The sequence below is a fragment of the Pseudomonas sp. NPDC089395 genome (assembly GCF_044749525.1).
Classification (GTDB): domain Bacteria; phylum Pseudomonadota; class Gammaproteobacteria; order Pseudomonadales; family Pseudomonadaceae; genus Aquipseudomonas.
The window spans coordinates 1-115,343 of the sequence record NZ_JBIVID010000013.1; the positions used below are offsets into that span (position 1 = coordinate 1).

A 115,343-nucleotide genomic window follows, 5' to 3' on the forward strand; every position below is an offset into this window, starting at 1 on the left:
GAGGACCGCGCTGCAGGCCCCATCCTGGGGCCCAGCGCTTGACGGGCATCCATGCCCGTCACCTCCCTCCGCAAGACCTCCGCTCGGCCTCCTGAAGTCGCAATTGGCGGCGCCTGTACTACCGCGCGCTTAGAAGCAAAGGCAAAAGCAAAAGCAAAAGCAAAAGCAAAAGCAACCGGCGTACTATCGAGGTTTCAAGTCCAGCCTGCGCAGATGGCAAGTCACTTCCTCACGGTCGTGATACAGCTGCTTGCAGGCGATCGACACCTTGACCTTGCGCGCCTTGAACGTCGCTTCCATCCGATCTAGCAAACGCCGTACTTCGGCATATCGCTGCTTCATCGGCAACTTGAGGTTGACCACCGCCTCACGACACAGCCCCTCGCCCAGCCAAGTCTCGATCAACGCGGTGGTGCGCGCCGGCTTCTCGACGATGTCGCACACCATCCAGTCTACCGGCTGCTTCGGCTGCCAGGTGAACCCGTCCGCCATCAGATGCTCGACCAGGCCAGTGTCCATCAGGCTTTCCGCCATCGGCCCGTTGTCGATGGCGGTGACCAGCATCCCGCGACGCACCAGCTGGTAAGTCCAACCACCTGGCGAGGCACCCAGGTCGACGCCAGTCATGTCATCGCCCAGGCGCTGCTCCCAGTGTTCCCGCGGGATGAACTGGTGCCAGGCCTCTTCCAGCTTGAGCGTCGAGCGGCTGGGGGCCTCGCGCGGGAACTTCAGGCGCGGAATACCCATCGGCCACAGCGCGCTGTTATTCGCTTCCGCCACACCCACAAACACCCGCCGCCCACTGATGAAGGTCAGCAACAGACGTGGCCGACTGGCGTCATCGACCAGACGCCCAGCCTTTTCCAGCGCCTTGCGCAGCGGCACCTCGAACTTGCGGCAGAAGGTCGACAACTCCTTGCCGTCGTTGCTGTCCAGCACTTCCAGCCACAGGCTGCCAAATACCGGCAGCTCGGCCAGGTGCTCAAGCAGCACGCTGATGCGATCGCTCTCCGGCAGTTCGATGTAGCAGCCGCGCGCCCACTGCCGCGGGAAGATCAGTTGGGCGAAGCGCAGCTGCGCCATCAACCGTTCGGCACCTTCGGCTTCGGCACAGACGAACTCGGCGCAAGCGCTGTGCGCCTTGCCTTTGGCATAGCCAGCAACCCCCAGGCGGGCGGCCTGCTCGCTGATCTCGGCGCAGACCTCACCCTCGAAACCGGGCCGGCAATGCATGAACAGGGTATTCATTTCTCACTCCACTACGGCTGGCGCACCACGGGCGCCGGCAGGGCGGCGATGATAAAGGAAGTTCGGAACCTGCGACACGCCCCGCCGGTCCAGAAAAGGGTCAGGGGTACCAAAGCGGTCTAACCTGACCTTTCAGCCAGGTCCGTGCCGTGCGGGCCGAAACAGAGCGGTGACACCGGCCAACAACACTGGCCGGGCACCGGTGCAGAAGGAGTTGGCAATGCCCTCGCTCGATAGCCTGAACACCCTCAAGACCTTGCAGGTAGCTGGCCACACCTACCATTACTACAGCCTCGCCGAGGCCGCGCAACAGCTTGGCGACCTGCAGCGCCTGCCCATGTCGCTCAAGGTACTGTTGGAAAACCTGTTGCGCTGGGAAGACGGTGAAACCGTCGTCGGCGACGACCTGCGCGCCCTCGCCGGCTGGCTGCAGGAACGCCGTTCCGATCGCGAGATCCAGTACCGCCCGGCGCGTGTACTGATGCAGGACTTCACCGGCGTGCCGGCGGTGGTCGACTTGGCCGCCATGCGTGCCGCCATGGCCAAGGCCGGTGGCGACCCGCAGCGGATCAACCCACTGTCGCCGGTGGACCTGGTGATCGACCACTCGGTGATGGTCGACCGTTATGCCACGCCCCAGGCGTTCAGCGAGAACGTCGACATCGAGATGCAACGCAATGGCGAACGCTACGCCTTCCTGCGCTGGGGCCAGGACGCATTCGACAACTTCCGCGTGGTACCGCCTGGTACCGGCATCTGCCACCAGGTCAACCTGGAATACCTCGGGCGCACGGTCTGGACCCGTGAAGCGGATGGCCGCACCTACGCCTTCCCCGACACCCTGGTCGGCACCGACTCGCACACCACCATGATCAACGGCCTGGGCGTGCTCGGCTGGGGTGTAGGCGGCATCGAGGCGGAAGCCGCGATGCTCGGCCAGCCGGTGTCGATGCTGATCCCGGAGGTGATCGGTTTCAAACTCACCGGCAAGCTGCGCGAAGGCATCACCGCCACCGACCTGGTGCTGACCGTGACGCAGATGCTGCGCAAGAAAGGCGTGGTCGGCAAGTTCGTCGAATTCTACGGTGACGGCTTGGCCGACCTGCCCCTGGCCGACCGTGCCACCCTCGCCAACATGGCGCCCGAGTATGGCGCCACCTGTGGCTTCTTCCCGGTCGATGAGGTCACCCTCGATTACCTGCGCCTGTCGGGCCGGCCGAGCGAGGCGGTGCAACTGGTCGAGCAGTACTGCAAGGCCCAGGGCCTGTGGCGCCTGCCGGGGCAGGAGCCGCTGTTCAGCGACACCCTGGCGCTGGACATGAACGAAGTCGAAGCCAGCCTGGCCGGGCCGAAACGGCCACAGGACCGGGTCGCCCTGGGTCAGGTCCGGCAGGCTTTCGACCACTTCATCGAACTGCAACCCAAGCCACTGGCCAAGGAGGTCGGTCGCCTGGAAAGCGAGGGCGGCGGTGGCGTGGCGGTGGGCAATGCCGACCAGGCCGGCGAGGTCGACTACAGCCACCAGGGCCAGACCTACACCCTGCGCGATGGCGCCGTGGTGATCGCGGCGATCACCTCCTGCACCAATACCTCCAACCCCAGCGTGATGATGGCGGCCGGTCTGGTGGCGAAAAAGGCCCTGGAAAAGGGCCTGCAACGCAAACCCTGGGTGAAGAGCTCTCTGGCACCCGGCTCCAAGGTCGTAACCGACTACTACAACGCCGCTGGGCTCACCCCCTACCTCGACGAGCTCGGCTTCGACCTGGTCGGTTATGGCTGCACCACTTGCATCGGCAACTCGGGGCCACTGGACGAGGCCATCGAGAAGGCCATCGCCAGCGCCGACCTCACGGTTGCCTCGGTGCTTTCGGGTAACCGCAACTTCGAAGGCCGCGTGCATCCGCTGGTCAAGACCAACTGGCTGGCCTCGCCGCCGCTGGTGGTGGCCTATGCCCTGGCTGGCAGCGTACGCATCGACCTGACCTGCGACCCACTGGGCACCGGCAAGGATGGCCAACCGGTCTACCTGCGCGACATCTGGCCCAGCCAGCAGGAAATCGCCGCTGCCGTGGCCCAGGTCGACACCGCGATGTTCCACAAGGAATACGCCGAGGTATTCGCCGGCGACGCCCAATGGCAGGCCATCGAAGTGCCACAAGCGGCCACCTATGTATGGCAGGACGATTCCACCTACATCCAGCATCCACCGTTCTTCGACGAAATCAGCGGCCCGCTGCCTGAGATCAAGGACATCCAGGGCGCACGCATCCTTGCCCTGCTCGGCGACTCGGTGACCACCGATCACATCTCCCCAGCCGGCAACATCAAGGCCGACAGCCCGGCCGGCCGCTACCTGCGCAGCAAGGGCGTGGAGCCGCGCGACTTCAACTCCTACGGTTCACGGCGCGGCAACCATGAGGTGATGATGCGCGGCACCTTCGCCAACATCCGCATCCGCAACGAGATGCTTGCGGGTGAAGAAGGCGGCAATACCCTGCACGTGCCCACGGGCGAGAAGTTGTCTATCTATGACGCCGCCATGCGCTACCAGGCCGAGGGCACTCCACTGGTGGTGATCGCCGGCCAGGAGTATGGCACCGGCTCCAGCCGCGACTGGGCGGCCAAGGGCACCAACCTGCTGGGGGTCAAGGCGGTGCTGGCGGAGAGTTTCGAGCGCATCCACCGCTCCAACCTGGTGGGCATGGGCGTGCTGCCCCTGCAGTTCAAGGCCGGGCACGACCGCAAGCAGTTGGGGCTGACCGGCAAGGAGCAAATCGACGTAGTGGGACTCGCTGGCGCGCCTATCAAACCTGGCATGACCCTGCCCCTGCGCATCACCCGAGAGGATGGACAGCTGCAGCAGATCGAGGTGCTGTGCCGGATCGATACGCTCAATGAAGTGGAGTACTTCAAGGCGGGCGGCATTCTGCACTACGTGCTGCGCCAACTGATCGCGAGCTAGAGCGGTTGGGGCCGCCCTGCGGCCCCTTCCACCCTGCGCCTGGCAAATATTCATTCAATAAAACCGCCGGCCTGCCGATACCCATCGAAAGCCTTGCGGATTACTCGACCCATGCGTAACAACCAGCCGATTACCCAACGGGAACGGACCTTCCCTGCACAACAGCGGTTGATCTCCACCACCAACGCCAAGGGTGTGATCACCTACTGCAACGATGCCTTTATCGAGATCAGCGGTTTCTCCCGCGAGGAGCTGACCGGTGCACCGCACAACCTGGTGCGTCACCCCGATGTACCGTCGGCGGTTTTTGCCCATATGTGGCAAACCCTCAAGCAAGGCTTGCCGTGGATGGGCATCGTCAAGAACCGCTGCAAGTCCGGCGACCATTACTGGGTCAACGCTTACGTCACGCCGATCTTCGACAACAACCAGGTGGTCGGCTTCGAGTCGGTGCGGGTCAAGCCCAGCGCCGAGCAGATCCGCCGCGCCGAAGCGCTGTACCAACGCATCAACCAGGGCAAGACCGCGATCCCGCGCCGTGACACATGGCTACCGGTGCTGCAGGACTGGTTGCCGTTCATCCTGGTCAGCCAGGTCGGTTTCCTGATTGGCAACTGGCTGGGTCACTCCTGGGGCTTTGCGCTGGCCGCTGCCCTGTCGGTGCCACTCGGCCTGCTGGGCCTCGGCTGGCAGCAACGGGGCCTCAAGCGCTTGCTGCGCCTGGCCGAACAGACCACCTCCGACCCGTTGATCGCGCAGATGTTCACCGACAGCCGTGGCGTCCAGGCACGCCTGGAGATGGCCATGCTCAGCCAGGATGCGCGCCTGAAAACCTGCCTGACCCGCCTGCAGGACAGTGCCGAACACCTGAGCGACCAAGCACGTCAGTCCGATGACCTGGCCCACAAGAGTTCGTCGGGGCTGGAGCGCCAGCGGGTGGAGACCGAACAGGTCGCCACCGCCGTCAATCAGATGGCCGCCACCACCCAGGAAGTGGCCAACCATGTGCAGCGCACCGCCGACGCCACCCAGGAAGCCAACCGTTTGACTGCCCAGGGCCGGCAGATTGCCGGGGAAACCCGCGACGCCATCGAGCGCCTGTCGAGCGCGGTGGGCGAAACCGGCGCGACCGTGACTCAGCTGGCCAAGGACAGCGACGAGATAGGCGGCGTGGTGGATGTGATCAAGGGGATCGCCGACCAGACCAACCTGCTGGCATTGAACGCCGCCATCGAGGCAGCCCGTGCCGGCGAAATGGGCCGTGGTTTTGCAGTGGTCGCCGATGAAGTGCGTCAGCTGGCCCAGCGTACCGCCGAGTCCACCGGGCAGATCCACGGCCTGATTGCCAAGCTGCAGCAAACCGCCAACAACGCCGTGCAGACCATGGAAAGCGGCCACCGCCAGGCCCAGGAAGGTGTCGAACGGGTCATGCAGGCCGACCAGGCGCTGGTCGGCATCAGTGAGGCAGTGGCCAACATCACCGACATGGCCACCCAGATTGCTGCGGCTACCGAAGAACAGACCGCCGTGGCGGACGAGATCAGCCGCAACATCAGCACCATCGCCCAGTTGGCCGATCAGACCGCCGAACAGGCGCAGCATTCGGCGTTGCTCAGTGAAGCGCTGAGCACCACGGCAGGTGGACAGTACTCGCTGGTGGAGCGCTTCAACCGCTAAGCTCGCATGGCCCATCGCCGGCTTGCCGGCGATGGGCCATCACAGATTGCAACCGCCTACCAATCCAGCGTCAGGCGGCTTTCAAAGTAACGCTCTTCGCCCGTCAATGGGTCGCTGAAACGCAAGGTGTGCGCCAACAGCTTCAAAGGCCGCTGATAATCGTCATCTACCTTGAGCAGCTCGGGATAGAACGGGTCATTGCAGATGCCCGCTCCCAAGGCCGCCATGTGCACCCGCAACTGGTGAGTCTTGCCGGTCACCGGCGACAGGCCGTAGCGCCACAGCTCACCGTGCTTCTCCAGCACTTCGGCGTGGGTTTCGCTGTTGTCCGCCCCTTCCACCTCATGCATGCGGAAAAACGGCTCGCCATGCACTAGTCGACTTTTGTGGACCAAGGGAAAATCCCGTTGGGGCATGGCTGCGGCGATGGCCTGGTAGCGTTTGTCGATACGCCGCTCCGGGAACAGCCGTTGATAGGCGCTGCGGGTTTGCGGGTTGGCGGAAAACAGCACCAAGCCTGCCGTATGCCGGTCGATCCGGTGCAGCGGCACCAGGTGCGGGTTGTCAAGGCGACGGATCAGGCGCCGCAGCAAGGTCTGCTCGACATACTCACCGGTCGGTGTGACCGGCAGGAAATGCGGTTTGTCGGCCACCACCAGATGCTCGTCCACATGCAGGATGGTTTCCTCCACCGGAATCGGCCGCTCGTTCACCACTTCACGAAAATAATGCAACCGCATGCCGCGGCGGTAAGGCAGATCGGCAGCGACCGCCTGCCCTTCGGCGTCGAGCACACGGCCACGGGCAAAGCGATCGAGCCATTGATCGCGGCCAATGGCCTTGAAGTGGTCGCACAGACAATCGAGCACCGTGGCCCAGTTGCCAGGCGGCAGACACACCGTGCTGGCTTGCTGACGGGCGGGGTCGAAAGGGCTGGACATGGCGGGACTCGAGTCGATCAAAGCCGGGCATTATCCCCCAAGCTCGGCAGCACAACCAGCCTCGCCCCCTTGCTCGCTGCGCTCCTTCAGCCAGCGCAACACCTGCACGGGCTCCCAGCGGCCGGGGTCATAAAGCGCATACAGCAAGCCCTGGTAACCAACCACGTCCAGCCCGCGGTGGTAGCCGGCGCGTTGGAACAGGGCTTCGATCTCGGCGAAGCAGGTATTGAAGTGGACCTTGCCGAACGGCGTTCGGTCATCGGTAACCAGGCCTTCAAGGCGTAATTCCAGCACAGCGTCACACACCCGCTCTACCGACATGCGGTTGACGCTGTACTTGAGTTGCTCGACGTTGAGCATGGATTCACCTCGATACTGTATTTATATACAGCATACGAACATCCCGCTGCCGCCGTCAATGCGGTTCATTGCAGCCCCGGCAGGTAGCCTGTTCCTTTGCGGATGGTCAGCACCTGCCGCCGGGGTGCGGCATGCACTACCGACAGGTGCACCCAATGGTCGTACTCAAGGATCAACTGGTCGAAGGGTATGGCGCTTTCGCTGACCCGGCGCACCACTTCACGCGGGCTCACTTCGAACACCGTGAAGTCAGCCGCCAACCCTTGCACATGTTGGCTCCCCGGCGCGCCGCCAATGCGCTTGTTGACTGCAGCACTGCGATAGCCGCTGCTGACGATGATCTTTGCATCGAACAGCGCGCGCACCTGTTCCAGTGCACCGCACAGCAACTGCAAATTGGCGCGCGCCTCCGGTGGCGGGCTGTTGTCGAGCCCTTCCCTGGCGGCGAGCTGCGAAACGGTCATTTCATCAAGGGTGAAATGCGGGGTGATGAGCATGGCTGAATTCCTGATGGCCCATGAAAGAGGCCGGCGTCAGTGCGCCGGCACTCGATCATTGCCACACAGCATTCATCATGGCGCAGGGATGGAGCTCCCCTGGCGTCATCACTGCGCGAGAAACGCCACCACCTGTTCGGCATCGAAGGGCCAGTGCAGCTCGGCACTCGTGTCGCTACGACGTAGCACCGGGATGATCAGGCCATAGCGCTCGAAAAGCGCCTCGTTATCGGCGATGTCGACCAGCTCGACCAGCAAGCCATGTTCGACAAAGGGCATCAACACGGCTTCGGCCACTTCGCACAAGTGGCAGCCGACGGTGCCGAAGAGTTGGCATTCAGGCAGCATGGAGTAAGGCTCGGTTGGGATTGGAGAGATACCTATTCTAGGTCCGTCCCGCCCCCTGCGCACCTTGCCTGGCTCAATCCTGGCTGGTGGCCCCGATACGGTGCAGCGACAGGTCAGCGCCCTGGAATTCCTGTTCATGGCTCAGGCGCAGCCCCAGCACGCTACGGATCAGGCCATACACGCCAAAGCCGCCAACCAGTGCGACCAGCACCCCAGCCAGGCTGCCGATTAGCTGACTGATCAGGCTGACACCCCCCATGCCACCCAGGACAGACTGCCCAAAGATGCCGCAGGCAATGCCGCCCCACAGCCCGCACAGCCCATGCAGCGGCCAGACACCCAGCACATCGTCGATCTTCCAGCGGTTCTGCGCGGCGGTGAAGCTCCACACGAACAGCACACCCGCCACCAGCCCGGTGGCCAGCGCGCCGATCGGATGCATCAGGTCGGAGCCAGCGCAGATCGCCACCAGCCCGGCCAGCGGTCCATTGTGCAAGAAGCCCGGATCGTTTCGACCGGCCAGCAAGGCCGCCAAGGTGCCGCCGACCATGGCCATCAGCGAGTTGATCGCCACCAGGCCACTGACACCCTGCAGCGTCTGGGCACTCATCACGTTGAAGCCGAACCAGCCGATGATCAGGATCCACGAACCCAGGGCAAGGAACGGAATGCTCGACGGCGCAAACGCCACCAAGCGCCCCTCTCGATAGCGCCCACGCCGCGCACCCAGCAGCGACACTGCCGCCAGCGCCAGCCAGCCGCCCATGGCATGCACCACCACCGAACCGGCAAAGTCATGGAACGGCGCACCGAAGCGCGCCTGCAGCCAACCCTGGATCCCCAGGTTGCCATTCCACACCACGCCTTCGAAGAACGGATAGATGAACGCCACGATCAACGCCGTGGCGCAGAGCTGCGGGAGGAAACGGGCCCGCTCGGCGATGCCACCCGAAATGATCGCCGGGATCGCGGCAGCGAAGGTCAGGAGGAAGAAGCACTTGACCAGGGCATAGCCATGGTCCGCCGCCAGTTGCGCCGCCGGGTGCAAGAAGTTCACCCCGTAGGCGATCCAGTAGCCGATGAAGAAATACACCAATGCCGAGATGGCGAAATCGCTGAGGATCTTCGACAAGGCATTGACCTGGTTCTTGTGGCGTACCGTGCCCACTTCGAGGAACGCGAAACCGGCATGCATGGCCAGCACCAAAATGGCGCCCATGAGGATGAACAGGGTGTTGGAACCGTGGACCAGTGAGTCCATTGCGCTGTGCATGTTTTCCATGAAAGAGGCAGACCTGCTGAAAAAGGCACCAGGACAGTTCAAGAACCTGCATCCCTGCACCGAATCGGTGCCAGCTCCCTGCCCATTTTTTGCCGAACCGGGCGAAGCCTGCGTGGTTTTTTCTTGGGTTTGTCGAGGATTGGGTTAAGGTTTATCGGTATCCGCCGGGCGTGCTTGCCCTGGATCGGCGCACGGCCCGGGACGAAGCCCCAGGTTGTGGCACGTTCCTTTGAGCAAGGCTTAGCAAGGCCCATACCAGCGCTACAGTGAACCTTCCGCGCACCGGCAAACTCGAATGATCTACACACCACACAGGGAGAGCCCCATGGCCAGCAAATCGGCAAAGACTGCACAAGACATACTGATGGCTGACTTCCAGGCCTTGGTCCGTGATACCGAGAAACTGCTGGCCGACACCGCCAACCTGGCAGGCGATCAGGCCGACGAATTGCGCGAGCAGATTCACGAGCGCCTGACCCAAGCCCGCGAAACACTGCAATTGACCCAGGATTCGGTGAGAGAACGCGGCCAAGCGGCACTGGGCAGCGCCGAACAATACGTTCAGGAAAACCCTTGGCAGACCATTGGCATCGCCGCCGGTGTCGGCTTGTTGATCGGCCTGCTGGCCAATCGACGCTGAGGAGCCCCTATGGAGAATGACGCCATTGCCAGCGGCGCTTCAGGCAAGCGCCTGGGCGCAGCACTGCTGGGGCTGCTGCACAGCCACATCGAGCTGTTCGGCATCGAGCTGCAGGAGCAGAAGGCACGCACCCTGAGCTTGCTGCTGTTCGCAGGGCTGGCGCTGGTGTTCGCGCTGCTCTTGCTGACGGCCTTGTCGGGCCTGCTGCTGGTGCTGCTGTGGGACAGCTACCGCTTGGCCGGCATCATCGGCCTGTGCGTGTTCTATGGCATCGCCGCACTGTATTGCGCCCTACGGCTGAAGGCTGCGGTGTTCGACGAGTCGTCGCCCTTCGGCGCCACCCTCGAAGAACTTGCCAAGGACCGGGAGCGCCTGTTGCCATGAGCCTGCCTGAGCTGCCGAACACCCGAAACCCAAGGGAGCTGCGCAAGGCGCTGCTGCGCTTGCGCATGGAGATGCATCGCCAGGAAATCCGCCACGAATCGGGACAGTTGCTGCAACCCCTGCAGCGGCTGCGCGGCATGGGCGGGTCGCTGCACGAAGGGCTGGGCATCAAGCACGCCCCCCTCTGGGGCATTGGCGCAGTCGTGGCGCTGGGTTTTTTGACCGGCAAGGGCGTACGCAGCGGGAACCTGAGCCGCCTGGTACGTTTGGGCAGCAGCCTGCTGCCGCTGATACGCCTCTACCTGCAAGCAGGGCGACGCCCCTGATCGTGGGCACCGCTGCCTCGGTAGCGGTGCCCCCTGCCCCTTGCGCCGCCCTGCCTGACGCAGGATGCTAGGCCCTTCGATCGACAGGAGACCGAGCCTTGGACTGGCATACCCTGCTCACCCGCGAACGTCTGGGCAAAGCCCTGTACAGCCCCGAGGAACTGGGGCGCAGCCCCTTCCACAAGGACCACGACCGGATCATCTTCTCAGGCGCATTTCGCCGCCTGGGGCGCAAGACCCAGGTCCATCCCGTTTCCAGCAACGACCATATCCACACACGCCTGACACACTCCCTGGAGGTCAGTTGCGTAGGCCGTTCTCTGGGGATGCGCGTGGGCGAAACGCTGCGTGACAGCCTGCCTGATTGGTGTGCTCCCAGCGATCTGGGCATGATCGTGCAGTCCGCCTGCCTGGCCCACGACATCGGCAACCCGCCGTTCGGCCACTCCGGTGAAGACGCCATCCGCCACTGGTTCCAGCAGGCCGCTGGACGTGGCTGGCTGGATGACATGAGCGACGACGAACGTGGCGACTTTCTCAATTTCGAAGGCAATGCCCAGGGTTTTCGCGTACTGACCCAGCTTGAATATCACCAGTTCGAGGGTGGCACCCGGCTGACCTACGCCACCCTTGGCACCTACCTGAAGTACCCGTGGACAGCACGGCACGCCGATGCCCTGGGCTACAAGAAGCACAAGTTCGGCTGCTACCAGAGCGAGCTGCCGCTGCTGGAACAGATCACCCGCAAGCTGGGCCTGCCTTTGCTGGAACCGCAGCGTTGGGCACGCCATCCGCTGGTGTACCTGATGGAGGCCGCGGACGATATCTGCTATGCGTTGATCGACCTGGAAGACGGCCTGGAGATGGAGCTGCTGCACTACGCCGAAGTCGAAGCGCTGCTGCTTGACCTGGTTGGCGATGACCTGCCCGAAACCTATCGCCAGCTCGGCCCTTCGGACTCGCGGCGACGCAAACTGGCGATTCTGCGCGGCAAGGCCATCGAGCACCTGACCAACGCCGCCGCGCACGCTTTCGTCGAGCAACAGCAAGCACTGCTTGCCGGGCAGTTGAGCGGCGATCTGGTCGAGCACATGCACGGTCCGGCCAAGCGTTGCGTGCTGCAGGCCAAGGACATGGCGCGCAACAAGATATTCCAGGATAAACGCAAGACGCTGCACGAGATTGGTGCCTACACCACCCTGGAAATCCTGCTCAACACGTTCTGCGCTGCCGCCCTCGAACAGCACGGCGGGCGCACGCCTTCGTTCAAGAGCCGGCGTGTCCTGGACCTGATCGGCAGTAATGCTCCCAGTCCGCATGACTCGCTGTACAGGTCCTTTCTGCGCATGATCGACTTCATCGCCGGGATGACCGACAGCTATGCAAGCGAAATGGCCCGGGAAATGACCGGACGGTCCAGCCCGACCTGAACGTGTGCGATGCCGCCTGGCTAAACCAGCCAGCGGCATCTTTGTAGGACGCTTCCTACAATTGACGTTTAATCATTAAACACGCATGAAGAGAACAACCCAACAGCCCCTAGAACTGCAGTGACAGAGAATCAATTTATTACACTTCGTAGCGTTAGTTGATTTCTCTTGTAGGCAATTTCCCATAAGAACCTATTCGCCTCTCCTCGCACCCCCGGCGACTTGCAACTAGGTTAAGGTGCGCCCTGCCTTCGTCATCTGCCGCAGGGAACTTGAACATGTACACCGTATTCATAGTCGATGACCATCCAGTCATTCGCCTGGCTGTCCGTATGTTGCTCGAGAACCAGAACTACAAGATCGTTGGCGAATCAGACAATGGCGTCGATGCCATGCAGATGATTCGCGAAACCCTCCCAGACCTGGTGATTCTCGACATCAGCATTCCCAGGCTGGACGGTCTGGAGGTGCTTTCGCGCTTTCAGGCCATGGCCCTACCCTCCAAGGTGCTTGTTCTCACTGCGCAATCACCGGCACTGTTCGCCTTACGCTGCATGCACTCGGGAGCCGCAGGGTATGTGTGCAAACAAGAAGATCTGAGTGAACTGCTCAGTGCGATAAAAGCCGTACTTGCCGGATACAACTACTTCCCAAGCCAGGCCGTTCACCACGACCACGAAACAGCGGAAGCCGACCTCAGGCTGTTCCGCCAGGTCAATGATCGCGAACTCATGGTTTTGCAACTTTTTGCCCAAGGAAGAAGCAACAAGGAAATTGCCTCAGGCATGTTCTTGAGCAACAAGACTGTCAGCACCTACAAGCAACAATTTCACATGTACACAAATCATACCCCAAGCTGAGGCCGGGCTGACCTGCACCACTCAAGACAAAATTAGGAGTGACCCCATACGGATCGCTATCACATAATTTCTCACAAAGCAATCAGAAGTGAAGATTTTCCTTGACAGAATGAGAATCATTTGCTATCATATAGATATGGAAGTGAGGAAATGTCTTCTTCGTTTTATTCTTAGCCGAACATCCTAGAACTACATTTCCAAACTCTCCCCAGCAGGACGTAGAATTTCTACGTTTCGTTCAGTTCTTCTAGCAGAATGCCAAAAGCTAGACTCTTCCTCTTGTAATTACAATCGTTATACAGACTTCGGTTGTAATCACATCAAGTCGCAAGGGCGGGAACCCTCCATGCAACGCAGACAGCCGTTGGCGACGAAATGCTGTCACTCTCATTTCATCAAACATTCTGCAGGGGCTTTCCTTCTTAGCCTGATGTCAGCTTTCGCCAGTAGCTGCTGCAACAACTGGCGTTCAAATACTTAGCAGACTGCATCCTCCAACATTCATTCTGCATTCTTAGGCCAGCCCCGTGCTGGTCTCTTTTTAAGCTCAATTCAAAATACTCACATTTCATTTAAGGAGATGCTATGTCCAATTCTCTTCTAGTTCCGTGTGCCTGCTGTGGAAAGCTGGTGATCACAAAGAACAAATCCAAACGTCGTACCTGCTCCCACAAATGCTTCATGCGACTTTGGCGTGCTGACAAAAGAGCAGCATCAATCGACGCTGAACAAGCTTTAGCTTAAATCACTCACTCCCTCCAAACACATCAACAAGGAGAAATCATGATCGTAATATTTTCAATGCTGTCTGCCAGCGTATCGGTGGCTTGCCTCGCTCAAGCAGCAACAACAGTATTAGAAGCTACAAAACAACATATCTATGGAGAACCAAAATGACTACATATGCACCAGAACAAAATCGCAAAGTGCTCAAATCCGAGCAAGCAGAGTATATCGAACAAGCTATTAAGGCTGCCCGCAAAGCCCCCGCCACACTTGAGGGCTCTCTTCACAAAACCGGCCGCACAGAGTTCATTGTTAGAAGCGTGAACGAGGGCATGCAACGTTTTGCCGATTTAGTTAAAGATGGCTGGACCCTCGACACAAGTGTTCTCAACCTTTATGTGGCCCCCAACGTTCCTCTTTCCTTTACCGCCATCTGCCCAGACCACGTATTCGAAACTTATATCCCTACAATCGCACAGCTTGCAGAACAAGCCTATCTGAAATCTGTAGAGAATCACAACAAGGAAGCCAAGAAGCTTCAAGAGCGTCAGGCATTCATTGAGCAAGAGTTTGAACGCCGCGAGGAAGAGCGAAAGGCTCAGCTACGTGCAGAACTGGCAAGAGAATACGACACAAGTCTTAACCTTGCATTTGACCGTGTAGACCGTCCAAGACTCCACGCTCGTTAATAAGAGGGGCGTTTCGCCCCCATCAAAAAGGATAACAAACAATGCCTATGAAGGAGACAATCGCCCAGCTAACAGGCGTATTGAAGTTCGATATTGATAATACGGGCTTCACCCGATTTTCCAACATGATGAAAAATGCCAACAAGCAACTGACAGCCCTTGCAAAAGAGTATGAGCATTTGTCCAAAGCAATGGCCAAAGGGTTGAAATTGAAAGTAGATACCACAGCCGTTGATAAGGCCAAGGCAAAGCTTGATACAGCTTTGAAGCGCCAGCAGCGTGCAGAAGCCGCATTGTCAAACCAACAACGTCAGACGTTCACACAAGAGTTAACACAGCAGAAACTCAAGTATGCTGGAACCAAAGCACAGGCACATCTTAATAATGCGGTGCTCCAGTCTCAAAGGGATGCCGCTGTAGTCGCTGCTAAGGCCGCTGCTGCACAAGCCAAGGCTCAGGGTACAACGAAGGCTCAACTCGCCTCCCAGAACGCCCTGACAGCTTCCTTGACCCGTCAAGCCAAGTTAGAAGCAATCTTACTCAAGACTCGCCAAGCAACACAGAAGGCGAACGATCTTCACCAAGCTTCTATGTCAAAGTTGCAGCGTATTCAACAACAGATGAACCACGCGCAGCAGGTCGCTTACATTCGTGCTCAGAAGCATGCTACCCAAATGGCAGCAGCACAACAGACAGCGGCAAACAAGGCACAGAACGCCAATCAGAGCCAACAACGCTTCCAATGGGCACAGCAACGTCATGCAGCATGGCAGGCACGCCAGAACGCTCCAGCAGGCGGAATGTTTGGCGGCATGGGAATGACGCCTATGCTGGCCTTTGGTGGTGTAGGTGCAGCAATTGCGGGTTTGTCGGTCGCAATGTCAAAGCTTGGCGAACGTATCGAAAATCGTAAGTCGGGCGTAGTGGATGCGGAAAGGTTTGAAGGTGCGTTTGTAGGATTGGGCAAGTCGCCAGAAACCCGAAAACTTTGGAAAGATACATTCCTAAATCTTTCTACTGAATCTGGTGCAGAAATCAGCAATGAAACCGCCGAAGATTTCCGTACATTCGTTGGGATGCAACAAGCCTTTGGCAAGACCACTGATCAAATTGTCAAAGAGTACAAGCTTCGCCAGCAAGCGTTCACAGTAGCAGGATTGACTAAAGACAGTAGCCGCGAAGTTAACAGACAGCTCAATCAGGTTAGTACAGATGGCCTTGGTGACAAGAGTGATTGGAACGTGTTATCTGAACGTATGCCGATGTTAGTACCTTACGTCACACGTGCATTTGGTGAAGAAGAGAAAATCAATGATCCGGTGAAAGCTGTTGCTGCCTTTAATAAGCGAATGAAGAAAGGCGGTGGTGTCAAGCTTGACTGGATCACCAAGGGCATGGAAACGATGGTAGCTGAAAACCAAGCCATCTTTGAAAGCAAGAAGAACAGCGTAGGCTTTGCCAAAACATTGCAGGAAAACCAAGAGTTCCTGAATGCTGTTGGGATTAACAACACGCAAGAGCTAAACGCAGTGATGCGGGATAACGTTCAAGCTCACAAGGAGTTGAATGATGCCTTGCAGCCAGCAGCCAAACTGCTAAGAGATTTTGATGCAGGGTTGACCCAAGCTCAAACTGGCTTGATTCGCTTCACCATTGGTCGCAACGCCGATGGTAGTGAAAAGACCAGTGCAGAGAAGGTAATGGATATGGCTACCCGTGGTTTCAATATTGAAGCACCTTCGATTGATCCCGGCGCTCTAACTGGCAAAACACTACAGTATGACCCAACCCAATCTGCATTAGCTGGCGAGAAAGACCCCGTTAACAGGTTTTGGAACTGGCTCTTCAATAAGAAGACTGACGTTCCACAGGTCGCACCACAAGACAATCTTGGTAGTGCGGATTCATCTTTCACGGCATTAATGCCCGGAATAGTTCCAAAACTGCAACTCAAGATGCCTGACACGCCTAGCGATTCTTTGTCAAATCTCAAGATCGGATTTGGTGCCTTCGCTGATAACATCAATGCTCTACAGTCTGTAATGGCCGATAGCACTAGTAAGGCTCTGCAAGGTGCGTTTACGAGCAATAGTAACAACCAAGTCACTGTTAACGTTGCCGGTGATACCTTCAACTTTGACACTACTGGCCTACCTTCTACCGCAGACCAACAAGCTTGGGCTGATCAGTTCACACAACACAAACGTGACTTGCCCGGCCTCATCAAAGAAGAGGTGCAAGGTCTTTTCCGTGGCGAAGTCGGCAAGATGCGTTCACAGCAAGCAGAGCGCTAACTGTAAGGAGTGCAATGCTCCTTACATTCCATCCATCAACCGCAAGAAATCCCAAATGACCCTATACGACCTTATCAAGGTAGTGCTCCTGACACTGATCTTGATGTTTACAATTTCAACATCGAAAGCACAGCACGACTTGGAGCAGAGAACAGCCTTAGAGTTTGAGCAGGTGCGTAAGTATTCTGACAACAGCTCCAAGGAAACTCAGATTAAAATGCTTTCGCTCATGTCTGAAATCTCCAGCGCAACAACACGCCTTGCCACCCTGCAATGTCCAAAAGACTCTACAGATGGCTTTTGTGACCCAAGGTACAACCCATACATTTCAAGAGGAACCCGAAAATGACAAACATTCAAACCCTGAAAGACGAAGCCTTCGCTCAATACCAGAAGCATGGCCGCTACCACATCATCCTATCCAACTACTTCCCAGATATGTTCGAACGTTACGACGCCCTTGTAGCTCAAGGCTATACCCGTGCAGATGATTCATTCCTGATCGCCGCCAACATGAATCTAGCTGCACAGCAAGTGGTGTACATGATTAAGCCTGCTGATGTGCAACAGGTCGAACTCCAAGCCATTTATGACAAGATTGAAGAGGATGGCGAAGAATGAGAATCCAATACAGCCAAATCAGGAATGCCCCTGACCAGTACGAAGCAGCCTACCACTACCTTGAAAAGAGTTTCGGCCACCACGTGCCGTACATGTTCAGCGATCTAGTGGCCCACCTAGTACGTTGTGTTGACTACAACGTCAGCGAAGCTCAGTTCAAGCGTGACGCCAAAACGATGTTTAACATTTAAGGAGCGACCAGATGAAACAATACTTACACCGCCGCAGCACTCGTGAACTATGCGAGGAAATGGCAAAACTGAACGACACAATCACAATTGCAAAATTCAAGTTGAAAGAGCTTGAGGCTGAATGTGACCGCCGCCTACAACAACAGCTTTCGATTATCCAAGATGCTGAGACTGTGCAATGATGTCAACAATCGAACAAATTACACACAACTACCGTATAAATGACCTACAGCGCATCTACCCAAACTCCGACAGAGCATTTCGTGAAGTCGTGCTGAAGAGAATGGGCAATGTTGACTCGCTTGGATACGCACAAGAGTTTATCCGCTTGCGAGAGCAGCAAAAGCTTTTGAAGGCTTATGCAGAAGCCAATCCAACAATCCAAGATGCACCAGAACAAACAGACGTAGACTTTACAGTGCGAATGCTGCAAGAGAGGTATGGCAAGAAATGATTGAAAACTACGAAGACGAACAGCACACTCCCAAGAACAACACCAAGAGAAATGGGAAACGTCATGACAAACATGACAGCGAACATTCTCGCAAGGAGTCAAAGTGGCGTTAATGGAAAATATTCACAACTATCTTGCCTTATAGTATTGACGTGTAAAGATTTCATGTTACACTTAACATAGGTAGGAAATAGATTTGTTCCGCAGTGACGCAATGTCATCTGTATCATCTTTATCCTGCAACTCCCACATGCCTCTGTAACCTCCTGTGAAGCGCTTTAAGAAGCTTTGACAGCAGGCAGTACATTCCATACCCAACATCTCTAGAAAGCCTGTGAGACGCCTCACAAGAGCTTACAGACGCTATTGTCTATTACATTCTTGCCAACACATCAAATGGAGAAACTATATGAACGCCAAAACCAAACGTGGCGGCATGTTCGTGCAGATCAACACTTGCCAACATTGCTTGAAAGAGTTTGTAGCGAATCGACGCTACACGTTCTGTTCGCCACTTTGTCGCTACACCGCCCTAACACTATCCCAAGCCCAAGAAGGAGCTACAAGCAATGACCAAAGCAACACAACCCAAACCAACCACTAAGACACGCCGCCCGGTATGCAAAACTTGCAAGAAACGATTCACAACCAGCGTAGCCACTGCAAAGTATTGCTCTAACAAATGTGGAGCCACTACCCGCAACAAGAGCAAGAGGATTGACCCGCTGGAGAAAGCCTTGAAATCTGCTTTCTTCTACTACATCGCTGGCGAGTGCCTCCGTGCTCAGACAATCGAAATTCTACGTGGCCATACGCTAGAGTCTCTGTGCGAGCTTCACGAAGTCTATAAGAACAACATGAAGTGGAACGGATACGGCGACACTTCCACTTACGAACTGTCCCACATCGCTCCAGTTAAAGGCAGCTCCCAGCTTGGCCTGCTATACGCTGAAAACCTCGTTTCCGCCCCCAAAACCCTCAACCGTGCCCACGGAGCAAAACACTACGGGTTCGGCAAGTCTGTCAGCCGCTTCTCACTTGATCCTAAGCATTCTGTGAACAAATCTTTCAACTCACCTTCTGCTGTAGTGGAAAAGGTCATCAAGTATCTTGGAAAGGATTTGGTGCAGGAGGTCGTCAAGGCGTGCAAGATCAAGCCTACGCAACGTAGCCAACTCACAGAGTGGATTATCGACAACTACAACCCTTCTGACGAATCCCACCGTGCAGCCCTGCCAGACCTGGAGAAGGTACACGACCTGAAAACTCGGGAACTACAGCACATCAAAGCGGCCTTGCTAGACGAGGAAGCCGGCGACTACGTTTCCTGTCTAGCAGCCCATCCCGCCGACGTAATGACCCATGAGCTTCACAGACTATCTACCTACCGCCCAGAGCTTGGAATCTATGCCTACGCACTTGAAGACGCCCTAGCAACCCAAGGTAGCGACTACAGTCTATTTTCCAAGCATCACGAACAAATGCTGTTCGACGTGCTGCATGGAAAGTCGATTGTCGTAATGGCTGACACGCTTGAAATGGTGATTGGCGAGAACACCGCCTACACCTTCATCACATACGATGATGCTGGCGCTGATGATCTTCCTGCCTACGCTGTTGAATCCTTCCACTTCGTTCATAGCCCAAGAGCAGGTGCAAAACTCCACAGAACGTCTCTGGCAGCTTACAAGGCATCTGCTGGCATCTCTCATGGTGCAGCAGTGGTGCACGCTACATTCGTCCCACAGGCTGCCTCAATAGCCGTATTCGATGGAGCAATGGTTGTGCTCGATCCTTGGGGGAATGAAGTCGAACAACCTCCGTTCTAATCCTTTTGCCCGCCTCCATGGCGGGCATTTCTTCGCCTTGAGGGAAGTGATGACAGCTTGGAGTAGAAGAGGTTTTATTGAGGCCGATTCGCCCACAGCCCTTGCATTCCGTGGCCTTGAGCCACATTTCAAGTGACGGATTTCCACCGTGTCGGTTACGACACACTGCTGCACCACCCTAAGAACGCCAGTTCTTCTTGTTGTTGTCTGCTCTGCTACTCTTCCAAGGCTATCCCTGTGAACGGACGTTCACAATATCCACCAGCATCGTGCGAAAGCACATCGTTCTAATAGAAGGCAGACAATCATGGATGACCGCTCAGCCATCACTGCTGATACGCTCGAACTACTTCTACTAAACCAGCTAGCTCTACGTGCTGGCCTTGAAGAGCTGTCCCTCTGGATCAAGCAGCGAGGATCGACGAACGTGCATGACAACATCCTGAGCATCCTGCACACCCTGGACACCAACGCCAATGGCATAGCAGCAGGGATAGAATCTCTACGCTCTATATAATGCGACGGATTCAGATTCACTGTATAAAATGCCTATGACAGAGATTTAAACTGCAATTAACGCCCGTAGCAGTACAAATCACTGCCAATTTCCTGCCCAATAAACCCTTCAAAACGTGACCAAAACCACGATTCTGGTCATAGTCTCATAGTGCTACCCGGCTCCCAAGCTTCCAACCCAGCACACCCCGATCTGCTCCAACAACTCTTCCAACACCACTCCAACCCACGCCACTCAAGGCTTACAGCCTCCTGTGAACATTTTGTTTTCCAGCTTCGTGACACTTAGCCACCTGACTGCTACGTGCAGATTGCTTAACAAAACGCTTTCTCTCTCGCAACTTTTCAAAATATTTGTAAAAACTTTCAAACAGGCAAGCCGGACTAATTGCAAGATCAGGTGCAAGTCGCCCTGTCAACTCTTTTCTCGCAGCGATTTCAAATGCGAACAAATGCTGTCTGGTGCGAGTTCTCAACTTGGCATTTGTCATTTGGGGAACAGGGATTTTGCATTTGCACTAACGAACGTCTGCCCAATTGACAAATACTCATGGCAGTTGCTAAATTGGCCTCACACACAGACGGGCCATCATCATGACAAACGTTGTTGCTTACATTCGGGTATCCACCAAGAGCCAAGGTGACTCTGGCCTAGGTCTGGAAGCCCAGCGTGATTACATCCAACGTGCGGCCCAAGCGAACGGCTGGAATGTCATTGGTGAATTCGTGGACGTTGTGTCAGGTAAGCTCGCTCTAGAAGATCGTCCAGAAGGTGCAAAAGCTCTGGCAATGTGCAAACAACACAATGCTCAATTGCTGGTGGCCAAGCTGGATCGCCTGTCACGCTCCGTGCTACACATTGCACAGCTCATGGAGCAGGTTGATTTCAAGGTGGCCACGATGCCACAGGCAGACAAGTTTCAACTCCATCTATTCGCTGCCCTTGCCCAGCAGGAACGAGAGTTCATCGCCACTCGTACCAAGGAAGCTCTGGCATCACTCCAGAGGCGTGCAGATGCTGGTGATGCTGTAGCTCAACAGAAGGTGGCCAATCGTGCAGAAGCTCAAGCCAAAGGCCGTGCAGTGGCTGATATCACAGCAGCCAACAACATCCGTATGAGCAAGATCAACACCTACCAAACGAACATCGAGCCTCACCTGAAATCCTGCCTGCATGACAAGATCAGCACGCTTCAATCAGTAGCCGATTGCCTGAATAGGAAGGGGCTGCGTACCCCAAGGGGTAGTGAGTTCAACGCCACTGCTGTACGTCGCCTGATGTTGGCTCTCAACGTTTCTTTCTAAGGGCAGGTAGTAGACGTTCTATTGAGACGTCTTCGCCTGCACCCCGCGTATTCTCTGGCCTAGAGGCACATTAACACTGACGGATTCGTCACATCCGATAGACGGGCGTCATGTTACTTTTGGATTTCAACAGCTTCTGCTTAGACCAGTCGCACAGCGTTAAGCAGCGTTCCCACAAAACCGGCTTTTCCAAACGCACACCAAGCTTATATTTTCCAGCCTGAAATCAAGAACCCGGTCAAGGTGCATGGTCCTCGCGGCGCGGGGGCTGGGAAATCAGTAGGCATTACTACCCATGAGGATTTTGCTATAAAACATTTCTCCAAAAGAAGTGGTATCTATAGTAAACGGCATATTCAAAGTATCTCCACTTCGATTTAGCCTGTACCCAAACTTGAGCAGCCCATAATTTGCCAAGAGCTGAGCTGCTGGTGCATCAACGCCTATCATTCCTTTGAATTGATAGCACTGCTTTAGCTGTTGCTGTAGATATGGGTTCATAGCCTTGATCACGTGGGCATAGATATCGAAGGAATACTTGCTTATCGTGCCGAGAGTCAGGAGTGCGAAGGCACGCCCAAGCATTGCAGCAAGCTTAGGATGATCCAGCTTGTCTAATATCATCAATGCCACTTCGCCTACGTTCTCTATCCCAGCCTCATCAGCACAGTTTTCGTCTAAAAATTCAATGCGCTTTTGGTTAGGGACCTTGTCAATCTCAGTGAGAAAGGCAAGCATATTCTTGGCGAAGAAGTATGCAGACACCTTATTGCCCATTTGGTAGAGACTAACTGCGACATTAAGAATAGGGATATCTTTCAACACACCTTCAATCCCATGCTCTTCTAGGACAGCATCAATGGCCACCTCGCCACCATCTTTGAAGATATCTAGTGCTTGCTCGCTATTCTTAATTGTGGTGAGGAAATTACTTACGGTTCCCATGAATTTCTCCGCTGACAGGTTGTGAGGCATCGGCGCCGGGGCCGGACGTTTTAGCTCTTGTGAGGGGCGTTCTTCTCATTCCCTGACAGCTTGATGTGGTCCTTCATGAGCTGGAATAACCGATTAGCCTCTGCTGTAATCGGCTTCACATCCCAAAGCGTATCGTAATGCGTCCCCACAATCTGCCGAATTACATTCAGATCGTGCCCTTTGCTGTACTCAGCATCTAAGCGTTCACGAAACTCAGCAGGAGACATTTTAAGTTCAGCAGCACCATGAGCCATCGTGAGGATTTTGTATAAAGACTCGGTAAGTGTAGAGTCGAAGTAAACCGAGAACAGTGCAAACGTGCTACCTAGCTCTACAATTAACTCTCTAAATTTAGTGTACAGCGCTGCTGCCTTACCTTTTTCCTCAAGGTGCATATCCCAACTTGCCTTCACCACTTCCTCATTCCCTTTATCATGAGCCATCTGTGCAATCGCAGAATGCATCTCGCTACTGGAAGAGTGCAATTGATAGATATTAATGAGGTCAGTGATTTTTGCCACATCCACTACAGCCTTCTTGAAAGCCTCAACTTTTAGCTTTGTTTCCTCTTGCAACAGCAGATAGTTTTGCTGAGACTTCCATATCTCCGATTTATAGAGTTCGAGCTGCTTCGAGTACTCTGCCTTCACCTGTTCAATCTGATCCGTGATACCAGCTATATCTTCCTTCGTCGCAAGATTCTTCCCTTTCTCTTTTATATATCCGGGGAGATAAAATTTTATGAGCAGTGCAACCACAGGAATTGAAACCAGCCACGCCACATCTGCCGCTAATGCGATATCCATGCTTATCGCCCTCCTTCTATTATCGCAAAAACTTCAATCATACTGTAGGCGCAGATTTTCATAATCATCCTTATCCCACACCACCTCACCCTCAAGCTCTTGGAAAGGTTCGTAGTAAAGCCCATCGTCGTCAGAGCCTTTCATCACCAGTGAAAGCTTGCCATCCTGCATCAGCTTGTATTGGTCTTCCTTTCGATCAACACCAGCGTAGCGGTATACCGTGTCAGACTCAGAGGCGACAAGACGGCCATCAGGGAAAATGGTGATCGTGTAGCCAACGCTACGGAGCATGGCAGATAGGCGCTGAGCATCGTTCCGTTCAAGCTCCCACACCTTACCCTGTTCAATCCAGCTATTGGCAGCAGGATGCACAACCGTAGCTTTAAGCACTGCTAGCTCACGCTCGGTGGCTTCGCGGGCTTCCTGTGTTTGCTGGAGCTGGGCTTGCACCTCTGGAATGAATCCGAGTGTGGTAATGGCCGTAGTCAAATCTTGCATCTGCTTTGAGATTTCAAGGAGCTTGGCCTCAGCAGCGATAATCGCCTTTTCGTTCACACCGCCATGATCCTTAGCAACAACTCTCAGTGCAGCAGGCACAGACGTTTGTCGGTACACAGCATCAATGATTTCCTTGGGAATGACTTTCTTGTTGTCACAACCTTTCAGTTCCTGCCGCTTCCTGCACCTCATGCTCACCTGCACACCTCCGATGGTGCGCATGATGAAGTTGTGACCACAGCAGCCACACTTGATCAATCCAACATAGAAATGCGTGGCGGTCTTGGCCCTTGGGGCTGTCTTACGCTTCTCACCTTCAATTTGTGCAAGCTGGTACAGCGATAGGTCTACGATTGGTTCGTACACATCTGACCCATTCCAGCGCCCTATCACCGCCTCATTCCGTAGCCATCCCTCAACACCTGGGCCAGACGTTTTAGCCAGTGCTGCAACGCCACTCTCACGCATACGCTTAGCAATGACAGCCTTACCAAGCCCTGACGTATAAAGCTCAAATGCCAGTTTGATCTGATCGGCGATTTCTTGAACAACGTCACCCTTTGAAGTGAGCCATGCAGGTGTGTTCCGCTTGGGTGTTGTGCCTTCCTTCGCCAACCTACGGCGGGAATCATAGGAGGCAGCGAGACGACGACTCAGGTTGTCGCTGTACTGCCGTGCTGCCTGAATTTTTGCAACAAGCAGGTGAATCTGGCCGCTCTCGTTCAAACTCTTTTCGCTGTACACCACCCCATCATCCAAAGTGATGATTTCCACCCCAGCAGTGAGGATCGGGTCAATGATCTTTGAGAACATGGTCATCACATGCAGTCGCCCAGTGCGGTCAATCGCCTCAACCAGCACCGCATCCCCCTTCTGAATCTCACCGGCCTCAACAGCGGCTAGTAGTTCAGCGAAACCTCCACCATCTTTGATGTGCTCACCCTTCCAGCCGCTCTTGGCTAAGTCGCGGAAACGCAGCTCGCTGCGTTTGTAGTCCGGGTGCAGGATGAGCCAATCGGCAACCATTTGCTCTTGGCGCTCTAGACTGCTGCCTCTCTGTTGCTTGCCGCTGGAGAATCGTGCGTAGCTGAATGCGGTAGGCATGACTCGCCCTCCCAATGATGCTGGTAGCTAGAATTGTAAACATATGAATTAGCTACAAGAAACGCCTGATGCAGAAATTGCAGGTCGACACCTTGGTCGATCTCATAGAAATGGCCAAACGCAACGCACTGGTCTGAGGTAGCCGATGGCGCGATTCATTGGCGTCCTGTTCGCCTGCCTGGCATTGACTGCTGGCCGAACTCAAGCCTTGGAACAAGAGGCCGCGTCTTACTCCCTGCTGGCCCGCTCTCCAGCTGCAGCGGTACGCCTGCAGCTGACACCGCCGCAACAGCAATGGCTGAAGGGAAGACAACAGCTCACGCTGGGTACATCAGCGCCTGATTACCCACCCTTCGATATCACCAGTGGAGGGCGCGACTACCAAGGCCTGACCGCCGAGTATGCCAACCTGATCGGCAAGGCCTTGCAGCTGCCGATCCAAGTGCTGCGCTACGCCAGCCGGCAAGAGGCAGTGGCTGCGCTCAAACGGGGCGATATCGACCTGCTCGGCAGTTCCAACGGTTATGAAGCCGCGACTGATGGCCTGGCGCTTTCACACCCTTATGCCATCGACCAGCCGGTCTTGGTCACCCGCGAGGATGAACACCGAGCGCTCGGTTCCGACATGAACGGCATGCGCCTGGGCATGCTCTACCATTACCTGCCCATCCAGGACGTGCTTACAGCTTATCCAAAGGCTGAACTGCTGGCCTTCGGCTCCTCGTCCCAGGCCCTGAATGCCGTCGCTTTCGGGCAAGCCGACGTGTTCCTTGGCGATACCCTGTCAACCCACTACCAGCTCAACCGCGGCCACCTGCCACGCTTGCGCATGGCCAGTTTTGGCGAGCACGAAAGCGTTGGTTTCGGCTTCGCCATCCGGGCCCAGGATACGTTGCTCATCGAGTTGGTGAACGCCGCTATCGACCACCAGCCTAGCGCCGTGCGCGCCAGCCTGTTCAAGCGCTGGAGTGCCGGCGGCGAGCAGCTGTTGAGCAGTCGCAAACTGCAGCTTACGGCGGTAGAAGCCCGATGGTTGCAGGAGCACCCGATCATGCAGGTGGCCGTCGACGAGACAGCCGCTCCGCTGTCCTATTTCGACGCCTCGGGCCATTTCCGTGGGATAACCGCCGACTTGCTGGAGCTGATTCGCCTGCGCACTGGACTGCGTTTCGAAGTGCAGCGCGCCAACGGTATTGCCGACATGGTTGCCCGTCTGGAAGACGGGCGCGTGAACATGATTGCCGCCCTGGCTGTCGATGGCATGCGCGAAGAGCGCCTGCACCTCAGCCGACCCTACCTCGAGAGCCCTCACGTACTGGTGACCCGTGAACAAGACACCGAGTACGCGTCGCTCGAGCAACTGCGCGGGCGCCGCATCGCAATTACCCGCTACAGCGCCATGGCCGAACTGCTGGCAAGCCACTATCCGCAAACCGGCTGGATCGAGACCGAAAGCCCCTTTTACTCCATGGCCTTGTTGAGCAGTGGCGCCGTCGATGCCGTAATCACCACGCTGATCGATGCCAACCACGCCCTGGCGGGCAACGCCGACCTGGTCATTCGCCGTACGGTGGGTAGTGAACCGGCGAATTTCGCCATGGCCACCACCGCCCAGGCCACCGCACTCGCCTCGATCCTGGAAAAGGCCTTGCTGAGCATCTCGCCGGAAGAGATGGGGGGCATCAATAACCGCTGGCGAGACTTCAGCCTGCATGACGACAACGATTGGGAAGAGTTTCGCCGCCTGGCCTTGCAAGTGTTGCTGGGCACCAGCGTACTTCTGCTGGTGGCGCTGATCTGGAACGCGCGCTTGCGGCGCCAGATCAAACAGCGCCAACGTGCCGAACGTGCCCTCAGCGATCAGTTGGAGTTCATGGGTGCGCTGCTCAACGGCACGCCCCATCCCATGTATGTGCGAGATCGTGACGGTTGCCTGCAAAGCTGCAACGCCAGCTACCTGGAGGCGGTTCAGGCAAGCCTTGACGAGGTGCTGGGCAAACGCCTGGAAGACAGCCTGTTCGCCCCTGTGGAGCATACCCGGCAGATCCAGGCCGACTACCTGCAAGTCATGGCCGCAGGTGTGCCGTTGGTGGTGGACCGACCGTTGCGGCTCAAGGAGCAGGAGATCACCATCTACCACTGGATCCTGCCTTACCGCGACTCGTTGGGTGAAGTGCAGGGCATCATCGGCGGCTGGATCGACATCAGCGAACGTCGCAAGCTGGTCCAGGACCTTCGCGAGGCCAAGCAGCAGGCCGATGACGCCAACCGGGCCAAGAGCACCTTCCTGGCCACCATCAGCCACGAGATCCGTACCCCGATGAATGCGGTGATCGGCATGCTCGAACTGGCAGTGAAACGTGCCCATCAGGGCCAGGTTGACCTTACTTCGCTGGAGGTCGCCCACCATTCGGCGAAAGACCTGCTGGGGCTGATGGGCGATATCCTGGATATCGTGCGCATTGAGTCCGGCCATCTGAGCCTTTCACCGGAACCGGTCGAAGTGGCGGCACTGGTCGAGTCTGTGGGCCGCATATTCGAAGGCCAGGCGCGGCAGAAAGGCCTGGCGCTGGAGGTCATCATCAGCCCTGGGGCCCGCTGCCATGCCCTGCTCGACCCCCTGCGTTTCAAGCAGATCCTGTCCAATCTGGTCAGCAATGCCATCAAGTTCACCGAGCATGGCCATGTGCGCATCTGCCTGAGCCTGCGCGACGCCAACCCAACGGCCACCGCGAGCCTGGCGCTTGAAGTGCGCGACAGCGGCATCGGCATTCATGACGATGACCTGCAGCGCCTGTTCAACCCCTTCGTCCAGGCCAACCCGCACAGCCAGGGAGCCCGCGCAGGCACAGGGCTGGGCTTGGCCATCTGCCGCAGCCTGTGCGAAATGATGGGCGGCAGGCTGAGCATCAAGAGCCTGCCGGATTTCGGTACCCAGGTTCGTCTGATCCTGCCACTGCAGTGCGTCGGTGCGCCGCCACTGCCGCCACGAATGGAAGACGATGTCGAGGTCCCGGACCCGCAACTGAATGTGCTGGTGATCGATGACCATCCAGCCAACCTGTTGTTGATGGCACAGCAGCTGGCCTACCTGGGCCTGAGCCAGACCACTGCCAGTGACGGCCACGAAGGCCTCGACAAATGGCGTGAAGGGCTGTTCGATGTACTGGTCCTTGATTGCAACATGCCGCACATGAACGGCTATCAGCTCGCCGCCGCAGTTCGCGCCGAAGAGCGCCGCAGCAAGCGCCCACGCTGTGTGATTCTCGGCTACACCGCCAATGCCCAGCCAGAAGTCAGACAGAAATGCTTGAGCGTCGGCATGGACGACTGCCTGCTCAAACCCATAAGCCTGCGCACACTCAGCCAGCGCCTGGCCGCCATTGTCCGACGCGAACAGCCGGCAGTCATACCGCTGCCGTTCGACCTGCGGGGTCTGCACAGCATCGTGGGAGACAACCTGGACGAGCGTGATCGGTTGCTCACAGCCTTGCACCAGAGCCTGCAAGAGGACTTGGCCGAACTGATGGCCCTGAACCCCGACAAAGAGCCCATTGCCCTTCGCGAACAGGCGCACAAAATCCTCAGCGCGGCTCGAATGCTGGAAGCACGGGGCATGATGTCGGCCTGCGAGGCCATTAACGAGGAGAATCTGTCGCTGCCACAGATGAAGCTGCGTCGGCAGGTATTGGCGCGGCAGATGCGCCGCATGGAGAAAGCCCTGGCCAGGGAACTGGCCAGGGCTTGATCGAGCGCCGCCCGTGCGGACGGCCACTCAAGCGTGCATCAGGAAGCCGAGTTGATCGGCTTCTCTGGATACCAGGCGTCCAGCAACGGGCTGACTTCGATCGAAGTCAGTTCGCTACGGCCCTTGAGCCAGGCTTCGACGCTGGCGCGCTGCTCTTCGCTGACCGAACCACGCTTGGCCGAGCAGACCAGGCCGAAGTCATCGCCGCCGACATAATCCAGGCCATTGGCATCCATGGCTTCTGCCAGGAAAGCGTCGAGGAAGGCATCGATGGCTTCGTCAGACAGATCTTCCTTGAAACCCAGGTTCAGTTCGAAACCCAGCTCCTGGAATTCATCCACGCACAGTTTCTTGCGCAGACGACGGGAACGGTTGGTAGCCATGAAACAATCCTCTTGAGTAATTACGCGCGGCACTTTAACAGTTTCCGAGGTGCAACGGCGCTTTTCCGTCGAACGTGGCGCAATGAGCGCTGCGGTTGGGGCATAATGCGCACTATATTTCGTCCTGGGGGCCATCACCTCTTACAGCCCCCATTGTCATTTTCCCTCGTCCGTAGGGTATTAATCTCATATGATCAAAACGCTTCGTCCCCTCGTTCTCGCCGGCCTGCTGCTGCCGTTCGCATTGCCTAGCCAGGCCGCGACCGTCAATACCACCCTGCCACCCAAGGTGCAGCAGGCACTCAAGGCCAACAAGCTGCAGGACACCGCACTGTCCCTGGTCATGCTCCCACTGAACGGCCCCGGCACGGCCACCGTGTTCAACGCTGATGTATCGGTCAACCCCGCTTCGACCATGAAACTGGTCACGACCTACGCCGCCCTCGAACTGCTCGGCCCTACCTTCCAGTGGAAGACCGAGTTCTACACCGACGGTACCCTGAGTAACGGCGTACTCAACGGCAACCTTTACCTCAAAGGGGGTGGCGACCCGAAGCTGAACATGGAGAAACTCTGGCTGCTGATGCGTGACCTGCGCGCCAACGGCGTGCGCACCGTTACCGGCGACCTGGTGCTGGATCGCAGCCATTTCGTGCAACCCAACCTGCCGCAGTTCAACGACGATGGCGGTGACGTCAACAAGCCGTTCCTGGTCAAGCCTGACTCCTTGCTGGTCAATCTCAAGGCCCTGCGCTTCGTCGCCCGCAACGACGGCGGCAAGGTAACCGTTGCCGTCGAGCCACCGATCGCCAGCATTCGCATCGACAACCAGGTCAAGGCCGTTGCCTCCAAGCAATGCAAAGGCGATGTGCGCTACAACCCAGTCGCCCAACCCGACGGCATCAGTGTGGTGGTCAGCGGTCAACTGGGGGACGGCTGCAATTCGCAGACCTACCTTTCGCTGCTCGATCACCCGACCTACGCCGCCGGCGCCGTGCGGGCAATCTGGAACGAACTGGGTGGCAGCATCCAGGGCCGTGACCGGGTCGAGAACGTGCCCAAGAGCGCCCGCCTGCTGGCCCGGGCCTTCTCGCCGGACCTGGTGGAAGTGATCCGCGACATCAACAAGTACAGCAACAACACCATGGCCCAGCAGTTGTTCCTGAGCCTTGGTGCACAGTTCCGTACGGACGCCGATGGCGACGACGCCCGCGCCGCTCAGCGCGTGGTGCGCCAGTGGCTGGCGAAGAAAGGCATCACTGCCCCACACCTGGTGATGGAGAACGGTTCGGGCCTGTCGCGTGCCGAACGGGTCAGTACCCGTGAGATGGCAGCGCTGCTGCAGGCGGCGTGGAACAGCCCGTACTCGGCCGAGTTCATCAGCTCGATGCCGCTGGTGGGCATGGACGGCACCATGCGCAAGCGCCTCAAGCGCACCGCCATGACCGGTGAGGGCCATATCAAGACCGGTACATTGAACACCGTGCGCGCCATTGCCGGCTTCAGCCGTGACAGCAATGGCAATACCTGGGCGGTGGCGGCGATCCTCAACGATCCGAAGCCGTGGGGGGCTTCGCAGGTGCTGGATCAGGTGTTGCTGGACCTTTATCGCCAGCCGCAGGCGGGCAATAGCACGGTCTCTGCAGCACCCTGATTTCTCTGGCGCCCTCATCGCCGGCAAGCCGGCTCCCACAAAAGCGCCGCTGCTGAGTTCAGCGCAGTACCTGTGGGAGCCGGCTTGCCGGCGACGAGGCCGCAACTGACACCCAGTCGCTCAACTCAGCTCAGTTCTCCTTCCACTCGATCCCGCCCGGCCTGCTTGGCGGCATACACCCCTGCATCCGCCCTTAACAACAAGGCATCGGCACCCTCCCCCGGCCGCCACCCCGCCACGCCAAAACTGGCGGTCACCTTGCCCACCCCCTCGACCGGCACACTGCGCACCCCCTGCCACAACTCCATGGCCAGCACCTGCGCCTGCTCGGCATTGCTGCCCGGGCACAGCACCATGAATTCTTCCCCCCCCAACCGACAGAACACATCGGTACGGCGCAACCGCTGGCCGATGCGCTGGCACAAGCTGCGCAGCACATGATCACCCACCGCATGGCCAAACTGGTCGTTGATGCGCTTGAAGTGATCGATGTCGAGCATGATCACCGCCAGGTCCTGATCTTCGCGCTGGGCACGGTCCAGTTCGACCTTGATCCGCTCCTGGAAGTAACGGCGGTTGTGGATGCCGGTGAGCGCATCGGTGACCGACAGGGTGCGCAGATCTTCTTCCACGCCCTTGAGGTCGGAGATGTCACTCAGGTAGCCATGCCATAGCGTGCAACCCTCCTCCCCCACCTCCGGCGTCGCCTCGCCGCGTATCCAGCGCAACCCGGCACGCGGCAAGCAGACACGGTACTCCTCGCGCCACGGCGTCAGGTGCTCGGCCGAATAGCGGACCGAGCGGCGCACACGCTCCAGGTCTTCGGGATGAATACGCTCGAACACCGCCGTGGCGTCTTCTCGCAGCAGTTGCAGGTCGACTTCGTAGATATCGAAGAGCCCTTCACTGGCATACGGGAAACAGGAGTGGCCATCGGCATCCAACCGATATTGATAGATGCCCCCTGGCACTTCCGCACTGAGCTTCTCGAGTAGCCGATCACGCAGTGCCAGCGCTTCATGCACCCGGCGCCGCTCGGTGACATCGATGCAGATCGCCAGGTAACCGACCCACAGCCCCTGCTCGTCGAGCACAGCGGTGACCAGCATGTTGGCCAGCAGTTGGCTACCGTCCTTGCGCACCAGGGTCCATTCGCTGGGCTCGGCGCCCCCCTCCTGCAGGGTATCGGCGAACATGGCCTGGCCACCGGCAATAGGACGACCGTAGCGCAGGCTCAGTGCATGGGCGCGCTGGTTGAGTTCTTCAGGCAACACCAGATTCTCCAGCCGAAGCTGCCCAACCGCCTCGGCGGCCAAATAGCCCAGCATGCGTTCGGCACCGGCATTGAAGGTACTGACCACGCCCTTGAGGCTGGTGGCAATGATGGCCACCTGGGTAGCGGCGTCGAGCACGCTGCGCAACTGGTTGTGGGTTTCGCGCAGCGACTGCTCGCTGACGCGCAGCTCCGAAGTGCGCTGTTCGACCAGCCTCAAGGCCCGCTGCCGTTGACTGAACAGGTTGTAGAGCAAGGCACTGAGCAACAGGCTCAGCAAGCTACCCAGAAACCCCACCGCCAATGCAGCCGAGGAGCGATTGCCCTGCATGAACACCTGGCTCGGGCGGATATCGATCTGATAGTGGTGGTCGGCCAGGTGCAGCAACTGGCTGCTCACCAGCGCCAAGGATGCCGGCGGGTTCTGCGAGTCGAACAACACTTCACGGCCATCGCGCCCGCTGGAGTCGACGATGCGCACCACCAGGTTGTCCTCGCCGGCCGTCGGCAATCCATCGCTGATCAGTTGGCCCAGGTTCAGCAACGCCATGACGTAGCCGACGGCGACGCCTGGTTCCTCGCTATCGGGCTCCTTACCAGGCTCCTTATCAGAGAACACCGGCGCGACCATCAACAGCCCGCGACTGTAGCCCGCTGCGACATTGATCATGTCCAACGGCTCGGACACCGCCATGCTGCCAGGCAGCAAGGCACGCTTGAGGGCCTGCTCGCGTGCCGGCTGGCTGCGCAGATCCAGCCCGTAGGGTTGCCCCTGCTGCTGGATGGCCTGGGTGTAGAGCAGCGGAAAGTAATGGTCGCGAGGCGGCGCCGCCTGCCAGTTGCCCTGGCCATCCTGATCGCGGATCTCGTATGCCTGGCCCAGCCTGGCGCTGGCCTGGCGTTCGAACTCGCGACGCTGGGCATGCTCGACCCGCGGCGCCCAGGAGTAGGCCTGGGTGCGCCGCAACAAGGGTTGGGCGTAACCGTCGAATTCGCGGGGGGTAATTTCGTTGGAGAAACTGAAGAAGCGCCGCAAACCATCGAGGCGCTGCTCCTGGTCGTCGAAGCGTTCGGCGATACGGCTATAGCGTTCGCTGGCCAGCAGCTCGAAGCGCTGGCGCAGTTGCTGCTTGTAGAACGCCTGCGTGGCCAGTGCCAGGCCGGCCGACAGCAAGCCGCCGGCCACCAGCGCCACCAGCGCCACCGCCCAGGCGGCCATCGCCTCTCGGCACAGGCCCAGCACCTTCGCACGCACGCCATACTTCGACATAGATCGATCTCGTCACGTCAGCGTCCTGCGATTGTCTGGCCCTGTGCTGAGTTATAGCTATTGGCCACTAGCTATGCAATATCGCCTGTCGTATCAACGCAATTGCAGGCGCCAGGCCCGGTGAATGCGGCTGTTGCGGGCGAAGTCCGGGTCCAGGGTCTGAGCGCTGATTTCTTCCACCACATACCGCGCAGCCAGGTGCTCGTCGAGCTGGAACTTGCGGAAGTTGTTGGAGAAATACAGCGCGCCACCCGGCGCCAGGCGCGCCATGGCCAGGTCGAGCAGCTGCACGTGGTCGCGCTGTACGTCGAACACGCCTTCCATGCGCTTGGAGTTGGAGAAGGTCGGCGGGTCGATGAAGATCAGGTCATAGCTGTCGCGGTTGCCCTCCAGCCAGGCCATGACATCGCTCTGCTCCAGGCGGTTGCGCTCGGAGAAGCCGTTCAGCGCCAGGTTGCGACGTGCCCAGTCCAGGTAGGTTTTCGACAAGTCGACGCTGGTGGTGCTGCGCGCGCCACCCTTGGCGGCATGCACCGTGGCCGTGGCGGTGTAGCAGAACAGGTTGAGGAAGCGCTTGCCCTCGGCCTCGCGCTGGATGCGCAGGCGCATTGGGCGGTGATCAAGGAACAGCCCGGTGTCGAGGTAGTCGGTGAGGTTCACCAGCAACTTCACGCCGCCTTCCTTGACCTCCATGAAACGTCCCTCGGTGGCCTGGCGCTCGTATTGACGGGTGCCGCTCTGCCGCTCGCGGCGCTTGAGCACCACGCGCTGCGGATCGATGCCCAGTGCCTGGGGAATCGCCGCCAAGGCATCGAGCAGGCGCGCCTGGGCCTTTTCCGGGTCGATCGAACGTGGCGCGGCGTATTCCTGCACGTGCACCCATTCCTGATAGAGATCGACCGCCAGGGCGTACTCGGGCATGTCGGCATCGTACAGGCGGTAGCAGTCGACCTGTTCACGGCGTGCCCACTTGCCCAGCTGCTTGAGGTTCTTCTGCAGACGGTTGGCGAACATCTGCGCACCTTCCGACAAGCGTGCCGGCTCGCTGGCCACCGCCACCGGACGGCCGGATTCGCCGTTGTCGCCCTGGGCCTCGCGGCGCTCGCCGGTGACGAACTGGTCCGGTTGCACCTTGAACAGCAGCAGCTTGCAGGGCAGCGCGCCGTTCCAGAATGCGTATTGCTTGTGGCTGCGCAGGCCCATGCGCTTGCCCAGTTCCGGGGCGCCGGTGAATACCGCCGCTTCCCAGCCCATGCACGCCTGGCGCAGGCGCTCGCCGAGGTTCTGGTAGAGGTACAGCAAGCTGGCCTCGTCGCCCAGGCGCTCGCCATACGGCGGGTTGCTGATGACCAGGCCTTTCTGGTTCTGGTCTGGACGCGGCTCGAAGCTGGCGACTTCGCCCTGATAAATCTTGATCCAGTCACCGAGGCCTGCGCGCTCGACGTTGTTGCGCCCCGGCTGGATCAGCCGCGGGTCGGCTTCGTAGCCGCGAATCCACAGCGGCGGCTTGGCCAGCCCCGCCTGGGCACGGGCCTGCCCTTCCTCATGGACCTTGCGCCAGGTGGCCGGGACATGGCCCAGCCAGGCGCTGAAGCCCCAGCGCTCGCGCTTGAGGTTGGGGGCGATGTCGGCGGCGATCATCGCCGCTTCGACCAGGAAAGTACCCACACCGCACATCGGGTCGGCCAACGCGCCGCCCTCGGCGGCGATGCGTGGCCAGCCGGCGCGGATCAGCACGGCCGCCGCCAGGTTTTCCTTCAGCGGCGCGGCGCCTTGCTGCAGGCGGTAACCACGCTGGTGCAAGCTGTGGCCGGAGAGGTCAAGGGACAGAATCGCCTCGCCCCGGTCCAGGCGCAGGTGTACTCGCACGTCCGGATCAACCTTCTCCACCGAAGGGCGCAGGCCCTCTCGGTTGCGCAATTTGTCGACGATCGCATCCTTGACCTTGAGTGCGCCGAAGTGGGTGTTGTCGATGCCCGAACCATGGCCGCTGAACTCCACCGCCAAGGTGCCGTCGGCTGCCAGGTGATCGGCCCAGTCGACGGCGTTCACGCCGTCGTACAGGTCGTCGGCGTTTTTCATGGAGAAGCGCTTGAGCACCAGCAACACGCGGTTGGCCAAACGCGACCAGAGGCACAGGCGGTAGGCGGTTTCCATGTCGGCGGTGCCGCGAATGGCCGAGGTGTGCTCACGCACTTCGTCCAGGCCGAGGCCCTTGGCCTCTTCGGCAAGCAGGCCTTCCAGGCCTTTGGGGCAGGTGAGATAGAGTTCGAAACGGTCCGACATGAGGATTCCAGCGCCTTGGGCTATTTGACTGACGAGGCGACGCATCGCTTCGCCGATGTTTGCCCGAACGCCCTTCCAGCAAGCGTTCGAGTGGCCTTCTCCGACTGCATCAATGCAGCCGGCTGGCCAGGCCGCCTGATCGATCTGCTGCTCGCCGGCTGGCAAAAACAGCTTAGATCATCAGGCAGTACGAATAATTTCTGTCGATGTGGGGGCCGATGTGACCCTTCGTCGCATTACCAAATATTTCTTTCATCACTGCGCCACGCTGGCGAAATGACGTCAAGGATCAGCAAACGCCGATCACAGCGGGCTCAACGCCAAATAAGGTTGAGTCGCATTTATTTACTTATCCCTTCACCCTAGGAAACGTTACGGGCTTATGACAAATCGATCATTCACACCGTGACCCGCATTCGTTAGAACTGGTCTTAGGCCGCTTCGCAATGAGGCGGCACCTTCAGCCCGCCACGCCGGCAGCGGGCGCACACCGGCAGAAAGACTCTGCCCGGCCTCGGAGAGGCCGACGGGACATTACAGTCAACAAGTGAGGGCAACACCCTATGAGAAGACTTAAGCGTGATCCGTTGGAAAGAGCATATTCACGTGGCTACCAATACGGGGTCACCGGCAAATCCCGCGAACTTTGCCCCTTCAATCTTCCTTCAGTTCGCCAAGCCTGGATTAACGGCTGGCGCGAAGGTCGCGGTGATAACTGGGACGGAATGACTGGCACCGCTGGCATCCATAGACTCAACGAAAATCACGCCGTTGGCTGATCGAGGACACTGAATTCGAGTTACCATGCACGCCCCATCCGGGCGGCGGGCTACGGCCCAGGGGCCCCTAGATGGGGCCCTTTTTTATGCCTGCGTTTTATACCCGCGGCATGGCGGCGATGGCATCCACCGCCTCACGAATCAGCGCCGGCCCTTTGTAGATGAAGCCCGAGTAGATCTGCACCAGGCTCGCCCCTGCAGCGATTTTCTGTGCCGCATGCTGCCCTTCGGTAATGCCACCCGCGGCAATGATCGGCAGTTTGCCGCCCAGCTCACCGGCCAGCACCTTGACGATGTGGGTGCTCTTTTCCAGCACTGGCGCACCCGACAATCCACCCGCTTCACCACCATGCGGCAGGTTTTCGACGCCTTCACGGCCCATCGTGGTGTTAGTGGCGATCACCGCATCCATGCCCGACTCCAGCAGCGTTGCTGCCACCAGCGCGGTTTCTTCATCGCTCATGTCCGGCGCGATCTTGATCGCCAGCGGCACACGCTTGCCATGCTCGCCGGCCAACTGTTCACGGCGCTCGGCCAGCGCATCGAGCAGTTGCTTGAGCGAATCGCCGAACTGAAGGCTGCGCAGGCCCGGGGTATTCGGCGAGCTGATGTTGACGGTGATGTAGCTGGCCTCGGTGTACACCTTGTTCAGGCAGATCAGGTAATCGTCGACCGCGCGCTCGACCGGGGTGTCGAAGTTCTTGCCGATGTTGATGCCCAGCACGCCGTCGTAACGCGCCGCACGCACCCGCTCCAGCAAATGATCGACGCCCAGGTTGTTGAAGCCCATGCGGTTGATGATCGCGGTCGCTTCCGGCAGGCGGAACAAGCGCGGCTTGGGGTTGCCCGGTTGCGGGCGCGGCGTCACGGTGCCGATCTCGACGAAACCGAAGCCCAGCTGGGCAAAGCCATCGATGGCCGCGCCATTCTTGTCCAGGCCCGCAGCCAGGCCCACCGGGTTGGCGAAGTTCAAACCCATCACCGTCACCGGCAACGCCGCTGGCTGCTTGCACAACGCGCCGTTGAGCCCGAGGCGGCCACCGGCGCCGATCAGGTCCAGGGACAGGTCATGGGAGGTTTCCGGGGAAAGCTTGAACAGCAGCTGGCGGGCCAGGGTATACATGGGCGGGCAAGACTCGGGGTGAGTGAGGGGGCGATTATAGCCAGCACGCGCTCGCCATGACAGGGCCTTGGCACATGCGTTGCTACATCGCCTGCACACTGCCTATTCAGTACAGGCGAGGATCTTCGTGAATACATCAGCCCTGGCATGGGTCAACGGCAGCGACACGCCGGAAAAACCCAGCCTCGACATCGGCTTCATGGCCCTGACCGACTGCGCATCGGTGGTGGTGGCCGCCACCCAAGGCTTCGCCCAGCAACACGGCCTGACCTTGAACCTCAAGCGCCAGGGCTCATGGGCTGGCTTGCGCGACAAGCTGGCCAGTGGCGAACTGGATGCCGCCCATTGCCTGTACGGCCTGGTCTACGCGGTGCATCTGGGCATCGGCGGCGTGCCGGCACACGCCATGGCCGTGCTCATGGGCCTGAACCAGAACGCCCAGGCACTCAACCTGTCCCCGGCCCTGCAGCGCAAAGGCGTGACCAGCCCTGAGGCACTGGCGCGCCTGGTGCACCAGCATGGCGCACGCCTGACCTTCGCCCAGACCTTCCCCACCGGCACCCATGCCATGTGGTTGTACTACTGGCTGGCCAGCCAGGGCATTCACCCCTTGCACGATGTCGACAGCGTGGTGGTGCCACCCGCCCAGATGGCAGCGCACATCCAGGCCGGCCGCATCGACGGTTTCTGCGTCGGCGAACCTTGGGCCGCCGCGGCGGTGGCGCAGGGCCAGGGATTCACCCTGGCCACCAGCCAGTCGATCTGGCCCGATCACCCAGAGAAGGTGCTGGCCTGTGCCCGGACATTCGTCGAACAGTACCCCAACAGCGCCCGGGCACTGGTCAAGGCCGTCCTCGCCGCCAGCCGCTTCATCGAGCAGAGCCAGGAGAACCGCCGCAGCACCGCGCAGCTGCTTGGTGGCCGCGCTTACCTGGATACACCCGTGGAAAACATCGAGCCGCGCTTGCTCGGCACCTACCAGGACGGTCTCGGCAACCAGTGGCAGGACACGCACCCCCTGCACCTGTTCGACCAGGGCCGCGCCAACCTGCCCTACCTGTCCGACGGCATGTGGTTCATGACCCAGTTCCGCCGCTGGGGCTTGCTGCGCGACGACCCCGACTACCTCGGCGTGGCCCGCCAGGTCCAGCAACTGGCGCTGTACCGCGACGCCGCCGAAGCGCTCGGCGTGCCCTGCCCAGCCCAGCCCATGCGTAGCAGCCTACTGATCGACGGCAGCCGCTGGGACGGCAGCGACCCGCACGGCTATGCCCGCAGTTTTCGCCTGCATGCCCTGGGCGATGCGGCCTGCACCGGCGTCGGTTTATGAGGGCCATCACCATGCTGCGCATCTTGCTGATCGACGACACCCAGAAGAAGATCGGCCGCCTCAAGGCGGCATTGAGCGAAGCCGGCTTCGAAGTGATCGAAGCGCCAGACCTGACCATCGACCTGCCCGCCTGCGTCGAAACGGTGCGACCGGACGTGGTGCTGATCGATACCGAGTCACCCGACCGCGATGTGATGGAACAAGTGGTGATGGTCAGCCGCGACCAGCCACGGCCCATCGTGCTGTTTACCGACGAGCATGACCCGGCGGTGATGCGCCAGGCGATCCAGGCAGGCGTCAGCGCGTACATCGTCGAAGGCATTCACGCCGCCAGGCTGCAGCCGATCCTCGATGTCGCCATGGCCCGCTTCGAGAGCGACCAGGCCCTCAAGGCCCAGCTACTGGCGCGCGACCAGCAAATGGCCGAGCGCAAGCGCATCGAACAGGCCAAGGGTTTGCTGATGAAAATGAAGGATTGCAACGAAGAACAGGCCTACACCCTGATGCGTCGCCAGGCCATGAGCCGGCAGCAGAAGCTGATCCAGGTGGCCGAGCAGATCATTGCCATGCACGAGATGCTGGGCTAGGGGCTGCAGGCCCTGTCGCCGGCAAGCCGACGCCCACGAGAGTGGGTGCAGATTGATGAGTTGGCCCATCTCTTGCTGAAGATAATCCAACGGTAGCCAACGGCGGTTGCCCCTCGTAATCCCGACAAAGACGTCGCTCTCCCCTCCACGCCAGTGGACCGGGTAGCGGCGTCTTTTTGTTTCCGTTGCATTGCCGAGTGAGGTGTTCGATGAGTACCAGCTTCTGGAAATCCGGGCATGTGCCCACGTTGTTCGCCGCGTTCCTGTATTTCGACCTGAGCTTCATGGTCTGGTACCTGCTTGGCCCCCTGGCGGTGCAGATTGCCACCGACCTGCAACTCAGCACTCAGCAACGCGGCTTGATGGTGGCCACGCCAATTCTCGCGGGTGCCGTGCTGCGCTTTGTCATGGGCCTGCTGGTGGACCGGCTTTCACCCAAGACCGCCGGGCTGATCGGCCAGGTGATCGTCATCGTTGCGCTGGCCGGTGCCTGGTACCTGGGCGTGCACAGTTATGAGCAAGCGCTGCTGCTTGGCGTCTTCCTGGGGGTCGCCGGCGCTTCGTTTGCCGTTTCCCTGCCGCTCGCCTCGCAGTGGTATCCGCCTCAGCACCAAGGCAAAGCCATGGGCATCGCCGGCGCGGGCAACTCCGGCACCGTCTTCGCGGCCCTGCTGGCCCCGGTACTGGCCGCAGCGTTCGGCTGGAACAACGTGTTCGGCATTGCCGTGATCCCGCTGCTGCTGACCCTGGTGCTGTTCGCCCTGCTCGCGCGCAATGCCCCGCAGCGGCCCAAACCCAAAGCCATCGCCGATTACCTCAAGGCCCTGGGAGACCGGGACAGCTGGTGGTTCATGTTCTTCTACAGCGTCACCTTCGGCGGCTTCATCGGCCTGGCCAGCGCCCTGCCCGGCTACTTCAGCGATCAATACGGCCTGAGCCCGATCACAGCCGGCTACTACACCGCCGCCTGCGTCTTCGCCGGCAGCCTGATGCGCCCGCTCGGTGGCGCCCTGGCCGACCGCTTTGGCGGTATCCGCACCCTGCTGGGCATGTACAGCGTAGCGGCCATCTGCATCGCCGCCGTCGGTTTCAACTTGCCGAGCGCCGCCGCTGCCCTGGCCTTGTTCGTCAGCGCCATGCTCGGCCTGGGCGCCGGTAACGGCGCGGTGTTCCAGCTGGTGCCGCAGCGCTTTCGCCAGGAAATCGGGGTGATGACCGGATTGATCGGCATGGCCGGTGGCATCGGTGGTTTCCTGCTCGCGGCGGGCCTTGGCACCATCAAGCAACATACCGGTGACTATCAGATGGGTCTGTGGTTGTTCGCCAGCCTCGGCCTGCTGGCCTGGTTCGGGTTGCACGGGGTCAAGCAGCGCTGGCGCACCACCTGGGGCTCGGCAGCGGTTACCGCGGCACGGGTCTGAGGCACGTCGATGAGCCTGCAGCTGAGTTTCGCCCAAGCCAGTGCCACCGGCCCGCGTGAGGAGAACCAGGACGCCCTGCGTCTGGTGACGCCGGCGCCGGAACTTGCCGCCAGCAAGGGCTATCTGTTCGCCCTCGCCGACGGCGTCAGCCAGTGCGCCGACGGCGGCCTGGCAGCCCGCGCCAGCCTGCAGGCGCTGGCCATGGACTACTACGCCACACCTGCCACCTGGGGCGTGGCGCAAGCCCTGGATCGCCTGTTGCTGGCCCAGAATCGCTGGTTGCGCGCCCAGGGCAGCCAGCCGCTGCTGACCACCCTCAGCGCCCTGGTGCTGCGTGGGCGCCGCTTCACCCTGGCGCATGTCGGTGACTGCCGCGTTTACCGCTGGCACAACGACCGCTTGCAGTGCCTGAGCGAGGACCACGTGTGGGACCAGCCCGGCATGCAGCACGTGCTCAAACGCGCGCTGGGGCTGGACCAGCACCTGCTGGTCGATTACCTGGACGGCGATCTGCAGGCGGGCGAGTGCTACCTGCTGCTCAGCGATGGCGTCTGGGCCAGCCTGGGCGACCCGCATATCCAGGCCGTGCTGCGTGATCAGCCCGACCTGCAGTTGGCTGCCGACACCCTGGTTGCCAGCGCCCACCTCAATGGCAGCCAGGACAATGCCAGCGCCTTGTTGTTGCGGGTCGAGCAATTGGGCCCGGCCAACCTGGGCGACACCTTGGTGCAGCTGCAGCAGTGGCCACTGCCCGGCCCGCTGCGCGATGGCCAGGCGCTGGATGGCTGGCAGGTCGACACGCGCCTGGCACACAGCCGCCAGTCGCTGCTCTACCGGGTCCGCGACAGCCAAGGCCAGCCGTGGCTGCTGAAGACTTTGCCCGCAGAACGTGAGCATGAGCCGGGCGCGGCCCAAGCCTTGTTGCTCGAAGAATGGTTCCTGCGTCGGGTCGCCGGCCGCCACTTCCCTGAGCTGCATGCGGCCAGCCAGCGCCAGCACCTTTACTACGTCATGCGTGAACACAGCGGGCACACCCTTGCAGCCCAGCTCAGCGAACACGGCCCGCTGCCTCTGGCCCAATGGCTGGAGGTGGCGCGCCAACTGCTGCAGGCCGTCGGTGTGCTGCACCGACGCAACCTGCTGCACCGCGACATCAAGCCCGAAAACCTGCACCTGGGCGAAGACGGTCAGTTGCGCCTGCTGGACTTCGGCCTGGCGTACTGCCCGGGGCTGTCCACCGAGACACTGCACACGCTGCCAGGCACTCCATCGTATCTTGCGCCAGAAGCCTTCGAAGGCCAGCCACCAAGCCCCCGACAAGACCTCTATGCGGTGGGTGTAACGCTCTATCAGCTGCTGACCGGGCATTACCCCTACGGTGAAGTCGAAGCATTCCAGCGCCCGCGCTTTGGCCAGCCGGTGAATGCCTCGCGCTACCGTCCCGACCTGCCGGAATGGCTTCAACACAATCTGCAACAAGCCGTGGCAGCCGACCCCGCACAGCGCTTCGAAACCGCCGAGCAATGGTTGCTGTTGCTCGAACGCGGCGACCGCCAGGCGCCCGCCAGCCACCCTCGACCGCTGCTCGAACGTGAACCGCTCAAGGTCTGGCGCACCTTGGCCCTGTTGTCTCTGTTACTCAACCTGATTCTGCTGTTCAGCCTGCTCAAGGGCTGAACAGCGCATGCCGATGAGGAAAAACCTGATGAACGCGAAAGTCTGGCTGGTCGGTGCGGGCCCCGGTGATCCTGAATTGCTGACCCTGAAGGCCGTGCGCGCCTTGCAGCATGCACAGGTGGTGATGATCGACGACCTGGTCAACCCCGCCGTGCTGGAGCACTGCCCCCAAGCCCAGGTGATTGCCGTGGGCAAGCGTGGTGGCTGCCGTTCCACGCCCCAGGCCTTCATCCAGCGCCTGATGCTGCGCCATGCGCGGCAGGGGCGCTGCGTAGTGCGGCTCAAAGGGGGCGACCCCTGCATCTTCGGCCGTGGCGGTGAAGAGGCGACGTGGCTGCAGGGGCACGGCATCGAGGTGGAGGTGGTCAACGGTATCACCGCCGGTCTGGCTGGGGCGACCCAGTGCGGCATCTCGCTGACCTCGCGCGGGGTCAGCCGCGGGGTGACGCTGGTCACCGCGCACACGCAGGATGACAGCGAGCTGAACTGGGCCGCGCTGGCTCAGGGCGGGACCACGTTGGTGGTGTACATGGGGGTGGCGCGGTTGGCGCAGATCCGCCAAGGGCTGCTGGAGGGCGGCATGGCGCCGACGACACCGGTGGCGATGATCGAAAATGCGTCGCTGCCTGGGCAGCGCGAATGCAGGAGCGATGTGCGAACGATGCTGGAGGATGCACGGTCGTTTGCATTGCGTAGCCCGGCGATTCTGGTGATTGGCGAGGTGGTAGCTGGGGAGCGGATGGTGCTTGAGGGGATGGCTGCTGCCGGATAGGGCCCGAGCAGGTGCACTAAATCGCAGGCAAAGAAAAACCCGGCCGAGGCCGGGTTTTTCATTGAAGCTTCAGACCAATTACTTGGACTGGGCTTCTACCTGAGCTTCAACGCGACGGTTGACAGCACGGCCTTCTTCGGTGGCGTTGTCGGCAACCGGACGGGTTTCGCCGTAGCCAACCGAATCAACACGGGTGGATTCCACGCCGTACTGCTGGGTCAGAACCTGCTTGACAGCATTGGCACGACGCTCGGACAGCTTCTGGTTGTAAGCGTCTGGGCCGACGGAGTCAGTGTGACCTTCAACCACGGTGGTGGTTTGTGGGTACTGCTTCATGAAGTCAGCCAGGTTCTTGATGTCGCCGTAGCTGTTAGGCTTGACGACCGACTTGTCGAAGTCGAACTTGACGTCCAGCTCAACGCGAACGACTTCGGCAACAGCCGGGCAGCCATCGGCGTCAACGGTAACGTTGGCCGGGGTGTCTGGGCACTTGTCGACGTTGTCGCACACGCCATCGTTGTCGCTGTCGGAGCAGACTTCAGCAACTGGAGCCGGAGCAGGAGCGACTTTGCCACCGCTGCCACCGAAGTTCAGACCAACACCAACGGACGGGCCCCACTCGGTGTTGCCGTTGTCGATGTTGTACATGGCTTCAACGCCAGCACGGGCGAAGAACATGTCGGTGATGTACCACTTGGCGCCAGCGCCAACGTTGGCGAAGGTGGAGTGGTCACGGCCGCTACGAGTGGCCTGGCCCAGGCTCTCGTGAGCGAAACCAGCGGAGACGTACGGACGCACTGCATCGCCTACGGTACCGAGGTGGTAGGTAGCGTCGAGCTTGGCCTTGGAACCTTTGATGTCTTTGTTGAAGACTTCGCCACGAGCGTTGTGAGTCTCGTTGTAGCCCAGGTCCAGGGAAACGTCGTCAGTCAGGAAGTAACCCAGGCGAACACCAGGATTGGTGCCGTCGTTCTTGAAGTTACGCTCGCTGTCGTAGTACTGCTTGGTAACGTTGCCTTCGATTTCGACAGCGCCTTGGCCTTGAGCCAGAACGCCAAACGAAGTAGCGGCTACGAGCGAGCCAATGGCCAAGCCCAAGGTGTTTTTCAATTTCATCCGTTAAATCCCCATCTGGTGATAGTTAAGCAGTCCCACCAACATCCGGGGGACAACTCGACGGCAAGTCTAGCAGAACTCGCCGGTAGGTTAGAGATATTTACAAGTGACTAAGTTTCATCAAGGCCTGCAAATTTCTCTCTAAGCTTGTCTAGCGCGCGCTTGTAGCGCATTTTCGTAGCGCTCAAGCCCATGTGCATGATATCGGCGATTTCCTGAAATTCCAGCTCTGCGACAAATCGAAGCACCAGAATTTCACGGTCAATCGGGTTCACATGCACCAGCCACTTGTCCAACCCGCCCTTTTCCTCCGGTTTCGGTGCCTTGTCTTCAGACGCCTCTTCAACAGGGTCAAGACTCAGGGCATCCATCAACCGGCGTTTACGACGCTCCTTGCGGTATTGGGTAATGCACTCGTTGTAGGTGATGCTGTAGAGCCAGGTCTTGAACTTGGACTTACCCTCGAAGTTCTTCAGCCCGTACAGCACCTTCAGCATCACTTCCTGACAGACATCGTCAGCATCCCGGTCGTTCCCCAAGTAACGCGCACAGACGTTGAACAGGGTCCGCTGGTAGCGCCGCATGAGTTCCTCATAGGCGCGGGTAACGTGATACAGCTCCTCATGCGAACGCGACACCAACTCCTCGTCGGTGAGCTCGCGGGGGTCATAACGCATAGGCGGCGAATGAACTTTATTCAAAACGGATCTGGCCGACAGTCAGGTCAATGTCGCCGCAGGGCCCCGTGGACCCATTTTCGCGGCGGCATACATTAACAGCTTTTGTGCGGTTAGCGGCTATTGACACGCTGCTCAAGCAACACACGGTTGGCAAGAGACACCAATTCGCCATCATCGGTCAACAGCGTCGTCTTCACCGTACCGATTTCCTCGATTTGCCCTTCGACCTCTCCAATCCGCACCTGCTGGCCGACCTGGTAAAGTTCGCGAACGTAGATCCCGGCCAGAATCTGCCCGGCAATTTCCCGGCTGCCGAGGCCCATCGCCAGGGCAACGGCCAGACCAACGGTAATCAATCCAATGACGATTACGTGGTTCAAAAGGTCGGTCTTGACCTCAAGCTGGCTGATGGCCACCGAGATGCTGATGATGATCACCAGGCCTTGGGTAATGCGCCCAAGACCTGCCGAGTATTCAAGGCCGATGCCTTCGGCGGCGCCGCGCACCAGGCCGTTGGCAACCTGCGCCAGCAGTACGCCGGCCAGCAGCACCAACGCGGCACCAAATACCTTGGGCAGGTACAGGGCAAGCATGTCGAGGGTCGCCGAGACCCGCTCCAGGCCAAGCGATTCCGCGGCCGAGACCAGGAAAATCAGCAACACGAACCAGTAGACGATCTTGCCGATCAGGGTCGAGATCGGCACCTGGATGCCGGCGCGGGCCAGCATCTTGGTCAACCCGGTACCGGCCATCAGGCGGTCCAGGCCGAACTTGGCGAGCAATTTCGACAGCAGCGTATCGAGCAGCTTGGCCACCACGAAACCGAGCAGCACCACCACCAGCGCGCCGAACAGGTTGGGGATGAAGTTCGCTACCTTGGTCCATAGTGCGGTCATCGCAGTGACCAGGCTCTGGGTCCAGAGATCGAGTTCCATATTCAATCGGCCTTATCAGCTTTGCTGCCAGCGGCAGCGTTACGACGTACAGGCGCAACATGCGCCGAGCCATTGTTCACGGCGATCAGCAGTGCCTGGCTCCAGCGGCCAAGCAGGCTGAACAGATCACCTGCGCCAACCTGGCGGTTGGCGGTCTTGAGCACGCGACCCAGGCACGCGGCATCGTCACGGTCTTCACCGGAGGGCGACGCCTTGAGCAGGTCACGCAGGGATTCTTCAAACGGATCGTGCATGGGCACCTCGCGCAGTATCAGTCAGAGACGAGAGCGCCGGGCGATGGGTCACACATCGCATGGACCTCATCGCCGGCAAGCCGGCTCCCGCGGGGACACCACAAGCCTTGAGAGGTGTGGGATACCTGTGGGAGCCGGCTTGCCGGCGATGAGGCCCCTGCAAAACTAGACCCACCGCAAGCGTCGGAACAGCCACCACTGCCCCACCGCCAATCCGAGCACGACGACGCAGGCAAACAGGAAGCCATAGGGATTCTCGGCCCCCGGAATGCCGCCCACATTGATCCCCAGCAACCCGGTGATAAAACTCATGGGCAAGAAGATGCACGTGATGATGCCGAAGCGGTACATGGTCCGGTTCATCCGCTCGCTGCGCCGGCGATCCTCGCTCTCCAGCACCAGCGCGGCTCGCTCACGGGTCAGTTCGAGCTCTTCGAGGTAGCGAATCAAGCTGTTGTTCAATTCGTTCCAGTAGTCGGCGTCGGCCTCGGCGAACCAGCTCCACTTGCTGCGCGAGAGCTGCGCATAGATCTCCCGCTGCGGCGCCAGGAAACGCCGCAGACCGGCAGCGCGTCGACGGATCTGCTGCAGGCTGCCTTGCTCGGGGGTGTACCGTTCGTCGGACTCGACCTTTTCCTCTTCCAGGTCGACCAGCTCGGACAAGTCGCTGACCAGTCCCTGGACTTTCTCGGTGAGCAATTCGCCCATCAACAGCAACAGCTCCGACGCCGATTTCGGCCCCCTGCCCTCGTCCAGTTGCTGGAGCACTTCGTCACTGGCCCGCAACGGCCTCAGGCGCAGCGAAATGACCCGCTGCGCCTCGGCGAAGATGCGTACCGACACCATGTCTTCGGGCTCGGCGCCCGGGTTGAGGTTGACCCCGCGCAAGAACACTAGCAACTGCTCGGCCGCCAACGGCAGCAGGCGTGGCCGGGTGTTTTCTTCGAGCAGCAGGTCGCAGGCGAACTCGCTCAGGCCACTGTCATGCAGCAGCCAGGTACGGGTCTGTGGATGGCTGCGATCCCAGTGCAGCCACAGGCTCTCCTGTGGCTGCAGGTGCAGGTCGTCCAGCTCGGTCCGAGCGATCGAGCGCGCGCCGCCTTTACCATCGAGCACCAGGGCATGCACCAGCCCCCACTGCGCGTTGTCTTCCTCGAACATCAAAGCTCCATCAGCGCGCGGGGCGCATCACTCCGGCATTTTCAGCGGGCTTGGCGAGACGATCACGCCGTTGTTGTCGGCATACACGTATTCGCCCGGGCGGAAGGTCACGCCCGCGAAGGTTACGGCCACGTTGAGGTCGCCGATGCCACGCTTGTCGGTCTTCATCGGGTGACTGGCCAAGGCCTGCACGCCCACGTCGGTCTGGATCAGTACATCCACATCACGTACGCAGCCGTAGATCACCAAACCTTCCCAACCGCTCTTGGCAGCCTTTTCGGCGAGCATGTCACCGAGCAGGGCACGGCGGAGCGAACCACCGCCGTCGACCACCAGGACCTTGCCCTTGCCGTCGAGTTCGACCTGCTCCTTGACCAGCGAGTTGTCTTCGAAGCACTTGATGGTGACGATCTGGCCGCCGAACGAATCGCGGCCACCGAAATTGCTGAACATCGGTTCCAGCACCTGGACCAGGTCTGGGTAGGCGTCACACAGGTCGGGCGTTACGTAATGCTGCATGGGAAGCTCCTGTCAGTCACAACGAAAGCGGGTGTAGGCCAAGGCTACACCGGCGAGGCTGTTGCAGTCATCCGGTTGTAGGCGCGGCCTTGTGTCGCGAAAGGGCCGTGAAGCGACCCCCGAGCCCGGTTGCGTTGCAGAGAGTGCTGGGGCTGCTACGCAGCCCTTTCGCGACACAAGGCCGCGCCTACACCGGCTGCGGTTCCCCAAGCGCCGTTGACGCATGCACTGGCACCAGAGGGCCACGCAACCAGCGCTCCACCAACGGCCATACCTGTGCTTGCGCCGCCTTGCTCACCAGCATGTCGACATGCCCGAAAGCGTCGAAGCCCTCCTCGCGCCCCAACCTGAGGAACTGCTTGCGCTCGCCACCGATTTGATCGAACAGCTTGCGACAGGCCCAGACCGGATCCTGGAAATCGCCTGCTCCGGCCACTGCCAGTACCGGCACATCCACATCGGCCAGCCCGGCCCACCAGTCATTGTCCTTGTCACCGAAACGACCGAACAGGCCATGCCAGCGCATGCTCTCCAGGGCCAGGCCGATAGGTTCATCCTCAGGTCCGCGCTTGAAGCGTGGCCCGGAAATCTGCCCCCAGCGCTTGAGCACCAGCTTCGCGCCCCAGGTCAACGGCGGCACTTTCAGCGGCCAATAGACCCGACTGATCTGAGTGCCGAAAAACGCAGCGCTGGCGACCTGTTCGGCGCGCAGGAAACCGCCACCGAGCGCCGCCGCCAAGGTAATGCCACCCAACGAGTGGCCAACCCAGTGCGGCGCCAGTCCGGCTTGCTCCTGAACGAAGGCCGCGATCAGCGGCAGGTCGTCACGGGCATAGTCGGCCACCCGATTGTGCTTCCAGTTGCGGTTGCGCGGCGACAAACCATGGCCACGCATCTCCGGGATCCACACATCGAATCCGGCTCGTGCCAGGTGGGCGCCCAGGCCAATGCCCTTGGGCGAATACCAGAAACGCCGGTTGGAAAAACTGCCATGCAGGAGAATGACCGGTACGCCCTGGGCACGGCCCTGGTCGGCCAGGCCCAGACGGGTCACCGCGATTTCGACGCTGGGGTCAGGGCTGTTGCCGGCCTTGATCCGGTACACGTCTTCGCTGAGGTCGCCGCGACGCTCGGCACTGAGCAAGGCGACGGGAAATAGAGTGCTGCTGCTTTGCATAGGTTGCTTGGTGCACAAAAAAGGGCGGGATCCATCGCTGGAACTCGCCCTGGATAAACCAGGCGGGGGCACGCCCCCGCATTTCACCGCATCAGGCTGCGCCCTGACCCTCGGCCAGGAAGAACCAGGTCTCGAGCACCGAGTCCGGGTTCAGCGACACGCTTTCGATGCCCTGTTCCATCAGCCACTTGGCCAGGTCCGGGTGGTCCGATGGGCCCTGGCCGCAGATGCCGATGTACTTGCCGGCCTTGTTGCACGCGGCAATGGCGTTGGCCAGCAGCTTCTTCACGGCCGGGTTACGCTCGTCAAACAGGTGGGCGATGATCCCCGAATCGCGGTCCAGGCCCAGGGTCAGCTGGGTCAGGTCGTTGGAGCCGATGGAGAAACCATCGAAGTACTCGAGGAACTCTTCGGCCAGGATCGCGTTGGACGGCAGCTCGCACATCATGATCACGCGCAGGCCGTTGTCGCCACGGGCCAGGCCGTTTTCAGCGAGCAGGTCGATGACCTGGCTGGCTTCGCCCAAGGTGCGCACGAACGGCACCATGATCTCGACGTTGGTCAGGCCCATTTCGTTGCGCACGCGCTTGAGTGCGCGGCACTCGAGCTCGAAGCAGTCACGGAACGATTCGCTGATGTAACGCGAGGCGCCGCGGAAGCCCAGCATCGGGTTTTCTTCTTCCGGCTCGTACAGCTTGCCGCCGATCAGGTTGGCGTATTCGTTGGACTTGAAGTCCGACAGGCGCACGATGACCTTTTTCGGGTAGAAGGCCGCAGCCAGGGTGCTGATCCCTTCGACCAGCTTCTCGACGTAGAAACCGACCGGGTCGTTGTAGCCGGCGATGCGCTTGTCGACGCTTTCTTTCAGGTCGGCAGGCAGGCCGGCGTAGTTCAACAGCGCCTTGGGGTGCACACCGATCATGCGGTTGATGATGAACTCCAGGCGCGCCAGGCCGACACCGGCGTTGGGCAACTGGGCGAAGTCGAAGGCGCGGTCCGGGTTGCCGACGTTCATCATGATCTTGAACGGCAGATCCGGCATGGCATCGACCGAGTTCTGCTTGACGTCGAAGCCCAGCTCGCCTTCGAAGATGAAACCGGTGTCGCCTTCGGCGCAGGACACGGTGACGCCCTGACCGTCCTTGAGGATCTGGGTGGCATTGCCGCAACCGACCACGGCCGGAATACCCAGCTCACGGGCGATGATCGCCGCGTGGCAAGTACGACCGCCACGGTTGGTGACGATGGCGCTGGCGCGTTTCATCACCGGCTCCCAGTCAGGGTCGGTCATGTCGGAAACCAGCACGTCGCCCGGCTGCACCTTGTCCATCTCGGACACGTCGTTGATCACGCGAACCTTGCCGGCGCCGATGCGCTGGCCGATGGCACGGCCTTCGACCAGCACGGTGCCCTTCTCTTTGAGCAGGTAGCGTTCCATGACGTTGGCGCTGGAACGGCTCTTTACCGTCTCAGGGCGAGCCTGAACGATGTACAGCTTGCCGTCGTCACCGTCCTTGGCCCACTCGATGTCCATCGGGCGCTGGTAGTGCTGCTCGATGATCATGGCCTGCTTGGCCAGTTCGTTGACTTCGTCGTCGCTCAGGCAGAAACGCGCGCGCTCGGCACGGTCGACTTCGACGGTCTTGACCGAACGGCCGGCCTTGGCTTCGTCGCCATAGACCATCTTGATCGCCTTGCTGCCCAGGTTGCGGCGCAGGATGGCCGGACGGCCGCCCTGCAGGGTCTGCTTGTGGACATAGAATTCGTCAGGGTTGACCGCACCCTGCACCACGGTTTCGCCCAGGCCATAGGCGCCGGTGATGAACACCACGTCGCGGAAGCCCGACTCGGTGTCGAGGGTGAACATCACGCCGGCGGTGCCGGTTTCCGAACGGACCATGCGCTGCACGCCAGCCGACAGGGCCACCAGCTTGTGGTCGAAGCCCTGGTGCACGCGGTAGGCGATGGCACGGTCGTTGAACAGCGAGGCGAAGACTTCCTTGGCCGCGCGGATCACGTTGTCGACGCCACGGATGTTGAGGAAGGTTTCCTGCTGGCCGGCGAACGAGGCGTCCGGCAGGTCTTCGGCGGTGGCCGAGGAACGCACGGCCACGGCCATGTTGTCGTTGCCGGCGGCCATTTCGGCGAAGGCCGTGCGGATCTCTGCATCCAGACGAGCCGGGAATTCGGCCTCCATGACCCACTGACGGATCTGCGCGCCGGTCTTGGTCAGGGCGTTGATGTCGTCCACGTCCAGCGCATCGAGCGCGGCGTGGATGCGATCGTTCAGGCCACTCTGTTCGAGGAAGTCGCGGTACGCCTGAGCCGTAGTGGCAAAGCCGCCCGGCACCGAAACGCCAGCACCTGCGAGGTTGCTGATCATCTCGCCCAGGGATGCGTTCTTGCCCCCCACATGCTCTACATCGTGGACGCCGAGCTTATCGAGGGAAACTACGTACTCTACCAAGGTGATCTCTCCACTAACTGTATTGGAAAAGCTCAAGGGCGCCCGCCTGTCTTCGTTGACTTGGCCGGGACGCTTGTGGCCTGTACCTGGAAAATAAGTGAGAATGCCGACAGCCGCGTTCGGCAAACCGAACTTATCATATCCAAGAATCGTCATCAGCTTAAGGCCCAGATCGCAAATGAAACGAACCGCGTTCTTCATCTCCGATGGCACCGGCATCACCGCCGAAACCCTGGGCCAAAGCCTGCTTGCGCAATTTGAAAGCATTCCGTTCAACAAATTCACGCGTCCGTACATCGATACACCGGACAAGGCGCGGACCATGGTGCAACAAATCAACGCGGCTGCCGAGCGCGATGGCATGCGCCCGATCATCTTCGACACCATCGTCAACCAGGACATCCGCGAGATCCTGGCCACGTCGAACGGCTTCATGATCGACATCTTTTCGACGTTTTTATCCCCGCTTGAGCAGGAATTGACTGCCCATTCGTCGTATTCCGTCGGCAAATCGCACTCGATCGGCGGTAATTCCAACTACATGGAGCGTATCGAGGCGGTGAATTTCGCCCTCGACAACGACGATGGTGCGCGCACCCACTACTACGACAAGGCCGATTTGATCCTGGTGGGTGTGTCGCGCTGCGGCAAGACCCCCACTTGCCTGTACATGGCCATGCAGTTCGGTATCCGCGCCGCCAACTACCCGCTGACCGAAGACGACATGGAGCGCTTGCAGTTGCCGCCCGTGCTCAGGAAACACCAGAACAAGCTGTTCGGCCTGACCATCGACCCGGACCGCCTGACTGCCATCCGCCACGAGCGCAAGCCCAACAGCCGCTATTCGAGCTTTGCCCAGTGCGAGTTCGAGGTGCGCGAAGTGGAGAACCTGTTCCGTCGGGAGAACATTCCCAACATCAACTCCACGCATTTTTCGGTGGAGGAGATTTCGGCGAAGATTCTCGTGGAGAAAGGCGTGGAGCGCAGGTTCAAGTAGGTCTGCACCGGCGAGAGGGCCGGAACAGACAAAAAAAGCCCCGGCATCGCTGCCGGGGCTTTTTCATTTCAGCTGACCACTCAGGACGGCACCACCGCCGCCTGCCCGCTCATCGCCAGGTCGACCAGCTCGCGGTTGGCCACCGCGTACATCGCATAGTCGGTACCGGTCGCATTACGCAGGTCGTCGAGCATGGCGCGCCAGCGCTCGACCATCACCCGGTGCTGCTCGGCCCACAGCGCCACGCGGGCGTCCATGTCCTGCGGCGCATCCGCCATTTGCAGCACGGAGATGGTGATGGCCCGCTGCTGCAGGTCGATGTCGTCGCGGAACGACTCGCGGGCCAGGGCCTGCCAGTTGTTCTCCACCGACAAGTTACTGATTTCCTGCAGGTACCAGGTCAGGTCCAGGGCACTGCCCACAGCGAAGAACGCCTTGGCCACCTGGGCCGGCTCATGCCCAGTGACATCGGCCGCCTCGATGATCGGCAGCAGCGTGTACAGATGGCTGGTACCGGCGACCATGCGCGCCAGCAATTCCGGCACACCGGCATCGACGAAGCCCTGGTAGCGCACCATCCAGCGTTCGCGGGTCGGGCCTTCCAGCAGTTCGTCGAGCTTGAGCCCAAGCTGGGCGATTTTCGGCCCGAAGTGCGCGGTGTCGCGCCCGGCATCCTGCTCGTTGCGCCGGCTGCGCAGGAACCAGCGGGTGGCACGACGGCCCAGGCGCATCAGCTCATCCATCAGGGTCAGCTGGATTTCTGCTGGCACCTGGTAGTCCAGCGCCTCGATCTGGCGGAACCAGTGCGGCAGGTGGAAGATGTCGCGCACGATCACATAGGCACCGGCGACGTTGGCCGGGCTCATGCCGGTCGACTCCTTCAGGCGCTGCACGAAGGTGATGCCCATGTTGTTGACCAGGTCGTTGGCGATCTGGGTGCTGACGATTTCGCGCTTCAGGCGGTGGCGGCGCATGGCCTCGGCGAACTTGCTGACCAGCGACGGCGGGAAGGCGGTTTCCATGTCGCGGGTCAGGTAGTCGTCGTCCGGCACCAGCGACTTGAGCAATTGCTCCTTGAGGTCGATCTTGCTGTACGAAATCAGTACCGACAGCTCGGCACGGGTCAGGCCGTGACCTGCGGCCATACGCTCGGCCAGCTGTTCCTCGGACGGCAGGAACTCGATGGGCCGGTCCAGCTTGCCGCGACCTTCAAGGTCGGCCATCAGGCGCTTGTACTCGGCGATCCGCTCGCGGGCGCGGCGCGCCGCCAGCGACAGGGCCTGGGTCTGCTTGTAGTTGTTGCCCAGCACCAGGCCGGCCACTTCATCGGTCATGCTGCCCAGCAGCTGGTTGCGCTGCTTCTCGGTCATGTCGCCGCCCTGCACCACTTCATTGAGCAGGATCTTGATGTTGACCTCGTGGTCGGAGCAGTCCACGCCGCCGGCGTTGTCGATGAAGTCGGTGTTGGTGGCGCCGCCGTTCAGGCCGAACTCGACACGGCCCAGCTGGGTCATGCCGAGGTTGCCGCCCTCGCCCACCACCTTGCAGCGCAGCTCGTTGCCGTTGACCCGCAGCGCGTCGTTGGCCTTGTCGCCGACATCGGCGTGGCTTTCGCTGCTGGCTTTCACGTAGGTGCCGATGCCGCCGTTCCACAGCAGGTCCACCGGTGCCTTGAGCAATGCGTGCAGCAGCTCGGTCGGGGTCAGGCGATCGGCCTCGATGGCGAAGCGTTCCTTCATCTGCGGGCTGATGGCAATGCTCTTGGCACTGCGCGGGAAGATCCCGCCGCCTTCGGACATGATGCTGGTGTCGTAGTCGCTCCAGGCCGAACGCGGCAGGTCGAACAGGCGCTTGCGCTCGACGAAGCTGGTGGCAGGGTCCGGGTTGGGGTCGATGAAGATGTGCAGGTGGTTGAACGCCGCCACCAACTGCAGTTTTTCCGACATCAGCAAGCCGTTGCCGAACACGTCGCCGGCCATGTCGCCGACACCGATCACGGTGATCGGGTCCTGCTGCACGTTGATGCCACGCTCGCGGAAGTGGCGTTGTACGCCAACCCAGGCCCCACGGGCGGTGATACCCATCTTCTTGTGGTCATAACCGGCCGATCCGCCCGAAGCGAACGCATCGCCGAGCCAGAAGCCGTAGTCGATGGCGATGCCGTTGGCGATATCGGAGAAGGTCGCGGTGCCTTTGTCGGCCGCCACCACCAGGTACGGGTCATCGTCGTCGTGACGCACCACGTTGGCCGGCGGTACCACGCCACCTTCCTTGAGGTTGTCGGTGATATCGAGCAGGCCCGAGATGAAGATGCGGTAGCAGGCCACGCCTTCGGCGGCGATTTCGTCACGCGTGCCGCCCAACGGCAGGCGCCGCGGCAGGAAGCCGCCCTTGGCGCCGACCGGCACGATCACCGAGTTCTTCACCTGCTGGGCTTTCACCAGGCCCAGCACTTCGGTACGGAAGTCCTCTTCGCGGTCCGACCAGCGCAGGCCGCCACGGGCAACGTTGCCAAAGCGCAGGTGCACGCCCTCGACCCGCGGCGAGTAGACGAAGATCTCGAACTTCGGCACCGGCTTGGGCAGCTCGGGAATCAGCTTGGGGTTGAACTTGAAACTGAAGTACGACTTGTTGTGGCCGTTGGCATCAGGCTGGTAGAAGTTGGTGCGCAGGGTGGCCTTGATCAGGTCCAGGTAGCGACGCAGGATGCGGTCCTCGTTGAGCACCTGGACATCGTCCAGGGCGGTGAGGATCGCCTGCTCCAGGCGCAGCTGCTTGTCGTCCAGGTCTTCATTGGTGAGCTTGCGCGCCAGGTAGAAGCGGGTCTTGAACAACCGGGTCAGCTCGCGGGCGATGTCGGTGTGGTTGTTCAGGGTGCTGGCGATGTAGCCCAGGTCGAAGCCCAGGCGGATCTGCTTGAGGTAGCGGGCATAGGCACGCAGCAGCGCCACGTCACGCCACGGCAGCCCGGCGGTGAGCACCAGGCGGTTGAAGGCGTCGTTCTCGGCGTCGCCCTGGACGATGTGGATGAAGGCGTCCTGAAGAATGTCGTTGAGCTGCTGGATGTCCAGGCTCAGGCCTTCGCTGTAGGTGAACGCGAAGTCGTGGATCCAGTACTCGCGACCGCTGGCGTGGCGCAGGCGGTAGGGGAACTCGCCGAGCACACGCAGGCCAAGGTTTTCGAGGATTGGCAGCACGTCCGACAGCGCCAGCGGAGTATCGGCGTGGTACAGCTTGCAGTGCAGCAGGCGTTCGCCCACGCGCGTCAGCGGCTGGTAGAAGCTCATCGCCAGCGGCTTGCTCTCGGACAGTGCCAGCACGTGCTGCAGGTCGACGACCGCCGAATGCGCGGCAAAGCGCTCGCGGTAGCCGGCCGGGAAGCCTTTGGGGAAGTCGCCGAGGATGTTGGTGCCCTGGGCCTCGCCGAAGTTTTCGATCACCAGCGCCGAATAGTCGTCATGCCACGAGCGGCACGCCTGGATCACTTCGTTTTCCAGCTGCTGCGGATCGATGTCGATGCGGTTCTTCGGATCGACCCGCAAGATCAGCTGCACGCGCGCCAGCACCGACTCGGAGAAGAAGGTCCAGAACTCGCAGTCACTGGCCTTCAGGCGCTCCATCAGCACCTGCTGGATCTTCTGGCGCACCTCGGTGGAGTAGATTTCCCGCGGCACATAGGCCAGGCAGTAGCAGAAGCGCCCGTAGGGGTCCTTGCGCAGGAACACGCGGATCTTGTTGCGTTCCTGGATCTGCACGATCGACATCACGGTGCTGAACAGCTCGTCGATCGGGGTCTGGAACAGGTCGTCGCGCGGCAGCACTTCGAGTACCTGGGCCAGCTCCTTGCCCAGGTGGGCTTTCGGGTCGAAGCCCGAACGGCGCTCGACTTCGGCGACCTTGACGCGGATGTAAGGGATGGAATGCACGCTCTCGCCGTACACCGAGGAGGTGTACAGGCCCATGAAGCGGTGCTCCTTGACGACCTTGCCGTCGGCGTCCAGCTGGCGGATCGACACATAGTCCGGGTAGGCCGGGCGGTGCACGCGGCTGGGCAATGCGGCCTTGGCGAACGACAGCAGCAGCGGCTCGGCCAGATAGGCCACGGCGTAGTCTTCGATTCGCAGTTCTTCGGGCGTCAGGCCTACGCGCAGGCGACGCGGCAGCCCCAGGAAGGAGTGCTCGTCGTAGAGCATCTGACCACCGGCAGAACCGGCCTGCACGGTGAATTCTTCATAGCCGAGGAAGGTGAAATGGTTGTCCAGCAACCATTCGAGGAACGCCTTTACCTCGCCCTTTTCATGTTGAACCGGGGCAAACGGGGTTTGCTCCACCAACGCCACGATTTCACGCAGCTTGGCTTTCATCGGCTCGAAATCGGCCACAGCCACGCGCACTTCGGCCAGCACCTGTTCGATCTCGCGGGTCAGCACGTTCAGTTCGGCGGCGTTGGCGCAGCGGTCGATCTCCAGGTACATCAGCGACTCGTGGCGCACACCCTCGCCCTGCGTGCCCTTGGGCAGCAGTTCGAGCAGCTCGCCCTTGGCCCCGCGGCGCACGCTCAGTACGGTGGTCTGCAGGGTGTGGATGCTGTAGCCACGGCGGTTGAGCTCGGTGCGTACCGAGTCGACCAGAAATGGCAGGTCATGGTGCAGTACCTCGACCACGGTATGGGTCGATTGCCAACCGTTGCGCTCGTAGTCGGGGTTGTACACCCGCACCTGCGGCTGCTCGGGGTCGAAGCGCTCGATGATGCTCCAGGCAGACAAGGTGCAGCCGGCAAGGTCCGACAGCCTGCGCTGGGTGAGTTCGTCCAGAGAGATGATGCCGAAGAACTGCTCGGCGAACAGCGCCACTTGTGGCAGTGACTGTTCGCTGATGTGCTGCGCCAGGGCCGCCTGCAGTTGATGCTGGAAGTCGGCTTTGCTGGCTGCGGTGAAGAACGCCATCTGTGGTACTCCGCTTGGGCTTTGTAATAGTTGAAGCGTCGCGTGCGTCCGACGATTACGGATCAACGATAGCCAACCCGTGGCAAGCCGGACGTAAAGTTCAGGGCTCGCCGAAGCTTAACGACTGATCGGTCATTGCCGCTTGCAGCGCTGCGACAATTTCGGTCAAGGGGGGGTAACTTTACGTTTATGGATGCCGACAACACTGTCAGAATTCCCTTTCATTTCCTTGATCCGAGCCCGCCATGCAAATCAATACCGCCCTGCTCTTCGCCACCCCCTGCGACGACGAGGAAGACAACATGGCGACCTTGTGCTGCCACAGCGACAAGGGCCAGATGTTCCTGCTGACGCGTTATCCGGACGAGGACACCGTCGACCTGACCCTGGACGACGAGCCTTCGACACTGGACGGCTTGAAGGTGACCTTGAGTGCCCAGCGGTTGCTGATCGAGGTGGCGGCTGGGGATCGCGATGCGCTGAAGGGCGATGAAGCGCTGGAGATCGTGCTGACGTCGGCGGGGACTGACCTGGAAGAGGTTGAGCTGACCTTGCAGAACATTTTGAAAGGCACCGGCACCTTCGTTAGCGAGCTCTGAGCTTCGAGCACTCGCAAACGCGTGTAGGAGCGGCCTTGTGTCGCGAAAGGGTCGCGAAGCGGCCCTCTGGATTTAGCAGTGCGGCAAAGATCCTGGGTCTGCTTCGCAGCCCTTTCGCGACACAAGGCCGCTCCTACAAACATTGACAGTCCACACCCATAACAGGCATTGTCTGACAACCTGACTACTAGGCAACCGCTTCCATGCTAGAGCTCCAGCGCCCCGACACCCTGGTCGAACGGGTTGTCAACGCCATCCGCGCCGAGATCGATTCCGGCCGCCTGGCCGCCGAATCGCGCCTGCCCACCGAACAGCAACTGGCCGAACAGCTCAATGTCAGCCGTTCGGTGGTGCGCGAGGCCGTGGCACAGCTCAAGGCAGATGGCGTGCTGATTGCCCGTCGCGGGCTCGGTTCCTACATCTCGCAAACGCCCAACGGCACCGTATTCCGCTTCCCCGCCAGCCAAGGGCGCAAGCCGGACCTGGTGCAGATGTTCGAAATGCGCCTGTGGATCGAAACCCAGGCCGCCGCCATCGCCGCGCGCCGCCGCGACCCGCATGACCTGGCGAACATGGCCGAGGCCCTGCAGGCCATGCGCGACAAACGCAGCGACTTCGCCACCGCCTCGGCCGCAGACGTGGCCTTCCACCGGGCCATTGCCGAAGCCAGCAAGAACGATTACTTCGTGGCCTTCCACGACTTCCTCGGCGGCCAGCTGGCCAGCGCGCGACGCACTGCCTGGGAAAATTCCGCCCACTCGGCAGGCGGTTCGGCGGATGCCAGCCATGAGCACCAGGCGCTGTACCAGGCCATTGCCGACGGTGATCGCCAGGCGGCAGCGGCTTGCGCCGAAGCCCACCTGCGCGCCTCGGCCAAACGTCTGAAGATCGACCTTCCCGCCCTCGACTGACCCGGAGAGTCCTTCGCGGCCTGGCGAGGCCTTGCGCACGCACCACTTAGTCTGACAACCTGATAAGCAGTCAACCGATAAAAACTTTAAGGTACTCCTGCATGACTTACGACTACTGCATCATCGGCGGCGGCATCGTCGGCCTCGCCACTGCGATGGCCCTGCTGCAACAGCGCCCCGGCGCGTCCTTGCTGATCCTGGAAAAGGAAACCAGCCTCGGCCGCCACCAGACCGGCCACAACAGCGGCGTAATCCATGCAGGCATCTACTACGCCCCGGGCAGCCTCAAGGCCGAGCTGTGCAAGCGCGGCGCCCAGGCCACCAAGGATTTCTGCCGCGAGCATGACATCGCCTTCGACGTCTGCGGCAAGCTGCTGGTGGCCTCCAACCCGCTGGAAATGCAGCGCATGCAGGCGTTGTACGAACGCTCGCAGCAGAACGGCCTGAAGGTCGAGCGCCTCGACGCCGCCGAGCTCGCCCGACGCGAACCGAACATCGCCGGCCTCGGTGCGCTGTTCGTCGACGCCACCGGCATCGTCGACTACAAGCAGGTGTGCTACGCCATGGCCAAGGTCATCGAGCAGGCCGGTGGCGAAGTGCGCCTGGGCACCACCGTGCAGGCCATCCGCGAGCTGGGCGAGCATGTCGAAATCCGCGACCAGAACCAGACCTGGCACGCCCGCCAGCTGGTCGCCTGTGCCGGCCTGCAATCCGACCGCCTGGCGCGCCTGGCCGGGGTCAAGATCGACCACCAGATCATCCCGTTCCGCGGCGAGTACTACCGCCTGCCGGCCAGCAAGAACCAGATCGTCAACCACCTGATCTACCCGATCCCCGACCCGGAGCTGCCGTTCCTCGGCGTGCACCTGACACGCATGATCGACGGCAGCGTCACCGTCGGCCCCAACGCCGTGCTGGGCTTTGGCCGGGAAAACTACCGCAAGTTCGGGGTGAACTGGCGCGATGTGGCCGAGTACGCGCGCTTCCCGGGGTTCTGGAAAACCATCTGGAACAACCTCGGCTCGGGCACCACCGAGATGAAGAACTCGCTGTTCAAGGGTGGCTACCTGGAGCAATGCCGCAAATATTGCCCGTCGTTGCAAGTCGAGGACCTGCTGCCCTATGAAGCCGGCATTCGCGCCCAGGCGGTGATGCGCGACGGTACCCTGGTCCACGACTTCCTGTTCGCCGAGACCCCGCGCATGGTGCATGTCTGCAACGCCCCGTCGCCGGCTGCCACGTCGGCCATTCCGATCGGCGAGATGATCGCCGAGAAGATCCTCAAGCAGGACACCCCAGCAAAGACCCAGGCGCGCAAGCACTCGACCTCGAAAAACTGAGGCGCTGCGGCGCTGGCGGCGCCTTCGCGGGTGCGAAGTCGCCGACAGCGCCAATAATCACTGATCAGCCGGGCGGATTGTCATGCACCACCCTGCCCCCCGTGGCGGGTCGGTCTATGTACAGCATGTCCAGCGCACTGTTGCGTAACCCCTTGAAGGCATTCCAGTGCGCCGACGTGTGCACGTATTTGCTGCGCAGCAAGGCGTGCTCAGCGGGCGTGAGCTGCGGTTGAAGGCAACGCCCAAGGGCAAAGTCATGCAGCTTGCGGCTGATCACCTGCAGTTCCTCAGGCAGCCGATGCGCCTCGTCCTCGCCCAACGCTACGAACGGCACGCCACCCCTCACCGCCAGTTCACGCATGACGCTCAGGTACACCCGCGAGAGATGCCCGCTCACTTCACGCTCCCGGTACACCGCGGCGTACACCTGTTTTTCGGGGTCCTCCCGCCTGCCCCGGTGCGCATCTAAAGGCTCCTCCCACACCTGTATGACGGGTCGAGGCTCATCCAGCCCCGCGAACGCCGAGGCCAGCAAGGCATCGACGGCAATGTACGCCTGAGTGCTCTCGGCCGGGGTAGTCGCCAGCACCCGGCTCGATTGCGGCTTGCTCAACAGCACCTGTTCGCGCAGGGAAAGCGGATAACCACCGCCGATGTTCGAGTGGACGCCTGGCACGACAATATCGTTGCCGCTGCGTATCAGCGGGAAGTTGTGGCGCCGCTCATCGCCGGCCACCAGTTGCACCACCTGCCGCGCAATGCCTTGGCCAAGCCCTAGCTGCAGGCCATCGTAATCATCATTGGCCGGGTCGAAGTTGCCCCGTAACGGCGCAACGATCGCCGCCACGGTGTCGAACAGCCCGACGAATTCGATCACCCTGTCACCTTGCAGCTCGCTCGGCAGGCTTTGCCCGCCCTTGCCCAATCTGTTGGCCAGATGCCTGGCCGCTGCCGCGCCACGGCTGAAACCGAACAAGTCGAACGCAATGTATCCGGGCAGCACCTGGGGAGCGCTCGCCAGGCAATGGCGTACCTGCTCCGCCACGTCGAGCAGTGCCGTATCCACGCGCGCCTGGACACCGGTACACCCTCTGCCGGTTAGCCCGTCATAGGCTGAGTCGGGCGCCCCTTGCACAGTACCGACGCCCTCCACGTACAGCTTGAGGAAGCACTGATCGCCCATGCGGCCACTGGGGTAAAGCGCGTGCAGCAGGGCGATGTTGCTCGGGGCATTGGCGTAACTGCCCGCTTCGCCGCCGTCAGGGTCCATGGCATTGGCTTGATTGTTGCCGGTGCCATCGAAGAAGATGCCCACCCGTAGCATGGCTGAGCCAGTTTGCTTGTCCATCGTAACGCTCCTTGATGAAATGGAGCGAACAAGCAAGCGTCGGTTGGCGCCGGCAGAAAATCAGCGATTGCCACAAACATCGAGCGCAGATTTCGACGCGGCACTGCGGATGCATTAAAGTATCCCCCCTTGCCAGGTCAGTTGCCTTCCGCGCTCGCCCTGGCCCTATTCCAGGAACCGTCATCGATGGAACACCGTGAAGCGCTGATCGCGCTGCGCACCTTTCTCTCCTCGCAGATTCTCGGCCAGGAAAAGCTTGTCGAACGTCTGTTGATCGTGCTGCTGGCCGACGGCCACATGCTGGTCGAAGGTGCGCCTGGCCTGGCCAAGACCAAGGCCATCAAGGAGTTGGCCGAGGGCATCGAGGCGCAGTTCCATCGCATCCAGTTCACCCCCGACCTGCTGCCGGCCGACATCACCGGCACCGAAATCTATCGCCCGGAAACCGGCAGCTTCGTGTTCCAGCAGGGGCCGATCTTCCACAACCTGGTGCTGGCCGACGAAATCAACCGCGCCCCGGCCAAGGTCCAGTCGGCCTTGCTCGAAGCCATGGGCGAGCGCCAGGTCAGCGTCGGGCGCAGCACGTATGACCTGTCGCCGCTGTTCCTGGTCATGGCCACGCAGAACCCGATCGAGCAGGAAGGCACCTACCCGCTGCCCGAAGCGCAGCTTGACCGTTTCCTGATGCACGTGAAAATCGGCTTCCCCGACGCCGCCGTGGAGCGGCGCATTCTCGCCCAGGCCCGCGGCGAAGCCCTGGGCGGCGAAGTGAAGCCTGAGCGACGGGTCAGTCAGCTGGCGATCTTCGCCGCGCGCAAGGAAATCCTCGGCCTGTACATGGCCGACGCGGTAGAGGAGTACCTGGTGCAGCTGATCATGGCCACCCGCACCCCAGGCAAGTTCGATACCGAAATGGCCGACTGGATCGCCTACGGCGCCAGCCCGCGCGGCTCCATCGCCCTGGACCGCTGCGCGCGTGCCCACGCCTGGCTGGCGGGGCGTGACTTCGTCAGCCCCGAAGATATCCAGGCCGTGTTGTTCGACGTGCTGCGCCACCGCATCATCCTGTCGTTCGAAGCCGAAGCCGCGGGGATCGACCAGGACCGCGTGGTCCAGCGCATCCTCGACGTCGTCGCCGTTGCCTGAGCCCATGCCCCGCGCGCAGCAATCCGAACCCGGAATCCGCATCGGCCTCGCCGAGCTGATCGACATGCGCCACCGCGTGCGCGAGATCCAGCTGTTTTCCCGCCCTGGCCAGCGCAGCCCGCTGGTCGGCCTGCACCACTCCAAACTGCGCGGACGTGGCGTGGACTTCGACCAGGTGCGTGTCTACCAGGTCGGAGACGACGTGCGCAACATCGACTGGCGCGTCACCGCCCGGACCCAGGAGCCGCATACCAAACTGTTTCACGAGGAACGTGAACGGCCCATCTTCATCCTTGTGGAGCAAAGCCAGCGGTTGTTCTTCGGTTCGGGCCTGATGTTCAAGTCGGTGCTGGCAGCCGAGGCTGCCGCGCTGTTCGGCTGGGCTGCCCTGGGCCATAACGACCGCATCGGCGGCCTGGTGTTCGGCGACAACGAGCACCACGAAATCAAACCACGGCGCAGCAAGCAAAGCCTGCTGCAACTGCTCAACCGCCTGGCCAAGGTCAACCAGGCGCTGCACACCGAGGCCGTGCCCCAGGCCGACAGCCTCGGCCTGGCCCTGCGCCGCGCCCGGGAAGTGCTGCGCCCCGGCAGCCTGGCCATCGTGATTTGCGACGAGCGCTCGCTCAGCCCCCAGGCCGAGCAACACCTGGCCATGCTCTCGCGTCACTGCGATTTGCTGCTGATGCCCGTTTCCGACCCGCTCGACCACGCCCTGCCCGCCGCCGGCCTGCTGCGCTTTGCCCAGCGCAGCGCGCAGCTGGAGCTCGACACCCTGGACGCCAACCTGCGCCAGGCTTACCGTCAACAGGCAGAAGCACGCATCGACCGCTGGGAGTTGATGGCGCAGAAGCTGCGTGTGGTGCTGATGCCGCTGAGCACCCAGAGCGAAATGATCGAGCAATTGCGTGAATACCTGAACGCCCAGCGCCCAGGGAGCGGTCAATGAATCCGCTGGATCAACTGCAACCGTTGATTGCGCCGCCGGCGATCGGGCTGTGGCCACCGGCGCCAGGCTGGTGGCTGCTGCTCGCGCTGCTGCCCGCCCTGGCCTGGGGACTGTGGCGGCTGCGCCACTGGCGCCCGGGCAAGCGCCGCGTGGTACGGGCCGAACAACCGCTGGACCCGGTGCGCGAGGAAGCCCTGGCCGAGCTCGCCCGCTTGCCACGCCCCTACGACGGCGCGCCGGCGGGCGCCTGGCTGCAGCAGATCAACGCGTTGCTCAAGCGCTTGTGCCGCAACCACTACCCCGGCGCCAACAGCCATACCCTCAATGGCCGCCAGTGGCTGGCCTTTCTCGATAACCGCTGCCCGGCCGCCGGCCTGACGCGCTGGATGGTGCTGGTCGAAGGCGCCTACAAGCCCGAGTGCAAGCTCGACGACAAGGCCATCGCCGGGCTCAGCCAGGCCGTCGAAACCTGGATCCGCAAACATGTTTGAACTGGCCTGGCCGTGGATCTTCCTGCTGCTGCCGCTGCCCTGGCTGGCGCGCCTGGTGCTGCCCGCTGCCGACAGTGGCGAGCCGGTACTCAAGGTCGGCTTCCTCCATGAGCTGGAACGCCTGGCCGGACGCCGGGCGCGACTGAACCTGCCGACTTGGCGGCAGCAGGCACCGTTCGTGCTGATCTGGTTGCTGCTGCTACTGGCCGCCGCCCGCCCGCAATGGCTCGGCGAACCGGTACCGGTCGCCGCCAGTGGTCGCGACCTGCTGGTGGCCGTGGATGTGTCCGGTTCCATGGACTTCCCCGACATGCAGTGGAAGGACGAGGAGATCAGCCGCCTGGAACTGGTCAAGGCACTGCTTGGCGACTTTCTCCAGGACCGCGAAGGCGACCGTGTCGGCCTGATCCTGTTCGGCAGCCAGGCCTACCTGCAGGCGCCGCTGACCTTCGACCGGCGCACCGTGCGCACCTTCCTCGACGAAGCGCAGATCGGCATCGCCGGCAAGAACACCGCCATCGGTGACGCCATTGGCCTTGCGGTCAAGCGTCTGCGCCAGCGCCCGGCACAAAGCCGGGTGCTGGTGCTGATCACCGACGGTGCCAACAACGGCGGGCAGATCCACCCGCTGACCGCCGCCCGCCTGGCCGCCCAGGAAGGCGTGCGCGTCTACACCATCGGCATCGGCGCCAACCCCGAAGCCAGCGGCACCCCCGGCCTGCTTGGTCTGAACCCGAGCCTGGACCTGGACGAAGCCTCGCTCAAGGAGATCGCCGATCTGACCCATGGCGCCTACTTCCGCGCCCACGACGGCGCCGAACTGGACGCCATCGGCGATACCCTCGATCAATTGGAACCGGTGGCGCAACAGCCGACCCAGGCGCGCACTGCAACAGCCCTGTACGCCTGGCCATTGGCCCTGGCCCTGCTGCTCAGCGTATTGCTGGTGGTGGCCGTGCAATGGCCGGACAACCTGCTCCAGCGTGCGCTGCGCAGGCCGCGTTTCCTGCAGCCCCACCCGGAATGGCGTGAGCGCCTCAAACGGCTACGCCTGAGGAAGCGGCGATGATCGATCTCTGGCCGCAATGGCTTCGCCCCGTCTGGCTGCTTGTCGTGCCGCTGCTCGCCTGGCTGCTGTTCAAGCTCTGGCACCGGCGCAAACGTGCCGGGCGCTGGCAGATGATCTTGCCGCCGGCGTTCCACCCCGTGCTGCTCGGCGGTGGCAAGGGCAGCAACAGCAAGCTGCCTTGGGTCGCCCTGGGCCTGGCCTGGTTGCTGGTGGTACTGGCCCTGCTCGGGCCAAGCTGGCAGCGCCTGGAAGAATCCCGCCAGCGCCCGGCCGACCCGCTGGTGATCCTGCTCGAACTGACCCCGCAGATGCTCGCCGAGGACACGGCCCCCAACCGCCTGGAACAGGCCCGGCGCAAGATCCTCGACCTGCTCGAACACCGCCGCGACAGCCAGACCGCGCTGATCGTCTATGCCGGCAGTGCACATACCCTGGTGCCGCTGTCCGACGACCTGGGCACCACGCGCAACCTGCTCGAGGCCATCGACCCGTCGATCATGCCGCAACCCGGCCAGCGCGCCGACCTCGCCGTGCAGAAAGGCCTGGCACTGTTGGCCCAGAGTGGCCTGGGCCAGGGCCGCCTGCTGCTGATCGGCTCGGCGCTGAGCGCGTCTGAGCGCCAGGGCATCGTCCAGGCCCTGGGCCGCCAGGGCCCGAGCCTGTCGATGCTGGGCATCGGCAGTGCCGAGGGTGCCCCGGTGCGCCAGGCCAATGGCGAATTCCTCAAGGATGAGCAAGGCGGTATCCTCGTGCCGCGCCTGGACAGCCCGGGCCTCAAGGCGTTCATCAGCGGCACCGGCGGACGCTACCGCCATGCCCGCATCGATGACCTCGACCTGCGCGGCCTCGGCCTGTTCGACAACCCGCGCAGCCTGCGCAACGACGGCCACAACGTGCAACTCGACAGTTGGGCCGACCAAGGCTACTGGCTGCTGCTGCCCCTGTTGCTGCTGGCCGCCTGCGCCGGGCGCCGGGGCTGGCTGTTCTGCCTGCCGCTGCTGCTGGCCTTGCCGCAACCGAGCCAGGCGTTCGAACTCGATGACCTGTGGCTGCGCCCCGACCAGCAGGGCCAACGCCTGCTCGAAGACAACCGCCCCGCCGAGGCCGCGCGCCACTTCCTGGACCCACAGTGGCGCGGCATGGCCCTGTACCAGGCCGGCGACTACGACGCAGCCGCCAAGGCCTTCGCCCAGGGCAACAACGCCGCGGCACACTACAATCGTGGCAATGCCCTGGCCCGTGGCGGTGAATTCGAAGCGGCGCTGGATGCCTACGATCAGGCCTTGGAACGCCAGCCCGATCTGCAGCCGGCCCTGGCCAACCAGGCACTGGTCCAGCAACTGCTGCAGCAACGCCAGGCGCAGGCCGAGGAACAACCGGCCACCAGCGATGCCCAAGACACGCCCGGCAGCGAAACCGAGGGCAACAGCAGCTCGGCCAGCAGCCAGGCCCAAGGCACACCTGGCCAGGAGCAACCCGCCAGCACCGAACAAGCCGGCGATAGCAACAGCAACAGCCAGGCAACCCCCGGTAACCAGGCAGGCGATGACGACGGCGTGACCCAGCCACCCCAGCGGCCGATCTCGACCAGCCTCGATGCCGAGCAGCGCCAGGCGCTGGAACAATGGCTGCGGGAGATCCCCGACAACCCGGCGGAGCTGCTGCGGCGCAAATTCTGGTATGAACAGCAATTGCATCAGGAAACCCCACGATGAGTCGCCTCGGCGTCTTTCTTCTCAGCCTGTTGTGGGCCCTCCTCGCCCAGGCCGAACCGACCCTGCAGGCCAGCGTCGACCGCGCCCGCCTGGAAGCGGGCGAAACCCTGGAGCTGACCCTGGAAAGCCAGGACGTCACCCAGTTCGGCAAGCCCGACCTGCGCGCACTGGAGGGCGACTTCGAAGTGCGTGGCACACGCCAGTTGAACAGCCTGCACACCCTCGACGGCGAGACACGCGCCAGCACGCGCTGGATCATCACCCTGCTGCCACGGCGCAGCGGCAGCCTGCGCATCCCCGAGTTGCAACTGGGCCAGTCGCAAAGCCAGCCCATCGAGCTGCAGGTGCTGCAAGCCGACGCCAACCGCCAGGGCAGTGCGTCCCAGGTATTCGTTGAAGCCACCCTCGACAGCGATCAGGTGTACGTCCAGGCCCAGGCCGTGCTGACCTTGCGCATCTACCATTCGGTGTCGCTGTACGACGACAGCAGCCTGAGTCCGCTGCAGCTGGAAAACGCCAAGGTCGAACCACTGGGCGAGTCACGCACCTACGAGAAGGAAATCAACGGCGTGCGCCACGGCGTGATCGAAACGCGCTATGCGGTCTATCCGCAGCAAAGCGGCGCTTTGGAGATCCCACCGCTGACCTTTACCGCCACCGCCGCCGACAATGCGCCAGCGTCCAACGGCACGGCGCGGGCAGGCCGCCAGGTCCAGGTCAGTTCATTGCCACTGCACCTGGCGGTTCGCCCTGTTCCAGCTGACTGGCCGGCCGACACGCCCTGGCTGCCGGCCCGCAGCCTGAGCCTGGAAGAGCACTGGAACCCGGACCCAAGCAGTCAGCAGACGCAGATTGGCGACTCCCTGACCCGCAGCATCACCCTGCGCGCCGAGGGTCTGTCGAGCACTCAGCTGCCGCAATTGCCCGCCACCGAGATCGTCGGCCTGCGCCGCTACCCGGACCAGCCGCTGCTGCGCAACGAGATCAGCGAACGCGGCATGACCGCCAACCGCGAGGAACGCGAGGCGCTGGTGCCGACCCACAGCGGTGAACTGGCCCTGCCGGCGCTGGAGGTCACCTGGTGGAACACCCGTGAAGACCACCTGGAACACAGCAGCCTGCCCGCGCGCACCCTGGACGTGCAGGACAACCCGGCCTTGAGCGCCGACACCCCGGCCAGTGATGCCAGCGGCAGCAGCGCGCTGCTGTGGCCCTGGCAGCTCGCCACGCTGGTGCTCGCCCTGACCACGGTGCTCGGCTTCGCCCTGTGGTGGCGCGCCCGTTCGCAACCGGCCGTGCTGCGCGCCGCCCAAAACGGCCCGAGCCCTCGCACCCTGCTCGACGACCTCAAGCGCGCGTGCCAGGCCAACGACCCGCAGGCCACCCGCCAGGCGCTGGATGCCTGGGCCCGGCAGCATCCGGAAACCCTGGCGGAGATGGCGGCGCGGTTCGTGCCGTTGTCCGATGCGCTGGATGGGTTGAACGGGGCGTTGTATAGCGAGAGTGGGCAGTATTGGCAGGGTGAAGACCTGTGGCGGGCGATTGGCACCATTCCGACGGCGGAGCAGGTGTTGTTGCCGACGGGTGAGAGTGGCAGCTTGCCGCCGCTTTATCCGAAATGAATGTTTGGGTTGGAGGTGCTTTTCATCGCATCTCTGGCGATCTTGAGATCGAGCGCCGCCCGCGCGGCGCATCGCGGATAAATCCGCTCCTACATTTGTTGCAACGTACCTATGCCTGATAGGCCATGGTTGCTCGCCTTGTTGGTACGACACGATATCTCGGCGGGCGCTAAAAAGCGGACAACCATGACCTGACAGGCTGTGGCACGTTGCAACAAATGTAGGAGCGGATTTATCCGCGATGCGCCGCGCGGGCGGCGCTCGATCTACTAGGCGCTAAAAATGGTACGCCGTGCATTCGCAGCGCCCTGCTGCAACACCAAATTCAGTTGAGCCGCTGCCCTTCGAACGGGTTCCAGCCCTGGTTGCCCTTGTTCTGCTTCAGGTAATAGGCATAGTTGGTCAAGACCGCATACAAGAACGCGAAAGCGGTACTGAGGCCCTGATCCACCGCCCGAGGCACCACATTGCCGGTCACTGCCTCATAAACGCCTTCCAGCAGCCCAATTGCCATGATGATCCCCAGCATGACCAGGTTCTTCTTCCACATGCCCAGCACAAACCAATAGATAGGGCCAAAGAAGAACGCGATGACGTTGCAGTTGATCAGCAGCTTCTTGCGAAACGGCAGGACACGAAACGCTGCCTTGAAGGTCTCGGTGCGCGGGCCGCCGTGCTGGTCGAAGAAGGCGAAGCGCTCTTGCCATTTTGGCTTGAGGTTGCTGGTGCGGACTTCGGTTTGCGGGGTGCTTTCCATGGTGACTCCTGTCTGTTTCTTCCGTGGAGATGACTGGCCTCGCGGTGGCCAGCGGGGCGGAGGTTAAATGAGAGACCGGCCTGGAACAAGCCAAGGGGCAGGCTGAGTGGGAACGGGTTCACAGTTTGTATGCTCCAGCTGGCGCCAGTAGAGTATGAGAAACGCTATTTTCTGAGCTTGGAGAGTGTCTAGGAAACCAGGGGCGATTCATCATTCACAGCGTAAAGCGGAATAACGAATCATATGCACACAACTAAAACCAGGCTGAAAAATCAAAAATTATCAAACTCAGCCCAAGCATCATATTTATAGTGCTCGTCAACCCGCTCAAATTGAATTCCCTTCAAGTAGCTAGCAGCAACTTTAAACTTCTCGCTGCAAAACAGCTCCAGAGTTTCTTGACATCTAAAAATATCGCTCTCTATCGCCGCCGAAACCACAAAGTTTACAACACTATCTATGCTCACAGAACCTGGATAAAGAAGATTCTCAATTTCGACCCCCGCCTCCAAGTCTTTGGATACTAGATACTCTGATTTAGACTTATCTAGCGCGGCCAAGCTTTCCCCAGGCAGGAATATAAAAAAATCATCTTTCCGAGACTTGCCTTTATGAACAATCTCCAAAGGAATAGCCTTATATTTTGCCCCTAACTCATCGCATATCGCTAAAAATTTTTTTGAAACATAAGTGTCGCCCACTTGGTAGAAGTCAAAATTCAAATCATCTAGATCCATCTCCAAGCCAGACAGTTTCAGAGTGTAACTTTTTTTTACTTCAATTTCCGAAGGGTTCGATTCAAGCGGATCCCACTCAAACTCATCACAATTAAAAAAGCCTGACAAAACAATTGGACAACCTCTATCTTCCGCAGAGTACCGCATAACATAGTAAGTTTTTTCAACGCCATTCATAAGAGCCTCCCAGTAACAGCATCCACTACAAACTTATTATTCATAAGCCCTTCTCTTGCGAAATCCTGAACCCTTCCAATACCTAATACCAATTGCGTATCAGAGATCCTACCAACTTTAAATGCATCATTCAGGGCTGAAAGCTTAGTTTCCACGGCTTTAGTATACTGAGCATGATTCGACCAATGCCCTGGAAGATCTATGTTTTGCGTTAAGTTTTTGCTTCCAGGTAAAAATATACCATTTGAAGCGCCATCGCCGTCAAAACCCATAGACTGCAACTTTTGAAACATTTTCGCATACCGCGGCTTATTCATCAGCTCTTCGGGAATTAGGTGATGATTTGCCATCCCATCACCATTTCTAGCCCCCATGTTTTGCCCCAACTTCGTGGAGCACCAGCCTAACGGGTCGACCTCTTGAAGGGGGTTAGTGACATATGAATAAATATTAATGCCGCCAGCCAGCCCTATTGGGTCTTGCGATAGAAATCTTCCGATTTCAGAATCATAGTATCTATACGTGTTGTAATGCAGCCCCGTTTCGCTGTCAAAGTACTGCCCCTGAAACCGGAGATTTTGCTCGACCTCATTGACGGCCAGATGCTCGATCGAACCCCATGACCGATACGTCGCCTGCCAGACGATCTCACCTTCGCTATTTGTCAGCTCCAGCGGTGTACCGATCTGGTCAGTATGGAAAAAGTAGACCTTCTGCGCTTCACCTTCAGCTTGATCGACTCGGGCCAACGGCGCATAGCTTCCCGGTTCATACAGGTAGACGATGCTTTGCCCTGGCGTTTCCTCACGGAGCATCCGCAGTCCTTGCCACAGGAATCGCTTCTGCTCTATCTCGCCATTGATCTCAGCGTGCTTGGCCACCCGACGCCCAAGGCTGTCATAGCGATATGCGCCCGTACTTTCGAGCTTGCTATTGACCAGCGTCTCCGCCCGCACCAGCCGGTTTTCACAGTCATAGCTAAAGCTCTGCAACTTGCTATGCCCCGAGCGCTTCTCGATCAGGTTGCCCCATGGGTCATAGCGGTACTCCTGATCCCGCCACTGCTTGATGCGGTTGTCCTTGACCTGGTCAAACTGCCGCGCATTGAAGTCCAGCCGGTTGGCCGCCGCGTCATAACGAAACTCTTCGCTGCCCACCAGTGAACCGGTATCCCGGCTGCGCAACTGCCCGTTGGCTTCGTACTCGTACTTGATCTCACCGCGCAGCTTGTCCAGCGTGCGTACCAGTTCGCCTGCCGGGTCGTACTGGTAGCGGCGATGAATCGGGTTATAGGCATGCTCCACCAGCAGCGAGGTATGGATGCCAGCGTTATGCACCTGGGAAAGTTTGTCGGCGGGTAACGTTGAAGCGAACTGCCACGCCTTGCGCCCCATCGCGTCATAGCCAATGCAACTGGTGAGCTTGCCCTGCGTCCGATACACCTCGCGGTGCAGGTCATCGCGCTCCATGTCGCTGATCACCTTCCCATCCAGGTTCAACTGGTGCAGGTGGCCACTACCGTAGTACAGGTGATTGACCTTGCGCCCGTCTGGCAGGGTCAGTGTGGTCAAGTTGCTAAGTGGGTCGTACTCATAATCCAGTGCGCCACTTGGCGTCAGCTCCTGAGTGAGCCGGCCCAGCAGGTCATAGCTGTAACCCAGTTTCTCTTCGGTAATGCCAAGCTGTTTGCCCGCACTGGTCGGCTGACGCTGGATGCTCAGCAGCCGGTCGACATCGTCGTACTCGAAGTCTTGCCGCGCATCGCGGTTGACCTTGGCGATCAGACGGCCAATGGCGTCACGCTCGAGCAACGTGTCGCGTTCAGGGCGCTCGCCGTTTTCGCCATAGCCAATCTCATTCAACCGAATCAGGTGGCCGCCATCGTTGTAGCTGAAGCGCCGCGTCAGGTTATCCACCCGCACTTCTTCAATCAGCCGATCCGACGCATCGTAGGCGAAGCTGTACGTCGCGCTGTTCTCGTTGACCAACGCGGTCAGGCGCAGCGCCTTGTCGTACTCGTAGCGAATCCACTGCCCTTTGGCATCCTGACGGCTGCTGGGCAGGCCGCGGGAGGTGCGCTGCAAACTCGTGGTCTGGCCTTTGCCGTCAGTGTGCGTCAGCACCTGGCCAAGGGTGTTGTAGGTGAAGCTTTCCGCCGTGCCATCCGGGTGCTGGATACGCAGCACTTCCCCATCGGGTTTGCGCTCCAGCGAGGTGGTGTGGTTCAGCGCATCGGTGACGGCCACCAGATGCTGGCGTTCGTCATAGCGGTAGTACGTACTCTTGCCCGAGCAGTCTTCGAAGCGCTCGACCTGGGCGTAGGCGTTCCACCACAGGTACTTGGACTTGAAGTTGGCATCGATGATCGTGTGCGGCAGGCCGTCCTCACCGTTGAGGTACTCGGTCTTGTGGCCTAACGGGTCGATCTCGGCGACCAGGTTGCCTTTGCTGTCGTAGCGGGACTTCCACACGCTGCCATCCGGGAAGCGGGTTTCGGTGACCAGCGGCGTGGCGAAGTGGTGCTTGTAGCTGATCGTGCGGCCCAGCGGGTCGGCTTCCTCCACCAGCCTGCCGAAGTCGTCGTACTTGAGCGCGAGGTGATTACCGTCAGGCAAGGTGAAGCCGATGATGTTGCCGGACGCATCGAAGTCCATCCCATAGCGCTCACCGCCAAAGTCGCGGCTGGCAATGACGCGGTGGTCTTCGTTGTACTGGATCTCCAGCTCCCGGCCCAATACATCTGTGGCCCAGCTGGTGCGGTTGGCGAAGTCGTAACGGAAGTGATAGTGCTCGCCGTCGCTGGTCCAGTGCTCGACTACCCGTGGTTTGTCGCCCTGGGTTTCCCAGCGGTATTCGCAAATCAGCCCCAGCGCGTTGGTGTGCCGGGTCATGACGTTTTCGGCGTAGTCGAAGTGACGTACCGAATCGCCGTTGCGGTTGATCACCTCTTTCAGTTGGCCGTTATCGTCGTAGCGATAGCGCACCAACGTTTCCACGGCTTGCTTGTCTACGATGCGCTTGACATCGGTCAACCGTCCAAGCGGATGGTCATAGTGCAGGTGAACCCGCACGCCGCCCGGCGCACTGATATCAGTCAGGCGGTCATCGCTGTCACGGGTGAAATGCAGATAATGGCCCAGCGCGTTTTCAAGGCGCTGCAATGGCACGGCGCAATTGGTATCCGGTACTTCACCGAAATAGAAGAACACGTTGTCCAACGTCTGGAGCAGGTAGTGCCCACCTTCGGTGCGGACCAGATGAACCTTTTCATTTGGGTTGAAGATGCTTTCGCCCGGCTCCAGGTCAATGAACGGAACACGGCGCCCCTGATTATCGGTGAGGTAAACGAATCCGCCGCTACGGCGTAGGCTTTGCTCCCAGGGCAGCACCCAGCCCTGCCCCATGACGCTGTCGACAGTCAGGTCGCTGGCGTAAAACCGCGACCATTCGATGGGCATCATCCCAGGGAGCACAAAATCGGTTTCATTGGCCAAGAGCTTGCGGCCGTTGGTCATGTCCACAGGATTACCGGCGAAACCGCCAATCGCTCGCTCAATGGCTGGGCCGACGATGAAGCGCCCTGCCAGGTAGCTACCGGCGATCGTGGCGCCCGTGCGAAGTGCGCAGGGGCCTGCAGCCTTCAGGCCGGCTTGCAATCCCAGACGGCCAACCGCGAGCACCGACCGGCCCATGGAAGCGACGATCATCAGCACGTCGACCGTGACACGCAACCACTCCGGAACTTCCTCGTCCACCGGTAGATAACGCTCAGTACCCCCCCCGATGAAGACGTTGTTCGATCCACCAGAGATCTTTGCACCACAAGTAAGCTTGTCGCCTTTGCGTGAAGCAGCTACGCCATTGATGAAGACATTCGAAGACCCTTCCGCTACCAGTACAGGCGGTGGGTGCTTGTCGCACTTTGCAGTGCTGAGCTCTGCGTGGGCAGCATTGCGTTTGTTGATGAACACGTTGGTCGAGCACCCGGCAAGCTCGATCTGCCCTGCCGGCGAACTGAACATCGACCCGAACTTCTCGCCTAGCATGGGGAGCAAGCCAGCGCCTAAACCAATTGCGGCGCCCAACAGAAATCCGCCAAGACCAGCGGTGCAAATGGTAAAGGCCGCTGCCGTCGCGATCGCAAGCCCAATCACCGCCCCGGCGAGAAACCCGGCCAGGGCGCCGGTGTGCTCGATCTCATCACCCCAACGCGCTGCTTCGAACATGAGCTCAATCCTGAGTGGCGTTGTCGGACGAAGCAGCGGCATCCTGCCGCGGCTGGAAACTGTTCAAAAGCTGTAACCAGCTCTCGTTCTGCTTGCCACTGAAGTCTTTCTGGCTAGTGGTGGAGAACACCAGAATGCGCCCGGGCGCGACCTCGAACGCTGCCTGGCGCTGATAAACAGGCCGACCTTCGTTCAGGTAGTACCCCTCGACCTGCATTCCGGCCACCGGCTGGCTGGAAGATAACTGCGCAGGTTTTTTGCTCAGCACGGTGTAACCGCGAAGCTTGCTCGCGATCAGTTTCAGCTGGCGGTCGATGTAGGCCTTGAGGTCTTCGGCGGGTAGCAGGTTGTCACGCGACAGCGTGATATTCAGTGGCGCGGGAATGTTGCTGCCCAGGATGAACATATTCACCGTTCGGTCCTGAAAGCCTTCCGGCAACGTGATAGATCCTTCCTGAAGTTGATAGTCCATTGACTTGATAATCCATTAAAACGAGAAATAGGAGTTCTTAATGTGCCGTCATGCCCGCAAGCATCGCATCGAACTTGATCAGCCAGTCGGCCAGGCCAGCCTGGCTCGGGTCTATTTGAGTAGAGACTTCGAGCCACTGCCGTGATTGGCCCTCATCGCTGGTGATCATCGCGCATACAGTGCGTCCGTGACGGCGCGCTCGGCCGTCAGGAAACAGGTAATCGAGCGCCATCGCCGGATGCCCTGCCAGCAAACATTCGGCCTGACGTACGAGGGTCATTTCGGCATGGACATCACGCAGATTCTTCACATACAGATCAACTGCCTTTGGCAGGTCCAGTCCATCGGGTGCAATTCTGCGACGCGCACTGAACGTTACTTCGCATCCGGCGAACTCCAGGGTGGTCTGGATATCGCGAAAATTGAAACCTGTCGGCATGAGCATGTTGAGCCCTGCAACCCTTAATGCATTCTGCTCAATATCCAGAGGCAGTACGGGTACAGGTTCCGGCATTTTGCTCAAGGCTTCGGCGGCTGCGCGCTCCTGCTCGGCTTGTTGTTGGGCGAGCGCTTCGGCGGCTTCGCGCTTCTGGGAAATTCTGTCGTAGATGCTGGGTTTGTACATCAGCGTGCACCTTACTCGTTGATATCAACGCGATCACCTTTGACAAAGGTGTTCTTACCGAGGATGTCGATCTTGTCGGCCTCGATGGTGATACCTTCAGGTGTGATAGCGATCTTGCTGCCGCCCACCTGAAGCAGAATGCGTTCCTTGGCACTCACCTGGATGAACTTGTTGTCTACCTGGAGGGTGTAACTGCCCTCCTGGACATTCACCACGGTATCTTTCTTGATGACCTCGGCGTGCGTACCGCCGACCTTGATCGACCGGTTGTTCCCCACTTGATGGGTCTCATCCAGCTCGATCTCGGTATCCATGTTGCGCTCGGCATGCATGATGATCTGCTCGGCACCGGCCTTGTCCTCGAAGCGGAAGAAGTTGGCGGTACCGCCGTCGCCCTTCATCGACCGGGTCAGGAAGCCACTCTGGGTCTTGTTCGCCGGCAACGCCCAGGGCGGGGTGTTGGCGCTGTTGTACAGGCTGCCCATGATCAGCGGGCGGTCGGGGTTGCCGTCGAGGAATACCACCACCACTTCATCGCCGACGCGGGGGATCTGGATACTGCCAAAGCCACCGCTGGCACCGGACTGCGCCACACGTACCCAGCACGAGCTGCTGTCGTTGAACTGGCCCTGGCGGTCCCAATGGAACTGCACTTTCACCCGGCCCAGTTCGTCGGTGAAGATTTCCTCGCCGGGCGGGCCGACGACGATGGCCGTCTGCGGGCCGGTAATGATCGGTCTGGGCGTATTCAGTTGGGGGCGGAACGCGATTTTCTTGCGCACGCAGGTGAAGGCATTGAAATAGCGGGCCTGCTGGCCGCCGAGGTAGTTGTTGTAGCCTTCGCAGCTCACCTGCATCAGCAGGAACTCGCGCTGGTCCACAGGGCCATCCTGGTGCTTTGGGTGCTGCAGCAGTTCGAAACTGTACCCAGGGCGCATCGCCCGGCAATTGCTGGCGCCCTCGAACCGCTTGCCGGCCAGCTCCAGGCCCTCGACACGCAAGCGCAGCAACGCTTCGCCTTCGTCCGGGGTGCTGTGGGTGTATTGCCCGGGATCGTACACTTCGAAGCGCGGCACCGCGCCCTGCTGATTGAGGCTGTGCAGCGCCACCGGCAGGCGATTGCGCGGCTGGCGGTAGTCGAAGGTCTGCGCGGCCATCCGGCCGGGCTGCATCTGGCGGCAAGCGCGCCATTGGGTGATCGAATCGGCGGTCTCGGTGACGGCAGCACTGTGGAAGCGGATCTGCCCTTGCTCCGGGAGTACATCGAGCTCGGTGGAGTCATCGCAGATGATCAGCGTGTGGCCTTCGGCGCTGTGCTCGAAGTAGTAGAAAAGCCCCGCCTCCTCCAGCAGGCGCTGGACGAAGTTGAGGTCGGTTTCGCGGTACTGGGTGAGGTAAGTGTGGCGCTTCTGCGGGTGGTTCAGGCGCAGGGCATAGGTGGCATACCCCGGGTACTGGGCGAAGACTTCGGCGAGCACCTCATCGACCGAGCGGTTCTGGAAGATGCGGGTATCGGTTCGCTGCGCGAGCAGTGTCAGCCAGGGGTTCAAGGTCGCGCGGTAGCGCTCCAGCGCGCCGTCGCTGCCCAGGCTGGCGAAATGCGTGAGGTAGCCGTTGATGAAGCGCGGGGCGGTATCGACCAGTTCGATCTCGATGCTGACCTGCTGACCCAGCATCGACTTGAGCGGCATCTGCGGCGTGTCGCAGATCAGTTGCAGTTCGTAGGTGAACGGCTGGGACAGCCCGTCGGCACCTGTAAAGCTTTCCAGCAGCAGCGGCTGGTCGGGGTCGTTTAGGTGGTGGAACTTGAACAGTCGACGATGCTGCGACGACAGCCGCTCGACCAGGTCAATGATCATTGCGCTCTCTCCTTGTCGGCACGATTGGCATGCTTGTGCGTTTAAGGGGCGCAGGTTAGGTCGATGGGAAATGGCAGCCAATGAACCTGGTGTTCAGAACACAACGGCTATTTGTAGGATGAGGCCTACATGAAATTTCATCGTTTCTGAGAGCATCGTTCAGCCCGCTGAGGGCGTGCTTGCGGTGAAACGGATTGCAAGTCAGCAATGGCGCAGGTTTCAGGCATGGCGCGGACTGGCAAGGGCAAGCCCTTGATCGCGGGCAAGCCCGCTCCTACAGGGGATTGGCTGAATCGGCTAGTTACAAAAATGTTGAAGAAGGGCATCACCCCCCTGGGTTGGGTTACCATACGCGCCTTCGCGAAGCCCATCCTTCAAGCCAAGCCCTGCGCTTGCCTGACTCGACACCAACAGGTCATCCATGCGTCTGTTTCACACCTCCGACTGGCACCTGGGCCAAAGCCTGCACGGCCAGGAACGCGACTTCGAACACGCCTGCTTCCTCGACTGGCTGCTCGGCCAGCTGCACCTGCGCCAGCCGGATGCGCTGCTGATCGCGGGCGATATCTTCGACACGGTCAACCCGCCGGTCAAAGCCCAGGAGCGGCTTTACGACTTCATCGTCCAGGCCCATGAGCAGCAGCCGAAACTGGACATCGTGATGATCGCCGGCAACCACGACTCCGGCTCGCGCATCGAGCTGCCCGCCGCACTCATGCGCCGCCTGCGCACCCATGCGCTGGGCCGGGTGCACTGGCTCGACGAAGGCCAGCTGGATGCCGAGCGCCTGCTGATCCCGCTGACCAATGGCCGCGGCAAGGTCGCCGCCTGGTGCCTGGCCCTGCCCTTCCTGCGCCCGGCCGAAGTCACCGGCCCGCAGTTGGGCGACGACTACCTGCAAGGCATCACCCAGGTGCACCAGCAACTGATCGCCGCCGCCCAGAAGAAGCGCAAGAAGGATCAGGCGCTGATCGCCATCAGCCATGCGCACATGGCCGGGGGCGCAGTGTCCGAGGACTCCGAGCGCAGCCTGATCATCGGCAACGCCGAAGCCTTGCCGGCCAAGTTGTTCGACAAGGACATCAGCTACGTTGCCCTGGGCCACTTGCACAAGCCGCAGAAGGTCAACCGCGAAGCCCGTATCCGCTACAGCGGCTCGCCGATCCCGCTGTCGTTCGCCGAAATCAACTACCCGCACCAGGTGCTGGAAGTCGAACTGCAGGGCAGCGAACTGCTCAGCGTCGAGCCACGCCCTGTGCCACGTGCCGTGGCCCTGCAGCGCCTGGGACCTGCGCCGTTGGGCGAGCTGCTCACCGCACTTGCCGAGCTGCCGGTCATTGACCTGCTGGAAGACCCCAACCGGCAACCTTGGCTGGAAGTGCGCGTGCAACTGGACGAGCCGCAACCGGACCTGCGCCAGCAGATCGAGGGTGCCCTGCACGGCAAGGCGGTGCGGCTGGTGCGCATCAGTGCCGAATATGCCGGCAGTGGCGGTCAGGACGACGATGACCTGGCCTTCGTCGAGCTGTCACAGATGACCCCGCAGGATCTGTTCAGCCGCGCCTGGGAGCAGGCCTATGGCAACCCCGTCGACGAGCAGGCCCTGGCCGACTTCGCCCTGCTGCTGCAGGACGTCCAGCTGGAAGAGGAACAGCCATGAAGATTCTCGCCATCCGCCTGAAGAACCTGGCATCGCTGGCCGGCCCGGTAGACATCGACTTCACTGCCGAACCCCTGGCCAGTGCCGGCCTGTTCGCCATCACCGGGCCCACCGGGGCCGGCAAGAGCACCTTGCTCGACGCCCTGTGCCTGGCCCTGTTCGGTACCGTGCCGCGGCTCAATGACATCGGCCGTGAAGCCAAGGTGCCCGACGCCGATGGCGACATCCCCACCTCCGACCCCCGCAACCTGCTGCGCCGTGGCACCGGCAGCGGCTTTGCCGAAGTCGACTTCGTCGGCATCGACGGCCACCGCTACCGTGCGCGCTGGGAAGCCAATCGCGCCCGTGACAAGGCCAGCGGCAAGCTGCAGAACAGCCGCCAGAGCCTCTACGACCTGGACAGCGAACAGCTGCTGGGCAGCGGCAAGAACGAATACAAGCAATTGATCGAAGCCCGCCTGGGCCTGAACTTCGAGCAGTTCACCCGCGCGGTGATGCTGGCGCAAAGCGAATTCGGCGCCTTCCTCAAGGCCGACGACAAAGAGCGCAGCGAGCTGCTGGAAAAGCTCACCAACACCGCCATCTACACCCGTCTCGGCCAGCGTGCCTTCAGCAAGGCACGGGAAACCGCCGAGGCGCACAAAACGCTCAATGACCGTGCCAGCCACCTGCTGCCGATGGCCGCCGAAGCCCGCGCGGAACTCGACCAGCGCCTGGAACAGGCGCAGCAGCAGTTCAAGGCCGACCAGGCTGGCGAGCGCCAGCTGGAACAGCAACGCAAATGGCTCGATGAACAGCGCCAGCTGCAGGCCCAACACGCCGAAGCCGGCACGGCCCTGCAGGCTGCCGAGCACAACTGGCAGCAACTGGCCGAACAGCGCCTCGACCTGCAACGCCTGGAGCGCCTGGCGCCACAGCGCCACCAGTTCCACCGCCAGCAGATGCTCAATGCGCAGTTGGCCCCCCTGGCCGCGACCCTCACCGAACAGCAACGCCAGCAAGCCGAACTGCACGTGCGCACCTGCGAGCTGGAGCAGGCGCTGGATGCGGCACGCCAGGCCCTGGCACAACACCAGGCACAGCACAGCGAGGATGCACCGCGCCTGCGCCAGGCCTTTGCCGGCCAGGACAGCCTGGCTCGCCTGGAGCAAGAGCAGGTGGCTCAACGCAGCGCCAGCGAGCAGGCCGACCAAGCGCTCGCCGAAGGCCAGCAGCACCTGCAGCAACTGGAAGAACACCAGCAGCGCAGCCTGCAGCAACTGGGGCAGATCGACACCGCGCTGGCCGACAGCCAGCACCTGGAAGGTCTGGCCAATGCCTGGCAGGCCTACTTGCCGCAACTCAAGCAGGTAATGCTCACCGGCGGGCGCCTGGCCAAGGGGCGCGAAGAGCTGCCCGGGCTGCAAGCCCGGGTCAGCCAGGCCAACGCCCAGCTGCAGGCCGAGCGCGACGCCTTCGACCTGTTGTTCCAGGAAGCCGGGGCAGAACCCCAGGCGCTGGCAGAGCAGATCGACCTGCTCGGCGGCATGCTGCAGGACAACCGTAAACAGCATCGCGCCGTCGAGGAGCTGTCGCGGTTGCATGGCCGCGAACTGGAACTGCGCCAGCAGCTCGATGCGCTGCGCGAGCGCCAGCAGCAGGCCATGCAGCAACGTCAGCAGTTGATCGGCGAAGGCACGGCGGCCAAGGCGGAACTGGAAGCGGCCGAGCAGGCGCTCACCCTCACCCGCCAATTGCTGGCGCGCCAGCGCCTGGCACGCAACACCAGCGTCGAGGAACTGCGCGGCCAGCTGCGAGACGGCGAGCCGTGCCCGGTCTGCGGCAGCGCCGAGCATCCGTTCCACCAGCCTGAAGCGCTGCTGCAGAGCCTGGGCCGCCACGACCAGGCCGAAGAGGAAGCCGCGCAGAAGCAGGTCGATGCCCTCAACGACAAGCTGGTGGACTTGCGCACCCGACTGGGCGTGGTCAATGCCCAGCTCAAGGACTACCAACAGCAACAGGCTCAACTGGGCGAGCTGTTGCAGCCGCTGCAGGCCCAGGTCCAGGCCCACAGCCTGTGGCCAGCCCTTGCGCCCCAGGATGACAAGGCCCGCAGCGCCTGGCTCGACAGCCAGCTGCGCCGGCTCAACGATGAAATCAACCAGGACGAGAAGCGCCAAAGCGCCCTGCTCACCCTGCAAAAGGAATCCGCCCGCCTCAACCAGCAGCTGCAGGCGGCGCAGCACGCCCAGCAGCAGGCGCAGCACCAGCTGGATCACCAGCACCAGGCCCTGGCCAACGATGAACAGCAACTGCAGCAAGGGCTGGACGACCTTGCCAGCGTCCTGCCTCAGGAGGTGCTCAAGGCCCTGAGCGACGACCCGGCCCACGCCTTCCTCGCCCTCGACCAGCAGATCGCCCAGCGCTTGCAGCACCTGGAACAGCGCAAGGACGAGCAGCACGAGCAGCAAGCGCGCCAAGTGCAACTGGACAAACTGCGCGACCAGCAGCAGGTGCGGCTGCAGTCGCAACAGCAACTGCAGCACAAGCTCGCCGCGCTGGACGAACAACGTCAGCAGGCCCGGGCGTCCCTCGACCAACTGCTCGGTCAACACGCCAGCGCCGAAGCCTGGCAGCAGCATATGGACGCGCAGCTGGAACAGGCCCGCGTGCTCGACGCCGACACCGCCCAGCGTCTGCAGGACCTGCGCACCCAAGGCGTGCAACTGGCCAGCGAACTCAAGGCCAATACCCAGCAGCAGCAGGCGCTGGACAGTGAATGCCAGCAGTTGCAGGGCGACATCGCCCAGTGGCGCGCGGCGCACCCGGAACTGGACGATGCCGGCCTGGACCGCCTGCTGGCCGTGGACGATGCCCAGCTCAACGAACTGCGCCAGCGTCTGCAAGGTGCCGAACGGGCTATCGAGCAAGGCCGTGTGCTGCTGCAGGAGCGCGAGCAGCGCCTGCAGCAGCACAGCGCACAGATGACCGTGGAAACCTCGGTCCAAGCCCTGGAACAGGCGCTGGGCGAATTGCGCGAGCGCCTGTCCGGTCACGAACAGCAATGCGCCGAACTACGCGCCCAGCAGGCTGACGACCAGCGCCGGCAACAGGCGCACCAGGCCCTTGCAGGCGAGATCGAGCAGGCGTACCAGCAATGGCAGCGCTGGGCACGCCTCAACGCCCTGATCGGCTCGGCCTCCGGCGATGTATTCCGCAAGATCGCCCAGGGCTACAACCTCGACCTGCTGCTGCACCACGCCAACGCCCAGTTGCGCCAGCTGGCACGCCGCTACCGCCTCAAGCGCGGCGGCAGTGCCCTGGGCCTGCTGGTAATGGACACCGAAATGGGTGACGAACTGCGTTCGGTGCATTCGTTGTCCGGTGGCGAGACCTTCCTGGTTTCGCTGGCCCTGGCCCTGGGCCTGGCGTCGATGGCATCGAGCACGCTGCGGATCGAATCGCTGTTTATCGACGAAGGTTTCGGCAGCCTCGACCCCGAGTCGCTGCAACTGGCCATGGATGCCTTGGACGGCCTGCAGGCGCAGGGCCGCAAGGTAGCGGTGATTTCCCACGTGCAGGAGATGCATGAGCGCATTCCGGTGCAGATCCAGGTGCGCCGCCAGGGCAATGGCTTGAGTGACGTGGAGGTGTGCGGGTGATTCTCTACTCGTTCCGCCGCTGCCCGTGGGCCATGCGCGCGCGTCTGGCCCTGCGCTATGCCGGCTGTGAACTGGAGATCCGCGAGGTGGCGATGAAGCACAAGCCGGCCGAGTTGCTGGCCTTGTCGCCCAAAGGTACGGTGCCGGTGCTCGACACCGGTCACGGGGTGCTGGAAGAGAGCCTGGACATCATGCGCTGGGCGCTTGAACAGAACGACCCGCAGGACTGGCGCCTGCAGGCCGACCCCGCCGCCGCGCAGCAGGCCGACGCACTGATTGCCCGCAACGACAGCGTGTTCAAGGCACAGGTGAATCTGTACAAGTATGCCGAGCGCTACCCTGCGCATTCACGGGAACATTATCGCCAGCAGGCCGAGCCTTGGCTGGCGACCCTGGAACAACTGCTCGAAGGCCGGTCGTACCTGCTGGCCGAGCATCCGAGCCTGGCCGATGCCGCCTTGCTGCCCCTGATGCGCCAGTTTGCCGGGGTCGAACCGCAGTGGTTCGCCGAGGCGGCTTATCCGCGCGTGCGGAGCTGGCTGGAGGGGTGGTTGGCGTCCGAGCTGTTCAAGGCCGTGATGGCCCGATAGCGATCGGTGTTGCACGGTCCCACAGGTTCAGTGTTCACGCAGGCTCAATGGTTGTGCTTGCCACTCAACGCCGCATGGTAATGGGCACTCTGGCGCAGGTACTGCTCGGTGTAGCTGTGGGTACTGGACGCCTTGGGGCTGTTGTCGGCATGGGCGTGGGCTGGCAGCACCACGGATGCGGAAATGGCGGATGCGGCGATGACCGGGAAGAGATTGAAGTTCATCTGGGCTGACCTCGACTGCGGTGGTTTGACGGTAGCCCGTGTGGGCCTTGAGCCAAACTTACGCCGCTGAGGTCGCCTGCAGAAATTCATTGCGCTGGTAGGGATTATCACGCGTATCGATAGTCACTCGATAAACTTCAGGTCCGATGGCGCCTCCTGCGGCATCGTCTGTACTGTCTCCCCAAGCTTGCCGCTACGCGGATCGCGGCGCATGACCACGATCTGGTTGCTCTTCTGGTTGGCCACCAGCAGGAAATTGTCACTCGGGTCCAGGGCAAATTCACGGGGATGATCGCCCTCCACCGAGCGGCGCTGCAGGAACGCCAGCCGGCCATCGTCCTTGCCCACGCCGAACACCACGATCTCGTTGGCCGTACCGCGATTGCTGACGTACAGGAAGCGCCCATCCGCCGAGAGGTGCAGCCCGCCGGCCGCCTTGGCCGCAGCTTCCTGCTGATCGGTCAGGGGCAAGCGCTGGCGTTCGAGCAAGGCATCGTCCTGGACGTCGAACATGACCACTTCGGCGCTCATTTCCAGGGTCAGGTAGGCGTGCCGCCCCTTGGCATCGAACAGCAGATGGCGCGGGCCGCTGCCGGGCGGCAGGTCTACCGCAGCCGGAATCGCCGGGGTGAGCGGATCTTTCGGGCTGGCACCGTCGTAACGGTAGATGAAGACCTTGTCGGCCCCCAGGTCGCAGGCATACACGTGCAAGCCATCGGGCGACAGCACCAGCGAATGCACATGGGCACCGGCCTGGCGCTCGGGGTTCACACCACTGGGCTTGTGCCGCACTTGCTGCACCACGTCCTTGAGCTTGCCGTCCTTGGCCACCGGGATCACCACCAGGCTGCCCCCAGGATCCGGGGCGACAGCGTAATTGGCGACGAACAGGTAGCGCTGGTCGCGGCTGAGGCTGGCGTAGGTTGGTTCGTCGCCGCGCGTGGCCACCTGGTTGAGCGGCTTGATCTCACCTTTGCTGCTGACGCTGAAACTGCTGGCGTGGCCTTGCACCGTTTCGTTGACCGTGAACAGCTGTCGCTGATCGGCCGAGAGCACCAGCCACGACGGGCTGACGCTCTTCACCACTTGCAACGGCGTGGGGGTGATCTGCCCGCGCTTGCTGTCGAACGCGTAGCGGTAGATGCCCTGGCTGGCGCCATCAGTGTAGCTGCCGACCAACAGCGTGGCGGCAGGGGCGTTGAGGGTCAGGCTCATCAGGCTAGCGGTCAGCAGGCTCGTCCAGATCCGGTTCATCGTTCTCTTCATCCGGGGCGCGAAAGGCACTCATACAGACTAGACGATGCTCGCCTTGGGCATCGTTGACGACCCACTCGTCACCGGCGCCGACAGCGGTAGCGAGCTGCTCGGTGGTGAAGGTCCAGCGGCGGTGCTGGCGGCCGTCCATGCATTCGACCATGAGGCCGGATTCGTCGAAGGTGAAGTCGAAGGCGTGCAGGCCGTCGATCAGGAGCATGTCGCAGGATGCGAGGGCGGTAGGGAGGGACATGGAGGTACCGAAGGTGAAGTGAGCCGGCATTATACAGTCCTATGTGGGAGCGGGCTTGCCCCGCGAACAAGGGCGGAGCCCTTGCCAGACTCCGCGGTGCCTTGTTCGCGGGACAAGCCCGCTCCCACAACGGCCTTACCACTCAGTGAGCGAAAATCGAGCCTCCCTCCTTGCCCACCATCTTCTCCGGCTTGATCAGGAACCGCGCCAATGCCGGCAGCAGCCACAGCGCACCGAACATGTTCCACAGCAACATGAAGGTCAGCATCAGCCCCATGTCGGCCTGGAACTTGATCGCCGAGAAGATCCAGGTGCACACGCCAATCGCCAGGCACAGGCCGGTGAACAGCACGGCCTTGCCGGTCGAGCGCAGGGTTTCGTAGTACGCCTCCTGCAACGGCAGGCCAGCCCGCAGGAAGCTTTCCAGGCGGCTGTAGATGTAGATGCCGTAGTCCACGCCGATGCCCACACCCAGCGCCACCACCGGCAGGGTGGCAACCTTCACGCCGATGCCCATGAACGCCATCAGCGCATTGCCCAGTACCGAGGTCAGCACCAGCGGCAGCACGATGCACAAGGTGGCGGCGAAGGAGCGGAAGGTAATCAGGCACATCACCGCCACGCAGATGTACACCAGCACCAGGATGGTCAGCTCGGCCGACTTGATCACCTCGTTGGTGGCCGCCTCGATCCCGGCATTACCGGCCGCCAGCAGGAACTGCAGGCCTTCCTTGTTGTGGCTGTCGGCGAACGCCTTGGCCACCTGGGTGACGCGCTCCAGGGTCTCGGCCTTGTGGTCGTTGAGGAACACCAGCACCGGCGCCAGCGAGCAATCGGCGTTATACAGGCCGTCGGCACGGGCGATGGAGTTGTTGAGGATGTCCGGGTTGCGCGACAGGGTTTCCCATTTCAGGCTGCCCTCGTTCATGCCCTTGATCACTTGCTTGGATACGGTGACCAGGGAAATCGCCGACTGCACGCCCGGGGTGTTCTCCATGGTCCACATCAGCTCGTCGATAGGCGCCATGGTCGAGTGGATCGAACAGCTCTCCGCCGGCGTCTTGACCATGATCACCAGCACGTCCGAACTGGTCGAGTAGTTACTGATGATGAAATTGTTGTCCTGGTTGTAGCGCGAGTCGGGGCGCAGTTCAGGCGCGCCCTGGTCGAGGTCGCCGATCTTCAGGTTCTGGCTGTACCACAGGCCACCTGCGAAGGCCACCAGGGCCAGGGCGATGGACACCGGCGCCACCTTGGCACTGGCAAAGTTCGACAGCAGGCGCCAGAACGGGTGCTCGCGGGTGGCGTCCTTCTTGCTGCGCTCGACGGCCTTCTTGCTGATGCCGACGTAGGAGATCGCCACCGGCAACAGTATCAGGTTGGTGAAGACGATGACGGCCACGCCGATCGAGGCGCCGATGGCCAGTTCACGGATCACGCCGATGTCGATGATCAGCAAGGTGATGAAGCCCACCGCGTCGGCGAGAATGGCGATCATCCCCGGCAGGAAAAGCTGGCGGAAGGTGCGACGGGCAGCGGTCAGGGCGTTGTCGGCGCCGCTCGATTGCAAGGCGATGCCGTTGATCTTCTGCACCCCGTGGGAGATGCCGATGGCGAAGATCAGGAACGGCACCAGCATCGAATACGGATCCAGGCCGAAGCCCACCGCATGCATCAGACCCAGCTGCCAGACCACCGCCACAAGCGTGGTGATGAGCACGGCGATGGTGCTGCGGATGCACCAGGTGAACCAGTACAGCAGGATCCAGGTGATGACCAGGGCCACACCGAAGAACATCGCCACCATCACCAGGCCGTCGATCAGGTCGCCAACCTTCTTGGCGAAGCCGACGATGTGGATCTTCACGTTGGGGTTCTGCGCCTGGAACTTGTCGCGGATCTGCGCTTCGAGCTGGTGGGAGAACTTCTGGTAGTCGAGCTTGACCTGCTTGCCCGGGTCCTGAGGGTCGGGGAAGCTTTCCAGCAAGGGGATATCGACGATGCTGGATTTGAAGTTGTTGCCCACCAGGCGCCCGACCTGGCCGGACTTGAGCACGTTGTCGCGCAGGGTGTCGAGGCTTTCGGCCGAGCCATTGTAGGTATTGGGGATCACCTCGCCACCGGAGAAGCCCTCCTCGGTGACCTCGCTCCAGCGCACGCTGGGGCTCCACAGCGACTTGAGGCCGGCGCGGTCGACACCCGGGATGTAGAACACCTCGTCATGGATTTGTCGCAGGGTCTCCATGTAGTCCTTGTCGAAGATATCGCCGTTGACGGCCTCGACCGAGATGCGCACGGTGTTGCCCAGGTTGGCCAGGTCGTTGCGGTGCTCCATCATCTGTTCGATGAAGGGGTGCTGCAGCGGGATCATCTTCTCGAAACTGGTCGAGGGCCGGATCTGCGTGGCCTGCCAGAACAGGAAGATGCTGACCAGCAGACACAGGGCGATGACCACAGGACGGTTGTTGAAGATCAAGCGCTCAAGCAGCGTGGCCTTGTCCTGGTGGTGCGGGTGCATGGTGATGCTCTCCCTGCTGGTCATGGACGCGGCTCCTTGTCGGTTTGGTCGGCACCTTCAGCGGTGGCCAGATGCACACCCCCCTGCCCCACCAGCAGCAGGCCACCATTGGCCAGGCCACTGGCACCGGCCAAGGCGATACGGTCGGCGCGGTTGTAGACGCTGAAGGTCTGCCCGTCGTCCTGGCTGCGCAGCACGCTGCCGCCATTGCCGACCAATACCAGGCTGCCATCATCGAGAAGCGTAGCGCTTGCCAGGCCGAATTCGAGGGTGCCGCGCGCGGCCTTGAGCGCGATCGGCTGCCAGCTGTCGCCAAAGTCGGTGGAACGGAACAGGTTGCCGCGCAGGCCGTAGGCCAGCAGCGTGTGGGCATGGGCGGTACCGATCACACCGAACAGCGAGCCCTCGTAGGGGCCTTCGAGCTTGGTCCAGGTCTGGCCGTTGTCGCTGGAGCGGTACATGCTGCCTTGCTCGCCAACGATGAACAGCCCGGCGTCCTTGACCACGGCAATGCCATTGAGGTGGAGCTGGTCAGGGTTGTCCAGGCGCTCGCCGACCTCCTGCCAGTGCTGGCCGCCATCGTCGGTTTCCAGCAAGGCACCATAGGCGCCGACGGCAAAACCGTGCTGGGCGTCGAGGAAGGTGATATCGAGCAACGGCGCTTCGCGGGAGAGGTCTTCGAACTGTCTGGTCCAGGTCGCGCCGCCATCGGTGCTGACGAGGATCTGCGCATCATGGCCGACTGCCCAGCCGCGCTTGTCGTCGAGGAAGAACACGGCGGTGAGCAGTTGACGGGTGGGCACTCGGGCTTGGGTCCAGGTCTTGCCCTGATCGTCGGAGAACAGGATGTGACCGCGATCACCGACCACCACCAGGCGTTGCCCAGCATGGGCGGCATCGATCAGCAGGCTCTGGCTGGCCTTGGCCGATTCGCTTGAGTACTCGTCGGCAGTGGCCGCTTGCGCGCTCTCTGCCCATATGCCCATCGCCAGCGCCAGCATCGCGCCGGCCGCCAATGGCCAGGCGCTGCGCCTGGCCTGCGTCATTACCCGCTCACTCATGACCGCCCCCAATTTGTTCTTGTTAGTGGGTCTGTGCTTTGCAGGTACTGCGAAAAGCTTGTGGTAGAGGCCTGCAAGCGCTTGGGGTCATCGTATCGGGGGAGGTTGAAACATTACAACGCACGGTGCGTTATGTTTTGTTAACCGCCAAAAAGCTGGGGCCGCTGTGCGGCCCTTTCGCGACACAAGGCCGCTCCTACAGAGAGAACGCGATCCCCTGTAGGAGCGGCCTTGTGTCGCGAAAGGGCTGCGCAGCAGCCCCATTGCCATCAAGCCAGGCTTTTGCTCACCACTTCATACACATCACTGGACAGCGCACCGGAGGCCAGAATCCGCTCCAGCTCACCTTTCATCAGCGCCTGACGCGCATCGTCATACTTGCGCCAGCGGGTCAGCGGTGCCAGTTGACGCGAAGCGATCTGCGGGTTCAGCGCATTCAGTTCGATCACCAGGTCCGCCAGGAAGCGATACCCCGAACCATCGGCAGCATGGAAGTTGACCAGGTTCTGCCCGGCAAAGGCACCGATCAATGCCCGCACCTTGTTCGGGTTCTTCAAGGTGAACGCGGGGTGCTGCATCAGCGCCTTGACCCGCGCCAGTCCGCCCGGCAAGGCACTGGCGGCCTGCACGCTGAACCACTGGTCCATGACCAGCGGGTTGTCCTTGAAGTGCTCGGCGAAGCTTTCCAGCGCCTTGGCCCGCTCGGCCTCGAACGGCGAGTTGACCAGCACAGCCAGCGCCGTCAGGCGTTCGGTCATGTTGTCGCACTGGTCGAACTGCTCCAGGGTCGCTTCCAGCACCTGCGGTTTGCCGCTCTGCATCAGGTACGACAGGGCGATGTTCTGCAGGCTGCGGCGGGCAAAGTGCTCGGCTGCGGCAACATAAGCGGTGTTGCGCGACACCTCGCGGTTGGCCTGGTAGCGCGCCCACAGGGCATCGAACAGTTGCGCGGCGATCTGCTGGCGGGCGAACTCGCGAGCCGCGTGGATGGCATCGACGTCAGCCACCTGGCTGATCTCGGTGAGGTACGCTTCGCCCGGCAGCGAGAGCATCTCGGCAACCATGGCAGCGTCCAGCGACGCGTTGGCCAGCACGGTGCCCAGGGCGGTGATCAGGCGCTGGTCGAGCTTCAGTGCTTCGCCGCGCTGGTGTTGGCCGATCAGTTCCTGCAGGACTTGCACCGACAGTTGTTGGCCGGCTTCCCAACGGTTGAAACCGTCGCTGTCGTGCTGCATGAGGAACATCAGCTGGTCACGATCGTACGGGAAGCTCAACTTCACCGGCGCACTGAAACCGCGCAGCAACGATGGCAGCGGCTTGGCCGAAATGCCCTCGAAGGTGAAGGTTTGCTCGGCCTCGGTCACCGACAGCACGCGGCGGGTACCGGCGGCAGCCGACTCACCCACCAGGCGCAGCGGCAAATCGTTACCCTGGGCATCCAGCAGGCCCAGCTCCACCGGGATCACGAACGGCTGTTTTTCGGCCTTGTCCGGGGTGGCCGGGCAGCTCTGGCGGAACGTCAGGCTATAGGTTTGCGCGGCGCTATCATAGCCCTCGCTGACCTCAAGGCGCGGCGTACCGGCCTGGCTGTACCAGCGCTTGAACTGGGTCAGGTCGACGCCGTTGGCGTCTTCCATCGCCTTGATGAAATCGTCGGTGGTCACCGCCTGACCATCGTGGCGCTCGAAGTACAGGTCGCTGCCCTTGCGGAAGCCTTCGGTCCCCAGCAGGGTACGGACCATGCGCACCACTTCGGCGCCCTTTTCATAAACGGTCAGGGTGTAGAAGTTGGAGATCTCGATGAAGCTGTCCGGGCGCACCGGGTGCGCCATGGGGCCGGCGTCCTCGGCGAACTGGTGGGTGCGCAGGTAGGCCACGTCCTCGATACGCTTGACCGTGCGCGAATTCATGTCGGCGCTGAACTCGGCGTCACGGAACACCGTGAAGCCTTCCTTGAGCGAGAGCTGGAACCAGTCACGGCAGGTCACGCGATTGCCCGACCAGTTGTGGAAGTACTCGTGGGCGACCACACCTTCGACCCGTTGGTGGGCAGCATCGGTGGCGGTTTCGGCACGGGCCAGCACACAGCTGGAGTTGAAGATGTTCAGGCCCTTGTTTTCCATGGCGCCCATGTTGAAGTCGTTGACCGCGACGATCATGAAGATGTCCAGGTCGTATTCACGGCCGTAGACTTCCTCGTCCCAACGCATGGACTTCTTCAGGCTGACCATGGCGTGGTCGCACTTGTCGATGTTCTCGGGCTCGACGTAGATACGCAAGGTGACGTCGCGGCCGGACTGGCGCACGAACTTGTCTTCCACGCACCACAGGTCACCGGCCACCAGGGCGAACAGGTAGGCCGGTTTCATGAACGGGTCTTCCCAGGTCGCCCAGTGGCGGCCGTCTTCGGCCGGCCCACTGCCAATCGGGTTGCCGTTCGACAACAGCACCGGGTAGCGATGCTGCTCGGCGATCACCGTGGTGGTGAAGGTGCTCATCACGTCGGGGCGGTCGAGGTAATAGGTGATCTTGCGGAAGCCCTCGGCTTCGCACTGGGTGCAGAACATCTTGCCGGACTTGTACAGGCCTTCCAGCGCGGTGTTGCTCTCCGGGTGGATCTTCACGCTGGTGTCGAGGGTGAAGCGCTCGGTCTTGGGCTGCACGGTCAGGCTGTCGGCTTCAAGCTGATACTCGCCAGCTGCCAGGGCCTGGTCATCCAGCTGCACGCTCTGCAATTCCAGCTGCTGGCCGTCGAGCACCAGTGGCGGCAGGCCAGCACCGCGTGCCGGGTTGCGGCGCATGACCAGTTGCGCATGGACCAGGGTGTGGTCCTCGAACAGCTCGAAGGTCAGGTGCGTCTCGTCGATCAGGTACTCGGGCGCCTGATAGTCCTTGAGGTAGATCACTCGCGGTTGTTCGGTACGCATGTGCAGGTCCTTTTTACTGGAGCACGGCCAACTGGTAGGCCGTGTACTTGCGAATGTTGATCACGCCGGTGTCGAAGATCAGGTACTGGCCCTTGATGCCCAGCAGCGTGCCCTCCACCACCGGGTCCTTGTCGAGGTTGAAGCTGACGATCTTTTTCGGGTAGGCCTCGACTGGGTATTTCATCTCGACCACCTCGGCGTCGGGCAATGCCTGGATCGCCTGCAGGCCAAAGCGCCCTTGCAGCTCGCGCAGGCCATCGGCGCAGGCATCGAATATCTGTTCGCGAACGGCCACCAGGTCGAGCACTTCGGCGTCGCCCTTGAGCAGGGTTCGCCAGTTGGTGCGGTCCGGCACCTGACTGCGCAGCACGTCTTCGACCAGGCCTGACTGCTGGCGGGTGGCCACGCGCATGATCGGCAACGCCTGGCTGGCGCCCTGGTCGAGCCAACGGGTGGGCAACTGGGTGGCGCGGGTAATGCCGACCTTGATCCCCGACGAGTTGGCCAGGTAGACCACATGGTCGGTCATGCAGAACTGTTCGCCCCAGGACGGCTCACGGCAGGTGCCGGCGTCGTAGTGGCATCTTTCCGGGGCCATGATGCAAACGTCGCACTGGGCCAGCTTGGTCATGCACGGGTAGCAGTAACCCTGGCTGAAGCTGGTCTTGGTGCGCTTGCCGCAATGGGTGCAGTGGATGGCACCGAGGTATTCAAGGCGCAGGCGCTGGCCGATCAACGGATTGACCGGTACCTGCGTGTCATCCAGGCGGAAGCTGTACTGCACCAGCGGTGCTTCCAGGCGTACTGCCATCTTGCTCAAAGAGCCACGAGCGAGTTCGATCAATGTACCGAGTCCGACTTGAACAGAATGTTGGCGATCGGTGCGGATTTCGACGCGCACTCCTGCGGGCCCATGTAACCGGTGCGCTGCTCTTCGGGCAGGTTTTTCATCTCCCAGGCGATCACGGCCTGCAGCGACAGCTCTTTCTGCTCGGGGGTGAGCTTGCGGCCATCGGACCATTTGCCGATTTCCACCGCCGTTTTCAGGCTTTGGTAGATTTCCGGGGTGATGTTTTCGATCATTTGCGTGAACGTGGACATAGCGTCTCCTAAATCAAGCGGACAGTTTACGCCGGGCCAGCGCCCCACCCAAGAGGCCCGTCAGGCATCCGATGAGCAACCCGCCGACGTGGGCGGCGTTGGCGATCTGACCGAAGCCGAGCTGGCCGACCACACCGGTCAGGCAGATGACCAGCCAGACGAGCATCATCACCAGCACGCCCTTGGGCAGGCTGAAGAAGCGGTTAGGCGCCAGCCACTGGTACAGCCAGACATGGCCGAGCAGGCCGTACAGCACACCGGACAGGCCGCCGAACAGGCTCGGGCCACTGGTGTAATGCTGGGCAAGGTTCGACACCAGGCTGAACAGCAGGGTCAGGCCCAGCAGCAGCCAGGGGCCTTGGCGCAGTTCGATGCGCTTGCCCAACTCCCAGTACCACAGGCCGTTCATGGCCAGGTGCAGCACGCCGAAGTGCAGCAGCATCGGCGACACCAGGCGCCACCATTGGCCTTCGGCCAGGCCCTGGGCCAGCGGGGTGAAGTGCAGGTATTCGCCCTGCACGCGGAAGTCGAGGAAGGTGAACCAGCTGATGGTGACGAGGTTGTCACCCAGGCCGGTGAGGCCGGCGACCACCAGGCAGAGGAACAGGGTGAAGGTGGTGACCTTGCAGGCTTTCGCCTGCTCGCTCAGCGTTGGCCCTTTCGCCGGCAAGCCGGCGCCCACAGGGGGCGTAGCGACTTCGATGTCGGCGTTGCCATCGGGGTAGCGCTGGTAGAGCTGGAGAACGTCCGCGGCAATCGTGTCCGGGGCCCAGAGCACCTGGACTTCACCCTCTTCGCTGACCCGATGCGGCACCTGCAGGCGCTGCAGCAGATGGACGAAGCCGCTGAGGTCGACCGACAACGGCAGGCGCATCACTTCGACGATATTCATTGGTTGGCCTGCGGTCGGTCGACGTCGACCCACACGAACTTGTGCGGGTCGATCCGGGTTTCATCATCCAGCCGATAGGCCGCCAGCTTGCCGTACAGCACCGCACTGTAGTCGAGGCAGGCCAGGTTGCCGCGGATCGGTGCCGGGCGGCCGCTGCGCCAGTAATGGCCGACGAACAGCATCGGCTCGTCCTCGGCATAGCGTAGCAAGGCGTTCTTCTCGGTGTGGCTCAGGGGCGTGCGGGCCACATCGTCGGGCAGCGCATCGGGCTGGAAGACGATGTCGCCGTAGGTTTGCGGGTCTTCTTCCCAGAACTTGGTGCGGAAGAAGGCGCGGGTCAGGCCGTCGCCGCCGGTCAGCGTCAGACCGTCCGGCAGGCGCATGTCGGTGCCGCGCAGCAGGCGGTTGCACACGGTGGCGGCGAAGCTGCCGGACACTGCCGACGCCTGGATGAAATGTTCGTCGATGCGCCCATCGGGGTATTGCTGGCGCAACGGTTCGATCAGCCGAGGGTCCCAGCAGGCATGCACCAGGCGGAAGCGTCCGGCGTCGACGAACAGCGGCAGGTCGTAGAACCACTGGATGAAGTCGTGCCAGTCGCCGGGGTGCTGGGCGAACTGGGTCAGGGTCTCGTCGATCAGGCGGGCATGGCGTGGCGTGTGCTCGCGCACGAAGGCCTTGCCGCTGCCGGGCAGTGCCGGGGTGACCCAGCCCAGGGCGTTGTATTCGTGGTTGCCCATGATGCAGAACGCCTGGCCGGCTTCGACCATGTCGTGGACGATGTGCAACGCCTCGCGGATGCGCGGGCCGCGGTCGACGATGTCGCCGAGGAACAGCGCCTGGCGTCGCGGATGGCGCCACACGCCGCTGACGCGCTTGTAGCCGAGGGCATCGAGCAACCGTTCGAGGGTCAGTGCACAGCCGTGCACGTCACCGATGATGTCGAAACTGCGCGCCGGATCGAGCATCAGTCGTCCCTGCTTCCGAGGCGGCTGCCCCAGCCGAGCTTGGTGCGGCAAACCTCATAGTAGTTGTGGTCGAGCGGGTGGATCAGGCGCAGCTTCTGCGGTTTCTTGCTCACCGTGATGGTGTCGCCGGGGGCGCAGGTGAAGTGGTTCTGGCCGTCACAGGACACCTGCGGATAGATCTGCAGGTCCTTGGACACGACGATCTTCAGCTCGCTGTTGCCATCCACCACGATCGGCCGGCCCGACAGGGTGTGCGGGTACATCGGCACGATGACGATGGCGTCGAGCTTGGGGTGCATGATCGGGCCACCGGCCGACAACGCGTAGGCGGTCGAGCCGGTCGGGGTAGCGACGATCAGGCCGTCAGCCTTCTGGCTGCAGACGAACTGGCCGTCGATATAGATCTCGAACTCGATCATCCGCGTCGACTTGCCCGGGTGCAGGACCACGTCGTTGAGCGCATCGCCCTGGCCGATCGCCTCGTGATGGCGGCGCACCTCGGCCTGCAGCAGGAAGCGGTTTTCCACCAGGTAGTGGCCGTCGAGCACCTCGGCGACCTTTTCTTCCAGCTCATCGGGGCGGATATCGGTGAGGAAACCCAGGTTGCCGCGGTTGATGCCCAGTACCGGGATATTGTGCCGGGCCAGGGCGCGTGCTGCGCCGAGCAGGCTGCCGTCGCCGCCGACCACGATGACCAGGTCGCAGACCTCTCCCAGCAGTTTGCGTGTCGACGTCTGCAGGCCATGGCCTGGCAGGACTTCGGCGATGGTGTCCTCGAGAATCACGTGCAGGTGGCGCTCGAGGAGGAATTTTTTCAGTCGGCGAATGGTGTCGAGCACCTGGGAGCTGCCAAGGCGGCCGATGATACCGATATTGCGAAATTGCTCCATGGGGCTCCTGCGAGGCTCTGCGGCGGGGTGACGATGCCGGGATTATGGGCGAAACGACCGGCCAGCGGCAAACCGGCTATGCTCGCAGCATGATGCCTTTCGCCGAGCTGCACGCACTGCCCCGTCAATTGCGCCGCCCTGCCGTGCGCGACCTGGCCTGGGCCCTGCTGTCGCCACCGCTGCTGAGCGCCACGCCCTGCCCCCAGCGCCATCCGCTGGCGGGCAGCGCCTGGGCGGCTGATCCGCAGCGCCTGAAGGATTGGTTGCAGGCGCTGGACGCCGACGACCAGCCCCTGCGCGCGTGGCTGGCGAAACTCACCAGCCGGCGCCTGGGCCTGTACTACGAATGTCTGTGGCAATTTGCCCTGGGCCAGGCGCCGGGCATCGCGTTGCTGGCCGCCAACCTGGCGATCCGCGACCACAGCCGAACATTGGGCGAGCTGGACATCCTGCTGCGCGACAGCGACGGCACCCATCACCTGGAACTGGCCATCAAGCTCTACCTGGGGCCTGCCGACGGCGATGGCCGTGACTCGGCGCAGTGGCTGGGGCCCGGCTGCCATGACCGGCTGGGCAACAAGTTGGCGCATCTGGCTGGCCATCAGTTGCCGATGTCGGGTCAAGCACACAGCCGTGAGGCGCTGGCCGAGCTTGGCGTGGAGCAGGTGCAGGCGCATCTGTGGCTTGCGGGTTATCTGTTCTACCCGTGGCCTGGGCATGCTGAACCGCCCGAAGGGGCCAACCCGGAGCACCTGCGTGGGCGCTGGGTACGGCGCCGGGATTGGCCGATGAGCGCGAGCGAACGCTGGCAGCCGCTGCCCCGCCAAGCCTGGCTGGCGCCGGCACGGGTCGAAGCGAATGAGTGCTGGGCGCCCCTGCAGTTCGCCGCTTGGCTGGCGGAATTGGACCCGCAGGCACCGGCGCAGATGCTGGTCAGGCTGGCGCCAGGCTCAGAGGGTGTGTGGCATGAGGTCGAGCGGCTGTTCCTGGTGTCCGATAGCTGGCCGCAATTGCCCGTTTTTAGATGACCTTTACCGGCGATAGGGCCAGTACAGGCAACATAGCTTTCAGAGACCCAGCGCAAAGCTTTATTCCATCCAGGCAGTTACAGTTGATAGCGAGCGCCGCCAAGAGCGCCACCTTTGACCATTGACCTGATGACGAGGACCGCCCATGGTTTCATCCACCCCCGCGAGCCATTATTCGCGCCTGTCCATCGCCCTGCACTGGCTGATGCTGGTGCTGCTGGCCGCCGTCTATGCCTTCATCGAGTTCCGCGGCCTGTTCCCCAAGGACAGCGCCGAACGCAATCTGATGAAAGACCTGCACTTCATGCTTGGCCTGAGCGTGTTCGTGCTGGTCTGGCTACGCCTGGCCATGCGCCTGGTGCGCCCTGCCCCACCCATCGTGCCCAAGCCACCGGCCTGGCAGACTGGCCTGGCGCACTTGATGCATCTGGCGCTGTACCTGCTGATGATCGGTTTGCCCCTGGCCGGCTGGCTGATTCTCAGCGCCGCCGACAAGCCGGTGCCTTTCTATGGCCTGGAACTGCCGCACTTGATCGGACCAGACCCGGACCAGGCCAAGTTCATCAAGGGCTGGCATGAACGTGTGGCCACCTGGGGTTACTGGCTGATCGGTCTGCATGCGCTGGCCGGGCTGTACCACCACTACGTGCAACGCGACAACACACTGCTGCGCATGCTGCCCTACAAGTAACCACGCCTGCCCTGCAGGCCACCTGTGTGCAGGAAGATCAGGCGAGTGCCGGGCGCGAACCGTCCGGCCTCGATCTGCTCGCGCAGAGCCAGCAGGGCCTTTGCCGTGTAGAGGGCTTCCAGTGGAACGCCTGTGCGGCCTTCGGTTTCGTCGATGAATGCCAGCAGCTCATCATCGATTCTGGCGAAACCGCCACGGCAGGCCGCGTGCAGCTGATAACCGCGATTACCCGCCAACGCCGCCACCGCCTCGGGCACACCGTGATCCCACGGCACTGCCAGGGCGCCATGCACCTCATGCGCGCCCGCCTCGGCCAATACCAGGCCCGCCAGGGTGGTACCCGTGCCGGCTGCCAGCCACCAGGCGTGGTAGTCCGGCCAGCCCAGGCCGGCCAGTTGCGCCCGGACCTGCTCGACGATCAATGCGCACCCCTGCGCCCCAGCCAGCCCGCCACCGCCTTCGGGAATGCAGTGCCAATCGGGATAGCGCGCCTGCCAGGGCGCCCAGAACCCGGCCTCGTGGCGGGCTCGGTAGCCGCCGTAGCCAAGCCAGTGCAGTTCCATGCCGAGCGCCTGCAGGTCACGCACCGTGGGGGTGTCCTGGGGGTGGCCACGCAGCAGGCCAACGGTCGCGAAGCCGAACCGCTTGCCTGCGGCGGCCAGGGCGTGAAGGTGGTTGGAGTAGTTGCCGCCGAGGCTGATGAGACCAGGGGAGCCTGCTTCATGGGCTTGCAGCAGGTGGTGACGCAGCTTGAACCATTTGTTGCCGCTGATCAGCGGGTCGATCAGGTCCAGGCGCAGGATGGCGGCTTCGACCTGGGCGGTTTCCAGCCAGGGTAGGTGCAAGGGCTGCAAGGGGGCTTGGGGAAGGTCGAAAAAGCGGGGAGACATGATTGGGTGCCTGACGCGGGGGCATCAGTCTATCAATGAAAACCGGGGACCGCGCAGCGGTCCCCAACCCCTACCTCAAAGTTCGGCAGCCAACCGCGACCCTTGGTTGATCGCTCGCTTGGCATCCAGCTCGGCCGCCACATCCGCGCCACCAATCAGGTGCACCGACTGCCCCGCCGCCAGCAGCCCTTCCTGCAGCTCCCGCAACGGCTCCTGCCCGGCGCAGATCACCACATTGTCCACCGCCAACACCTGCGGCTCGCCCTCGCCGACACGAATGTGCAGGCCGGCATCATCGATCCCCAGGTACTCGACGCTGTTGAGCATCTGCACCTGCTTGTTCTTCAGCCCGGCGCGATGGATCCAGCCGGTGGTCTTGCCCAGACCATCACCGACCTTGGACTTCTTGCGCTGTAGCAAATACACCTGACGGGCCGGCGCATGAGGCTGGGCCTTTACCCCTGCCACGCCACCACGCGCCTCCAGCTGGGTGTCGATCCCCCACTCCTTCCAGAAGGCGTCGCGGTCCTGGCTGCTTGCCATGCCCTGGTGCACCAGATACTCGGAAACATCGAAGCCAATACCACCGGCACCGATCACCGCGACCGCCTCGCCGACCGGCTTGCGTTCGAGCAGCACGTCAAGGTAGCTGAGCACCTTCGCATGCTCGACCCCCGGAATGGCCGGGGTACGCGGGGCAATGCCGGTGGCCAGGATGACTTCGTCATAACCACCGTCAACCAGAGACTGCACATCGACCCGGGTGTTCAGGCGAAGCTCGACGCCGGTGCTGTCCACCTTGTTGCGGAAGTAGCGCAAGGTCTCGAAGAACTCCTCCTTGCCGGGCACTCGCTTGGCGACGTTGAACTGGCCGCCGATTTCGCTGGCTGCGTCGAACAGTGTCACCGCGTGTCCACGCTCGGCAGCCACGGTAGCCGCCGCCAGGCCGGCAGGTCCGGCGCCGACCACGGCGATTCGCTTGACGGTGCGCACGGGCAGGTAGTTGAGTTCCGTTTCATGGCAGGCGCGCGGGTTGACCAGGCAACTGGTCAGCTTGCCGCCAAAGGTGTGGTCCAAACAGGCCTGGTTGCAGCCGATGCAGGTGTTGATCGCATCGCTGCGCCCCGCAGCGGCCTTGTTGACGAAGTCTGGGTCGGCCAGGAATGGCCGAGCCATCGAAACCATGTCGGCATCGCCCTCTGCCAGCACCGCCTCGGCCACTTCAGGGGTGTTGATGCGGTTGGTGGTGATCAGCGGGATCTTCACCACCCCGCGCAGCTTGGCGGTGACCTTGCTGAAGGCTGCGCGCGGCACCTTGGTGGCGATGGTCGGAATACGCGCTTCGTGCCAGCCGATGCCGGTGTTGATCAGCGTCGCGCCTGCCTGCTCGATAGCCTTGGCCAGCTGTTCGATTTCGTCCCAGGTACTGCCGCCCTCGACCAGGTCGAGCATCGACAAACGGAAAATGATGATGAAGTTCGGCCCGACTGCATCGCGCACCCGGCTGACGATCTCCACCGCCAGGCGCATGCGGTTTTCAAAACTGCCACCCCAGCGGTCGGTACGGTGATTGGTATGGGCGGCGAGGAACTGGTTGATGAAGTAGCCTTCCGAACCCATGACCTCGACACCGTCATAACCAGCGCGCTGCGCCAGCACGGCGCAATTGACGAAGTCGGCGATCTGTTTCTCGATACCGGCCTCGTCCAGCGCCTTGGGCTTGAACGGGTTGATCGGTGCCTGGATCGCGCTCGGCGCGACCTGCCGCGGGCTGTAGGCGTAGCGCCCGGCATGCAGGATCTGCAGGCAGATCTTGCCACCGGCCGCATGCACTGCTTCGGTGACAATGCGGTGATTGTCGGCCTCTTCCTCGGTGCTCAGCTTGGCCGCGCCGGAGTACACCCCACCCTCGTCGTTGGGCGCGATACCGCCGGTGACCATCAGGCCGACACCACCGCGGGCACGTTCGGCAAAATACGCCGCCATACGCTCGAAGCCGCCCGGGCGCTCTTCGAGGCCGGTGTGCATCGAGCCCATCAAGGTGCGGTTGCGCAAGGTGGTGAAGCCCAGGTCGAGCGGGGCCAGCAAGTGCGGATAGCGGTCGGCAGCCATGGAACGGTTCCCCATGTGGCGTGATCACGGAATGCGGGTGCCTCGGCGGGCCCCGTCGTTTATGCCAACGACATTAAACAGCCGTTTGAATGCGCTCAATGATCGAAACTGACAACTTATTGATCCTGCTGCACAGCAGGACTACCCTAGGAAACCTTTGTTCTTATAAGCGCTTTACCGCCGCATGCGAAAACTCCTGGTAGGCGCCTTGGCGCTGGTAATGATCACCGCTCTGTGCGGCTACGGTTTCTGGACCCAACAGCGCCCGGAAGGCCATTATTTGTCCGACTTGCGCATCGAGCTGGCGCTCAACCATGGCGTACCCGGTGAGCGTGGCAATCTGCTGGGCGTCGAACCCCTGCTCTACCCCAGCGACTACCAGAACCTGCAGCGCTTGCACCGCAAGCTCGCGGCCTACCTGGAGCAGGCCCGTGCCCAGGGCCTGATCGGCCCGCGCACGGTCGTGGTGCTGCCGGAACACATCGGCACCTGGCTGTGGGCCCGCGGCGAGAAGAACGAGCTGTATCAGGTGACCCACGACCGCGAGGCGCAGCAGTGGCTGGAGCTGAGCAACCCGTTGCGCTACGGGCTGGCCATGTTGCGCGCCAAAGGGGATGACCGCCGCGCCGATGCGCACTTGCGCATGAAGGCCAAACAGATGGCCAGCGACTACCAGCAACTGTTTGGCGGCCTGGCCCGGGAGTTCGGCGTAACCCTGGTGGCCGGCTCGATCGTGTTGCCCGCGCCCTATGTCGAACACGGCGTATTGCATGTCGGCAGCGGCCCGCTGTTCAACAGCAGCCTGGTGTTCGCAGCCGATGGTTCATTGCTGGGCCAGCCTCAGCGGCAGCAATACCCCGACAGCGAAGTGCGGCGTTACATCCACCATGGTCGGCATTTCCCGCTGCAAGTACTGCAAACGCCAGCTGGGCGCCTGGGTGTGTTGATCGGCAGTGACAGCTGGTACCCAGAGAACCAACACCAGCTGGAGCAACAACAGGTACAACTGGTTGCCAACCCGGTCTTTCTCAGCGGCAAGGGCAGTTGGGACGCGCCCTGGCGTGGCAACCGCCACCAGGACGCGGCCGCCGAACTGGCCCTGCAACGTGGCGCAGTCAGCGAGCAAGCGGCCTGGCAGCAGCTCACCCAAGGCGCAGGCAGCCAGGTGAGCAGCATGAGCGTGTTCATGCGTGGGCAGTTCTGGGAACAGGGCAGCGACGGCCAGGGCTTTGCCCACCACGCCGGCGAGCTGTTGGCGGGCCCGCCCAGCCACGGCGCGCGCCTGTTGAACGTCTGGTTGTAGGGCGATGGCCCGCCCCCGCGTGCGCCTAGGCGACCTGTCGGTAGGCTTCGTCCAGCCACTGGCCGAAGCGTTGCGTGCCCTGGGCCACGACCCGGCCCCCCTGCTATGCCGTTACGGGCTCGACGCCACCCGCCTGGCCGAAGCCGGCGCGCGCTTGTCGATCCCTCGCTACATGCACCTTGGGCATGCCGCCATCGCACTGAGCGGGCAGCCGGCGCTGGGCTTGCACATGGGGCGCCTGAGCCGGCTGGCCCAGGCCGGCCTGGCAGGCGTCACGGCGGCCCAGGCGCCTACCCTGGGCGAAGCCGCACGTACCCTGCTGCGCTTCGAACCGCTATATGCCGCCAATTACCGAGGCCATTCCCGTTTTCTCGAAGACCCCCAGGGGGCATGGCTGCGCTTCTATTCGATCAGCCCCTACAACAACTACAACCGTTTCGTGGTCGATTCACTGCTGGCCGGCTGGCTGGCCCAACTGGGCGCACTGGCGGGCGTTGCATTGCAGGCCGAGCGGTTGGAGATGGAATTCGAGGCGCCCGACTACGCCAGCGATTACCAGCCGCTGTGCAGCACTACCGTGCAGTTTGGCACCAGTGACAACCAACTGCGCCTGAGCCGCGCCACGCTGGACCTGCCCAACCCGCAACACTGCCCAAGCACCTGGCAGCACCTGCTGCAATTGTGTGAAGCGGAAATGCTCCAGCGCACCCGGGTGCGCAGCCTGGGCGAACGCATCACCCATCTGCTCGGCCCGCTGCTCAACGGCGGCCGTGAACCCGACCTGGAAGAAGTGGCGTTGCACCTGCAACTGCCCACCTGGACCTTGCGGCGCAAACTGGCCGAAGAAGGCACGTGCTTTCGCAGCCTGCTCAACGACACGCGGCGCGACCTGGCCGAGACCTACATCCGCGACACGGAACTGGCCTTTGGCGAGATCGCCTACCTGTTGGGGTTTGCATCGGCCGAAGCCTTCCAGCGCGCATTCAAGCGCTGGACGGGCGTTACGCCAGGGGAATTTCGCCGCAGCCAGCGGCGAGTGGGTTAAAGCTCGGTCGCGTCGTCGGCCGGCTCCGGGGTATCCCGTTCATAGTCATGGTATTCGAGCAGCTCTTCCTGGTAGTCATCCATCGCCGGCTTCCTTTTCACGTTCTGTCTTCGTTGGTCATGCCTTCACGCTAGGCGAGTGGGATGAAAGCATGATGACAAGCTGATGCTCCGGTACTTGGCAATCGTTGATTCTCTGCGCCATTTTCAGCGTAGACGCTTCTCAGCAGGTGCTGAACGCAGCAGCTTCAGCCCGAACACAATCCATGCAGACACGTGGCGGCTTGATAGTGGGTGTCCGGTGTGTTGGGCGAAAATTATTTCATCAAACCGCCACTGCGTTGATTGATCCGATCATTAAAATAGGCCGACTGATAAAAATAATGATTGGAATACAATCCCGTGAAAATCCAGCCACTTCCGCCTCTCAACAGCCTTCATGCGTTTGAGTCTGCGGCGCGTCACCTGAGCTTTACCCTTGCTGCCAAGGAACTGAATGTCACCCAGGGTGCAATTAGCCGTCAGGTTCGCCTTCTTGAGGACTACCTGGGCAAGGCACTGTTCACCCGCACCACCCGCACCATGACCCTTACACCGACGGGTGCGCAATACTACGAAACCGTGCGTGAGTGCATGCTGCACCTGGCGCGCACCACCGGCGAGATTCGCCAGTGGCAAGGCAACCAGCAAGTCACCGTGGCCACGAGTACCGCCATGGCCTCACTGTGGTTGCTGCCCAAGGTGTCGGAATTCCAGGCTGCCCATGAAAACATCGATCTGCGGATCATCGCCCACGACCACGTGAAAGATTACGCCAGGCTCGACAGCGACCTGGCACTCTACTACTGCAACCCACCGCCCAAAGACATGGCGGTTACACCGCTGTTTTCGGAAGAAATCTTCCTGGTGTGCAGCCCGGGCTATCTGGCCAGGCACCCGCAGCTGAGCCACATCGAAGGGTTGTCATCGTGCACCTGGCTGTGGCTCGAAGCCTCCCAGCGCGACTGGGTCGGCTGGCCCGAGTGGTTCAAGCGCCTGGGGTACGGGCCCATGACCCCCAAGCATCGCGTCAACATCAATAGCTACAGCATGTTGATCCAGTCGGCGATCAGCGGGCAGGGCGTGGCGCTGGCCTGGGGCAACCTGGTGGACGATGCGTTGAGCACCGGCGCGCTGGTCAAGCCCAACGATGTGGTGCTGCAGACTGATGCCAAGTTCTGCCTGCTGGAATCGCCCACCGAACGCGGCCCGCGTGAAAGCGTGCGACTGTTCCGGGACTGGTTGATGGCCCTGCCTTCAATACAACAATAGCGCACTGAAACGCAGAACCGACAGCTGATGGCTGTCGGTTCTGGTCCTTGCGAGCCGGGTTGTGGTCAGCCGGCTTTCTTCGCCGTCAGCCCCATCTCCAGCCCCCCGCCTGCCAGCGTTGCCCCCACCGGCGTGATGGTCTGCACAAGGGCGTCCGGGATGGGCAGGCGCCCACCCGGCGGCACATCGTGCAGGCCATCAGCCATTTCCTGGCGCAAACTGCGCATCAGCGTGTAGCTGATCAGCAGGATGAACCCCGCAATCGGCAAGCCCGCCGCGATGCTCGCCATCTGGATCGCCTTGAGCCCCCCCGCCATCAGCAGGGCCGTGGCAATGGCGCCCTCCAGGAGGCACCAGAGCAGCCGGATGCTTTGTGGCGGGTTGGCACTGCCCATGGCGTTCAACGTACACAGCACCTGGGTGCCGGAGTCGGCCGAAGTGATGAAGTAGGTTGCCAGCAGGATGCAGACCAGTACGCTCAGAACCTTGCCCAACGTGCCCGGGTCGATCTTGTGCAGCAGGGTGAACATGGCAGCGGTGGTTTCCTGCTTGGTCGCCAGCAATACCGTGCCACCTTCGAACTTGGCCTTGTCGCCCTGCAGTTCACCCTTGGCGACCCACTCAGCGTGCTGCTGACGATCGACCTGCTCGGCCTTGAGCGCGGCCCCCCCGAACACCGACATCCAGATGATGGTCACCAGGGTCGGAACCAGAAGTGCACCGGCGATCAATTCACGAATGGTGCGGCCTTTGGAAATTCGCGCGATGAACAGACCGACAAACGGGCCCCAGGTCATCCACCACGGCCAATAGAACGCGGTCCACCAGTTTTGCCAGCCGCTGTCTTTCTGGGCATCGCTCCAGAAGCTCAGGCCGACTACATGGCTGGCATAGTCACCGGTGCTTTCAAGGATCAGGTTGAGGATGTAACGGGTTGGCCCCAGCAGCAGGATCAGCACCACCAGCACCACCGACAGCAGCATGTTCCATTCCGAGAGGCGCTTCATGCCACGCGACACACCGGCCATCACCGACACGGTGGTGACCAGGGTAATGAGCACGATCAAGGTGATCTGCACCCCCAGGCTGATGGGCAGGTCGAATACCTGACTCAGGCCGGTGTTCATTTGCACCACGCCCAGGCCCAGCGACTGAGAGACGCCGAACGCGGTGATCACCACGGCAAGGATGTCCACCACATGCCCCACAGGCCCATAGATGCGCTCGCCGATAAGCGGGTAAAGGATCGAGCGCATGGACAGCGGCAAACCCTTGCGATAGGCAAAGTAGGCAAGGCCCAGGCCGACGATGGTAAAGATGGCCCAGGGATGCAGGCCCCAGTGGAACAGGGTGATGCGCATGGCCGTGGTGGCGGCTTCGTCGGTGAGGCCGGTGGCGAACGGGTTGCCCGCGTAATGCCACATGGGTTCTGCAACCGACCAGAAGATCAGCCCGATACCCATGCCGCCACTGAACAACATGGCGATCCAGGAGCCGAAGCTGAACTCGGGCTTGTCGTCATCACGTCCCAGCTTGATGTGCCCGAACTTGCTGCACATCAGATAGAACAACAGCCCCAGCACGCCGGTGACGGAGATCAGATAGAACCATTTGAAGTTCAGCAGGATGAAGTCGGAGGCAGTTTGAAAAGCCACTGCTGCATGTTGGGCAAACAGGGCGCAAAAGAGTACGAAAACGACAACGGCCAGTAACGACCAGAGCGTCACGGTGGGATTGAGGCCTTTGAGCAGGCCAGATTCGGCACGCATTGGTTATCCCCTATTGTTTTTGTTCAAGGGTTTGATGTCACGGTTGTATAGCGCCGCTGCCACAGGCAGGTGCCGGATCCTTGGCGGCGGGCTTCACATAATCCCAAGGCGCTGCACGCTCCCTTGGGCCCTATCAAAATGAGAGAACTACACGCCTTTCGACAAACCATTTCTAATCATCAATTGATTACCAAAAATCATTAATATGAAAATCTCAAGACGGACCATTCCTCCGTCATACCCCAGCTGGTCGCAAAACCAACAAATAAATCATTAATGATAAAAACTGATAAATCGCACTGAAATAAATCGTTTGTCGAGCCCTCTTCCTCTTGCTGAAACTGACAGCAGGCATCAAGGCATTGCCTGCCGTGCATCTAACAAGAGAAAACAAAAATGACCGTATCGACTGATTCCCGCCTTATCCCCGTCCATGCCCTGGAAACCGTTCTGGCGCCTATCCATGAAGCCCATGGCCTGACCAACGAGTTCTACACCGACCAACGTTATTTCGAACTCGAGCGCGACCAAGTGCTGGGACGCAACTGGGCCTGCATCGGTTTTGCCAGCGACCTGCCAACCAACAGCTACGTCAAACCAGTCGACTTCATGGGCCTGCCGCTGTTGATGATGCGCAACCGCGAAGGCCTGGTGCAGGTATTTCACAACGTCTGCAGCCACCGCGGCGTGAAACTGGTGCAACAGCCGGGTGAAGTGCAGGGTGTGATCCGTTGCCCCTACCACTCCTGGACCTATGACCTGAACGGCGGCCTCAAAGGCACACCGCACGTCGGCGGGATCAATCAGCACAAAGACGAGCGTTTCGCCTGCGAGAAGCATGGCTTGAAAGCGCTACGCACCACGATCTGGATGGACATGGTGTTCATCAACCTGTCAGGGGACGCCCCAGCCCTTGAAACGCAACTGCAGCCACTGACCGAGCGCTGGAACCCGTTCCTGGGCACTGACGGCATGGGCCTGCTACGCCGTGAAGCGAACAGCGGTGCCATGAGCATCGAGGTCAACTGCAACTGGAAGCTGGCGGTCGAGAACTACTGCGAGGCCTACCACCTGCCGTGGGTACACCCGAGCCTGAACAGCTACTCGCGCCTGGAAGACCACTACAACATCATGTTCGAGGCATTTGCCGGCCAGGGCAGCCACGCCTACAACCTCTCGGCCGTTGCCGGCACCCATTTGCCGGCCTTCCCGTCCTGGCCACAAGACCGCCTGCGCACTGCCGAATACGTAGCGTTCTTCCCCAACGTGCTGCTGGGCATCCAGGCCGACCATGCGTTCGCCATGATGCTGGAACCTGTGGCACCGGGTAAAACCATCGAGCACCTGCGCTTGTTCTACGTGGGTGACGAAGCACTCGACAGCCGTTTCGACGCCTCGCGCAAGGCGGTCATGGAATCCTGGCGCGTCGTGTTTGCCGAAGACATCGCCTCGGTCGAAGGCATGCAGAAGGGCCGCTCCTCGCCTGGCTACGGCGGCGGTGCGTTCTCGCCGGAAATGGACCTGCCGACCCACTACTTCCACAAGTGGGCTGCCCAGCAGCTGCTCGACTGCGCGCAACGCGTCTGAGGTGATGACCATGCATTCGATAGCCCCGCACTGGCTGAACTTCATCGACGGGCAGTGGACCGACAGTGAGCAGTACCTGAACATCCACAACCCTGGCACCAGCGACCCTGTCGCGACCATCGCCCAGGCCAGCGTAGCCGACGCCGAACGCGCCCTGCAGGCCGCCCGGCGCTGTGCCGACAGCAACGCCTTGAGCCGCGTGCGCCCTGCGCAGCGGGTGACCTGGCTGCTTGAGATTGCCGCGCAGATTCGCGCAATCACCGACCAGGGCGCATGGGTGCTGTGCCAGGAAAACGGCAAGAGCCTGCGCGATGCCCGTGACGAGTTCGTCGAGGCTGCGCGCTACTTCGAGTACTACGCCGGCATGGCCGACAAGATCGAGGGCACGTCCATTCCGTTGGGCGACGGCTACATGGACTTCACCGTCTACGACCCCATGGGCGTGTCGCTGCAGATCGTGCCGTGGAACTTCCCCGTGTCGATCTGCGCCCGCTCCCTGGCTCCTGCCCTGGCGGCCGGCAACGCGGTGGTGATCAAATCGCCGGAGCTGTCACCCCTTGGCCTTTGCGTGCTGATGCAGGCCATCGAGCGTGCTGGACTGCCACAGGGTGCGGTCAATCTGATTTGCGGCCGTGGCCGTGAAGTGGGTGCCTACCTGGCTGGTCATCGCGACGTAGACCAGATCGTGTTCACCGGTTCTGTCGGGACCGGCCAGAGCATTCTGCGCAGTGCTGCCGAACACGCGACACCCAGCGTGATGGAACTGGGCGGCAAATCGGCGGCCCTGGTGTTCCCGGATGCCGACCGCGAGCAAGTGATCAATAGCGTGAAGAGCGGCATCTTCTTCAACGCCGGCCAGGTGTGCTCAGCCATGTCGCGCCTGCTGGTGCATCGCTCGATCTACGACGAAGTCGTCGCTGAGGTGGTGGCGATGGCCGAGGGGCTGACGATCGGCCTGGGCCAGGACAATCCGGACCATACCCCGGTGATCTCCGCGGGCCAGCTGCAAGGTATCGAGGCCCTGTGCCAACGCGCCCAACAGCAGGGCGCGGTTGTTGCAACCGGCGGCGAGGCCATCTCGGGCCGGCGCGGGCACTACATGGCACCGACGGTACTGCGCGACGTGACACCGGACATGGAAATCGCCCAGGCCGAAGTGTTCGGCCCGGTGTTGGCGGTGATTCCCTTCGAGAGCGAAGAACAGGCCATAGCCATTGCCAACGGCACCGTGTTCGGGCTGGTGGCTGGCGTGTTCACCCAGGACCTCAATCGCGCCCTGCGCTGCGCAAGGCGCCTGTGCGCCGGTCAGGTGTTCGTCAACGAATGGTATGCCGGTGGCATCGAAACCCCGTTTGGCGGTGTCGGGCTTTCGGGCTTCGGACGGGAAAAAGGCCAGGAAGCGCTCTACAGCTACGTCCGGACCAAGAACCTGGCCGTGCGCATCAAGGGTGAGTGAGGAGTAATGCGATGAAAACCTGGCTCTGCATCATCTGTGGCCTGATCTACGACGAAGCCAAAGGTTGGCCCGACGACGGCATTGCCCCCGGCACCCGCTGGGAGGATGTGCCTGAGGACTGGCTGTGCCCTGAGTGCAAGGTCGGCAAGGCCGACTTCGAAATGATCGAACTCAGCACCCCGATTGCAGCCGTGGCGGCTGCCCCGGTCATCCAGGCCGCGCCCGTACTCGCAACTCGGCCGGCACAACCCGTGGTCATCATCGGCAGCGGCCATGCCGGCTACGGCCTGGCACAAGCCCTGCGCAAGGCTGACCCGCAATTGGACATTCGGGTGCTGACCCAGGAGTCGGGACATAACTACTCCAAGCCTGCCTTGTCGATTGCCCTGGCCCAAGGGCGCAACGCCACGACCCTGGCAAGCGAAAGCCCGCTGGCGATGGAGCAGCGATTGGGCATTCGTATTCATACCGGGTGCAGGGTAGAACGCATCGATGCCCACGCACGGCGCCTGTATACCAGCCTCGGCGAAATGGACTACGGCCAACTGGTGCTGGCCAGTGGTGCCTCTGCGGTACGCGTGCCTATCGAGGGCAGCGCCGACGCGCTGCTCAGCGTCAATAACCTGCAGGATTACCACGCGTTTCGCCAACGCCTCGAAGGTGTACGCAAGGTCGCCATTCTGGGCGACGGCTTGATTGGCTGCGAGTTCGCCAATGACCTGGCCAGCAGTGGCTATCAGGTGCGGGTGATCGGCCTGGGCGCCTGGCCCATGGAGCGTCTGCTGCCCGAAGCAGCGGGCCAGCACTTGCAGCAGGCGCTGTCGGGGTTGGGGGTCCAGTGGAACCTGCGCACGACCTTGCAACGCGTGGCGCCGTGCAACGAGGGCTACCGCCTGACCCTGGCCGACGGCCAAGTCGTCGAAGCTGACCTGGTACTCAGTGCAGTGGGCTTGCGGCCCAACCTCGAGCTGGCCCTGGAAGCCGGCCTGGACTGCGGCCGCGGGATCAAGGTCGACGCCCGCCTGCAGACCTCGCAACCGGGGATCTACGCCCTGGGCGACTGCGTGGAGATCGATGGCCAGTTACTGCCCTACCTGGCACCGATCAACGAAGGCATCCGTGCCTTGGCCAAGACCTTGCTGGGCCAGCCGACCGCCGTGCACTACCCGCTTGCCCCGGTCACCGTGAAAACCCCGGTCGCCCCGCTGTGCCTGCTGACACCTCCCAGTGACTGCGAAGGCCAATGGCGCTGCGATGCCACCAGCGATGGGCTGAGCGCTGCATTCCACGACCTCGACGGCGCCTTGCGCGGGTTCGTGCTGCTCGGGCGCCAGGCACAACTGCAACGCAATACCTGGCTGCAAAGCTGCCAGGACACACAACAAAACGTGGCCTGAGGCCGAACCATGAACAGTATCGTCAATCTGCCTCACGATGACCGCAGCTGCGGCTGGTATGCCTCGCTGCAGGAACCTGCACCCAGCAAACGCCTGAGCGGCGAACACAACGCCGACCATGTGGTGATCGGCGCAGGCTTTGCCGGGCTTGCCGCCGCACGGCGCCTGGCCGAGCACCTGCCGCAGTCGCGCATCATACTGGTGGATGCCCAACGCATTGCCTATGGCGCATCCGGACGCAACTCGGGCTTCGTCATCGACCTGCCGCACAAGTTCGCCCTGGAACACCCCGACCCGCAGCACAAGCAGCGCCTGCTAGGCCTGAACCGGGCCGCCATCGATCAACTGCAGACCTTGATCGGCCGCCACGACATTCAGTGTCAGTGGTCCCATGCGGGCAAGTACCAGGGCGCAGTAGGTGAGCGTGGCCAGAACTATCTGGATCACTTCGAGAAGCTCATGACCGACCTGGGCGAGCCGTATCGCGTTGTCGGGCGGGACGAGCTGGCTGGGGTACTGGGGAGCCGTTACTACAGCCGTGCCATCTATACGCCCGGCTGCTACCTGATGCAGCCCGCCGCGCTGGTGCGTGGCCTGGGTGATTCGCTGCCGAGCAACGTCGAAGTGCTCGAAGAGTCGCCAATCCGCACGCTTGACAAGGACCACAACGGCAACTGGTTGCTGCGCGGCGACAATGGCCTGATCCGCACCCCACAGGTATTGCTGGGCACTAGCATCTTCACCCAGGAATTCGGCTACCTGCGTAACCGCCTGCTGCCGGTGATGACCTTCGCCAGTTGGACTCGGCCGCTGAGCGATGCCGAAATGGCGGCGGTTGGCGCCCAGGCTGACTGGGGGCTGACACCTGCCGACCACGCTGGAACCACCGTGCGCATGACCCAGGACCGGCGCCTGATCATCCGCAATACCTACAAGCATGTACCTCGCTACGGCCGCAGCATCACCGATGCCACCCGCAACAAGATTCGCGAGGATCATCGCAAGGCATTCGAGGCGCGTTATCCGCAACTGGCCCAGGTGCCCTTCACCCATACCTGGGGCGGGGTTTATGCGATCTCGCGCAACTTCACCAACTTCTTCGGCCAGCTCGATGACGGGGTCTTCGCCACCGCCTGCGACAACGGCGTTGGTGCCGCCTGGGGCACGATCTCCGGCACCCTCTTGGCCGACATGGCAGTGGGCGCGGACTCTCGGCAACTGAGCGACATCCGTGCCGTGACCGGCATGCCTTCGCGCAACCCGCCCGAGCCGTTCCTGGGCATGGGCGTGCGCACCCGAATTCGTTGGGCAGCCTTCAACAGCAGGCGCGAAGTATGAGCCCCACGACAAGCGGCAAAGGCCCGGTGCGCCTGGTCGACCACCGGGACCTGGATTTCGTCCAGCGTGGCGGCCCGCCCGGTGATGCCTGGGTGGCACGCGCCATCAGCAACGAAGTGTCGCCGAACCTGGGCATCGGCTTTGCTCGCTGGGAAGGTGCCGAAGTGGCGTGGACGGTCCTGTACGACGAAGTGATTTTCGTCATTGAAGGCTGTTTCGAACTCCAGGCCAACGGCGAGGTGTATCGCGTATCGCCAGGCCAGATGCTGTGGATTCCCGAAGGCACGGCGCTGGTGTACGCAGGCCATGCGCTGTTCGGTTATGTGGTGTACCCGGGCGACTGGAAGCAGCGCCACGGCCTTGCCTGACCAATGACCGCAGGGTCTGGGGAATACAAGTGTTCGCACTATCCAAACGGTTCGGCACGATTTATTTCGCTGCCTTGTTGATGCAACTGGGCTCCAGCCTGCTGATGACCTATCTGGCCCTGCGCCTGGATGCATCGGGTGTGTCACAGCTGTGGGGCGGCGCGCTGATGGCCGCCAACGCACTGGGCATGGTGTTGGGGGCTCGCTCCGGCTACTGGTTGATCGGCCTGGTGGGCCATGCCCGGGCTTTTGTGGTGAGCGCCGCGGTGATCGTCACCGCGGTACTGACCCATCAGCTCAGTGACGGCTTGCCGCTGTGGCTCAGTCTGCGGTTTATCGTTGGGGCAGCCATGATGTGCCAGTTGATGGTCATCGAGAGCTGGCTCAACGATTGCGCACCGATCAACCGGCGAGGTGCAGCCATGTCGCTGTATATGGTGGCCAGCTACGTCGGCATGATGCTCGGGCAACTGATGCTCACCCTCGGGCAAGGGTTGCACACCCTTGCGTTGAGCGGCGTGGCCATCGCCTTTGCATTGGGGTTGATCCCCCTCGCCCTGCATGGCGGAGCTCAGCCTGGCCTCATCAGTCAGGCTAGGATCAAACCCATGCTGTACCTGCGCAGGCTGCCCCAGTCGTTGTTCACCATTCTTGCTTCGGGCCTGTTGAACGGTTGTCTCTATGGGTTGAGCCCGATCTATGCCGCGCAACAGGGCTTCAGCCCGGCGCAGGTCGGGCAGTTCATGGCCATCAGCATTGCAGCCGGCCTGCTGGCGCAGCTGCCGTTGGGCAAACTGTCGGATCACCTGCCACGCATCTTCCTGATCCGCGCGACCGCAGTATTGCTGTGTATCGCCTATTTACCGCTGGCCTTGGGCCTGGCATCCGATCAGCGGTGGATCATGCTGGCTGGGGCTGCAATCGGATTTCTACAGTTTTGTCTGTACCCGCTGGGCGTGGCGCATGCCAATGACAACCTGGAGCCAGAACTGCGGGTATCCCTGGCCGGCGTGCTCTTGATGACCTTTGGTATCGGCGCAACTGTCGGGCCTTTGGTAGCTGGGGCGATGATGGAACATGCCGGACCACAAGCCATGTATGTGTTTTGCATTGGCGTAACGGCGATGATTGCCTGTTTCATCAGAGCCAAACGCAGCGTTGATCTGGTGGTGGCGAGCTAGCCGTGACCACGACTGCAACCTGGGTAGCTCGCGCCGCCCAGGCTGCTGCATTTGCAGCCCGCACCTTCACGGCGCGGGAGGCGTGGCCTCGCTAGGCTGGGCGTCTTGCTGCACCTGAATCGGCGCGGTCTCCGACGGCGGTGCGACTGGCTGCGAGCCTTGGCTGTCATCCACGGTTGGCGCGGGCGTGACTTCGTCCGCCGGCGCGGTTGGTGCTGGCGCTGGTTCAGGTACAGGTTCGGATACAGCCGGCGCCACAGGGGCCGTCGAAACCTGCTCCGGCAGTCCGAGGGCAGGCGCTGGCTTTTCTGCCGTTGGTGCGGGGGCCTCAACCTTGGCCTTGGCCTTGCTGACTTTCTTCGGCTTGGGCAGATAGCTCTCCACCAGCGCGAAATAGCGTTCGTAGAACTGTGGAGCGGTTACCGTCTCGCTGGCGACCTTGACCATCGAGTCGTCGCTGGAGCCGATGGGCATCGACACCGAACCCAGAATTCCGACACCCAGGCTGGCCGAGGTATTCGACTTCTTGAGCGCATAACGATCCTGCAGGGCATTGGCGAACACCGTCGAGCGCTGCTCGTCGCTGCTGTCAGGCGCGCACGTCACGCTGAAGCTGATCTGCAGGTGGTTTTCGTTGTTCTGCTGGAAGCTTTTGTTGCCCGCAATCTGATTGGGGCCACTGCTGGTGATGATGTATCCCTGGCTCAGCAGCGCACGCCGGGCAGCCTCGCAGGAGCCTGCCTCGCTGACTTGGAAGCTGCGCGAGTAGGTGCCCGAGTCATCGAAGTTCTCGTGCTCGTAGATCGCGGTTTTTTTCGAAGAGCAACCGGTCATGCCCGCCAGCACCAGGGCCAGCCCGAGCGCACCAAAGACGGATGATCTGGTCATTGCGAATTCCGGGTATGTCGAGAGAGCTCTATTGTGCATCACTGCACCGGGACACTGAAACCGTTCATCAGTGAAGAGTCAGTCAGCTTCGTGTAAATGTTGACTGCATGGGGCCGGAAACGAAGAAAGCGACCCTAAGGTCGCTTTCTCGTTTTGCTTCAAGGCGTTCAAGGGGCCTTGAGGCGAAGATGGCGCAGCGGACGGGACTCGAACCCGCGACCCCCGGCGTGACAGGCCGGTATTCTAACCGACTGAACTACCGCTGCGTATCATCCAGGCTTGCGCCCGGTTGAAACCTGGGTCTACCCTTCCGGCTCGAAGGCCTCAGGGCAGGCACAAAAAAAGCGAATGGTCATTCGCTTCCTTTGTGTTTGCATCGAGGCGTTCATGGGGCCTCGAAGCGAAGATGGCGCAGCGGACGGGACTCGAACCCGCGACCCCCGGCGTGACAGGCCGGTATTCTAACCGACTGAACTACCGCTGCGTATCGTTCAGGCTTTTGCCTGATTGAAACTGGGATCAGCCTCAGGCATCTCTGCCTTTTGGCTCAGACCGGTGACAGGCACCCATCTGTTACTGAAAATGGCGCAGCGGACGGGACTCGAACCCGCGACCCCCGGCGTGACAGGCCGGTATTCTAACCGACTGAACTACCGCTGCGCAGTGTGGACTTGCGTCCTGTTCCTCTCTGGCATTCAGCTTCTTTCGAAACCGTCTGCGCCAGGAACAACCTCAGGAAGTGGTGGGTGATGACGGGATCGAACCGCCGACCCTCTGCTTGTAAGGCAGATGCTCTCCCGGCTGAGCTAATCACCCCCGCGATGTTGCTTGTTGCGTTTACTTCGCTGAGGCCGCGAAATTTACGCAGGTGGCGGAGCTAAGTCAATAGCCCCATTGAATTTTTTTCAAAAAAACGAAAAAGAGGGTTTGTCTTTGCTGGCCCCGCGAAAGGGCCGCTTCAGACAAAAACAAGAAAGGGACCTCTCGGTCCCTTTCATCACAACTGGCAGCTCAGGTGTAGATCATCTTGCGGGTCATGCCGCCATCGACCACGAACTCCTGGCCAGTGACGAACGCCGCCTGGCGCGACAGCAACCAAGCCACCATGGCCGCAACATCTTCCACGGTCCCTACCCTGCCCGTCGGGTGCTGGGCATGGTCGGCTTCGGTCAAGGGTTCGGCACGGCGCTGCGAGGGGTCGCGGGCATCGATCCAGCCCGGGCTCACTGCATTGACGCGAATCTCCGGGCCCAGGCTCATGGCCAGGGCGTGGGTCAACGCCATCAGGCCACCCTTGCTCGCCGCGTAAGCTTCGGTGTCCGGTTCGGACTGCCGGGCCCGGGTCGAGGTCAGGTTGACGATCGCGCCATTGTGCGCTCGCAGGTACGGCGCGCAGTGCTTGGCCAACAGCATCGGGCCATTGAGGTTGACGGCCAGCAC

Annotated in this window: 92 protein-coding genes, 4 tRNA genes and 2 pseudogenes (1 of these 98 running past the window's edge); 49 read left to right on the plus strand and 49 right to left on the minus strand. The window is 61.5% G+C overall.

Going from position 1 to position 115,343, the window contains the following annotated elements; genetic code table 11:
- Positions 1–183: 183 nt before the first annotated feature.
- Positions 184–1,248: a 23S rRNA (cytidine(2498)-2'-O)-methyltransferase RlmM gene (gene rlmM, locus ACIPZG_RS23115; RefSeq protein ID WP_400717218.1), complete on the minus strand. Its 1,065-nt coding sequence runs from the start codon at positions 1,246–1,248 to the stop codon at positions 184–186.
- Between the two features lie 220 nt (positions 1,249–1,468).
- Between rlmM and acnA the strand changes: the two genes are divergently transcribed.
- Both acnA and ACIPZG_RS23125 read left to right on the plus strand, forming a co-directional pair.
- The gene (acnA, locus tag ACIPZG_RS23120; RefSeq protein ID WP_400717221.1) at positions 1,469–4,210 is read left to right on the plus strand and encodes an aconitate hydratase AcnA; all 2,742 of its coding nucleotides are present in this window, start codon (positions 1,469–1,471) and stop codon (positions 4,208–4,210) included.
- 111 nt (positions 4,211–4,321) lie between these two features.
- Entirely contained in the window at positions 4,322–5,887 is a 1,566-nt protein-coding gene (locus ACIPZG_RS23125; RefSeq protein ID WP_400717223.1) for a methyl-accepting chemotaxis protein, read from the plus strand.
- A 56-nt stretch (positions 5,888–5,943) separates the two neighbouring features.
- Here ACIPZG_RS23125 and ACIPZG_RS23130 read toward each other — a convergent pair whose 3' ends face one another.
- From ACIPZG_RS23130 to ACIPZG_RS23150, 5 genes are all read right to left on the minus strand, one after another.
- Positions 5,944–6,828, minus strand: a complete 885-nt coding sequence (locus ACIPZG_RS23130) for a pseudouridine synthase (RefSeq protein ID WP_400717226.1) — start codon at positions 6,826–6,828, stop codon at positions 5,944–5,946.
- A gap of 30 nt (positions 6,829–6,858) precedes the next feature.
- The gene (locus ACIPZG_RS23135; protein WP_400717228.1) at positions 6,859–7,188 is read right to left on the minus strand and encodes a transcriptional regulator; all 330 of its coding nucleotides are present in this window, start codon (positions 7,186–7,188) and stop codon (positions 6,859–6,861) included.
- Between the two features lie 65 nt (positions 7,189–7,253).
- Entirely contained in the window at positions 7,254–7,685 is a 432-nt protein-coding gene (locus ACIPZG_RS23140) for a D-Ala-D-Ala carboxypeptidase family metallohydrolase (protein WP_400717230.1), read from the minus strand.
- Positions 7,686–7,793: 108 nt separating this feature from the next.
- Positions 7,794–8,033 (minus strand): glutaredoxin family protein, encoded by a 240-nt coding sequence (locus ACIPZG_RS23145; protein WP_008097177.1) that lies wholly within the window; start codon positions 8,031–8,033, stop codon positions 7,794–7,796.
- 73 nt (positions 8,034–8,106) lie between these two features.
- A complete protein-coding gene (locus ACIPZG_RS23150; RefSeq protein WP_400717233.1) occupies positions 8,107–9,315 on the minus strand; it encodes an ammonium transporter in 1,209 nt (402 codons plus the stop codon).
- A gap of 325 nt (positions 9,316–9,640) precedes the next feature.
- Between ACIPZG_RS23150 and ACIPZG_RS23155 the strand changes: the two genes are divergently transcribed.
- From ACIPZG_RS23155 to ACIPZG_RS23215, 13 genes are all read left to right on the plus strand, one after another.
- Positions 9,641–9,955: a YqjD family protein gene (locus tag ACIPZG_RS23155; protein ID WP_400717235.1), complete on the plus strand. Its 315-nt coding sequence runs from the start codon at positions 9,641–9,643 to the stop codon at positions 9,953–9,955.
- A gap of 9 nt (positions 9,956–9,964) precedes the next feature.
- Positions 9,965–10,339: a phage holin family protein gene (locus tag ACIPZG_RS23160; RefSeq protein ID WP_400717237.1), complete on the plus strand. Its 375-nt coding sequence runs from the start codon at positions 9,965–9,967 to the stop codon at positions 10,337–10,339.
- A complete protein-coding gene (locus ACIPZG_RS23165; protein WP_008097183.1) occupies positions 10,336–10,665 on the plus strand; it encodes a hypothetical protein in 330 nt (109 codons plus the stop codon). The genes ACIPZG_RS23160 and ACIPZG_RS23165 overlap by 4 nt, the downstream gene beginning before the upstream one ends.
- Positions 10,666–10,763: 98 nt before the next feature.
- Complete coding sequence (locus ACIPZG_RS23170; protein ID WP_400717240.1) at positions 10,764–12,095, plus strand: deoxyguanosinetriphosphate triphosphohydrolase; 1,332 nt, start codon at positions 10,764–10,766, stop codon at positions 12,093–12,095.
- A gap of 278 nt (positions 12,096–12,373) precedes the next feature.
- Positions 12,374–12,955 carry a response regulator gene (locus ACIPZG_RS23175; RefSeq protein WP_400717242.1) on the plus strand — a complete coding sequence of 194 codons (582 nt, stop codon included), beginning with the start codon at positions 12,374–12,376 and terminating at the stop codon, positions 12,953–12,955.
- Between the two features lie 893 nt (positions 12,956–13,848).
- Positions 13,849–14,370, plus strand: coding sequence for a hypothetical protein (locus ACIPZG_RS23180; RefSeq protein ID WP_400717245.1), 522 nt, complete (start codon positions 13,849–13,851; stop codon positions 14,368–14,370).
- A gap of 41 nt (positions 14,371–14,411) precedes the next feature.
- Positions 14,412–16,664: a hypothetical protein gene (locus ACIPZG_RS23185; protein ID WP_400717247.1), complete on the plus strand. Its 2,253-nt coding sequence runs from the start codon at positions 14,412–14,414 to the stop codon at positions 16,662–16,664.
- Between the two features lie 55 nt (positions 16,665–16,719).
- Entirely contained in the window at positions 16,720–17,013 is a 294-nt protein-coding gene (locus ACIPZG_RS23190) for a hypothetical protein (protein WP_400717249.1), read from the plus strand.
- Positions 17,010–17,285 carry a hypothetical protein gene (locus ACIPZG_RS23195; protein ID WP_400717251.1) on the plus strand — a complete coding sequence of 92 codons (276 nt, stop codon included), beginning with the start codon at positions 17,010–17,012 and terminating at the stop codon, positions 17,283–17,285. The genes ACIPZG_RS23190 and ACIPZG_RS23195 overlap by 4 nt, the downstream gene beginning before the upstream one ends.
- A 202-nt stretch (positions 17,286–17,487) precedes the next feature.
- Positions 17,488–17,658, plus strand: coding sequence for a hypothetical protein (locus ACIPZG_RS23200; protein WP_400717253.1), 171 nt, complete (start codon positions 17,488–17,490; stop codon positions 17,656–17,658).
- Positions 17,658–17,930, plus strand: a complete 273-nt coding sequence (locus ACIPZG_RS23205) for a hypothetical protein (RefSeq protein WP_400717256.1) — start codon at positions 17,658–17,660, stop codon at positions 17,928–17,930. The genes ACIPZG_RS23200 and ACIPZG_RS23205 overlap by 1 nt, the downstream gene beginning before the upstream one ends.
- Positions 17,931–18,499: 569 nt before the next feature.
- Positions 18,500–19,759, plus strand: coding sequence for a hypothetical protein (locus ACIPZG_RS23210; RefSeq protein WP_400717258.1), 1,260 nt, complete (start codon positions 18,500–18,502; stop codon positions 19,757–19,759).
- 1,110 nt (positions 19,760–20,869) lie between these two features.
- Complete coding sequence (locus tag ACIPZG_RS23215) at positions 20,870–21,580, plus strand: recombinase family protein (protein ID WP_400717260.1); 711 nt, start codon at positions 20,870–20,872, stop codon at positions 21,578–21,580.
- A gap of 276 nt (positions 21,581–21,856) precedes the next feature.
- Here the strand turns inward: ACIPZG_RS23215 and ACIPZG_RS23220 are convergent, their stop codons facing one another.
- The 3 genes from ACIPZG_RS23220 to ACIPZG_RS23230 are packed head-to-tail and all read right to left on the minus strand — an operon-like array spanning position 21,857 to position 24,963.
- Complete coding sequence (locus tag ACIPZG_RS23220; protein ID WP_400717263.1) at positions 21,857–22,525, minus strand: hypothetical protein; 669 nt, start codon at positions 22,523–22,525, stop codon at positions 21,857–21,859.
- 50 nt (positions 22,526–22,575) lie between these two features.
- Complete coding sequence (locus tag ACIPZG_RS23225; RefSeq protein WP_400717266.1) at positions 22,576–23,361, minus strand: hypothetical protein; 786 nt, start codon at positions 23,359–23,361, stop codon at positions 22,576–22,578.
- Positions 23,362–23,394: 33 nt separating this feature from the next.
- On the minus strand, positions 23,395–24,963 hold the full coding sequence (locus ACIPZG_RS23230) for a recombinase family protein (RefSeq protein ID WP_400717269.1): 1,569 nt from the start codon (positions 24,961–24,963) through the stop codon (positions 23,395–23,397).
- 50 nt (positions 24,964–25,013) lie between these two features.
- Here ACIPZG_RS23230 and ACIPZG_RS23235 point away from each other — a divergent pair.
- Together ACIPZG_RS23235 and ACIPZG_RS23240 are read left to right on the plus strand one after the other, a co-directional pair.
- A pseudogene (locus ACIPZG_RS23235) lies at positions 25,014–25,100 on the plus strand (DNA-binding response regulator); the annotation flags it as partial.
- An 8-nt stretch (positions 25,101–25,108) separates the two neighbouring features.
- On the plus strand, positions 25,109–28,711 hold the full coding sequence (locus ACIPZG_RS23240; RefSeq protein WP_400717271.1) for an ATP-binding protein: 3,603 nt from the start codon (positions 25,109–25,111) through the stop codon (positions 28,709–28,711).
- 38 nt (positions 28,712–28,749) lie between these two features.
- Here ACIPZG_RS23240 and ACIPZG_RS23245 read toward each other — a convergent pair whose 3' ends face one another.
- The gene (locus tag ACIPZG_RS23245) at positions 28,750–29,094 is read right to left on the minus strand and encodes a YggL family protein (RefSeq protein WP_008097195.1); all 345 of its coding nucleotides are present in this window, start codon (positions 29,092–29,094) and stop codon (positions 28,750–28,752) included.
- A 190-nt stretch (positions 29,095–29,284) separates the two neighbouring features.
- On the opposite strand from ACIPZG_RS23245, the gene dacB reads away from it, so the two are divergent.
- A complete protein-coding gene (dacB, locus tag ACIPZG_RS23250) occupies positions 29,285–30,748 on the plus strand; it encodes a D-alanyl-D-alanine carboxypeptidase/D-alanyl-D-alanine-endopeptidase (protein WP_400717274.1) in 1,464 nt (487 codons plus the stop codon).
- A gap of 125 nt (positions 30,749–30,873) precedes the next feature.
- Here dacB and ACIPZG_RS23255 read toward each other — a convergent pair whose 3' ends face one another.
- Positions 30,874–33,291 carry a diguanylate cyclase gene (locus ACIPZG_RS23255; RefSeq protein ID WP_400717277.1) on the minus strand — a complete coding sequence of 806 codons (2,418 nt, stop codon included), beginning with the start codon at positions 33,289–33,291 and terminating at the stop codon, positions 30,874–30,876.
- Between the two features lie 93 nt (positions 33,292–33,384).
- On the minus strand, positions 33,385–35,577 hold the full coding sequence (gene rlmKL / locus ACIPZG_RS23260; protein ID WP_400717280.1) for a bifunctional 23S rRNA (guanine(2069)-N(7))-methyltransferase RlmK/23S rRNA (guanine(2445)-N(2))-methyltransferase RlmL: 2,193 nt from the start codon (positions 35,575–35,577) through the stop codon (positions 33,385–33,387).
- A 563-nt stretch (positions 35,578–36,140) separates the two neighbouring features.
- Here rlmKL and rmf point away from each other — a divergent pair.
- A complete protein-coding gene (gene rmf, locus ACIPZG_RS23265; protein WP_003248687.1) occupies positions 36,141–36,356 on the plus strand; it encodes a ribosome modulation factor in 216 nt (71 codons plus the stop codon).
- A gap of 97 nt (positions 36,357–36,453) precedes the next feature.
- Here the strand turns inward: rmf and ACIPZG_RS23270 are convergent, their stop codons facing one another.
- Complete coding sequence (locus ACIPZG_RS23270) at positions 36,454–37,479, minus strand: quinone-dependent dihydroorotate dehydrogenase (protein ID WP_400717283.1); 1,026 nt, start codon at positions 37,477–37,479, stop codon at positions 36,454–36,456.
- Between the two features lie 127 nt (positions 37,480–37,606).
- Between ACIPZG_RS23270 and ACIPZG_RS23275 the strand changes: the two genes are divergently transcribed.
- From ACIPZG_RS23275 to cobA, 5 genes are all read left to right on the plus strand, one after another.
- On the plus strand, positions 37,607–38,809 hold the full coding sequence (locus tag ACIPZG_RS23275) for a CmpA/NrtA family ABC transporter substrate-binding protein (RefSeq protein WP_400717286.1): 1,203 nt from the start codon (positions 37,607–37,609) through the stop codon (positions 38,807–38,809).
- An 11-nt stretch (positions 38,810–38,820) separates the two neighbouring features.
- On the plus strand, positions 38,821–39,396 hold the full coding sequence (locus tag ACIPZG_RS23280; RefSeq protein ID WP_400717288.1) for an ANTAR domain-containing response regulator: 576 nt from the start codon (positions 38,821–38,823) through the stop codon (positions 39,394–39,396).
- 209 nt (positions 39,397–39,605) lie between these two features.
- On the plus strand, positions 39,606–40,817 hold the full coding sequence (locus ACIPZG_RS23285) for a nitrate/nitrite transporter (protein ID WP_400717291.1): 1,212 nt from the start codon (positions 39,606–39,608) through the stop codon (positions 40,815–40,817).
- Positions 40,818–40,826: 9 nt separating this feature from the next.
- The gene (locus tag ACIPZG_RS23290; protein WP_400717293.1) at positions 40,827–42,494 is read left to right on the plus strand and encodes a protein kinase; all 1,668 of its coding nucleotides are present in this window, start codon (positions 40,827–40,829) and stop codon (positions 42,492–42,494) included.
- A gap of 28 nt (positions 42,495–42,522) precedes the next feature.
- Positions 42,523–43,266: a uroporphyrinogen-III C-methyltransferase gene (cobA, locus tag ACIPZG_RS23295; RefSeq protein WP_400717295.1), complete on the plus strand. Its 744-nt coding sequence runs from the start codon at positions 42,523–42,525 to the stop codon at positions 43,264–43,266.
- Between the two features lie 78 nt (positions 43,267–43,344).
- Here cobA and ACIPZG_RS23300 read toward each other — a convergent pair whose 3' ends face one another.
- From ACIPZG_RS23300 to ppsA, 8 genes are all read right to left on the minus strand, one after another.
- A complete protein-coding gene (locus ACIPZG_RS23300; RefSeq protein ID WP_008090894.1) occupies positions 43,345–44,382 on the minus strand; it encodes an OmpA family protein in 1,038 nt (345 codons plus the stop codon).
- Positions 44,383–44,492: 110 nt separating this feature from the next.
- Positions 44,493–45,059 carry an RNA polymerase sigma factor SigX gene (gene sigX / locus ACIPZG_RS23305; protein ID WP_400717297.1) on the minus strand — a complete coding sequence of 189 codons (567 nt, stop codon included), beginning with the start codon at positions 45,057–45,059 and terminating at the stop codon, positions 44,493–44,495.
- Positions 45,060–45,172: 113 nt separating this feature from the next.
- Entirely contained in the window at positions 45,173–45,997 is an 825-nt protein-coding gene (locus tag ACIPZG_RS23310) for a mechanosensitive ion channel domain-containing protein (protein WP_400643138.1), read from the minus strand.
- A 2-nt stretch (positions 45,998–45,999) separates the two neighbouring features.
- Positions 46,000–46,251: a CrfX protein gene (locus ACIPZG_RS23315; RefSeq protein ID WP_317659016.1), complete on the minus strand. Its 252-nt coding sequence runs from the start codon at positions 46,249–46,251 to the stop codon at positions 46,000–46,002.
- A 165-nt stretch (positions 46,252–46,416) separates the two neighbouring features.
- The gene (locus ACIPZG_RS23320; RefSeq protein WP_400717300.1) at positions 46,417–47,412 is read right to left on the minus strand and encodes a zinc transporter ZntB; all 996 of its coding nucleotides are present in this window, start codon (positions 47,410–47,412) and stop codon (positions 46,417–46,419) included.
- Positions 47,413–47,439: 27 nt separating this feature from the next.
- Entirely contained in the window at positions 47,440–47,931 is a 492-nt protein-coding gene (gene rraA, locus ACIPZG_RS23325) for a ribonuclease E activity regulator RraA (protein ID WP_400717302.1), read from the minus strand.
- Between the two features lie 187 nt (positions 47,932–48,118).
- The gene (locus ACIPZG_RS23330; protein WP_400717304.1) at positions 48,119–49,108 is read right to left on the minus strand and encodes an alpha/beta fold hydrolase; all 990 of its coding nucleotides are present in this window, start codon (positions 49,106–49,108) and stop codon (positions 48,119–48,121) included.
- A gap of 91 nt (positions 49,109–49,199) precedes the next feature.
- Positions 49,200–51,575 carry a phosphoenolpyruvate synthase gene (gene ppsA / locus ACIPZG_RS23335; RefSeq protein ID WP_400717306.1) on the minus strand — a complete coding sequence of 792 codons (2,376 nt, stop codon included), beginning with the start codon at positions 51,573–51,575 and terminating at the stop codon, positions 49,200–49,202.
- 178 nt (positions 51,576–51,753) lie between these two features.
- Between ppsA and ACIPZG_RS23340 the strand changes: the two genes are divergently transcribed.
- Entirely contained in the window at positions 51,754–52,572 is an 819-nt protein-coding gene (locus ACIPZG_RS23340; RefSeq protein WP_008100827.1) for a pyruvate, water dikinase regulatory protein, read from the plus strand.
- 80 nt (positions 52,573–52,652) lie between these two features.
- Here the strand turns inward: ACIPZG_RS23340 and ACIPZG_RS23345 are convergent, their stop codons facing one another.
- Complete coding sequence (locus ACIPZG_RS23345; RefSeq protein WP_400717309.1) at positions 52,653–57,518, minus strand: NAD-glutamate dehydrogenase; 4,866 nt, start codon at positions 57,516–57,518, stop codon at positions 52,653–52,655.
- Positions 57,519–57,763: 245 nt separating this feature from the next.
- Here ACIPZG_RS23345 and ACIPZG_RS23350 point away from each other — a divergent pair, with 245 nt between their 5' ends.
- The 3 genes from ACIPZG_RS23350 to lhgO all read left to right on the plus strand — a co-directional run bounded on the left by ACIPZG_RS23350 (position 57,764) and on the right by lhgO (position 60,368).
- The gene (locus ACIPZG_RS23350; protein ID WP_400717312.1) at positions 57,764–58,117 is read left to right on the plus strand and encodes a hypothetical protein; all 354 of its coding nucleotides are present in this window, start codon (positions 57,764–57,766) and stop codon (positions 58,115–58,117) included.
- A gap of 203 nt (positions 58,118–58,320) precedes the next feature.
- Entirely contained in the window at positions 58,321–59,028 is a 708-nt protein-coding gene (locus tag ACIPZG_RS23355) for a FadR/GntR family transcriptional regulator (RefSeq protein ID WP_008092794.1), read from the plus strand.
- Positions 59,029–59,129: 101 nt separating this feature from the next.
- Positions 59,130–60,368, plus strand: coding sequence for an L-2-hydroxyglutarate oxidase (lhgO, locus tag ACIPZG_RS23360; RefSeq protein WP_400717314.1), 1,239 nt, complete (start codon positions 59,130–59,132; stop codon positions 60,366–60,368).
- A gap of 64 nt (positions 60,369–60,432) precedes the next feature.
- On the opposite strand, the gene ACIPZG_RS23365 is transcribed toward lhgO, so the two are convergent.
- Positions 60,433–61,716, minus strand: a complete 1,284-nt coding sequence (locus ACIPZG_RS23365; RefSeq protein ID WP_400717317.1) for a DUF2235 domain-containing protein — start codon at positions 61,714–61,716, stop codon at positions 60,433–60,435.
- Positions 61,717–61,902: 186 nt separating this feature from the next.
- Here ACIPZG_RS23365 and ACIPZG_RS23370 point away from each other — a divergent pair, with 186 nt between their 5' ends.
- The 6 genes from ACIPZG_RS23370 to ACIPZG_RS23395 are packed head-to-tail and all read left to right on the plus strand — an operon-like array spanning position 61,903 to position 68,708.
- Positions 61,903–62,862: a MoxR family ATPase gene (locus ACIPZG_RS23370; RefSeq protein WP_008092799.1), complete on the plus strand. Its 960-nt coding sequence runs from the start codon at positions 61,903–61,905 to the stop codon at positions 62,860–62,862.
- A 4-nt stretch (positions 62,863–62,866) separates the two neighbouring features.
- A complete protein-coding gene (locus ACIPZG_RS23375; protein ID WP_400717320.1) occupies positions 62,867–63,811 on the plus strand; it encodes a DUF58 domain-containing protein in 945 nt (314 codons plus the stop codon).
- Positions 63,808–64,302, plus strand: a complete 495-nt coding sequence (locus ACIPZG_RS23380) for a DUF4381 domain-containing protein (protein WP_008092803.1) — start codon at positions 63,808–63,810, stop codon at positions 64,300–64,302. Before ACIPZG_RS23375 ends, ACIPZG_RS23380 begins: the two co-directional genes overlap by 4 nt.
- Entirely contained in the window at positions 64,295–65,371 is a 1,077-nt protein-coding gene (locus ACIPZG_RS23385; RefSeq protein WP_400717321.1) for a vWA domain-containing protein, read from the plus strand. Before ACIPZG_RS23380 ends, ACIPZG_RS23385 begins: the two co-directional genes overlap by 8 nt.
- A complete protein-coding gene (locus tag ACIPZG_RS23390) occupies positions 65,368–67,086 on the plus strand; it encodes a tetratricopeptide repeat protein (protein WP_400717322.1) in 1,719 nt (572 codons plus the stop codon). The genes ACIPZG_RS23385 and ACIPZG_RS23390 overlap by 4 nt, the downstream gene beginning before the upstream one ends.
- Complete coding sequence (locus ACIPZG_RS23395) at positions 67,083–68,708, plus strand: BatD family protein (protein ID WP_400717323.1); 1,626 nt, start codon at positions 67,083–67,085, stop codon at positions 68,706–68,708. Before ACIPZG_RS23390 ends, ACIPZG_RS23395 begins: the two co-directional genes overlap by 4 nt.
- Before the next feature lie 325 nt (positions 68,709–69,033).
- Here the strand turns inward: ACIPZG_RS23395 and ACIPZG_RS23400 are convergent, their stop codons facing one another.
- From ACIPZG_RS23400 to tssI, 6 genes are all read right to left on the minus strand, one after another.
- Entirely contained in the window at positions 69,034–69,465 is a 432-nt protein-coding gene (locus ACIPZG_RS23400) for a DUF2628 domain-containing protein (protein WP_400717324.1), read from the minus strand.
- A gap of 272 nt (positions 69,466–69,737) precedes the next feature.
- Positions 69,738–70,379 carry an imm11 family protein gene (locus tag ACIPZG_RS23405; RefSeq protein ID WP_400717325.1) on the minus strand — a complete coding sequence of 214 codons (642 nt, stop codon included), beginning with the start codon at positions 70,377–70,379 and terminating at the stop codon, positions 69,738–69,740.
- Positions 70,376–74,605 (minus strand): RHS repeat-associated core domain-containing protein, encoded by a 4,230-nt coding sequence (locus tag ACIPZG_RS23410; protein WP_400717328.1) that lies wholly within the window; start codon positions 74,603–74,605, stop codon positions 70,376–70,378. Before ACIPZG_RS23410 ends, ACIPZG_RS23405 begins: the two co-directional genes overlap by 4 nt.
- A 4-nt stretch (positions 74,606–74,609) precedes the next feature.
- The gene (locus ACIPZG_RS23415) at positions 74,610–75,077 is read right to left on the minus strand and encodes a DcrB-related protein (protein ID WP_400717330.1); all 468 of its coding nucleotides are present in this window, start codon (positions 75,075–75,077) and stop codon (positions 74,610–74,612) included.
- A 37-nt stretch (positions 75,078–75,114) separates the two neighbouring features.
- A complete protein-coding gene (locus tag ACIPZG_RS23420) occupies positions 75,115–75,702 on the minus strand; it encodes a hypothetical protein (RefSeq protein WP_400717332.1) in 588 nt (195 codons plus the stop codon).
- An 11-nt stretch (positions 75,703–75,713) separates the two neighbouring features.
- Positions 75,714–77,561 (minus strand): type VI secretion system tip protein TssI/VgrG, encoded by a 1,848-nt coding sequence (gene tssI, locus ACIPZG_RS23425; protein ID WP_400717334.1) that lies wholly within the window; start codon positions 77,559–77,561, stop codon positions 75,714–75,716.
- Positions 77,562–77,982: 421 nt separating this feature from the next.
- On the opposite strand from tssI, the gene ACIPZG_RS23430 reads away from it, so the two are divergent.
- Genes ACIPZG_RS23430 through ACIPZG_RS23440 form a run of 3 tightly spaced genes read left to right on the plus strand, consistent with a single transcriptional unit; the run spans position 77,983 to position 83,452 of the window.
- On the plus strand, positions 77,983–79,221 hold the full coding sequence (locus ACIPZG_RS23430; RefSeq protein WP_008090040.1) for an exonuclease SbcCD subunit D C-terminal domain-containing protein: 1,239 nt from the start codon (positions 77,983–77,985) through the stop codon (positions 79,219–79,221).
- Positions 79,218–82,862 (plus strand): AAA family ATPase, encoded by a 3,645-nt coding sequence (locus ACIPZG_RS23435; protein WP_400717336.1) that lies wholly within the window; start codon positions 79,218–79,220, stop codon positions 82,860–82,862. Before ACIPZG_RS23430 ends, ACIPZG_RS23435 begins: the two co-directional genes overlap by 4 nt.
- Complete coding sequence (locus ACIPZG_RS23440) at positions 82,859–83,452, plus strand: glutathione S-transferase (protein WP_400717338.1); 594 nt, start codon at positions 82,859–82,861, stop codon at positions 83,450–83,452. Before ACIPZG_RS23435 ends, ACIPZG_RS23440 begins: the two co-directional genes overlap by 4 nt.
- A 44-nt stretch (positions 83,453–83,496) precedes the next feature.
- Here the strand turns inward: ACIPZG_RS23440 and ACIPZG_RS23445 are convergent, their stop codons facing one another.
- The 11 genes from ACIPZG_RS23445 to ACIPZG_RS23495 all read right to left on the minus strand — a co-directional run bounded on the left by ACIPZG_RS23445 (position 83,497) and on the right by ACIPZG_RS23495 (position 95,540).
- A complete protein-coding gene (locus ACIPZG_RS23445) occupies positions 83,497–83,676 on the minus strand; it encodes a hypothetical protein (RefSeq protein ID WP_008090046.1) in 180 nt (59 codons plus the stop codon).
- A gap of 123 nt (positions 83,677–83,799) precedes the next feature.
- On the minus strand, positions 83,800–84,930 hold the full coding sequence (locus ACIPZG_RS23450) for a lactonase family protein (protein WP_400717340.1): 1,131 nt from the start codon (positions 84,928–84,930) through the stop codon (positions 83,800–83,802).
- Complete coding sequence (locus ACIPZG_RS23455; RefSeq protein WP_400717396.1) at positions 84,896–85,183, minus strand: DUF5629 family protein; 288 nt, start codon at positions 85,181–85,183, stop codon at positions 84,896–84,898. The genes ACIPZG_RS23450 and ACIPZG_RS23455 overlap by 35 nt, the downstream gene beginning before the upstream one ends.
- A gap of 142 nt (positions 85,184–85,325) precedes the next feature.
- Positions 85,326–87,701 carry an RND family transporter gene (locus tag ACIPZG_RS23460; protein WP_400717398.1) on the minus strand — a complete coding sequence of 792 codons (2,376 nt, stop codon included), beginning with the start codon at positions 87,699–87,701 and terminating at the stop codon, positions 85,326–85,328.
- A gap of 20 nt (positions 87,702–87,721) precedes the next feature.
- On the minus strand, positions 87,722–88,747 hold the full coding sequence (locus ACIPZG_RS23465) for a YCF48-related protein (protein ID WP_400717400.1): 1,026 nt from the start codon (positions 88,745–88,747) through the stop codon (positions 87,722–87,724).
- Positions 88,748–89,031: 284 nt separating this feature from the next.
- The gene (gene pepN / locus ACIPZG_RS23470) at positions 89,032–91,689 is read right to left on the minus strand and encodes an aminopeptidase N (RefSeq protein ID WP_400717342.1); all 2,658 of its coding nucleotides are present in this window, start codon (positions 91,687–91,689) and stop codon (positions 89,032–89,034) included.
- Positions 91,690–91,702: 13 nt separating this feature from the next.
- Positions 91,703–92,533, minus strand: coding sequence for a DUF2797 domain-containing protein (locus ACIPZG_RS23475; protein ID WP_400717344.1), 831 nt, complete (start codon positions 92,531–92,533; stop codon positions 91,703–91,705).
- Positions 92,530–92,790, minus strand: coding sequence for a YeaC family protein (locus ACIPZG_RS23480; protein WP_400717346.1), 261 nt, complete (start codon positions 92,788–92,790; stop codon positions 92,530–92,532). The genes ACIPZG_RS23475 and ACIPZG_RS23480 overlap by 4 nt, the downstream gene beginning before the upstream one ends.
- Positions 92,791–92,803: 13 nt before the next feature.
- Positions 92,804–93,682 (minus strand): rhomboid family intramembrane serine protease, encoded by an 879-nt coding sequence (locus ACIPZG_RS23485; protein WP_400717348.1) that lies wholly within the window; start codon positions 93,680–93,682, stop codon positions 92,804–92,806.
- Positions 93,679–94,650 carry a metallophosphoesterase gene (locus ACIPZG_RS23490; RefSeq protein ID WP_008090065.1) on the minus strand — a complete coding sequence of 324 codons (972 nt, stop codon included), beginning with the start codon at positions 94,648–94,650 and terminating at the stop codon, positions 93,679–93,681. Before ACIPZG_RS23490 ends, ACIPZG_RS23485 begins: the two co-directional genes overlap by 4 nt.
- A complete protein-coding gene (locus ACIPZG_RS23495) occupies positions 94,650–95,540 on the minus strand; it encodes an NAD(+) kinase (protein WP_008090067.1) in 891 nt (296 codons plus the stop codon). Before ACIPZG_RS23495 ends, ACIPZG_RS23490 begins: the two co-directional genes overlap by 1 nt.
- 44 nt (positions 95,541–95,584) lie before the next feature.
- On the opposite strand from ACIPZG_RS23495, the gene ACIPZG_RS23500 reads away from it, so the two are divergent.
- Positions 95,585–96,568, plus strand: a complete 984-nt coding sequence (locus tag ACIPZG_RS23500) for a DUF1853 family protein (RefSeq protein WP_400717350.1) — start codon at positions 95,585–95,587, stop codon at positions 96,566–96,568.
- 145 nt (positions 96,569–96,713) lie between these two features.
- Positions 96,714–97,259 carry a cytochrome b gene (locus ACIPZG_RS23505; protein WP_400717352.1) on the plus strand — a complete coding sequence of 182 codons (546 nt, stop codon included), beginning with the start codon at positions 96,714–96,716 and terminating at the stop codon, positions 97,257–97,259.
- Here ACIPZG_RS23505 and ACIPZG_RS23510 read toward each other — a convergent pair.
- Together ACIPZG_RS23510 and ACIPZG_RS23515 are read right to left on the minus strand one after the other, a co-directional pair.
- A complete protein-coding gene (locus tag ACIPZG_RS23510) occupies positions 97,250–98,149 on the minus strand; it encodes a 1-aminocyclopropane-1-carboxylate deaminase/D-cysteine desulfhydrase (protein WP_400717354.1) in 900 nt (299 codons plus the stop codon). The genes ACIPZG_RS23505 and ACIPZG_RS23510 overlap by 10 nt on opposite strands.
- A gap of 75 nt (positions 98,150–98,224) precedes the next feature.
- The gene (locus ACIPZG_RS23515) at positions 98,225–100,261 is read right to left on the minus strand and encodes an FAD-dependent oxidoreductase (protein WP_400717357.1); all 2,037 of its coding nucleotides are present in this window, start codon (positions 100,259–100,261) and stop codon (positions 98,225–98,227) included.
- A 184-nt stretch (positions 100,262–100,445) separates the two neighbouring features.
- Here ACIPZG_RS23515 and ACIPZG_RS23520 point away from each other — a divergent pair, with 184 nt between their 5' ends.
- The 3 genes from ACIPZG_RS23520 to ACIPZG_RS23530 all read left to right on the plus strand — a co-directional run bounded on the left by ACIPZG_RS23520 (position 100,446) and on the right by ACIPZG_RS23530 (position 103,919).
- Complete coding sequence (locus ACIPZG_RS23520) at positions 100,446–101,564, plus strand: nitrilase-related carbon-nitrogen hydrolase (protein ID WP_400717359.1); 1,119 nt, start codon at positions 100,446–100,448, stop codon at positions 101,562–101,564.
- 4 nt (positions 101,565–101,568) lie between these two features.
- Positions 101,569–102,609 carry an AraC family transcriptional regulator gene (locus ACIPZG_RS23525; protein WP_400717361.1) on the plus strand — a complete coding sequence of 347 codons (1,041 nt, stop codon included), beginning with the start codon at positions 101,569–101,571 and terminating at the stop codon, positions 102,607–102,609.
- A gap of 401 nt (positions 102,610–103,010) precedes the next feature.
- On the plus strand, positions 103,011–103,919 hold the full coding sequence (locus ACIPZG_RS23530) for a LysR substrate-binding domain-containing protein (RefSeq protein WP_400717363.1): 909 nt from the start codon (positions 103,011–103,013) through the stop codon (positions 103,917–103,919).
- 65 nt (positions 103,920–103,984) lie between these two features.
- On the opposite strand, the gene ACIPZG_RS23535 is transcribed toward ACIPZG_RS23530, so the two are convergent.
- A complete protein-coding gene (locus ACIPZG_RS23535; protein ID WP_400717365.1) occupies positions 103,985–105,688 on the minus strand; it encodes a BCCT family transporter in 1,704 nt (567 codons plus the stop codon).
- 396 nt (positions 105,689–106,084) lie between these two features.
- Between ACIPZG_RS23535 and ACIPZG_RS23540 the strand changes: the two genes are divergently transcribed.
- From ACIPZG_RS23540 to ACIPZG_RS23570, 7 genes and pseudogenes are all read left to right on the plus strand, one after another.
- On the plus strand, positions 106,085–107,275 hold the full coding sequence (locus tag ACIPZG_RS23540; protein WP_400717367.1) for an aromatic ring-hydroxylating dioxygenase subunit alpha: 1,191 nt from the start codon (positions 106,085–106,087) through the stop codon (positions 107,273–107,275).
- 10 nt (positions 107,276–107,285) lie between these two features.
- Positions 107,286–108,731, plus strand: a complete 1,446-nt coding sequence (locus tag ACIPZG_RS23545) for an aldehyde dehydrogenase family protein (RefSeq protein ID WP_400717369.1) — start codon at positions 107,286–107,288, stop codon at positions 108,729–108,731.
- A gap of 11 nt (positions 108,732–108,742) precedes the next feature.
- Positions 108,743–108,904: pseudogene (locus ACIPZG_RS23550) on the plus strand (rubredoxin); the annotation flags it as partial.
- Positions 108,893–110,128: an FAD-dependent oxidoreductase gene (locus tag ACIPZG_RS23555; RefSeq protein WP_400717403.1), complete on the plus strand. Its 1,236-nt coding sequence runs from the start codon at positions 108,893–108,895 to the stop codon at positions 110,126–110,128. The pseudogene ACIPZG_RS23550 and the gene ACIPZG_RS23555, both read left to right, overlap by 12 nt.
- A gap of 9 nt (positions 110,129–110,137) precedes the next feature.
- A complete protein-coding gene (locus ACIPZG_RS23560; protein ID WP_400717371.1) occupies positions 110,138–111,466 on the plus strand; it encodes an NAD(P)/FAD-dependent oxidoreductase in 1,329 nt (442 codons plus the stop codon).
- A complete protein-coding gene (locus tag ACIPZG_RS23565; protein ID WP_400717373.1) occupies positions 111,463–111,834 on the plus strand; it encodes an ethanolamine utilization protein EutQ in 372 nt (123 codons plus the stop codon). The genes ACIPZG_RS23560 and ACIPZG_RS23565 overlap by 4 nt, the downstream gene beginning before the upstream one ends.
- Before the next feature lie 29 nt (positions 111,835–111,863).
- Positions 111,864–113,015: an MFS transporter gene (locus tag ACIPZG_RS23570; protein ID WP_400717376.1), complete on the plus strand. Its 1,152-nt coding sequence runs from the start codon at positions 111,864–111,866 to the stop codon at positions 113,013–113,015.
- A 66-nt stretch (positions 113,016–113,081) separates the two neighbouring features.
- On the opposite strand, the gene ACIPZG_RS23575 is transcribed toward ACIPZG_RS23570, so the two are convergent.
- The 6 genes from ACIPZG_RS23575 to ACIPZG_RS23600 all read right to left on the minus strand — a co-directional run.
- Entirely contained in the window at positions 113,082–113,903 is an 822-nt protein-coding gene (locus ACIPZG_RS23575) for a DUF2242 domain-containing protein (RefSeq protein WP_400717378.1), read from the minus strand.
- Between the two features lie 189 nt (positions 113,904–114,092).
- Positions 114,093–114,169 (minus strand) — tRNA-Asp (locus ACIPZG_RS23580).
- A 141-nt stretch (positions 114,170–114,310) separates the two neighbouring features.
- Positions 114,311–114,387 (minus strand) — tRNA-Asp (locus ACIPZG_RS23585).
- A 99-nt stretch (positions 114,388–114,486) separates the two neighbouring features.
- Positions 114,487–114,563: transfer RNA gene (locus ACIPZG_RS23590), tRNA-Asp, on the minus strand.
- 80 nt (positions 114,564–114,643) lie between these two features.
- Positions 114,644–114,719, minus strand: a tRNA-Val gene (locus ACIPZG_RS23595).
- A 195-nt stretch (positions 114,720–114,914) separates the two neighbouring features.
- Positions 114,915–115,343, minus strand: partial view of an SDR family oxidoreductase gene (locus tag ACIPZG_RS23600; protein WP_008090136.1) — the 3' portion only. 345 nt of this gene lie beyond the right edge of the window; the window shows 429 of its 774 coding nt (coding positions 346–774); its start codon lies off the right edge, out of view; the stop codon is at positions 114,915–114,917.

What these genes read in the sequence shown, in the direction of transcription:
- ACIPZG_RS23555 (WP_400717403.1), top strand. Translation starts at nt 108,893, where the DNA reads ATGATCGAACTCAGCACCCCGATTGCAGCCGTGGCGGCTGCCCCGGTC.
- rraA (WP_400717302.1), bottom strand. Translation starts at nt 47,931, where the DNA reads ATGCAGCATTACGTAACGCCCGACCTGTGTGACGCCTACCCAGACCTG.
- sigX (WP_400717297.1), bottom strand. Translation starts at nt 45,059, where the DNA reads ATGCGTTATGACCCCCGCGAGCTCACCGACGAGGAGTTGGTGTCGCGT.
- acnA (WP_400717221.1), top strand. Translation starts at nt 1,469, where the DNA reads ATGCCCTCGCTCGATAGCCTGAACACCCTCAAGACCTTGCAGGTAGCT.
- ACIPZG_RS23500 (WP_400717350.1), top strand. Translation starts at nt 95,585, where the DNA reads ATGGGCGAAACGACCGGCCAGCGGCAAACCGGCTATGCTCGCAGCATG.
- ACIPZG_RS23545 (WP_400717369.1), top strand. Translation starts at nt 107,286, where the DNA reads ATGCATTCGATAGCCCCGCACTGGCTGAACTTCATCGACGGGCAGTGG.
- ACIPZG_RS23315 (WP_317659016.1), bottom strand. Translation starts at nt 46,251, where the DNA reads ATGCACGATCCGTTTGAAGAATCCCTGCGTGACCTGCTCAAGGCGTCG.
- ACIPZG_RS23420 (WP_400717332.1), bottom strand. Translation starts at nt 75,702, where the DNA reads ATGTACAAACCCAGCATCTACGACAGAATTTCCCAGAAGCGCGAAGCC.
- ACIPZG_RS23395 (WP_400717323.1), top strand. Translation starts at nt 67,083, where the DNA reads ATGAGTCGCCTCGGCGTCTTTCTTCTCAGCCTGTTGTGGGCCCTCCTC.
- ACIPZG_RS23245 (WP_008097195.1), bottom strand. Translation starts at nt 29,094, where the DNA reads ATGGCTACCAACCGTTCCCGTCGTCTGCGCAAGAAACTGTGCGTGGAT.
- tssI (WP_400717334.1), bottom strand. Translation starts at nt 77,561, where the DNA reads ATGATCATTGACCTGGTCGAGCGGCTGTCGTCGCAGCATCGTCGACTG.
- ACIPZG_RS23185 (WP_400717247.1), top strand. Translation starts at nt 14,412, where the DNA reads ATGCCTATGAAGGAGACAATCGCCCAGCTAACAGGCGTATTGAAGTTC.
- lhgO (WP_400717314.1), top strand. Translation starts at nt 59,130, where the DNA reads ATGACTTACGACTACTGCATCATCGGCGGCGGCATCGTCGGCCTCGCC.
- ACIPZG_RS23160 (WP_400717237.1), top strand. Translation starts at nt 9,965, where the DNA reads ATGGAGAATGACGCCATTGCCAGCGGCGCTTCAGGCAAGCGCCTGGGC.
- ACIPZG_RS23400 (WP_400717324.1), bottom strand. Translation starts at nt 69,465, where the DNA reads ATGGAAAGCACCCCGCAAACCGAAGTCCGCACCAGCAACCTCAAGCCA.
- ACIPZG_RS23505 (WP_400717352.1), top strand. Translation starts at nt 96,714, where the DNA reads ATGGTTTCATCCACCCCCGCGAGCCATTATTCGCGCCTGTCCATCGCC.
- ACIPZG_RS23125 (WP_400717223.1), top strand. Translation starts at nt 4,322, where the DNA reads ATGCGTAACAACCAGCCGATTACCCAACGGGAACGGACCTTCCCTGCA.
- ACIPZG_RS23445 (WP_008090046.1), bottom strand. Translation starts at nt 83,676, where the DNA reads ATGAACTTCAATCTCTTCCCGGTCATCGCCGCATCCGCCATTTCCGCA.
- ACIPZG_RS23405 (WP_400717325.1), bottom strand. Translation starts at nt 70,379, where the DNA reads ATGAATGGCGTTGAAAAAACTTACTATGTTATGCGGTACTCTGCGGAA.
- ACIPZG_RS23140 (WP_400717230.1), bottom strand. Translation starts at nt 7,685, where the DNA reads ATGCTCATCACCCCGCATTTCACCCTTGATGAAATGACCGTTTCGCAG.
- ACIPZG_RS23435 (WP_400717336.1), top strand. Translation starts at nt 79,218, where the DNA reads ATGAAGATTCTCGCCATCCGCCTGAAGAACCTGGCATCGCTGGCCGGC.
- ACIPZG_RS23375 (WP_400717320.1), top strand. Translation starts at nt 62,867, where the DNA reads ATGCCCCGCGCGCAGCAATCCGAACCCGGAATCCGCATCGGCCTCGCC.
- ACIPZG_RS23380 (WP_008092803.1), top strand. Translation starts at nt 63,808, where the DNA reads ATGAATCCGCTGGATCAACTGCAACCGTTGATTGCGCCGCCGGCGATC.
- ACIPZG_RS23515 (WP_400717357.1), bottom strand. Translation starts at nt 100,261, where the DNA reads ATGGCTGCCGACCGCTATCCGCACTTGCTGGCCCCGCTCGACCTGGGC.
- ACIPZG_RS23575 (WP_400717378.1), bottom strand. Translation starts at nt 113,903, where the DNA reads ATGACCAGATCATCCGTCTTTGGTGCGCTCGGGCTGGCCCTGGTGCTG.
- ACIPZG_RS23480 (WP_400717346.1), bottom strand. Translation starts at nt 92,790, where the DNA reads ATGTCCACGTTCACGCAAATGATCGAAAACATCACCCCGGAAATCTAC.
- cobA (WP_400717295.1), top strand. Translation starts at nt 42,523, where the DNA reads ATGAACGCGAAAGTCTGGCTGGTCGGTGCGGGCCCCGGTGATCCTGAA.
- ACIPZG_RS23540 (WP_400717367.1), top strand. Translation starts at nt 106,085, where the DNA reads ATGACCGTATCGACTGATTCCCGCCTTATCCCCGTCCATGCCCTGGAA.
- ACIPZG_RS23195 (WP_400717251.1), top strand. Translation starts at nt 17,010, where the DNA reads ATGACAAACATTCAAACCCTGAAAGACGAAGCCTTCGCTCAATACCAG.
- ACIPZG_RS23300 (WP_008090894.1), bottom strand. Translation starts at nt 44,382, where the DNA reads ATGAAATTGAAAAACACCTTGGGCTTGGCCATTGGCTCGCTCGTAGCC.
- ACIPZG_RS23310 (WP_400643138.1), bottom strand. Translation starts at nt 45,997, where the DNA reads ATGGAACTCGATCTCTGGACCCAGAGCCTGGTCACTGCGATGACCGCA.
- ACIPZG_RS23510 (WP_400717354.1), bottom strand. Translation starts at nt 98,149, where the DNA reads ATGTCTCCCCGCTTTTTCGACCTTCCCCAAGCCCCCTTGCAGCCCTTG.
- ACIPZG_RS23460 (WP_400717398.1), bottom strand. Translation starts at nt 87,701, where the DNA reads ATGCACCCGCACCACCAGGACAAGGCCACGCTGCTTGAGCGCTTGATC.
- ACIPZG_RS23210 (WP_400717258.1), top strand. Translation starts at nt 18,500, where the DNA reads ATGACCAAAGCAACACAACCCAAACCAACCACTAAGACACGCCGCCCG.
- ACIPZG_RS23330 (WP_400717304.1), bottom strand. Translation starts at nt 49,108, where the DNA reads ATGCAAAGCAGCAGCACTCTATTTCCCGTCGCCTTGCTCAGTGCCGAG.
- ACIPZG_RS23230 (WP_400717269.1), bottom strand. Translation starts at nt 24,963, where the DNA reads ATGCCTACCGCATTCAGCTACGCACGATTCTCCAGCGGCAAGCAACAG.
- ACIPZG_RS23455 (WP_400717396.1), bottom strand. Translation starts at nt 85,183, where the DNA reads ATGTCCCTCCCTACCGCCCTCGCATCCTGCGACATGCTCCTGATCGAC.
- ACIPZG_RS23175 (WP_400717242.1), top strand. Translation starts at nt 12,374, where the DNA reads ATGTACACCGTATTCATAGTCGATGACCATCCAGTCATTCGCCTGGCT.
- ACIPZG_RS23535 (WP_400717365.1), bottom strand. Translation starts at nt 105,688, where the DNA reads ATGCGTGCCGAATCTGGCCTGCTCAAAGGCCTCAATCCCACCGTGACG.
- ACIPZG_RS23430 (WP_008090040.1), top strand. Translation starts at nt 77,983, where the DNA reads ATGCGTCTGTTTCACACCTCCGACTGGCACCTGGGCCAAAGCCTGCAC.
- dacB (WP_400717274.1), top strand. Translation starts at nt 29,285, where the DNA reads ATGATCAAAACGCTTCGTCCCCTCGTTCTCGCCGGCCTGCTGCTGCCG.
- ACIPZG_RS23145 (WP_008097177.1), bottom strand. Translation starts at nt 8,033, where the DNA reads ATGCTGCCTGAATGCCAACTCTTCGGCACCGTCGGCTGCCACTTGTGC.
- ACIPZG_RS23130 (WP_400717226.1), bottom strand. Translation starts at nt 6,828, where the DNA reads ATGTCCAGCCCTTTCGACCCCGCCCGTCAGCAAGCCAGCACGGTGTGT.
- ACIPZG_RS23190 (WP_400717249.1), top strand. Translation starts at nt 16,720, where the DNA reads ATGACCCTATACGACCTTATCAAGGTAGTGCTCCTGACACTGATCTTG.
- ACIPZG_RS23340 (WP_008100827.1), top strand. Translation starts at nt 51,754, where the DNA reads ATGAAACGAACCGCGTTCTTCATCTCCGATGGCACCGGCATCACCGCC.
- ACIPZG_RS23255 (WP_400717277.1), bottom strand. Translation starts at nt 33,291, where the DNA reads ATGTCGAAGTATGGCGTGCGTGCGAAGGTGCTGGGCCTGTGCCGAGAG.
- ACIPZG_RS23240 (WP_400717271.1), top strand. Translation starts at nt 25,109, where the DNA reads ATGGCGCGATTCATTGGCGTCCTGTTCGCCTGCCTGGCATTGACTGCT.
- ACIPZG_RS23135 (WP_400717228.1), bottom strand. Translation starts at nt 7,188, where the DNA reads ATGCTCAACGTCGAGCAACTCAAGTACAGCGTCAACCGCATGTCGGTA.
- ACIPZG_RS23180 (WP_400717245.1), top strand. Translation starts at nt 13,849, where the DNA reads ATGACTACATATGCACCAGAACAAAATCGCAAAGTGCTCAAATCCGAG.
- pepN (WP_400717342.1), bottom strand. Translation starts at nt 91,689, where the DNA reads ATGCGTACCGAACAACCGCGAGTGATCTACCTCAAGGACTATCAGGCG.
- ACIPZG_RS23385 (WP_400717321.1), top strand. Translation starts at nt 64,295, where the DNA reads ATGTTTGAACTGGCCTGGCCGTGGATCTTCCTGCTGCTGCCGCTGCCC.
- ACIPZG_RS23370 (WP_008092799.1), top strand. Translation starts at nt 61,903, where the DNA reads ATGGAACACCGTGAAGCGCTGATCGCGCTGCGCACCTTTCTCTCCTCG.
- ACIPZG_RS23270 (WP_400717283.1), bottom strand. Translation starts at nt 37,479, where the DNA reads ATGTATACCCTGGCCCGCCAGCTGCTGTTCAAGCTTTCCCCGGAAACC.
- ACIPZG_RS23220 (WP_400717263.1), bottom strand. Translation starts at nt 22,525, where the DNA reads ATGGGAACCGTAAGTAATTTCCTCACCACAATTAAGAATAGCGAGCAA.
- ACIPZG_RS23215 (WP_400717260.1), top strand. Translation starts at nt 20,870, where the DNA reads ATGACAAACGTTGTTGCTTACATTCGGGTATCCACCAAGAGCCAAGGT.
- rmf (WP_003248687.1), top strand. Translation starts at nt 36,141, where the DNA reads ATGAGAAGACTTAAGCGTGATCCGTTGGAAAGAGCATATTCACGTGGC.
- ACIPZG_RS23485 (WP_400717348.1), bottom strand. Translation starts at nt 93,682, where the DNA reads ATGAATATCGTCGAAGTGATGCGCCTGCCGTTGTCGGTCGACCTCAGC.
- ACIPZG_RS23410 (WP_400717328.1), bottom strand. Translation starts at nt 74,605, where the DNA reads ATGTTCGAAGCAGCGCGTTGGGGTGATGAGATCGAGCACACCGGCGCC.
- ACIPZG_RS23520 (WP_400717359.1), top strand. Translation starts at nt 100,446, where the DNA reads ATGCGAAAACTCCTGGTAGGCGCCTTGGCGCTGGTAATGATCACCGCT.
- ACIPZG_RS23285 (WP_400717291.1), top strand. Translation starts at nt 39,606, where the DNA reads ATGAGTACCAGCTTCTGGAAATCCGGGCATGTGCCCACGTTGTTCGCC.
- ACIPZG_RS23415 (WP_400717330.1), bottom strand. Translation starts at nt 75,077, where the DNA reads ATGGACTATCAACTTCAGGAAGGATCTATCACGTTGCCGGAAGGCTTT.
- ACIPZG_RS23465 (WP_400717400.1), bottom strand. Translation starts at nt 88,747, where the DNA reads ATGACGCAGGCCAGGCGCAGCGCCTGGCCATTGGCGGCCGGCGCGATG.
- ACIPZG_RS23225 (WP_400717266.1), bottom strand. Translation starts at nt 23,361, where the DNA reads ATGGATATCGCATTAGCGGCAGATGTGGCGTGGCTGGTTTCAATTCCT.
- ACIPZG_RS23495 (WP_008090067.1), bottom strand. Translation starts at nt 95,540, where the DNA reads ATGGAGCAATTTCGCAATATCGGTATCATCGGCCGCCTTGGCAGCTCC.
- ACIPZG_RS23560 (WP_400717371.1), top strand. Translation starts at nt 110,138, where the DNA reads ATGAACAGTATCGTCAATCTGCCTCACGATGACCGCAGCTGCGGCTGG.
- ACIPZG_RS23290 (WP_400717293.1), top strand. Translation starts at nt 40,827, where the DNA reads ATGAGCCTGCAGCTGAGTTTCGCCCAAGCCAGTGCCACCGGCCCGCGT.
- ACIPZG_RS23345 (WP_400717309.1), bottom strand. Translation starts at nt 57,518, where the DNA reads ATGGCGTTCTTCACCGCAGCCAGCAAAGCCGACTTCCAGCATCAACTG.
- ACIPZG_RS23490 (WP_008090065.1), bottom strand. Translation starts at nt 94,650, where the DNA reads ATGCTCGATCCGGCGCGCAGTTTCGACATCATCGGTGACGTGCACGGC.
- rlmKL (WP_400717280.1), bottom strand. Translation starts at nt 35,577, where the DNA reads ATGTCGGACCGTTTCGAACTCTATCTCACCTGCCCCAAAGGCCTGGAA.
- ACIPZG_RS23165 (WP_008097183.1), top strand. Translation starts at nt 10,336, where the DNA reads ATGAGCCTGCCTGAGCTGCCGAACACCCGAAACCCAAGGGAGCTGCGC.
- ACIPZG_RS23390 (WP_400717322.1), top strand. Translation starts at nt 65,368, where the DNA reads ATGATCGATCTCTGGCCGCAATGGCTTCGCCCCGTCTGGCTGCTTGTC.
- ACIPZG_RS23280 (WP_400717288.1), top strand. Translation starts at nt 38,821, where the DNA reads ATGCTGCGCATCTTGCTGATCGACGACACCCAGAAGAAGATCGGCCGC.
- ACIPZG_RS23150 (WP_400717233.1), bottom strand. Translation starts at nt 9,315, where the DNA reads ATGGAAAACATGCACAGCGCAATGGACTCACTGGTCCACGGTTCCAAC.
- ACIPZG_RS23205 (WP_400717256.1), top strand. Translation starts at nt 17,658, where the DNA reads ATGTCAACAATCGAACAAATTACACACAACTACCGTATAAATGACCTA.
- rlmM (WP_400717218.1), bottom strand. Translation starts at nt 1,248, where the DNA reads ATGAATACCCTGTTCATGCATTGCCGGCCCGGTTTCGAGGGTGAGGTC.
- ACIPZG_RS23365 (WP_400717317.1), bottom strand. Translation starts at nt 61,716, where the DNA reads ATGGACAAGCAAACTGGCTCAGCCATGCTACGGGTGGGCATCTTCTTC.
- ACIPZG_RS23450 (WP_400717340.1), bottom strand. Translation starts at nt 84,930, where the DNA reads ATGAACCGGATCTGGACGAGCCTGCTGACCGCTAGCCTGATGAGCCTG.
- ACIPZG_RS23355 (WP_008092794.1), top strand. Translation starts at nt 58,321, where the DNA reads ATGCTAGAGCTCCAGCGCCCCGACACCCTGGTCGAACGGGTTGTCAAC.
- ACIPZG_RS23525 (WP_400717361.1), top strand. Translation starts at nt 101,569, where the DNA reads ATGGCCCGCCCCCGCGTGCGCCTAGGCGACCTGTCGGTAGGCTTCGTC.
- ACIPZG_RS23155 (WP_400717235.1), top strand. Translation starts at nt 9,641, where the DNA reads ATGGCCAGCAAATCGGCAAAGACTGCACAAGACATACTGATGGCTGAC.
- ACIPZG_RS23320 (WP_400717300.1), bottom strand. Translation starts at nt 47,412, where the DNA reads ATGTTCGAGGAAGACAACGCGCAGTGGGGGCTGGTGCATGCCCTGGTG.
- ACIPZG_RS23565 (WP_400717373.1), top strand. Translation starts at nt 111,463, where the DNA reads ATGAGCCCCACGACAAGCGGCAAAGGCCCGGTGCGCCTGGTCGACCAC.
- ACIPZG_RS23350 (WP_400717312.1), top strand. Translation starts at nt 57,764, where the DNA reads ATGCAAATCAATACCGCCCTGCTCTTCGCCACCCCCTGCGACGACGAG.
- ACIPZG_RS23200 (WP_400717253.1), top strand. Translation starts at nt 17,488, where the DNA reads ATGAAACAATACTTACACCGCCGCAGCACTCGTGAACTATGCGAGGAA.